Origin of the sequence: Bacillus sp. YBsi01, assembly GCF_038406745.1 — a bacterium.
Classification (GTDB): domain Bacteria; phylum Bacillota; class Bacilli; order Bacillales; family Bacillaceae; genus Bacillus; species Bacillus siamensis.
Map to the genome: position 1 here is coordinate 514,993 of NZ_CP151679.1, position 115,343 is coordinate 630,335.

The 115,343-nt window shown below is 46.0% G+C and carries 122 protein-coding genes and 2 pseudogenes (1 of these 124 running past the window's edge); 93 read left to right on the top strand and 31 right to left on the bottom strand.

Annotated features, from left to right (window positions below; translation table 11 throughout):
* The first annotated feature begins 37 nt into the window (after positions 1-37).
* Both AADZ70_RS02965 and AADZ70_RS02970 read left to right on the top strand, forming a co-directional pair.
* Positions 38-2,170, top strand: a complete 2,133-nt coding sequence (locus AADZ70_RS02965) for a penicillin-binding protein 2 (protein WP_099744300.1) — start codon at positions 38-40, stop codon at positions 2,168-2,170.
* A gap of 178 nt (positions 2,171-2,348) precedes the next feature.
* A complete protein-coding gene (locus tag AADZ70_RS02970) occupies positions 2,349-4,169 on the top strand; it encodes a PAS domain-containing protein (protein ID WP_016936314.1) in 1,821 nt (606 codons plus the stop codon).
* A gap of 24 nt (positions 4,170-4,193) precedes the next feature.
* On the opposite strand, the gene AADZ70_RS02975 is transcribed toward AADZ70_RS02970, so the two are convergent.
* Positions 4,194-5,363, bottom strand: coding sequence for an aminotransferase A (locus AADZ70_RS02975; RefSeq protein ID WP_016936313.1), 1,170 nt, complete (start codon positions 5,361-5,363; stop codon positions 4,194-4,196).
* A gap of 201 nt (positions 5,364-5,564) precedes the next feature.
* A complete protein-coding gene (locus AADZ70_RS02980; protein WP_099744299.1) occupies positions 5,565-5,726 on the bottom strand; it encodes a hypothetical protein in 162 nt (53 codons plus the stop codon).
* Positions 5,727-5,914: 188 nt separating this feature from the next.
* Here AADZ70_RS02980 and cheV point away from each other — a divergent pair, with 188 nt between their 5' ends.
* Positions 5,915-6,826, top strand: a complete 912-nt coding sequence (cheV, locus tag AADZ70_RS02985) for a chemotaxis protein CheV (protein WP_049628385.1) — start codon at positions 5,915-5,917, stop codon at positions 6,824-6,826.
* 42 nt (positions 6,827-6,868) lie between these two features.
* On the opposite strand, the gene AADZ70_RS02990 is transcribed toward cheV, so the two are convergent.
* The 4 genes from AADZ70_RS02990 to AADZ70_RS03005 form a co-directional block, all read right to left on the bottom strand.
* Entirely contained in the window at positions 6,869-7,333 is a 465-nt protein-coding gene (locus tag AADZ70_RS02990; protein WP_013352067.1) for a YkyB family protein, read from the bottom strand.
* A 122-nt stretch (positions 7,334-7,455) separates the two neighbouring features.
* Positions 7,456-8,748 carry an MFS transporter gene (locus tag AADZ70_RS02995; RefSeq protein ID WP_099744298.1) on the bottom strand — a complete coding sequence of 431 codons (1,293 nt, stop codon included), beginning with the start codon at positions 8,746-8,748 and terminating at the stop codon, positions 7,456-7,458.
* 75 nt (positions 8,749-8,823) lie between these two features.
* Positions 8,824-9,318 (bottom strand): L,D-transpeptidase family protein, encoded by a 495-nt coding sequence (locus AADZ70_RS03000; RefSeq protein ID WP_099744366.1) that lies wholly within the window; start codon positions 9,316-9,318, stop codon positions 8,824-8,826.
* A 74-nt stretch (positions 9,319-9,392) separates the two neighbouring features.
* On the bottom strand, positions 9,393-10,256 hold the full coding sequence (locus AADZ70_RS03005; RefSeq protein WP_045926903.1) for a metallophosphoesterase: 864 nt from the start codon (positions 10,254-10,256) through the stop codon (positions 9,393-9,395).
* 143 nt (positions 10,257-10,399) lie between these two features.
* On the opposite strand from AADZ70_RS03005, the gene fadH reads away from it, so the two are divergent.
* From fadH to AADZ70_RS03075, 14 genes are all read left to right on the top strand, one after another.
* Positions 10,400-11,164, top strand: coding sequence for a 2,4-dienoyl-CoA reductase (gene fadH, locus AADZ70_RS03010; RefSeq protein ID WP_099744297.1), 765 nt, complete (start codon positions 10,400-10,402; stop codon positions 11,162-11,164).
* A gap of 114 nt (positions 11,165-11,278) precedes the next feature.
* A complete protein-coding gene (locus tag AADZ70_RS03015) occupies positions 11,279-11,836 on the top strand; it encodes a hypothetical protein (RefSeq protein ID WP_342007704.1) in 558 nt (185 codons plus the stop codon).
* A gap of 132 nt (positions 11,837-11,968) precedes the next feature.
* Positions 11,969-13,189 carry an EAL-associated domain-containing protein gene (locus AADZ70_RS03020; protein ID WP_007409615.1) on the top strand — a complete coding sequence of 407 codons (1,221 nt, stop codon included), beginning with the start codon at positions 11,969-11,971 and terminating at the stop codon, positions 13,187-13,189.
* A gap of 445 nt (positions 13,190-13,634) precedes the next feature.
* On the top strand, positions 13,635-13,874 hold the full coding sequence (locus tag AADZ70_RS03025) for a DUF1797 family protein (protein ID WP_003154613.1): 240 nt from the start codon (positions 13,635-13,637) through the stop codon (positions 13,872-13,874).
* A 123-nt stretch (positions 13,875-13,997) separates the two neighbouring features.
* Positions 13,998-14,516 carry a ribonuclease H-like YkuK family protein gene (locus AADZ70_RS03030; protein ID WP_016936302.1) on the top strand — a complete coding sequence of 173 codons (519 nt, stop codon included), beginning with the start codon at positions 13,998-14,000 and terminating at the stop codon, positions 14,514-14,516.
* Between the two features lie 140 nt (positions 14,517-14,656).
* Positions 14,657-14,848, top strand: a complete 192-nt coding sequence (gene abbA / locus AADZ70_RS03035) for an antirepressor AbbA (protein ID WP_013352076.1) — start codon at positions 14,657-14,659, stop codon at positions 14,846-14,848.
* Positions 14,849-14,991: 143 nt separating this feature from the next.
* The gene (cbpB, locus tag AADZ70_RS03040; protein WP_003154608.1) at positions 14,992-15,435 is read left to right on the top strand and encodes a cyclic-di-AMP-binding protein CbpB; all 444 of its coding nucleotides are present in this window, start codon (positions 14,992-14,994) and stop codon (positions 15,433-15,435) included.
* A 139-nt stretch (positions 15,436-15,574) separates the two neighbouring features.
* Positions 15,575-16,456: a transcriptional regulator CcpC gene (ccpC, locus tag AADZ70_RS03045; RefSeq protein WP_342007705.1), complete on the top strand. Its 882-nt coding sequence runs from the start codon at positions 15,575-15,577 to the stop codon at positions 16,454-16,456.
* Between the two features lie 110 nt (positions 16,457-16,566).
* Positions 16,567-17,040 (top strand): flavodoxin, encoded by a 474-nt coding sequence (locus tag AADZ70_RS03050; protein ID WP_016936300.1) that lies wholly within the window; start codon positions 16,567-16,569, stop codon positions 17,038-17,040.
* On the top strand, positions 17,030-17,923 hold the full coding sequence (locus tag AADZ70_RS03055; RefSeq protein WP_342007706.1) for an exo-alpha-sialidase: 894 nt from the start codon (positions 17,030-17,032) through the stop codon (positions 17,921-17,923). Before AADZ70_RS03050 ends, AADZ70_RS03055 begins: the two co-directional genes overlap by 11 nt.
* A gap of 26 nt (positions 17,924-17,949) precedes the next feature.
* Entirely contained in the window at positions 17,950-18,405 is a 456-nt protein-coding gene (locus tag AADZ70_RS03060) for a flavodoxin (protein WP_342007707.1), read from the top strand.
* An 81-nt stretch (positions 18,406-18,486) separates the two neighbouring features.
* Positions 18,487-19,197 (top strand): 2,3,4,5-tetrahydropyridine-2,6-dicarboxylate N-acetyltransferase, encoded by a 711-nt coding sequence (gene dapD, locus AADZ70_RS03065; protein ID WP_047475251.1) that lies wholly within the window; start codon positions 18,487-18,489, stop codon positions 19,195-19,197.
* Positions 19,198-19,267: 70 nt separating this feature from the next.
* Positions 19,268-20,392, top strand: a complete 1,125-nt coding sequence (locus AADZ70_RS03070) for an N-acetyldiaminopimelate deacetylase (RefSeq protein ID WP_264820071.1) — start codon at positions 19,268-19,270, stop codon at positions 20,390-20,392.
* Between the two features lie 60 nt (positions 20,393-20,452).
* Entirely contained in the window at positions 20,453-20,698 is a 246-nt protein-coding gene (locus AADZ70_RS03075) for a YkuS family protein (RefSeq protein ID WP_013352084.1), read from the top strand.
* 33 nt (positions 20,699-20,731) lie between these two features.
* On the opposite strand, the gene AADZ70_RS03080 is transcribed toward AADZ70_RS03075, so the two are convergent.
* A complete protein-coding gene (locus AADZ70_RS03080) occupies positions 20,732-21,538 on the bottom strand; it encodes a mechanosensitive ion channel family protein (RefSeq protein ID WP_047475248.1) in 807 nt (268 codons plus the stop codon).
* 294 nt (positions 21,539-21,832) lie between these two features.
* Between AADZ70_RS03080 and AADZ70_RS03085 the strand changes: the two genes are divergently transcribed.
* Positions 21,833-22,291: a TlpA disulfide reductase family protein gene (locus AADZ70_RS03085; protein WP_047475246.1), complete on the top strand. Its 459-nt coding sequence runs from the start codon at positions 21,833-21,835 to the stop codon at positions 22,289-22,291.
* A 467-nt stretch (positions 22,292-22,758) separates the two neighbouring features.
* On the top strand, positions 22,759-23,355 hold the full coding sequence (gene rok / locus AADZ70_RS03090) for a transcriptional regulator Rok (RefSeq protein WP_047475244.1): 597 nt from the start codon (positions 22,759-22,761) through the stop codon (positions 23,353-23,355).
* A 21-nt stretch (positions 23,356-23,376) separates the two neighbouring features.
* Here rok and AADZ70_RS03095 read toward each other — a convergent pair whose 3' ends face one another.
* Positions 23,377-24,351: a hypothetical protein gene (locus AADZ70_RS03095; protein ID WP_016936291.1), complete on the bottom strand. Its 975-nt coding sequence runs from the start codon at positions 24,349-24,351 to the stop codon at positions 23,377-23,379.
* Positions 24,352-24,495: 144 nt separating this feature from the next.
* Here AADZ70_RS03095 and AADZ70_RS03100 point away from each other — a divergent pair, with 144 nt between their 5' ends.
* The 14 genes from AADZ70_RS03100 (at position 24,496) to lepB (ending at position 37,305) form a co-directional block, all read left to right on the top strand.
* Positions 24,496-25,098, top strand: coding sequence for a molybdenum cofactor guanylyltransferase (locus tag AADZ70_RS03100; protein WP_342007708.1), 603 nt, complete (start codon positions 24,496-24,498; stop codon positions 25,096-25,098).
* A 51-nt stretch (positions 25,099-25,149) separates the two neighbouring features.
* Positions 25,150-26,169 carry a molybdopterin-synthase adenylyltransferase MoeB gene (locus AADZ70_RS03105; RefSeq protein ID WP_099744288.1) on the top strand — a complete coding sequence of 340 codons (1,020 nt, stop codon included), beginning with the start codon at positions 25,150-25,152 and terminating at the stop codon, positions 26,167-26,169.
* A gap of 17 nt (positions 26,170-26,186) precedes the next feature.
* Positions 26,187-27,479 (top strand): gephyrin-like molybdotransferase Glp, encoded by a 1,293-nt coding sequence (glp, locus tag AADZ70_RS03110; protein ID WP_016936288.1) that lies wholly within the window; start codon positions 26,187-26,189, stop codon positions 27,477-27,479.
* On the top strand, positions 27,440-27,961 hold the full coding sequence (gene mobB / locus AADZ70_RS03115; RefSeq protein ID WP_342007709.1) for a molybdopterin-guanine dinucleotide biosynthesis protein B: 522 nt from the start codon (positions 27,440-27,442) through the stop codon (positions 27,959-27,961). Before glp ends, mobB begins: the two co-directional genes overlap by 40 nt.
* On the top strand, positions 27,962-28,432 hold the full coding sequence (locus AADZ70_RS03120; protein ID WP_342007710.1) for a molybdenum cofactor biosynthesis protein MoaE: 471 nt from the start codon (positions 27,962-27,964) through the stop codon (positions 28,430-28,432).
* The gene (moaD, locus tag AADZ70_RS03125; RefSeq protein WP_015417377.1) at positions 28,429-28,662 is read left to right on the top strand and encodes a molybdopterin converting factor subunit 1; all 234 of its coding nucleotides are present in this window, start codon (positions 28,429-28,431) and stop codon (positions 28,660-28,662) included. Before AADZ70_RS03120 ends, moaD begins: the two co-directional genes overlap by 4 nt.
* A gap of 344 nt (positions 28,663-29,006) precedes the next feature.
* A complete protein-coding gene (locus AADZ70_RS03130) occupies positions 29,007-29,705 on the top strand; it encodes a YIP1 family protein (RefSeq protein ID WP_342007711.1) in 699 nt (232 codons plus the stop codon).
* Position 29,706: 1 nt separating this feature from the next.
* Entirely contained in the window at positions 29,707-30,843 is a 1,137-nt protein-coding gene (locus AADZ70_RS03135) for an efflux RND transporter periplasmic adaptor subunit (RefSeq protein ID WP_045926919.1), read from the top strand.
* Positions 30,844-31,536 (top strand): ABC transporter ATP-binding protein, encoded by a 693-nt coding sequence (locus AADZ70_RS03140; RefSeq protein ID WP_016936282.1) that lies wholly within the window; start codon positions 30,844-30,846, stop codon positions 31,534-31,536. It abuts the gene before it with no gap.
* The gene (locus AADZ70_RS03145) at positions 31,533-32,726 is read left to right on the top strand and encodes an ABC transporter permease (protein WP_342007712.1); all 1,194 of its coding nucleotides are present in this window, start codon (positions 31,533-31,535) and stop codon (positions 32,724-32,726) included. The genes AADZ70_RS03140 and AADZ70_RS03145 overlap by 4 nt, the downstream gene beginning before the upstream one ends.
* A gap of 284 nt (positions 32,727-33,010) precedes the next feature.
* Positions 33,011-33,766, top strand: coding sequence for a DeoR/GlpR family DNA-binding transcription regulator (locus tag AADZ70_RS03150; RefSeq protein ID WP_016936280.1), 756 nt, complete (start codon positions 33,011-33,013; stop codon positions 33,764-33,766).
* Positions 33,763-34,674, top strand: coding sequence for a 1-phosphofructokinase (pfkB, locus tag AADZ70_RS03155; RefSeq protein ID WP_016936279.1), 912 nt, complete (start codon positions 33,763-33,765; stop codon positions 34,672-34,674). Before AADZ70_RS03150 ends, pfkB begins: the two co-directional genes overlap by 4 nt.
* A 14-nt stretch (positions 34,675-34,688) precedes the next feature.
* Positions 34,689-36,593, top strand: coding sequence for a fructose-specific PTS transporter subunit EIIC (locus AADZ70_RS03160; RefSeq protein ID WP_342007713.1), 1,905 nt, complete (start codon positions 34,689-34,691; stop codon positions 36,591-36,593).
* A 130-nt stretch (positions 36,594-36,723) separates the two neighbouring features.
* Complete coding sequence (gene lepB, locus AADZ70_RS03165; protein WP_007611132.1) at positions 36,724-37,305, top strand: signal peptidase I; 582 nt, start codon at positions 36,724-36,726, stop codon at positions 37,303-37,305.
* A gap of 37 nt (positions 37,306-37,342) precedes the next feature.
* Here the strand turns inward: lepB and AADZ70_RS03170 are convergent, their stop codons facing one another.
* Positions 37,343-37,612 (bottom strand): hypothetical protein, encoded by a 270-nt coding sequence (locus AADZ70_RS03170; protein ID WP_015239771.1) that lies wholly within the window; start codon positions 37,610-37,612, stop codon positions 37,343-37,345.
* A gap of 163 nt (positions 37,613-37,775) precedes the next feature.
* Here AADZ70_RS03170 and AADZ70_RS03175 point away from each other — a divergent pair, with 163 nt between their 5' ends.
* Positions 37,776-39,395, top strand: coding sequence for an ATP-binding cassette domain-containing protein (locus AADZ70_RS03175; RefSeq protein ID WP_016936276.1), 1,620 nt, complete (start codon positions 37,776-37,778; stop codon positions 39,393-39,395).
* A gap of 111 nt (positions 39,396-39,506) precedes the next feature.
* Positions 39,507-40,415 carry a ketopantoate reductase family protein gene (locus tag AADZ70_RS03180; RefSeq protein ID WP_342007714.1) on the top strand — a complete coding sequence of 303 codons (909 nt, stop codon included), beginning with the start codon at positions 39,507-39,509 and terminating at the stop codon, positions 40,413-40,415.
* 29 nt (positions 40,416-40,444) lie between these two features.
* On the opposite strand, the gene AADZ70_RS03185 is transcribed toward AADZ70_RS03180, so the two are convergent.
* The 3 genes from AADZ70_RS03185 to mreBH all read right to left on the bottom strand — a co-directional run bounded on the left by AADZ70_RS03185 (position 40,445) and on the right by mreBH (position 42,991).
* Positions 40,445-41,677, bottom strand: coding sequence for an aminopeptidase (locus AADZ70_RS03185; RefSeq protein ID WP_342007715.1), 1,233 nt, complete (start codon positions 41,675-41,677; stop codon positions 40,445-40,447).
* Between the two features lie 100 nt (positions 41,678-41,777).
* The gene (locus tag AADZ70_RS03190) at positions 41,778-41,912 is read right to left on the bottom strand and encodes a protein YkpC (RefSeq protein WP_016936273.1); all 135 of its coding nucleotides are present in this window, start codon (positions 41,910-41,912) and stop codon (positions 41,778-41,780) included.
* Between the two features lie 71 nt (positions 41,913-41,983).
* Positions 41,984-42,991, bottom strand: a complete 1,008-nt coding sequence (gene mreBH / locus AADZ70_RS03195; protein WP_029575211.1) for a cell shape-determining protein MreBH — start codon at positions 42,989-42,991, stop codon at positions 41,984-41,986.
* Between the two features lie 270 nt (positions 42,992-43,261).
* On the opposite strand from mreBH, the gene AADZ70_RS03200 reads away from it, so the two are divergent.
* From AADZ70_RS03200 to ade, 5 genes are all read left to right on the top strand, one after another.
* Positions 43,262-43,546 carry an AbrB/MazE/SpoVT family DNA-binding domain-containing protein gene (locus AADZ70_RS03200; protein WP_013352109.1) on the top strand — a complete coding sequence of 95 codons (285 nt, stop codon included), beginning with the start codon at positions 43,262-43,264 and terminating at the stop codon, positions 43,544-43,546.
* 171 nt (positions 43,547-43,717) lie between these two features.
* Entirely contained in the window at positions 43,718-45,022 is a 1,305-nt protein-coding gene (locus AADZ70_RS03205) for an ATP-binding protein (protein ID WP_342007716.1), read from the top strand.
* A 1-nt stretch (position 45,023) separates the two neighbouring features.
* A complete protein-coding gene (locus AADZ70_RS03210; protein ID WP_099744284.1) occupies positions 45,024-45,851 on the top strand; it encodes a gamma-glutamylcyclotransferase in 828 nt (275 codons plus the stop codon).
* Between the two features lie 40 nt (positions 45,852-45,891).
* Positions 45,892-46,557 (top strand): Ktr system potassium transporter KtrC, encoded by a 666-nt coding sequence (gene ktrC / locus AADZ70_RS03215; RefSeq protein WP_003154554.1) that lies wholly within the window; start codon positions 45,892-45,894, stop codon positions 46,555-46,557.
* Positions 46,558-46,706: 149 nt separating this feature from the next.
* Positions 46,707-48,440, top strand: coding sequence for an adenine deaminase (gene ade, locus AADZ70_RS03220; protein ID WP_342007717.1), 1,734 nt, complete (start codon positions 46,707-46,709; stop codon positions 48,438-48,440).
* A 33-nt stretch (positions 48,441-48,473) separates the two neighbouring features.
* Here the strand turns inward: ade and rnjA are convergent, their stop codons facing one another.
* Together rnjA and AADZ70_RS03230 are read right to left on the bottom strand one after the other, a co-directional pair.
* Complete coding sequence (rnjA, locus tag AADZ70_RS03225) at positions 48,474-50,141, bottom strand: ribonuclease J1 (protein ID WP_029575210.1); 1,668 nt, start codon at positions 50,139-50,141, stop codon at positions 48,474-48,476.
* 5 nt (positions 50,142-50,146) lie between these two features.
* Positions 50,147-50,356 (bottom strand): DNA-dependent RNA polymerase subunit epsilon, encoded by a 210-nt coding sequence (locus AADZ70_RS03230; protein WP_045926930.1) that lies wholly within the window; start codon positions 50,354-50,356, stop codon positions 50,147-50,149.
* A gap of 354 nt (positions 50,357-50,710) precedes the next feature.
* Here AADZ70_RS03230 and AADZ70_RS03235 point away from each other — a divergent pair, with 354 nt between their 5' ends.
* Complete coding sequence (locus AADZ70_RS03235; RefSeq protein ID WP_045926931.1) at positions 50,711-51,484, top strand: Cof-type HAD-IIB family hydrolase; 774 nt, start codon at positions 50,711-50,713, stop codon at positions 51,482-51,484.
* Between the two features lie 34 nt (positions 51,485-51,518).
* Here the strand turns inward: AADZ70_RS03235 and def are convergent, their stop codons facing one another.
* Entirely contained in the window at positions 51,519-52,073 is a 555-nt protein-coding gene (def, locus tag AADZ70_RS03240; protein ID WP_016936264.1) for a peptide deformylase, read from the bottom strand.
* Between the two features lie 112 nt (positions 52,074-52,185).
* On the bottom strand, positions 52,186-52,350 hold the full coding sequence (locus tag AADZ70_RS03245) for a YjcZ family sporulation protein (protein ID WP_342007718.1): 165 nt from the start codon (positions 52,348-52,350) through the stop codon (positions 52,186-52,188).
* Between the two features lie 246 nt (positions 52,351-52,596).
* Here AADZ70_RS03245 and AADZ70_RS03250 point away from each other — a divergent pair, with 246 nt between their 5' ends.
* The 5 genes from AADZ70_RS03250 (at position 52,597) to lpdA (ending at position 58,649) form a co-directional block, all read left to right on the top strand.
* The gene (locus AADZ70_RS03250; RefSeq protein ID WP_080752427.1) at positions 52,597-53,265 is read left to right on the top strand and encodes a YkyA family protein; all 669 of its coding nucleotides are present in this window, start codon (positions 52,597-52,599) and stop codon (positions 53,263-53,265) included.
* Positions 53,266-53,685: 420 nt separating this feature from the next.
* Complete coding sequence (pdhA, locus tag AADZ70_RS03255; RefSeq protein WP_013352119.1) at positions 53,686-54,801, top strand: pyruvate dehydrogenase (acetyl-transferring) E1 component subunit alpha; 1,116 nt, start codon at positions 53,686-53,688, stop codon at positions 54,799-54,801.
* Between the two features lie 3 nt (positions 54,802-54,804).
* Positions 54,805-55,782, top strand: a complete 978-nt coding sequence (gene pdhB / locus AADZ70_RS03260; protein WP_016936262.1) for a pyruvate dehydrogenase complex E1 component subunit beta — start codon at positions 54,805-54,807, stop codon at positions 55,780-55,782.
* A 124-nt stretch (positions 55,783-55,906) separates the two neighbouring features.
* Entirely contained in the window at positions 55,907-57,232 is a 1,326-nt protein-coding gene (gene pdhC, locus AADZ70_RS03265) for a pyruvate dehydrogenase complex dihydrolipoyllysine-residue acetyltransferase (protein WP_342007719.1), read from the top strand.
* A gap of 4 nt (positions 57,233-57,236) precedes the next feature.
* Entirely contained in the window at positions 57,237-58,649 is a 1,413-nt protein-coding gene (gene lpdA / locus AADZ70_RS03270) for a dihydrolipoyl dehydrogenase (RefSeq protein ID WP_125122550.1), read from the top strand.
* 49 nt (positions 58,650-58,698) lie between these two features.
* Here the strand turns inward: lpdA and AADZ70_RS03275 are convergent, their stop codons facing one another.
* Positions 58,699-59,073 carry a hypothetical protein gene (locus AADZ70_RS03275; protein ID WP_016936259.1) on the bottom strand — a complete coding sequence of 125 codons (375 nt, stop codon included), beginning with the start codon at positions 59,071-59,073 and terminating at the stop codon, positions 58,699-58,701.
* Between the two features lie 247 nt (positions 59,074-59,320).
* On the opposite strand from AADZ70_RS03275, the gene AADZ70_RS03280 reads away from it, so the two are divergent.
* Both AADZ70_RS03280 and AADZ70_RS03285 read left to right on the top strand, forming a co-directional pair.
* Positions 59,321-60,124, top strand: coding sequence for a polysaccharide deacetylase family protein (locus AADZ70_RS03280; RefSeq protein WP_099744280.1), 804 nt, complete (start codon positions 59,321-59,323; stop codon positions 60,122-60,124).
* A gap of 113 nt (positions 60,125-60,237) precedes the next feature.
* Complete coding sequence (locus AADZ70_RS03285; RefSeq protein WP_076982563.1) at positions 60,238-60,357, top strand: GapA-binding peptide SR1P; 120 nt, start codon at positions 60,238-60,240, stop codon at positions 60,355-60,357.
* A gap of 47 nt (positions 60,358-60,404) precedes the next feature.
* On the opposite strand, the pseudogene AADZ70_RS03290 reads toward AADZ70_RS03285, so the two are convergent.
* Together AADZ70_RS03290 and AADZ70_RS03295 are read right to left on the bottom strand one after the other, a co-directional pair.
* Positions 60,405-61,067, bottom strand: a pseudogene (locus AADZ70_RS03290) (arginine decarboxylase); the annotation flags it as partial.
* A gap of 1,055 nt (positions 61,068-62,122) precedes the next feature.
* Positions 62,123-62,323 (bottom strand): annotated as a pseudogene (locus tag AADZ70_RS03295) (arginine decarboxylase); the annotation flags it as partial.
* Positions 62,324-62,502: 179 nt separating this feature from the next.
* Here AADZ70_RS03295 and AADZ70_RS03300 point away from each other — a divergent pair.
* A complete protein-coding gene (locus tag AADZ70_RS03300; RefSeq protein WP_016936256.1) occupies positions 62,503-62,769 on the top strand; it encodes a UPF0223 family protein in 267 nt (88 codons plus the stop codon).
* A gap of 35 nt (positions 62,770-62,804) precedes the next feature.
* On the opposite strand, the gene AADZ70_RS03305 is transcribed toward AADZ70_RS03300, so the two are convergent.
* Positions 62,805-63,437, bottom strand: coding sequence for a DUF1054 domain-containing protein (locus tag AADZ70_RS03305; RefSeq protein ID WP_342007720.1), 633 nt, complete (start codon positions 63,435-63,437; stop codon positions 62,805-62,807).
* 238 nt (positions 63,438-63,675) lie between these two features.
* Here AADZ70_RS03305 and AADZ70_RS03310 point away from each other — a divergent pair, with 238 nt between their 5' ends.
* The 3 genes from AADZ70_RS03310 to AADZ70_RS03320 all read left to right on the top strand — a co-directional run bounded on the left by AADZ70_RS03310 (position 63,676) and on the right by AADZ70_RS03320 (position 65,234).
* Positions 63,676-63,864 carry a hypothetical protein gene (locus tag AADZ70_RS03310; RefSeq protein ID WP_003154513.1) on the top strand — a complete coding sequence of 63 codons (189 nt, stop codon included), beginning with the start codon at positions 63,676-63,678 and terminating at the stop codon, positions 63,862-63,864.
* Between the two features lie 133 nt (positions 63,865-63,997).
* The gene (suhB, locus tag AADZ70_RS03315; RefSeq protein WP_016936254.1) at positions 63,998-64,795 is read left to right on the top strand and encodes an inositol-1-monophosphatase; all 798 of its coding nucleotides are present in this window, start codon (positions 63,998-64,000) and stop codon (positions 64,793-64,795) included.
* Entirely contained in the window at positions 64,782-65,234 is a 453-nt protein-coding gene (locus AADZ70_RS03320) for a GNAT family N-acetyltransferase (RefSeq protein WP_342007721.1), read from the top strand. Before suhB ends, AADZ70_RS03320 begins: the two co-directional genes overlap by 14 nt.
* Before the next feature lie 50 nt (positions 65,235-65,284).
* On the opposite strand, the gene AADZ70_RS03325 is transcribed toward AADZ70_RS03320, so the two are convergent.
* Positions 65,285-66,850 (bottom strand): M4 family metallopeptidase, encoded by a 1,566-nt coding sequence (locus AADZ70_RS03325; RefSeq protein ID WP_016936252.1) that lies wholly within the window; start codon positions 66,848-66,850, stop codon positions 65,285-65,287.
* 322 nt (positions 66,851-67,172) lie between these two features.
* On the opposite strand from AADZ70_RS03325, the gene AADZ70_RS03330 reads away from it, so the two are divergent.
* Positions 67,173-67,541 carry a sigma-70 family RNA polymerase sigma factor gene (locus tag AADZ70_RS03330; protein ID WP_342007722.1) on the top strand — a complete coding sequence of 123 codons (369 nt, stop codon included), beginning with the start codon at positions 67,173-67,175 and terminating at the stop codon, positions 67,539-67,541.
* Positions 67,538-67,831, top strand: a complete 294-nt coding sequence (locus AADZ70_RS03335; protein ID WP_045927171.1) for a zf-HC2 domain-containing protein — start codon at positions 67,538-67,540, stop codon at positions 67,829-67,831. Before AADZ70_RS03330 ends, AADZ70_RS03335 begins: the two co-directional genes overlap by 4 nt.
* Positions 67,832-67,868: 37 nt before the next feature.
* On the opposite strand, the gene AADZ70_RS03340 is transcribed toward AADZ70_RS03335, so the two are convergent.
* A complete protein-coding gene (locus AADZ70_RS03340; protein WP_342007723.1) occupies positions 67,869-68,486 on the bottom strand; it encodes a hypothetical protein in 618 nt (205 codons plus the stop codon).
* 309 nt (positions 68,487-68,795) lie between these two features.
* Positions 68,796-68,984 (bottom strand): YlaF family protein, encoded by a 189-nt coding sequence (locus tag AADZ70_RS03345; protein ID WP_342007724.1) that lies wholly within the window; start codon positions 68,982-68,984, stop codon positions 68,796-68,798.
* Between the two features lie 111 nt (positions 68,985-69,095).
* Here AADZ70_RS03345 and typA point away from each other — a divergent pair, with 111 nt between their 5' ends.
* Entirely contained in the window at positions 69,096-70,934 is a 1,839-nt protein-coding gene (typA, locus tag AADZ70_RS03350) for a translational GTPase TypA (protein ID WP_016936244.1), read from the top strand.
* A 55-nt stretch (positions 70,935-70,989) separates the two neighbouring features.
* The gene (locus AADZ70_RS03355) at positions 70,990-71,310 is read left to right on the top strand and encodes a YlaH-like family protein (protein WP_015239793.1); all 321 of its coding nucleotides are present in this window, start codon (positions 70,990-70,992) and stop codon (positions 71,308-71,310) included.
* A gap of 41 nt (positions 71,311-71,351) precedes the next feature.
* On the opposite strand, the gene AADZ70_RS03360 is transcribed toward AADZ70_RS03355, so the two are convergent.
* The gene (locus AADZ70_RS03360) at positions 71,352-71,561 is read right to left on the bottom strand and encodes a YlaI family protein (protein ID WP_016936243.1); all 210 of its coding nucleotides are present in this window, start codon (positions 71,559-71,561) and stop codon (positions 71,352-71,354) included.
* A 102-nt stretch (positions 71,562-71,663) separates the two neighbouring features.
* The gene (locus tag AADZ70_RS03365; RefSeq protein ID WP_016936242.1) at positions 71,664-72,290 is read right to left on the bottom strand and encodes a YhcN/YlaJ family sporulation lipoprotein; all 627 of its coding nucleotides are present in this window, start codon (positions 72,288-72,290) and stop codon (positions 71,664-71,666) included.
* Between the two features lie 155 nt (positions 72,291-72,445).
* Here AADZ70_RS03365 and AADZ70_RS03370 point away from each other — a divergent pair, with 155 nt between their 5' ends.
* Entirely contained in the window at positions 72,446-73,774 is a 1,329-nt protein-coding gene (locus tag AADZ70_RS03370) for a PhoH family protein (protein ID WP_045927174.1), read from the top strand.
* Here the strand turns inward: AADZ70_RS03370 and AADZ70_RS03375 are convergent.
* Positions 73,769-74,245, bottom strand: a complete 477-nt coding sequence (locus AADZ70_RS03375) for a hypothetical protein (RefSeq protein ID WP_016936240.1) — start codon at positions 74,243-74,245, stop codon at positions 73,769-73,771. The genes AADZ70_RS03370 and AADZ70_RS03375 overlap by 6 nt on opposite strands.
* 102 nt (positions 74,246-74,347) lie before the next feature.
* On the opposite strand from AADZ70_RS03375, the gene glsA reads away from it, so the two are divergent.
* From glsA to pyc, 4 genes are all read left to right on the top strand, one after another.
* Positions 74,348-75,277, top strand: coding sequence for a glutaminase A (gene glsA, locus AADZ70_RS03380; RefSeq protein WP_016936239.1), 930 nt, complete (start codon positions 74,348-74,350; stop codon positions 75,275-75,277).
* Positions 75,278-75,384: 107 nt separating this feature from the next.
* Positions 75,385-75,666, top strand: coding sequence for a YlaN family protein (locus AADZ70_RS03385; RefSeq protein WP_016936238.1), 282 nt, complete (start codon positions 75,385-75,387; stop codon positions 75,664-75,666).
* Positions 75,667-75,869: 203 nt separating this feature from the next.
* Positions 75,870-77,081, top strand: coding sequence for an FtsW/RodA/SpoVE family cell cycle protein (locus AADZ70_RS03390; protein ID WP_045927175.1), 1,212 nt, complete (start codon positions 75,870-75,872; stop codon positions 77,079-77,081).
* Between the two features lie 75 nt (positions 77,082-77,156).
* On the top strand, positions 77,157-80,603 hold the full coding sequence (pyc, locus tag AADZ70_RS03395) for a pyruvate carboxylase (protein WP_342007725.1): 3,447 nt from the start codon (positions 77,157-77,159) through the stop codon (positions 80,601-80,603).
* Between the two features lie 93 nt (positions 80,604-80,696).
* Here pyc and ctaA read toward each other — a convergent pair whose 3' ends face one another.
* The gene (gene ctaA, locus AADZ70_RS03400) at positions 80,697-81,623 is read right to left on the bottom strand and encodes a heme A synthase CtaA (protein WP_045927177.1); all 927 of its coding nucleotides are present in this window, start codon (positions 81,621-81,623) and stop codon (positions 80,697-80,699) included.
* Between the two features lie 343 nt (positions 81,624-81,966).
* Here ctaA and cyoE point away from each other — a divergent pair, with 343 nt between their 5' ends.
* The 6 genes from cyoE (at position 81,967) to ctaG (ending at position 87,939) form a co-directional block, all read left to right on the top strand.
* A complete protein-coding gene (gene cyoE, locus AADZ70_RS03405) occupies positions 81,967-82,884 on the top strand; it encodes a heme o synthase (protein WP_045927178.1) in 918 nt (305 codons plus the stop codon).
* Positions 82,885-83,101: 217 nt separating this feature from the next.
* Positions 83,102-84,172 (top strand): cytochrome c oxidase subunit II, encoded by a 1,071-nt coding sequence (gene coxB / locus AADZ70_RS03410; RefSeq protein ID WP_016936233.1) that lies wholly within the window; start codon positions 83,102-83,104, stop codon positions 84,170-84,172.
* 31 nt (positions 84,173-84,203) lie between these two features.
* On the top strand, positions 84,204-86,072 hold the full coding sequence (gene ctaD, locus AADZ70_RS03415) for a cytochrome c oxidase subunit I (RefSeq protein WP_045927179.1): 1,869 nt from the start codon (positions 84,204-84,206) through the stop codon (positions 86,070-86,072).
* Positions 86,072-86,695 carry a cytochrome c oxidase subunit III gene (gene ctaE, locus AADZ70_RS03420; RefSeq protein WP_013352146.1) on the top strand — a complete coding sequence of 208 codons (624 nt, stop codon included), beginning with the start codon at positions 86,072-86,074 and terminating at the stop codon, positions 86,693-86,695. The genes ctaD and ctaE overlap by 1 nt, the downstream gene beginning before the upstream one ends.
* A gap of 2 nt (positions 86,696-86,697) precedes the next feature.
* A complete protein-coding gene (gene ctaF / locus AADZ70_RS03425; RefSeq protein ID WP_007409686.1) occupies positions 86,698-87,030 on the top strand; it encodes a cytochrome c oxidase subunit IVB in 333 nt (110 codons plus the stop codon).
* 24 nt (positions 87,031-87,054) lie between these two features.
* Positions 87,055-87,939, top strand: coding sequence for a cytochrome c oxidase assembly factor CtaG (ctaG, locus tag AADZ70_RS03430; RefSeq protein ID WP_016936231.1), 885 nt, complete (start codon positions 87,055-87,057; stop codon positions 87,937-87,939).
* A 33-nt stretch (positions 87,940-87,972) separates the two neighbouring features.
* On the opposite strand, the gene AADZ70_RS03435 is transcribed toward ctaG, so the two are convergent.
* Positions 87,973-88,332 carry a YugN family protein gene (locus AADZ70_RS03435; protein ID WP_016936230.1) on the bottom strand — a complete coding sequence of 120 codons (360 nt, stop codon included), beginning with the start codon at positions 88,330-88,332 and terminating at the stop codon, positions 87,973-87,975.
* A gap of 140 nt (positions 88,333-88,472) precedes the next feature.
* Here AADZ70_RS03435 and AADZ70_RS03440 point away from each other — a divergent pair, with 140 nt between their 5' ends.
* From AADZ70_RS03440 to coaD, 8 genes are all read left to right on the top strand, one after another.
* Positions 88,473-88,916 (top strand): CBS domain-containing protein, encoded by a 444-nt coding sequence (locus AADZ70_RS03440; RefSeq protein WP_016936229.1) that lies wholly within the window; start codon positions 88,473-88,475, stop codon positions 88,914-88,916.
* Positions 88,917-88,999: 83 nt separating this feature from the next.
* Positions 89,000-90,040 (top strand): CAP domain-containing protein, encoded by a 1,041-nt coding sequence (locus AADZ70_RS03445; RefSeq protein WP_016936228.1) that lies wholly within the window; start codon positions 89,000-89,002, stop codon positions 90,038-90,040.
* A gap of 174 nt (positions 90,041-90,214) precedes the next feature.
* Positions 90,215-90,625, top strand: coding sequence for a YlbD family protein (locus tag AADZ70_RS03450; RefSeq protein WP_342007726.1), 411 nt, complete (start codon positions 90,215-90,217; stop codon positions 90,623-90,625).
* A 15-nt stretch (positions 90,626-90,640) separates the two neighbouring features.
* Complete coding sequence (locus AADZ70_RS03455; protein WP_099744272.1) at positions 90,641-90,880, top strand: YlbE-like family protein; 240 nt, start codon at positions 90,641-90,643, stop codon at positions 90,878-90,880.
* Between the two features lie 71 nt (positions 90,881-90,951).
* Entirely contained in the window at positions 90,952-91,401 is a 450-nt protein-coding gene (locus AADZ70_RS03460) for a YlbF family regulator (protein ID WP_016936226.1), read from the top strand.
* 57 nt (positions 91,402-91,458) lie between these two features.
* Complete coding sequence (locus AADZ70_RS03465) at positions 91,459-91,731, top strand: YlbG family protein (protein WP_016936225.1); 273 nt, start codon at positions 91,459-91,461, stop codon at positions 91,729-91,731.
* Positions 91,732-92,029: 298 nt separating this feature from the next.
* Complete coding sequence (gene rsmD, locus AADZ70_RS03470; RefSeq protein WP_016936223.1) at positions 92,030-92,584, top strand: 16S rRNA (guanine(966)-N(2))-methyltransferase RsmD; 555 nt, start codon at positions 92,030-92,032, stop codon at positions 92,582-92,584.
* A gap of 4 nt (positions 92,585-92,588) precedes the next feature.
* A complete protein-coding gene (gene coaD, locus AADZ70_RS03475; protein ID WP_016936222.1) occupies positions 92,589-93,071 on the top strand; it encodes a pantetheine-phosphate adenylyltransferase in 483 nt (160 codons plus the stop codon).
* Between the two features lie 17 nt (positions 93,072-93,088).
* Here coaD and ylbJ read toward each other — a convergent pair whose 3' ends face one another.
* A complete protein-coding gene (ylbJ, locus tag AADZ70_RS03480) occupies positions 93,089-94,315 on the bottom strand; it encodes a sporulation integral membrane protein YlbJ (protein WP_095240758.1) in 1,227 nt (408 codons plus the stop codon).
* Between the two features lie 178 nt (positions 94,316-94,493).
* Between ylbJ and AADZ70_RS03485 the strand changes: the two genes are divergently transcribed.
* Both AADZ70_RS03485 and AADZ70_RS03490 read left to right on the top strand, forming a co-directional pair.
* Positions 94,494-95,273: a patatin family protein gene (locus tag AADZ70_RS03485; RefSeq protein ID WP_014304961.1), complete on the top strand. Its 780-nt coding sequence runs from the start codon at positions 94,494-94,496 to the stop codon at positions 95,271-95,273.
* A 5-nt stretch (positions 95,274-95,278) separates the two neighbouring features.
* Positions 95,279-96,301, top strand: coding sequence for a SepM family pheromone-processing serine protease (locus AADZ70_RS03490; protein ID WP_016936220.1), 1,023 nt, complete (start codon positions 95,279-95,281; stop codon positions 96,299-96,301).
* Positions 96,302-96,319: 18 nt separating this feature from the next.
* Here AADZ70_RS03490 and AADZ70_RS03495 read toward each other — a convergent pair whose 3' ends face one another.
* On the bottom strand, positions 96,320-97,567 hold the full coding sequence (locus AADZ70_RS03495) for a nucleotidyltransferase (RefSeq protein WP_198698823.1): 1,248 nt from the start codon (positions 97,565-97,567) through the stop codon (positions 96,320-96,322).
* 208 nt (positions 97,568-97,775) lie between these two features.
* Between AADZ70_RS03495 and AADZ70_RS03500 the strand changes: the two genes are divergently transcribed.
* From AADZ70_RS03500 to gerR, 3 genes are all read left to right on the top strand, one after another.
* Positions 97,776-98,294 (top strand): DUF177 domain-containing protein, encoded by a 519-nt coding sequence (locus tag AADZ70_RS03500; RefSeq protein WP_016936218.1) that lies wholly within the window; start codon positions 97,776-97,778, stop codon positions 98,292-98,294.
* A gap of 21 nt (positions 98,295-98,315) precedes the next feature.
* Complete coding sequence (gene rpmF, locus AADZ70_RS03505) at positions 98,316-98,495, top strand: 50S ribosomal protein L32 (RefSeq protein ID WP_003154457.1); 180 nt, start codon at positions 98,316-98,318, stop codon at positions 98,493-98,495.
* 157 nt (positions 98,496-98,652) lie between these two features.
* A complete protein-coding gene (gene gerR, locus AADZ70_RS03510) occupies positions 98,653-99,228 on the top strand; it encodes a sporulation-specific transcriptional regulator GerR (protein ID WP_016936217.1) in 576 nt (191 codons plus the stop codon).
* Positions 99,229-99,268: 40 nt separating this feature from the next.
* Here gerR and AADZ70_RS03515 read toward each other — a convergent pair whose 3' ends face one another.
* Complete coding sequence (locus AADZ70_RS03515) at positions 99,269-99,751, bottom strand: N-acetyltransferase (protein WP_049628423.1); 483 nt, start codon at positions 99,749-99,751, stop codon at positions 99,269-99,271.
* Between the two features lie 163 nt (positions 99,752-99,914).
* On the opposite strand from AADZ70_RS03515, the gene AADZ70_RS03520 reads away from it, so the two are divergent.
* From AADZ70_RS03520 to murB, 13 genes are all read left to right on the top strand, one after another.
* Positions 99,915-100,796: a 2-dehydropantoate 2-reductase gene (locus AADZ70_RS03520; protein ID WP_342007727.1), complete on the top strand. Its 882-nt coding sequence runs from the start codon at positions 99,915-99,917 to the stop codon at positions 100,794-100,796.
* Positions 100,797-100,882: 86 nt separating this feature from the next.
* Positions 100,883-102,502: a bacillithiol biosynthesis cysteine-adding enzyme BshC gene (gene bshC, locus AADZ70_RS03525; protein ID WP_045926078.1), complete on the top strand. Its 1,620-nt coding sequence runs from the start codon at positions 100,883-100,885 to the stop codon at positions 102,500-102,502.
* Between the two features lie 125 nt (positions 102,503-102,627).
* Positions 102,628-103,059, top strand: a complete 432-nt coding sequence (mraZ, locus tag AADZ70_RS03530; RefSeq protein ID WP_013352164.1) for a division/cell wall cluster transcriptional repressor MraZ — start codon at positions 102,628-102,630, stop codon at positions 103,057-103,059.
* Positions 103,060-103,125: 66 nt separating this feature from the next.
* The gene (gene rsmH / locus AADZ70_RS03535) at positions 103,126-104,061 is read left to right on the top strand and encodes a 16S rRNA (cytosine(1402)-N(4))-methyltransferase RsmH (RefSeq protein ID WP_016936213.1); all 936 of its coding nucleotides are present in this window, start codon (positions 103,126-103,128) and stop codon (positions 104,059-104,061) included.
* A 38-nt stretch (positions 104,062-104,099) separates the two neighbouring features.
* Positions 104,100-104,453 (top strand): cell division protein FtsL, encoded by a 354-nt coding sequence (gene ftsL, locus AADZ70_RS03540; protein ID WP_016936212.1) that lies wholly within the window; start codon positions 104,100-104,102, stop codon positions 104,451-104,453.
* Between the two features lie 6 nt (positions 104,454-104,459).
* Positions 104,460-106,589, top strand: a complete 2,130-nt coding sequence (gene pbpB / locus AADZ70_RS03545) for a penicillin-binding protein 2B (RefSeq protein WP_064778872.1) — start codon at positions 104,460-104,462, stop codon at positions 106,587-106,589.
* Positions 106,590-106,701: 112 nt separating this feature from the next.
* On the top strand, positions 106,702-108,621 hold the full coding sequence (locus AADZ70_RS03550) for a stage V sporulation protein D (protein WP_342007728.1): 1,920 nt from the start codon (positions 106,702-106,704) through the stop codon (positions 108,619-108,621).
* A gap of 195 nt (positions 108,622-108,816) precedes the next feature.
* A complete protein-coding gene (locus AADZ70_RS03555; protein ID WP_342007729.1) occupies positions 108,817-110,289 on the top strand; it encodes a UDP-N-acetylmuramoyl-L-alanyl-D-glutamate--2,6-diaminopimelate ligase in 1,473 nt (490 codons plus the stop codon).
* Between the two features lie 107 nt (positions 110,290-110,396).
* Positions 110,397-111,371 carry a phospho-N-acetylmuramoyl-pentapeptide-transferase gene (mraY, locus tag AADZ70_RS03560; RefSeq protein ID WP_007409707.1) on the top strand — a complete coding sequence of 325 codons (975 nt, stop codon included), beginning with the start codon at positions 110,397-110,399 and terminating at the stop codon, positions 111,369-111,371.
* Positions 111,372-112,727: a UDP-N-acetylmuramoyl-L-alanine--D-glutamate ligase gene (gene murD, locus AADZ70_RS03565; RefSeq protein ID WP_342007730.1), complete on the top strand. Its 1,356-nt coding sequence runs from the start codon at positions 111,372-111,374 to the stop codon at positions 112,725-112,727.
* 58 nt (positions 112,728-112,785) lie between these two features.
* On the top strand, positions 112,786-113,886 hold the full coding sequence (spoVE, locus tag AADZ70_RS03570) for a stage V sporulation protein E (protein ID WP_003154430.1): 1,101 nt from the start codon (positions 112,786-112,788) through the stop codon (positions 113,884-113,886).
* Positions 113,887-114,002: 116 nt separating this feature from the next.
* Positions 114,003-115,094 (top strand): undecaprenyldiphospho-muramoylpentapeptide beta-N-acetylglucosaminyltransferase, encoded by a 1,092-nt coding sequence (murG, locus tag AADZ70_RS03575; RefSeq protein WP_016936207.1) that lies wholly within the window; start codon positions 114,003-114,005, stop codon positions 115,092-115,094.
* A gap of 25 nt (positions 115,095-115,119) precedes the next feature.
* Positions 115,120-115,343, top strand: partial view of a UDP-N-acetylmuramate dehydrogenase gene (murB, locus tag AADZ70_RS03580; RefSeq protein WP_047475120.1) — the 5' portion only. It continues 688 nt past the right edge of the window; only the first 224 of its 912 coding nucleotides appear in the window; the start codon lies at positions 115,120-115,122; the stop codon falls past the right edge of the window.

The following is a 115,343-nucleotide window of genomic DNA, read 5'->3' on the forward strand; positions in this document are numbered from 1 at the left end:
GTAAATATATTCAATGATTTGAGAGGTGTAACAGAAAGTGGCTGAAGTCGCGCGTGAACCAAAGAAAAAAACGAAACGTTACAGAGCGCTGAGAATGAATCTCTATTTTTTAGTTGTTTTCCTTCTCTTTACGGCACTGATTTTTAAACTCGGCATCGTCCAGATTGTCGAAGGGGATAAACACCGCCAGGATGCGGAGAAGGCAAATGCAAAAACCGCCTATTACCCGACACCGCGGGGAAAGATGTATGACAAGCGGAACAGAGTGGCGGTTGATAACCAGGCTGTGCCTGAAATTGTATACGTTTCTACCTCCAAAACCTCGGCAAAGGACAAATTGAAAACGGCAAAAAATCTCGCCGCACTGATCCATATTGATACTGAATTTATGAAGGATCGAAATATCATTGATTACTGGCTTGCCGCACATCCGAAGAAGGCGGAAAAGCTTATGAAGGATTCGGAAAACAGCCTGAAATCCCAAGAAGTGTACAAACGCCAGATTGAACGCGTCCCGAAACAGGAGATTGATGCGATTAAAAAAGATAAAAAAGAGCTGCAAATCGCGGCGATTTATACGCGTTTTTCAAGCGGCAACGCCTATCAGCCGCAAGTCGTCAAATCAATGGACCCGAATAAGCTGAACGGAAACGGAAACAGCGGTTCACTGCTTGACGAACATGAAAACAACAAACAGAAACCGAAAAGCGACCTGACATATGAAGAAGTTTCCGTCGTATCCGAGCACTTGAAAGAGCTCCCCGGCATTGACGTAATCAATGACTGGACGCGGAAATATCCGTACGACAAAACGCTGTACTCTCTGTTCGGCGGTGTGACGACACCGGAACAGGGATTGTTGGGCGAACGGAAAGATTATTATGTCACAAGAGGTTATTCACTGAATGACCGGGTGGGAAAAAGCTACATTGAATATCAGTATGAAGACTATTTAAACGCACATAAAGAAAAAGTAGAGTATGTGGAAAACAGCAAAGGTGAAGTCGTCAGCCAAAAGCCCGTCGATGAAGGCAGCAGAGGCTACGATCTGCAGCTCTCGCTCGATATGGAATTACAGTCGAAAGTTGAAAAAGTCATTGAAAAAGAGCTGAGAAGAAGCCGCGCCGCCGGCAACTATATGGTTGACAGAGGATTTGCCGTCATGATGGACCCGAACAACGGGGATATTCTCTCAATGGCGGGGAAACGCATTGATCTCGAAACAAATAAAACACAGGATTTTGCGATCGGAGCATTTACGACCCAATATGAGATGGGCTCCTCCGTTAAAGGAGCGACTGTTCTTGCTGGTTACCAAAGCGGCCTCCCGCATTATAAAACGTTTGTCGATGCACCGCTTGTATTTAAAGGCGACACGAAAAAACAATCGTGGACACAAATGGGAGCCATTACTGAGCTGACCGCGCTGCAAAGAAGTTCAAACGTATATATGTTTCATGTGGCCATGCATATAGCCGGCATACCCTACGTTCCGCACGGCACACTGCCTGCCGGATTAGACGATATTAAAAAAATGCGCAACTACTACGCCCAATTCGGCCTGGGTGTCAAAACCGGGATTGATCTTCCTCAGGAATCAGCGGGAATGCAGTCAAATCCGCAATTGGTCGGGGGATTGCTGCTGGATTTTGCGATCGGACAGTTTGATACATATACGCCGCTTCAAATGGCTCAATATATTTCGGCCATCGCAAACGGCGGATATCGCGTCCAGCCTCGGATTGTCACAAGCATTCATGAACCGGACAGCAAAAACAAGCTTGGAAAAGCGATTGAACAGCGCGATATTAAAGTTTTGAACAAAGTAAATAACAGCCCGAGCGATTTTGATCAAGTTCATAAAGGAATGAAATTGGTCACAAGTTCACCTCAAGGAACGGCTTATTCAACATTCCAAGGTTCCGGCGCTGATGTTTCCGGAAAAACGGGAACCGCGCAGACGCACTATTACGGCACGAACAAAAACTGGTGGGGGAAAGAAACGTATAACCTGACTTTTGTCGGCTATTATCCGTCAGAACATCCACGAGTGGCATTCAGTGTCGTCGTACCGACTGTTCAGGATGATCACGATCCCGTCAGTAAAAACATTGCCAAAGGAGCAGTTGACGCTTACAAGGAGCTTGAAAAGAAATACAATAAAAAATAACAAATGAAAGGGCGGCCGAACATATTCGTGCGCCCTTTCTTTCATACAGGAAAATTGACGTTCACAATAAGAATAGAAGGAGAATGCTCATTTTTTAGCGAATCAATCTAGTGGAAATTCTTTTTATATCAGTCCGTGACCAGCCTGCAGTGCGAGTAAAATGCAAAGGAGGGATTCTGTGGAACAGGATACTCAGCATGTCAGACAGCTTCAATCGAAAACCGATCTTCATGCCGTTTTGACGTCTAATGGGCGTATTATGTATATTTCTGCAAACTGCAAATCGTATTTCAGTTATTCCCAGGAAGAAATGATCGGATCGTTTCTCAAAACGTTCCTGCATGAGGAAGATCAATTTTTGGTTGAAAGTTACTTCTACAATGAGCATCATTTAATGCCTTGCACCTTTCGCCTTATTAAAAAAGATCATACCATCGTTTGGCTTGAAGCAGGTGTGGAAATTGTCACACCGCAAATGGAGGGGACAGATCGGGAAATTATCCTTAAAATCAAGGTGCTTGAGGAGAAGACACCGTGCAGGTCTTATATGTATGAACAAAAGAAGCAAAAGGCGGAACAACAGTCAGCAGAAGCGGCTGGAAACGGCGAATTTGAGCGTCTTGTTGAAACGCTGCCGAATCCTCTATACGTCAGTATCAACGGCACAATCGCCTACGCCAATAACGCGATGCTTGCCATGCTGGGAGCCGACAGCAAAGATGAGGTGATCGGCAGACGCTCTTATGAGTTTATCGAAGAAGAGTATCATGACATTGTGAAAAACCGAATTGTGCGGATGCAAAAAGGGATGGAAGTCGGAATGATTGAACAGACGTGGAGAAGGCTTGACGGCACGCCCATTCATTTAGAAGTGAAGGCGGCGCCGACGACATATAAAAATCAGCGGGCGGAATTACTGCTTCTGATTGATATTTCTTCACGGAAAAAATTCCAGACGATCCTTCAAAAAAGCAGAGAGCGTTATCAGCTCCTCATTCAGAATTCAATTGATACGATCGCCGTGATTCACAATGACAAATGGGTATTCATGAATGAGTCGGGCATTTCGCTTTTTGAAGCCGAAACCTATGAAGATTTAATCGGAAAAAACATCTATGATCAGCTTCATCCCTGTGATCATGACGACGTGAAACAGCGGATTCAACATATTATCGACCGAAAGACCGAGTCCGAAATCATTAAACAATCGTGGTTTACTTTTAAAAACCGGCTGATCTATACGGAAATGGTCTGCATTCCGACGACGTTTTTCGGAGAAACGGCCGTGCAGGTCATTTTGCGTGACATTTCTGAGCGGAAGCAGACGGAGGAATTAATGCTGAAGTCGGAAAAGCTGTCTATCGCAGGGCAGCTGGCGGCGGGAATCGCTCACGAAATCCGCAACCCGCTGACGGCGATCAAAGGATTTTTACAGCTCATGAAGCCGACGATGGAAGAAAACGAACATTATTTTGACATTGTGTTTTCTGAACTGAGCAGAATCGAATTAATTTTAAGTGAACTTTTAATGCTTGCCAAACCTCAGCATAACGCAGTGAAAGAGCGTGTAAACTTAAAGAAAATTATAAGTGAGGTAACCGCTCTTTTAGAGACGCAGGCAAATCTTAAAGGGATTTTCATCAAAACGGATTACGAACGGGACAGCATGTTTATTAACGGTGATCAAAATCAGCTGAAGCAGGTGTTTATCAATCTGATAAAAAATGCCGTTGAGTCGATGCCTGATGGGGGAACGGTCCACATTCTCATGACAGAAGATGAGTATTCCGTCAATGTGACGATCAAAGACGAGGGTGACGGGATACCGGAAAACGTGCTGAAACGAATAGGCGAACCGTTTCTGACAACGAAAGAAAAAGGAACCGGCCTGGGGCTGATGGTCACATTCAACCTTATTAAAAACCATCAGGGAGCCATCCAAGTAGACAGCAAACCGGATAAAGGCACTGCTTTTCACATTACATTCCCGAAACAATAAAAAACAACGGCGTAATGCCGTTGTTTAAATAGTCTGCATGGATTCTCTCGTTTTTAAAATAAATGCTTCCAGCCGGTCCAAACCTTCTCTCAATGTATCCAGTGAATATGCGAATGACAGCCTCACATACCCTTCACCCAACTTTGAAAACGAGCTGCCGGGCACTAGAGCCACACCTGCATCCTCTAAAAGAGCCATACTAAAATCAAACGATGACATTCCGAATGACTTAATGGAAGGGAAGATATAAAATGCGCCTGACGGCTTTACGACGTCAAGCCCCATTGACACAAGACGGTCATATACATAATCAAGCCGCTTTTTATACTGTTCTCTCATAATAAGCGCATCATCAACGCCGTTTGTCACCGCTTCAAGCGCCGCTTTCTGGGAGATCGAGGACGCGCAGGTCACACTGTACTGGTGAACTTTTAAGATGTGCTTGGCAATGTCTTTCGGTGCGAAAATGAAACCGATTCTCCAGCCCGTCATGCTGTGTGATTTTGACAGCCCGTTGATCACGATCGTCTGGTCTCTCAAAAAAGACGCGATTGAGTAATGCGGTCTGTCATAGGTTAATTCGCTGTAAATCTCATCCGACAGTACAAAAACATTTCTGCCTTTCAGCACGGCCGCGATGTTTTTCAGCTCTTCTTCTGACAATGTCACTCCGGTCGGATTTGACGGATAAGGAAGAATGACGCATTTTGTTTTAGGCGTCAGCGATTCTTCAATGAGCCGCGCCGTCAGCTTAAATCCGTGTGTCGTCGTATCCACATGAACGGGAACGGCGCCGGACATGCGGATAATCGGTTCATAGCCGGGATAAATCGGTCCGGGCAGAATGACTTCATCGCCGGGAGATAAAATCGTCCGCAAAGACGCGTCAATCGCTTGGCTCGCCCCGGTTGTGACGATGATTTCTGTTTCGGCTTCATAATTCAGATCCGCTTTTTTCTTCATATAAAGCTGTACGGCCTGTCTCAGCTCAAGACCGCCCGCATTCGGAGTATACGCCGTAGCGTTCTCGTCGATTGCTTTTTTGGCCGCCGCTTTGACATGGTGCGGCGTGAAGAAATCCGGCTGGCCGATCGTAAGCGAAATCACATTATCATGCTGAGCTACAAGATTTGAGAATTTGCGAATTCCTGAAATTTCAATTTCTTTTACATTCGGATTAAGCAAATGTTCCATAATTCATCACCTTATACTATATATTGAGTTTATCCTATTTTACCACTAGCTGAGCATTTGTCATCTATTTAAGTGAACTATCCCGAGTATATGTCCGATATGTGAAAACATACCTTCTTTCAGAAAAAAATAAGACAACCAGCTGAAATGATTGTCTTCATTGTATCATGATCTATCTATTGTGATATGTGGCGAATGTCATTAATACCCGTATTCAAAGCTGATGTTTTCCCGCCATACGATATACGGAGCGGGCTTATCGGAACACTCATTCGCTTCTTTTTTCATTTGCAGGTAAGCCGTTTTGCTGATATCTTCTAACACCGTCATTTGATCTTGGTCGAATATAACTACTGTACCCATTTATTACACCCTTCTTCCTGAAAAATCCTTGACTATTTTACCACTCGATGTCAAAAAGTCAATGGGATATCGGAAAAAAGAATCTTTTTATAAAGAGTTAATGGCCAGTTGGCCTGAATACATTCACTTTTTCCGTTTACAGCCGATATAAACAGTACAATACTGAATGCGGATAGCGAGGGATTGAATTGTCTTTACAACAATACGATATTTTATTGGATTCAGGCACAAATGAATTAGAAATCGTCAAATTTGAAGTAGGCGTCAATACATTTGGCATAAATGTGATGAAAGTCCGGGAAATCATTCAGCCGGTAGATGTCACATCTGTGCCCCAGTCTCACAAAGACGTAGAAGGGATGATTAAGCTGAGAGGCGAAATTCTTCCCGTCATCAGCCTGTATACCTTTTTCGGCGTTGATGCCGAAGGGGCAAAAGACGATAAATATATCGTGACGGAATTCAACAAGCGGAAAATCGTCTTTCACGTCGGTTCCGTATCACAGATCCACAGGGTGTCCTGGGAGGCGATTGAAAAGCCGACTTCGCTGAATCAGGGCATGGAGCGGCACTTAACGGGTATCATTAAACTGGAAGACACGATGATCTTTTTACCTGATTATGAAAAGATCATTTACGACATTGAATCGGCATCCGGAGTTGAGACTTACCATGTCCATCAGGAAGGATTTGATGAAAGACGGGCGGGTAAAAAACTGATTATCGTAGAAGATTCGCCGCTTCTGATGCGCCTTTTGACGGATGAACTGACTGAAGCGGGGTACAGTGAAATCGTTACGTTTGAAAATGGAAAAGAAGCGTATGATTATGTCGTGGAATTGACGGATAAAGGAGCAAATCTGTCAGACCATATTGACATGATCATCAGTGACATTGAGATGCCGAAAATGGACGGGCACCGTTTGACGAAGCTCCTTAAGGATAACCCGCAAAGCTCTGACGTGCCGATTATGATCTTTTCGTCCCTGATTACGGATGACCTGCGCCACCGGGGCGAAGTCGTCGGAGCGGATGAACAGATCAGCAAGCCTGAAATCAGCGAGTTAATTAAAAAAGTGGATACGTACGTGATTGAATAGAAAAAAGCCGATGCGTCATGCATCGGCTTTTTTGCGGCGGAATTAAAAATAACTCTCACCAAGTTTTTTAAACACGGGTTTATGATAAGCGGGCTGCTGCCTGTTGGCGGCTAGCGGTTTTTCCTTTAAGCCCACATATTTTTGCAATAAGTTTTTCGCTTTTGTCAAAGACATTTGTGCTTTAGGATTGCGGTACGATTGATTTAACGTACCTAAATGCGGAAGATGCTGGAAGTCTTCTTTTGTTGGAGGCATGTGAAAATAGTAGTCTCCGATAGAGATAAGTACGTCTGACTGCTGTTGGCTAAACCTGGGATTATTTGAAAAGTGAAGCCCTATTTTTTTCCCTTTGCCTTCTTTCACAAGCTTTTGTAATGCCCGTTTTTTCAGCAGATAAAGGTATTTAGGGTTGGGGGCGGTTTTGGCATGGCGGTTCACAGTATAAACAGCTTTTGAAAGATTCTCGATGGTTGGCTGCAGCTCTTTCGAATAAGCGTGGTCGTCCATTATTTCTCTCCTTTGCATTGATCAAGTTCATATATAGATTATACTTTTTTAGCGTTGAAATGCAAATATTGAATATAAAAATACGCCTTTTTCTGATGAAAAGGGCGCATTTTTTTCCTTTATTAGACAGGATTCGCATTTTTTTCAGAATCAGCTTTTAATGATTGCTGCACATCGATTTCCGCCGCCTCGGCGCTGTACTTCGGAAGGGCGATAAAATAGAACACAAATACCGCCAAAATCACGATTCCCATGCCGTAATAAAGGTAATCAATATTGGCAACGAATTTCGGAAATAACAGGGCCACAAGTCCGAGTGTAATCGATTGGGCAAACATCATAAAGGGATCCTGCCAGCCGCTGACCCGGCCCATTATTTTCGGATGAACGATTTTCGGCATCCAGCCGCCGATGGCGATATTGACAGGGCCGATGCACATGCCGAGGACAAAAGCCGCCGCATAATAAATCCACAGCTGATCCGTATAGCCGAGGACAAAAATGAGCAGTCCGGCAGCCAAAATCGGAAGCGACATCAAATGATGCGGTTTGACTTTTTTCGCGATCATCGTTCCGATCACACTTCCGGCAAGTAAACCGAAGCCGAGTGCGACGGTGAAGATGGAAGTGTGTGATTCGTAATGATCGGGCGCAAGTCCGTATTTCATCGTAAACATCGGAAGTACGGCAAAGCCGCCATTGACAAATCCAAAAATAAAAAATCCGAAAATAAGAGAAGCAAGCAATTTGTTTTTAATAATATATACGATCCCTTCTTTAAAATCAGCGACCGAGTCTTTCAGAAACGAATCTCCCCATTTAAAAGGGCCGTTCGGCTGACGGGCTGCTATCGGAATGCGGCAGGCGCGGATCAGAAAGCCTGACACAATAAAGCTGACAAAATCAAGGATAATGGCTCCGTGAACACCGATCGTTTTATACATAAACGCACCCATACCGACGCCGAATACCATAAAGATGCTGAACAGGATCTGGTTAAGTCCCGCTGCTTTCGCATAATGCTCCTTAGGCAGAATAGCTTGTACAAGGCTGGCTTCCGCCGGGAAAAAGAACTTGGTCACGGCGCTTCTGATGAACAAAATACAGAACACGAGAGGAATATTCCCGCTGTATAATGCCGCAAACAATACGATCGTCAGTCCCGCCCTGATCCAGTCACAATTTTCTGCGACCTTTTTCCTGTCAAGCCGGTCAGCTGCGACACCGACAATCAGAAATACGAAAACTGTCGGCAGCGAATACATCAGCTCTGCCAAAGTCGTGTATGCCGGCTGGTTGGCAAAGCGATCGAGCAAGTAAAAAGCGAAAGCCATATTACCTACAGTCGTTCCCATTTGAGAAGCGAGTGCTGCGAAAAATAAACGGACAAAATTGCGATTTTTAAATATATCCATAAACACGCTCCTTACCCTAAAGGTCCCACTGTAATATATTATCATCAGCTCGTTCCATAAACAAATGAGATCTTTCTATCTCATAATCGTCACCCTTGTTCCATTAGGGACGGTAGCGGCAAGTTCAGTGACGTCCTGATTATACATGCGGATGCATCCTTTTGATACCGCTTTGCCGATGGAGGAAGGATTATTTGTCCCGTGAATGCCGTAATGGAGCTTAGAGAGGCTGAGCCAATAAGCGCCGAACGGACCTCCGGGCTTAGGCTGGCGATTCACGATGTAAAATTCCCCGGTCGGCGTGGTCGTCAATATTTTTCCGACTGCGATCGGATACGTACGGATAAGCCTGCCAAGGCGGTATAACTCCAGTTTCTTCGCTCCGATATACACGACAATGGAATAGGGAATAGTGGATGGGTCGGGAAGATTCGGTATGATAATATGCTGTCCCGCATAAATGACCGATTGGATTGAGGGATTTGCCTGAAGGAGAGCGGCCGTGCTTATTCTGAAGTCTTGTGCAATGCTTGAGATGGTTTCTCCTTGTTTCACTTGATAGGTCAGCAGTTTCATCACCCTCCTTTTTGTTCTTTTCCATATACATATTAAGGAGGGGCTGTTTGTGCATCGGGATAAAAGTCTTATTTTTGTACAGTTTTTAATGTGAACAGCGTGATTTCCGGTCTTGCTAAAAATCGATACGGCAGCCTTGTCGTACCGAGCCCGCGATTGACATAAACGGTTGTGTCATGCAGTGTATACATGCCGTCGGTATACGTTTTTCCGTAAGGGGGCGTAATGAGAGGCCCGAAAAACGGAAGCTGCACCTGACCGCCGTGAGTATGTCCCGACAGCTGCAAGTTTACGGGATGTCCGCCGATCTTGAGTGCGGCATCAGGCTCGTGAACGAGTAAAATGGAAAACGCATCTTCGGAAAGACGGGATAGAGTGCCTTCATAATCAGGCTTTCCGAGCATTAAATCATCCAAAGACGCAAGTTCAATCCGGCTCCCATCTGCCAGCTGCACCTGACGATAGCCGTTGCGAAGCACTTGAAAATCAGCCGCTTCCATCAGGGTCTTGTACGTGTTCGTGCCATAGCCTCCGTGGTCATGGTTCCCGTATACACAAAGTTTGCCGAAAGGAGCTTCAAGCCTTTGCAGCACGGCGAGCGCATGCTGATAATCATGATATAAATGCGGCTTATCAATCAAATCTCCCGTAAAGATAAGCAGATCAGGTTTCAGCTGATTGATCTTTTCCGCTGTTTTATTCAAGTCTTCGGTTGTAAACACGTCACTGAGATGCGTATCGCTGAATTGAACGATTTTAAAATTGTCAAAGCCGCGTGGAATCAGGCGGCTGGTAATTGTATGCCGGGTGATTTCAATCATACGCGGTTCAATATATCGGGCATAGCCGTAGCCTCCGCAAGCCGTCGCAAGAGCCGCGCCAAAAATGCTGAATCCTCTTTTTAAAAATGTTCTTCTCGTCATTTTCTCCATATGTAAAACCAACCTTTGTAAGAGTTTTTCTATTATATCATCAGCTTGGCCGGAAAATCCCTTCTCAGCATGTAATGACGGGCAGAGACATCTGTGATAGAATTATGAATGATTATTCATTCAATAAAAGGGGTGGGGTTATTATGGATAAGAAAGCGGTAATCATTACAGGCGGTTCAAGTGGCATGGGAAAAGCAATGGCGAAAAAACAGGCTGAACTGGGATGGCACGTCATGGTGACAGGGAGGAACCAGGAAGCACTTGAGGAAACTAGAAAAGAAATTGAGACCTTTGAGGGACAGGTTGCCTGTTTTCAAATGGATGTCCGTTCAGAATCCGCCGCTTCAGACATGATGACAGAAGCGGTAAAGGTCTTTGGCCGGCTTGATGCGCTGATTAACAATGCGGCCGGTAATTTTATTTGCCCGGCAGAAAAGCTGACGCCCAACGGATGGAAAGCGGTTATTGAGATTGTTTTAAACGGCACTTTTTTTTGCAGCCAAGCCGCGGCAAGGTATTGGATCGAGCAAAAGCAGAAGGGTGTCATATTGAATATGGCCGCCACATACGCATGGGGAGCGGGAGCAGGGGTCGTTCATTCCGCTGCAGCCAAAGCGGGGGTATTGTCACTGACAAGAACGCTGGCCGTTGAATGGGGGAGCAAATACGGCATCCGCACAAACGCGATAGCCCCAGGCCCGATTGAACGAACAGGCGGTGCGGAGAAGCTGTTTGAATCGGAAAAAGCAATGTCCCGCACTATGAACAGTGTCCCGCTTGGCCGGCTGGGCACACCGGAAGAAATCGCCGCGTTGGCAGCGTTTTTGCTATCCGATGAAGCGTCCTACATAAACGGGGATTGTATCACAATGGACGGCGGGCAGTGGCTGAATCCTTATCCGTTTTAATTTTTCATATATTGACTATTTTGCAAAACAAGCGAACGTCAAAGCCGGCCGTTCGCTTGTTTTATTTTCTATTCAAAATTATGATATAATTTTGAAAGATTAAGGGGCCATTAATTGAAGAAATTATTAAAATGGTTCGTTGTACTATTTTTAAGCAGTTTAGTTATCATCTTTAATATTTGGTACTTTATGATTTGTGCTTTTACTCCAGAGTATTATCAAAATACCCATCTTACATCTGATGAAATAATCAGATTTGAAAAGCTATATCACATCGATTTTCCTGATGAAACGAAATTTATTAAAGCCAGGGAGTATTTGAGCGGGCTCGGAGGCGATACATCGGCTGTATTATATGTGTCTCTCCCGACCAAGCTGGCGGAAACAAATTTATCTGATTATACGTATATGCCAATAAATCATACTGATCATGCCGGTTCAATGTATGGAGTTGACGTTTCCAAGAGTGTTGGCGGGTTCACAACCCTTACATTTGGCACGTTAGATAAAAAAGGAACTTTCTTTCAGTTGAAACATGAGGATGATTGGATATATAACAGAACTGATTGGAGCCATTATTTTTGGACAGCTGCCGGTTATAATGCTCTTATATTTATACTTTTATTTGTGATTGTGAAACAAATGAACAACGTCCTTAATGAACCGGTCTAAAGAGTGATCTTAAAAATGTCCCCCTTTTACTTTAAGCTGCTGCCATACTGCCTCCTTTTCCCCTAATCTAAACATTTGTGGTGCTGATATAATTGTGTATAATCAGACAAAGATAGAGAAGCAGGTGATAACATGTTGGACCCACTTGATATACTGACGAATATTGATGATGTCATTCCGTATTACCAAGCGATTTTTAACGCTGAGGAACAAAGAGTCGTAGGCTACGAAGTGCTTGGCCGGATTTTGGCAGATGCGGAGATTGAGAGCCTAGGGCCGTTTTTCTTAGATTCCGGCATTCCGGAAGAATATAAGCTTGAGGTCGATGACAGAGTCATCAGGCAGGCGCTGGAGAGGTTTAAAGAAGCTGATCGTGATCTGTTGATTTTTATCAATCAGGATGCGAATGTATTAATGCTTGACCACGGCGAAAGCTTTCTTGAGCTTTTGAAAGAATACGAAGAGCAGGGCATTGAATTGAACCGTATTGTGCTTGAGATCACCGAGCACAATTTCGAAGGCGACATTGAACAGCTGTACCATATGCTTGCCTACTATCGTACATACGGCATTAAAATCGCGGTGGACAATATAGGTAAGGAGAGCAGCAACCTGGACAGAATCGCGCTCCTTTCACCGGACCTTCTGAAAATAGATTTGCAGGCGCTGAAGGTATCTCAGCCGTCACCATCCTATGAGCATGTGCTGTACAGCATTTCATTGCTGGCGAGAAAAATCGGCGCCGCGCTGCTGTATGAAGATATAGAAGCTGATTTCCAGCTCCAGTACGCATGGAGAAACGGAGGCCGATTTTTTCAAGGCTATTATCTGCAGGCGCCGAGCGGCGATTTTATAGACCGCAGCCTGTTAAAAGCACGCTTGAAAACAGAGTTTCAGCAATTTATCACGAGAGAAAAAAAGAAGCTGGAGACAGTATACGAACACTCTGAGAATTTTTATAAGCGGGTCAATCAGGCAGTTTCCGAGCTGAAGAAAACCCATCAGGCGGATGATGAGTTTATTAAGAAACTGGCGGAAAACCTGACGGACTGCTGCTTCAGAATTTATATGTGTGATGAAGAAGGCTATCAGCTGACGGGAAATGTGTTCAAGCAATCCGGCGAATGGCTTTATCAGCCTGAATACATGGAGAAAAACTGGAGCTGGCGTCCGTACTTTCTAGAAAACATCATGAAGATGCGTAATTCAAGAAAAGGCTTTTTCAGTGACCTGTACAGTGATATTGAAACGGGTGAGATGATCAGAACCTTTTCATACCCGATGGATGACAATATGTATTTATTTATCGATCTGCCTTACTCTTATTTATATGAACAGGACGGATTACTATAAAGCGGCTGCTGTAAGCCGCTTTTTTTTATAAATGTGAAAAAGTTTAAAAAAACGATTGACAATGATACTGATAATCATTATCATTTAGTTATAGAGAGAAGTTACTCTCTGTTCCCCAACCCCTCTATCAGATCAAGATCCGAAAAAGCTTGGCGCTACCCCCGCCAAGTTTTTTTATGCCTTCCAGCGCATAAAAAGGCTTCTTCTCACATACATCTGACAATGGCGGCTCAAAAAGCGAAAAATCATTTATAAAAGGTGTATGACATTCCGAAAAAAGCTTCAAACTATTCGAAAACACGGTTTTCCCGTTTATTTTCTTATTGAAAATCCAGCGGGAAAATGCCATCCCGGTCTACTTTATGGTATGATGCTCTGTAGAACTTGTATTATAATAAATACTTGTTGATTTGAAGTTGTTTTTTGAAAGGAGTCTTTTTTTAGAATGTCACAATTAATGGGTATCATCACACGGCTGCAAAGTCTGCAAGAAACAGCCGAAGCGGCTAATGAGCCGATGCAGCGTTACTTCGAAGTAAATGGTGAGAAAATATGCAGTGTTAAATATTTTGAAAAGAATCAAACGTTTGAGCTGACGGTTTTCCAAAAAGGTGAAAAACCTAACACATATCCGTTTGATAACATTGACATGATTTCTATTGAAATTTTTGAGCTCCTTCAGTAATTTGGTTTGATTTTTCAGGCTGACCAAGCTTCCCGTCTTCCGCAAGCGGAGCTTTATTAAATCATGCAAAGGAACCGTGCTCGTTCGTTTGGTTGTAGATTTTGGAAAGAGGAGTGTCCGTACATGGCTGATTCTTTTCTGTTTTATAATCTTTCTGAGGCACAGATGACCTTTCAAGACGTGATGGAGCGGCTGAAACGCTTTGTCAATAAAGACCCCCGATCAGCATACGTGCTGTCTGTGGGGACTGATTCACAAGTTTACCGCGACTTCACGAAGTTTATTACGGCTATACACTTGCACCGTACAGGCAAGGGAGCTTGGGGCTGTTTGAAAAATCACGATCTCGCCAGACCGATACATAGCCTTCGCGAAAAAATTTCGCTGGAAACCGCATTCAGCCAGGAGATGGCTGCGCATATCCTCGACGGACGTTTCATGGAAATTACCGATTTGCTCCTGCCTTTCGCTGATGAAGGAGCGGATCTTACATTTGAAGTGCACTTAGATATCGGCCAAAAAGGGCTGACAAAAGAATTGATACAAGAAATGACCGGCCGTATTACCTCGATGGGCATTGAAGCGAAAATCAAGCCCGATTCCTGCACAGCATTCAGTTATGCCAATCGTTACACAAAATAATATGTCATACAGAATCCGCAAATTGTCGAATTATGCGGTTGACGATTTTTTTCTGTTTACTTATCCTAGCGGTAGAGCTGAAAGCAAATATCATCTTGCTTTCAGAGGTATTCAGTTAAAAATAGGGGGCCTGATTACGTATGAGTCTTATCGGTGAACGATTTACGGAAGAAGAACAAAAACTTCTGCTGAATATCCTGATCAATCATGAATATGCCATTGAGCTTTTGACCAGCGAAATCAACGATATAGAAGCAGGGTCAAAAAGCGTTGATGGAACCACTTATAAAAAACTCGTAACGCTTTATGACCGTTTCCGGAACGAAAATTAATCAGCGGCCTATAAATTGATACTCGATTGCAAAGAGTATCTTTTTTATTGACGGAAACTTTTCGACAAAAAATGATAATGTTTATATTATTGCGATATAGGGAATACATGTCTTGATGAAAAATGTAAAGGGGTCGAAGTGACATGATTAGCTTACAATCAGATCAGCTTCTTGATGCAACAGTCGGACAATTTATGATCGAGGCGGATAAAGTGGCGCACGTACAAGTCGGAAACAACCTTGAGCATGCTCTTTTAGTGCTGACGAAAACCGGCTATACCGCTATTCCAGTCCTTGACGCTTCGTACCGTCTGCACGGTTTGATCGGCACAAATATGATTATGAACAGCATTTTCGGACTTGAGCGGATTGAGTTTGAGAAGCTGGATCAAATTACGGTTGAGGAGGTCATGCTGAAAGACATTCCCCGTCTCCACATCAATGATCCGATTATCAAAGGGTTCAGCATGGTCATTAACAACGGCTTTGTCTGCGTTGAAAATGATGAAGGTGTCTTTGAAGGCATCTTTACGAGAAGAGTCGTATTAAAGCAGCTGAGCAGTCATATCAGGTCATTGAATAAGTAGGCTCGCACGATCAGCCTATTTGTTCTTTGCATGCCAGAAAAAGAAAACGTATACATATTGGTCGCACTTGCTTCGGCAGCCTTTAATTTATTAGAATGGTAGATAAGAAATACGAGAAGGCATTGAAAAGGAGGACGACATGCAGCTTCATGAGCTTCATATGCTCGTAATTTTAGCTGAGGAATTAAACATGAGGAAGGCTGCCGAACGGTTATTCGTGTCACAGCCGGCTCTGTCCCAGCGATTGCAGACCATTGAAAAAGCCTGGGGAACAAAGATCTTTCTAAGATCTCAAAAAGGACTCACGGTAACGCCGGCAGGAGAAAAAATCATACAATTTGCAAATGATGTCACGGACCGGCAAGAGAGAATAAGAGAAAATATTGATGAACTTGAAGGGGAAATTCACGGCACATTGAAGCTTGCCGTCGCCTCCATTATCGGGCAGCACTGGCTTCCGAAAGTGTTAAAAACATATGTGGAGCGATATCCGAATGCAAAGGTTTCCCTCATTACAGGATGGAGCAGCGAAATGCTGAAAAGTCTGTATGAAGATCAGGTACATATCGGCATCATCCGGGGAAACCCGGAATGGAAAGGCCGAAAAGAATATCTAATGACCGATCATTTATATTTGGTCGATACGGAAATTTCCTGCATTGATGATATAGCCCATACCGACCGGCCGTTTATCCAGTTCAAAAGTGACAGTACATATTTTCAGGAAATTCAGCATTGGTGGCATCAAAAATTCAAAACCTCGCCGAAACAGACGATCCTCGTCGATCAGATTGAAACGTGCAAGCAGATGGCGCTGCACGGAATCGGTTATGCCATTTTGCCGTCAGTCACCTTAGATGAGGAAGACAAAGTAAATAAAATGCCCCTGCTTGATGCAAAGGATCATCCGATCGGCCGCGACACATGGCTGCTCGGTTATGAGCCGGCATTTGAATTAAAACAGGTGCAGGCTTTCGTTTCTGTCATCAAAGATATGCTGAAGCAGGAGAGCCCTTTTTAGAAAGACAGCAATAGGCTGTCTTTTTTTATTTTTTATTGACAATGAAAATCATTATCATTTAAAGTAGTGTATATGTTATTGAAAATCATTATCAATTACGGGGTGATCATATGCAGAAAGCATTAATGATATACGCAAGCATGTCGGGGAATACGGAGGATATTGCCGGCATTATAAAAGAAACACTGAGCGAGCATCAGATTGCAATTGACTGCCTTGACATGGATGAGGCAGATGCGGATTGTCTCGAAGCATATGATTATGTTTTTGTCGGCACATACACATGGGGAGATGGTGATCTTCCTTACGAAGCGGAAGATTTTTATGAAGATATTCTGCACCGTCAGCTCAACGGACTGAAAACGGCTTGTTTCGGTTCAGGCGATCACGCCTATCCGAAGTTTTGTGAAGCGGTTACGCTGTTTTGCGATGCGTTTGAACAGGCCGGAGCCAATTTATATCCGGAAACGCTGAAAATCGAATTGGCGCCTGAGACGGCTGAGGATCAGGAATGCTGCAAAGAATTTGTCCGCGGTTTTCTTGCATGGGCCGCTCACCAAGGAGACCGGTGCCATGTTTCATAAAGGCGCGACGGCTGTCATGGCATCAGTGTCTTCAGGCTTTTTTGTCGCAGTAAAAGACGAAGGCATTTTTCATTTTTCTGCAGAAGAAGGCTGGAAAAGGCTGTACCGGATGAAAAGCAAGATTCATGTGCTGACCTACATCGGGCCTTACATATTCGCGGCGGGGGAAAAAGGCGCCGTCCTCAGATCGGCCGATCAGGGAAAGACCTGGACGGCATCCCGATTTCCGACCAGCGCCTCCGTTTGGGCCGTTGCCGGGCGGAATGACGGGTTCGTCTGTGCACACGGCACGCACTGCCTCTACTTATCTGATGATTTCGGCGTCACTTGGCATGTGGCTAAGCCCTTTGCACATTTAAAGGAACCGCCTGTCATCCGCTCGCTTTGTTTGCACGGTCAGACGATTTATATCGGCACCCGGATTCATATGAATTATGGCGGCATTTGGGCGTACGATCTGACAGAAGGCCGCATCCGGCGTATAAGCCGTGAAAGACAGCGCATGACGGCTTCCATGCTTATGTACAAGAAGGACTGGCTCATTGCCGCAAAGGGTGCGGCAAAGGGAGAACGGGGCGAGGTTGCCGTCCGAAACGTACGGACGGACGAGGCGTTTGTCATTACAGCCGCGCCTGCCGTACGGGAAAAATCATTTCTCGACGTTTCTGAGGATGACGGTATTATTTATGTCACTTCGGCACAGGACGAAAACGGATTTTCGCGCATTTACCAAGCTGATTTCGCCGCCGGAGAATTAAAATGGTTTGATACGATCCGCGGTCACGGATGGCGGGTGGCCAATCAGAAAGAAAGCTTTTTTTGCGCGGGCCTTTACGAATGTAAGTTTGTCAGACCGTATGAGGCGGACCGGCTCGCACATTAGTTTCTATACATAAAGGAGAGACGGAGATGGGGAAAGTATTGCTTGTTTATGCGACAATGTCAGGAAACACCGAGGCAATGGCGGATTTGATTGAAAAAGGGCTGATCGAAGCACAAGCATCCGTAGACAGATATGAAGCGATGGATATCGATGCCGAACTTTTTAATGACTATGAGTATATTTTATTAGGCACATATACGTGGGGAGACGGGGATCTTCCTGATGAAATGCTCGATATCGCTGAGGATATGGAAAACCTGGATTTTGCAGGAAAAACATTTGCTCTGTTCGGTTCCGGAGATACGTCCTACGCGTTTTTTTGCGGAGCGGTTGACGAATTGGAAAAAGTGATCACAGCCCGGGGAGGATGGGTGGTGCTGCCACCGGTCAAAATTGAAAACAATCCTGAAGGCAGCGAGGAAGAAGAGCTCAGGGAATTCGGAAGACAGTTTGCCGCATTGTGCAGACAGCCGGCAGAATAAAGGCTTGTTCCTTTTTTTCTTGTTTTTGCATCCTTCCTTTGTTACAGTAATGAGGTAGAAAATCAGAGGAGGACAATACATATGAAAATGATGGATGCAAATGAAATTATTTCATTTATTCAAAATAGTACAAAATCAACGCCTGTAAAAGTGTATGTAAAAGGCGATCTTGAGGGAATCAGCTTTGGCGATTCCGCTAAAACATTCCTGAACGGCCAATCCGGCGTTGTTTTTGGCGAATGGGCTGACATTAAAGCGGCAATTGAAGAAAACAAAGAAAAAATTGAGGATTACGTCGTTGAAAATGACCGTCGCAACTCTGCGATTCCGATGCTTGACTTGAAAGATGTAAAAGCGCGCATCGAGCCCGGCGCTATTATCCGCGACCAAGTCGAAATCGGCGACAATGCCGTTATCATGATGGGGGCGTCCATTAATATCGGTTCAGTCATCGGCGAAGGCACAATGATTGATATGAACGTTGTGCTCGGAGGACGCGCGACTGTCGGAAAAAACTGTCACATCGGAGCGGGTTCTGTATTAGCGGGCGTTATTGAGCCGCCAAGCGCTAAGCCTGTTGTCGTGGAAGATGACGTTGTAATCGGCGCAAATGCGGTTGTGCTTGAAGGCGTAACAATCGGAAAAGGCGCGGTTGTCGCTGCGGGAGCCATCGTAGTAAATGACGTTGAGCCATATACCGTTGTAGCAGGAACACCAGCGAAAAAAATCAAAGATATCGATGAAAAAACAAAAGGCAAAACAGAAATCAAACAGGAATTACGCCAGCTGTAAGGAATGGTTTGATAGAATGGGCGTGGATGATAAAATCCACGCCTTATTCTTATCTTAAGGAGGAATACATATGGAAAAAGAGCGGCTCATAGCGATCCGGAGAGATCTGCACCGCATCCCGGAAATCGGCTTTCAGGAATATAAAACACAGCAGTACCTGCTGAATATATTGAAACAATATCCAGAAGAACGAATTGAAATCGAAACGTGGAGAACCGGTATCTTTGTCAAAGTCAACGGCACGGCTCCGGAAAAAATGCTCGCCTACAGAGCGGATATAGACGCTTTGTCGATTGAAGAACAGACGGGGCTTCCATTTGCATCTGAACATCCCGGTTTTATGCACGCATGCGGCCACGATATGCACATGACCATCGCGCTCGGCATTATTGATCACTTTGTCCATCACCCGGTCAAGCATGATCTGCTCTTTTTATTCCAGCCGGCTGAAGAAGGACCGGGCGGAGCGGAACCGATGCTTGAAAGCGATGTGCTGAAAAAATGGACGCCGGATTTGATCACGGCTCTCCATATAGCACCTGAGCTGCCGGTCGGCACAATCTCTACCAAAAGCGGTTTGCTGTTTGCCAATACGAGCGAGCTTGTCATCGACCTTGAGGGGAAAGGCGGACATGCGGCATATCCGCATACAGCAGACGACATGGTCGTCGCCGCAAGTACACTTGTCACGCAGCTGCAGACGGTCATATCCAGAAATACGGACCCGCTTGACAGCGCGGTAATTACTGTCGGAACGATTACCGGAGGCACGGCGCAAAATATCATCGCAGAGCATGCTCATCTGGAAGGAACGATCCGGACGCTTTCTGAAGAATCAATGCGTATGGTGAAAAAGCGGATTGAAGAACTCGTCAAAGGAATTGAAATCGGCTTCCGCTGCAAAGGGAAGGTCACGTACCCGTCCGTTTATCATCAGGTTTATAATACAAGCGGCCTGACCGAAGAATTTATGCAATTTGTCAGTGAGCATCATCTTGCAGAAGTGAAAACGGCGAAAGAAGCGATGACCGGAGAAGATTTCGGGTATATGCTGAAAAAATACCCCGGCTTCATGTTCTGGCTCGGTGCCGATTCTTCCCACGGGCTTCATCACGCAAAGCTGAATCCGGATGAAGATGCGATGGAAACCGCAGTAAATGTCATGGTCGGATATTTTTCGGAGTATGCCAATTAAATCCGAAAAGAAGAATAATCTAACAAAAATTGAGCATTCTACGTAACGGAGGTGTTCAATATGACGAAAAAAATTGGAATTGAACAATCTTTATCGGATGTAGAACAGGCGTTAAAACAAAAGGGATATGACGTAGTGATGATGAAGACTCCTGAGGATGCGAAGGATTGTGACTGCTGTGTCGTAACCGGACTTGACAGCAATGTCCAAGGCATTGCCGATACGTCAACTCAGGCTCCCGTCATTACGGCTTCCGGAATGACAGCTGACGAAATCTGCAGCGAAGTAGAAAAAAAATTTCATTAAAAAGAAAAAACCGAAGCTTATGCTTCGGTTTTTCTATTCGGCAGAAGCGGCGTTTTTCAAACGGTCGAGCGCGATTTTCATTTCTCTCCGCAGCACGCGTTCAACCCGCCATTGCTCCATATTTTCTGTTTTGGCGATGATTCTGATGACCATTTCTGATGTGCTTAAATCCTGAACCCCGATGACGTCCGGTCCTTCCTTAATCTGCGGAAGCTCAAGGGCTGCTTTGTCACAGGCGTTTTGCAGGACTTGAATGGTTTCATCAAGATTTTTTTCAAGCGGCACCTTAATATCGACAAGCGCCTGCATCGTTCCGCGAGAATGGTTGCTCACATTTGTGATCCCCCGGTTGGGAAGATAGTGAAGCGTGCCGTCAAAGCTCCGGATTTGCGTCGTACGCAGACCGACCTGCTCGACAATGCCGCTGTAGCTGGCAACCGTAATATAATCACCGACATCGATCTGTTTTTCCAAAAGGATAAAAAATCCGGTGACAATGTCACTGACAAGTCCCTGAGCGCCAAAGCCGACTGCAAGACCGACCACGCCGGCGCCTGCAATGAGAGCGCTCGGATTGTAGTGAAATAAATCCAATATCATGACGATAAAAACGAAAATCAGTATGTATCCGTACACATTCAGCGCGAGACTCCGCAAAGTATAAGCGCGGCCCGTAGAAAGGTTATTTTGCTGCTCGAATTTCTGAAACAGATGTTTAATCAGCTTTTTGCCTGCCGTCCGGAAAATAAAATACGCTAAAATAATAAGTGCCAGCTTTACGATAAAAATCCCCGCAGAAGTGATGAGCCCGGCCCAATCAAAGTGTTTTAAATCAATCATAGTGATGTCTTCCTTTCAAGTCTATTGCAGAAAAAGCTAAAAGTTACTTACCCGTTTTACAATAGGATAAACCTTTTAATAGAAATCAGTTTTTTACAGTTATGATTTATTCTATTGAACGGTTTCAATCTCATTATTTTCGTGAAGATACTAACTAAAGAATCTCCGCTCTCATTTTAACATGTCGGTTCAGCCAAATCATTTACTTTGGAGGGAAAACACCCGGATGTTGCCCGAGCGAAATGAGAGTGCGGACGAAAGATCACAAATCTTTTTCATAAGGAGGGACATCAGATGAAATTACATCAGCAAATGCCTGAATTGACAGGCGCCAAAGCCTGGATTAACGGAGAAGTCACGAAGGAACAGCTGATCGGTGAAAAGCCGGCATTGATTCACTTCTGGTCCGTCAGCTGCGGCATGTGTAAAGAAGCGATGCCTGAGGTGAACGGGCTTCGTAATAAATATAAAGATCAGCTGAATGTGGTAGCCGTTCATATGCCCCGTTCCGAAGATGATCTTGACCTTGAGAAAATCAAGGAAACAGCGGCTGAACACGATATCTCTCAGCCGATTTACGTGGACAGCGATCATACGCTGACTGAAGCATTTGAGAATCAATATGTGCCGGCTTATTACGTTTTTGATAAAACCGGACAGCTTCGTCATTTTCAAGCGGGAGGAGCCGGGATGACAATGCTTGAAAAACGCGTCAGCCGCGTACTTTCAGAAATGGAGCAGGCTTCTGAATAATTGGGACAATCTCCGTCGGACTATTGTCTCGGTTCTGCAAACCCTTTGCCGTTAGGTAATAGGGTTTTTTGTGCTGATTAGATAAAAAATTCCAAAAGGACATGTGTGATTGTTGAGCTGGAGTGAAAACGAAAATGAAGAAAAACGGGAGAAAACACGCTGTATCGCATGTTTTCTCCATATCTTTAGCTTTTACATATTATAGTCGAAAATTGTAGATATTACGCTAATTTTCATTAAACAAGTAATTTCAAGTTATATTTTGAAGGGTTTGAACAAAATGGAACATCGCCCAGAATCCCCTATATGACGAGGGTTTTTGTATAGAAAGTACCATTTTCAGAAAATAAGCAATTTTTCATAGAGTAAATAAAATAGTAAAATGCTAAAATAATAGTTGATAAAATTACTTTTGTAATCTAATATCTAAATAAAAGCGTTTAAATTTTTGACAGGGGGTTTTACACATGTTTAATGAAAGAGAAGCGCTGCGCTTACGTTTAGAACAATTGAACGAGGCAGAGGTAAAAGTCATTCGTGAATATCAAATAGAACGAGATAAAATATATGCAAAACTGAGAGAATTAGACAATACGGGCAGCCTGTCTGATACAAAAAAAGAGTTTCGTCCGGAGAAAAAAAGCGACTCTCTCCCAGTGCTTGCAGAGCTTGCGGCACAGGAAATGAGAAGCTACCAAAAGCCGCAGACACAGCCTCAATCCTCCCAGCCGCAAATGCAGTCTATTACGTCCCTTCCCGCCGGCATTCCGGATGGTTCTACAAGAAGAAGAAGAGGGACGGCAAGACCGGGTTCAAAAGCGGCAAAACTGCGCGAAGCAGCCATTAAAACGTTGAAGCGCCACAATGCGGCGATCAAAAGTTCGGAGCTGCAAAAGGAAATTGAGAAGGAAAGCGGCCTTGAAATTCCTAATATGACAACGTTTATGCAAAGTTTAATTAAAATGTATCCGGAAGTGAAAAAACCATACCGCGGCCAATATATTCTTGAGGGAGAAATTTCTCAGGAAACAGAAGAAACGGCAAATGATACGGCTGCTGAATAAAACAGTAAAAAACTGCTTGCGTTACTCAAGCAGTTTTTTTGTGCTGTCCCGCGTATCTTTTAACGCCTTTTTTTCAAGCTTGACGACATATTTCTGGAACGGTTTTTCTTCATCAGCCCGTTCTTTCACCGCGTCCAGCTTTTCTTCAAACGACTGATCACGGGACTCTGATTGTGCAAACTGTTTTTGCAGGGAGATGACTTGTTCGGTGACCGCTTTAAGCAAGTCTTCTGCCTGAACAGTCCCGGCCGCAGCAGAAGGAAGTTCCAGCTCTTTTTCTGCCGGTTCCGCCGTCCGGCTGTCAATATCAGCAAAATGACCGGCAATCCAAGCATCACTTTCGTCCAGCTGTCTTTTGTACGAGAGAATGGTTTCTTGAAATAACTTTTCTTTCGTTTTTTCTATTTCTACAAGCCGTTCTTTTGTTTCTAGTATTCGATCTCTCATATGATTAATTTCTATTTTAATATGTTTGAGCTGGTATTCTTTTTCTGTCATTTGTGTTTGGAGCCGGATATTTTCTTCTGCAGCAGCCTGAAAACGCCGTTTCGTATCTTCGTGAGAAGTCTGTTCGGTTTCCATGGCGGTCTCAAGTGAGCGGATACGGGTATGTAAGTTTTTATTTTCTTCTTCAAATTTTACATTCGTAAGATGGAGACGGTGTTTTTCTTCCATCTCATTTTTCCGCCGAAACGTTTCCTTCTGCAGCAGTTCTTGCAGAATGACGATTTTATCGAGCAGCCCGGCCCTGATTTCATGCAGAGACCGTTCCGTGTTACTTGTCTGTTTGTGTTTTTGAGCCATTGCTTCCAGTTCGTCAGTAAGCTTGTGAAGCCGCTCTTTAATATTGGCGTTTTCCTCCTGAAGCTTATTGTTTTTTTGATGAAAGTAGCTTGCTTCAAACTCCGAAATCAGTTTTCTGCATCTCGAAAGTTCTGACTTCAAATAAAGGTTCTCTTGAGAAGTGTCGTGGAAAAACGGACCTGATATTTTCATAAGAACCATCTCCCTCATGATGTTAACACTACAATATGGAATAGGACAGACGGCTATTCCTCTTAATTAAATTGACAAGCACTGTAATATTGTATTTCGGCTGAGGCGTTTGCTATGCTTTTATATAGAATGGGGAGAGATGACATGAAACAGGTGAATGTAATATTAGCAGGGGGAGCTTCCCGAAGGTTCGGGGAACCGAAAGCTTTTGCAAAGTGGAAGGGCGGCATGTTTTATGAGCAGGCGAAAAAAGCCTTCGGCTGCGGAGAGACGGTGATTATCAGCCGCCCTGAACATATAAAAAAGTTCTTAGCAAACAAAGAGAGACATGTTTTCTCCGATGTGCCGCAGTTTCGGGGAATGGGGCCGCTGGCCGGCATATATACGGCAATGAAACAAACGGAAGGCGAAACATACACGGTCATATCCTGTGACACGCCGCTCGTGACTAGAAAGACCATGGCAGCGCTTGAAATGAAGCTGACCGGAAATGTGGACGCTGTCATTCCGATTTGTGAAAACAGAGCGCAGCCTCTCTTGGCTGTTTATCATAAACGGGTGCAAGAGGTGCTTTTTGATCAGCTGGCACAAAACAAGCTGAAAATGGCAGACACGCTGAAACATCTGTCTGTCTGTTATGTGCAGGCTGAAGACATCAGCGCCGGGCCGGAAGAGTTCGTCAATATCAACACCCGGGATGATTACGCCAGACTTTTGGCGCTTATCGAGTCTTCACATCAGGACTGATGGTGAGGAAACATGGTATGATGGAAATAAAAATGCAAGGGGACAACACAGATGGAAGAGCGCTATTCGCGGCAGACAAGATTTAAGCCGATAGGGGAAAAAGGGCAGAAGGCGCTGGCTGACAGCAGTGTCCTGATTGTCGGGGCCGGGGCCCTCGGAACAGCCGCAGCAGAGGGGCTGGCAAGAGCCGGAGCAGGCCGTATGGCGATTATTGACCGGGATTATGTGGAATGGAGCAATTTACAAAGACAGCAGCTGTATACAGAAGAAGACGCGAGAGGACGCCTGCCGAAAGCCGTGGCGGCTAAGACGCGTCTTTTGGCGATAAACAGTGACATACATATAGATGCTTATGCGGCTGAAGGTACGGCGGAAACGCTCGAACCGCTGATCGAACAAGCGGATTGCATCGTGGATGCGACAGATAATTTTGAAACGAGAATGGTCATCAATGATCTGGCGCTGAAAACGAAAACGCCTTGGATTTACGGTGCCTGTGTCAGCAGTCAGGGGATGTGTATGACGATTATCCCGGGGGTTACGCCGTGTTTATCCTGTCTGTTTGAGCAAATACCCGTGGGCGGAGCGACATGTGATACAGCAGGGATCATACCTCCGGCGGTTCATATCGTCTCTGCTTATCAGCAGGCTGAGGCGCTGAAATTGCTGACAGGTAACCATGAAGCGGTAAATCGGCGCTTTTTTACGTTTGATGTGTGGAATAACACCAATATGAGCGTAAATGTGGATCAGACCAAACGGGATCATTGCCCTTCCTGCGGCGCGGAGCCCGTATACCCGTACCTGCAGCCTGAAAATAGGCCAAAAGCAAGCGTGCTGTGCGGAAGAGACACCGTTCAAATCAGATCGGAAGCGTTAAAGAGGCTGGACAAAGAAGAGCTCGTCAAACGTCTGAAGCAGATCGGCAAAGTCGAAGCAAATGAATTTCTGCTGCACATGGCATACGAACGCTTCAGGATCGTTATTTTTCAAGACGGACGGGCTCTGATTCACGGTACAAACGACATCAAAGAAGCAAATTCAGTTCTGGCCAGAGTGATCGGACTGTAGTAAGGGGAGGTATTGCTATGCTTGAAAAAAGAACGCCGATTCAGGTGGGCGAAGCAGTCCGCCGGGTGAGCCGATATAAAAAACAGGGGGATACCGAATGGGTGCCGCTGGAGGACAGCCTTCACCGCTATTTGGCAGAAGATGTTAAGGCGGACCATGATGTGCCTGCCTTTGACCGTTCTCCGTATGACGGTTTTGCCATCAGGGCGTGCGATTCAAAGACGGCTTCCCGTGATAATGCCGTCACGTTTGAAGTCATTGACCATATCGGAGCCGGCGCCGTGTCAGAAAAAGAGCTCGGACCGTATGAAGCGGTCCGCATTATGACAGGGGCGCAGATTCCAAAAGGCGCGGATGCCGTAGTGATGCTTGAGCTGACAAAAACGTATTCTGAAAACGGCACGGATTACATGTCGGTGAAACGCCCTTTCCATGCGGGTGATAATATTTCATACCAAGGAGAAGATGCAAAAAAGGGCAGCTCGCTTTTAAAAAAAGGAACGAAAATCACGCCGGGCGTCACCGCTCTTTTGGCAACCTTCGGCTACGCTTCCGTACCTGTGGTGAGAAAGCCGGTGGTCGGGATAATCGCCACGGGAACCGAACTTCTTCATGTAAGCGATCCGCTTGAACCCGGGAAAATCCGCAACAGCAACGCGGCCATGGTGTATGCCCAGATCATTGAAGCGGGTGCGGTGCCGCTGAACTTAGGCAAAATTTCCGATGATTTTGATGACAGTTATGCGGCGGTGAAGGAAGCCATGAAAAAAACCGATTTTCTGATCACGACCGGCGGCGTGTCAGTCGGTGATTTTGATTTTCTTCCTGACATTTATGCTAAGCTTGGAGCGGAAGTTTTATTTAACAAAGTGGCAATGCGCCCGGGGAGTGTGACAACTGTCGCACGGGCTGATGACATGCTGCTGTTCGGCCTTTCAGGCAATCCGTCGGCATGTTACGTCGGTTTCACTCTGTTTGTCAAACCGATGATTCAGTCTTGGCTTCTGAATGAAAAACCTCACGCCGGATGGGCGGAAGCCGTGTTAACAAACGACTTTCCGAAGCCGAATCCGTTTGCGAGATTTGTGAGGGCGTTTGTTTATCATAAGGACGGAAAGATGATGGCGTCACCGGTCGGTCTCGACAAATCAAGCTCAGTCACATCTCTTGCCGAAGCAAACGCGTTTATCCTTCTGCCGGGAGGAACGAGAGGATATGAAGCGGGACGGACGGTTCACGTGCTTCTCATCCGCGATGAGAATGGAAGTGAGTGGCCGTGGTCAATTCTTTCCCGATCGTCCAGATCGTAGGGTTTCAAAACAGCGGTAAAACAACGTTTATCGAACGTATACTGAAAGCGGCGCCGAAAGAATGCACGGTTGGATGTTTAAAGCATCACGGACATGGCGGAGAGCCGGAACCTTTTTCTGACGGAAAGGATTCAGAGCGCTTATCAAAAGCCGGTGCCGCGGTTACGGCAGTAGAAGGGGACGGGGTCTTGCAGCTTACGGCGCGAAAAAAATGGGATCTGGCTGGTTTGATCGGCCTGTATGAATATTTGGGAATCGATTGTCTTCTCATTGAGGGTTTTAAACATGCGCCGCATCCGAAAATCATTATGATTAAAAGCAGCGAAGATTGGCAAAAGCTGAAGCATTTGGAGCGCGTGTTCGCGGTTGTCAGCAGAAGTACGGAGCATATGCCTGCAGATGCGGGCATACCCGTATTCCATGCGGATGATCCGGCTGCCATTATGTTTGTGCTTTCGCAGCTGAAAGGGGGATCTGCATAAATGGAACGTTTTCAAATTACAAGGGAACCTATCATTGCGGAAAATATCGTAAAAAAAGTTGAAAAGCGCGAAGCCGGGGCCATCACAACGTTTATCGGCACGGTCAGAGAGTGGACTGCCGGACGGCGGACGGTGCGTCTTGAATATGAAGCATATGAACCGATGGCTGTTCAAATGCTTTCTCAAATCGGCGATGAAATCAGCGCGAAATGGGAGGGAGCCGAAGCTGCGATCACTCACCGCGTCGGCGTCCTTGATATCGGAGAAGCAGCGGTCGTAATCGCCGTGTCTTCTCCGCACAGAAAGGCGGCATATGAGGCGAATGAATATGCCATTGAACGGATAAAACAGATTGTTCCGATTTGGAAAAAAGAGATCTGGGAAGACGGCGAAGAATGGATAGGCGATCAGCTGGAAACGAGGCCTTATCCGAACGGAAAACCGGATTTAAATAAAGGGGAATCACGATGATTAAAGTACTTTTGTTTGCCGGACTTGCGGAGCAGGCGGGAACGCCGGTCATTGAACTTGACGAAAAGGAGGCGGCAGCGTCTGCTGTAAAAACGCTGTTAAAAGAACGGTACGGCCTTCAGACGATAGACAATGCCATGATCGCAATCAATGAAACTTACGTAAAAGACAACAGCATCGTAACAGAAGGCGATACCATTGCCTTTATCCCGCCTGTAAGCGGAGGGTGAATAAAAGCCGGATGTGCATCATTGCCATCCGGCTTTTTTGCACAGTACGCCGATAACATCGGCAAGAAAGGCTGAATTCCCGGGGGAGACCAAATGGAATTTAAAGGGGATTTTTTATTGTGCCGTTTTCTTTACATACACAGGCTTAAAACGGCGTCACCACAAGATTTTGAGCCTGCTTTCATATCAGTCCGGCGCTGGTCATTTTTTACATAATTATGGAACGTACATTTAAGATTTTGTGTTACAATTTAGCATAAATACGCAAACGGCAAAAAAATTGAAACTTTTATAAGCCGGATGCGTACGTATAAACAGAATAATACATAGGAGGCATCAGCAATATGGAACCAAATCTGGAAAAAAACAATACGGCAGTAACGGAAAAGCCGTCAATTTTCGGCGTCATTACAAGTCCAGTTGTGCAGTTTAAAAGATTAAGAGAACACCCGGTCATCGGCCTTCCTCTCCTGATTGTCATCATTCTCATTGCGGCGGGGAGTATTTTGCGCGGGCTGGGGATGAATTATGAAGAATTACTGACCAGCTCATCTCTTGACGGATTGACCGATGATCAGATTGAAATGACCAAAACCATTGCGAAATTCGGCTCGATTTTCGGAGGGATTTTCGGAGGCATTATCGCTCTCTTTATCGTTCCGCTTATTTATTGGCTGTGCGTCAAAATTTCAGGCGGCGTGACAACTTATAAAAAAATGCTCTCACTCGGCCTCTTTACTGCATTTATTACTAACATCGGCTTAGTCATTAACGGACTTGTCATTTATTTTACCGATGCGGGCTCACTGTACCCTGTCACATCTTTGGCGAGTGTCATACCGGCCGGAGACGGCGTATCGGTCTTTTTAAGCGCGATCGATATTTTCAGCATCTGGAGCTATATTCTGCTCGCTTTAGGTCTGCGCTATACCGGCGGCATTTCTAAAAAAGCAGGCTGGATTTCCGCAATTGTCCTGTTTGTTATTATGCTTTTGGTATCGGCAGTCGGAGGACTGTTAAATTCAGTGGCAGCAGGTGTATAACATGAAAAAACTTTGGATCGGAATCGGCATCGCAGTCATTGTAGCAGTATTCATCAGTATCAATATTTATAAGTCGGCCGCTCCCGCGGGCGGCAGCGCCGGGGAAAAAGTGGATACCGGGACTATGGAAAAAAGAGAAATCTCATCTGCGGTCATGGTTCCGGGAACACTTAAATTCTCCAAAGAACAGTATGTTTTTTATGAAGCGGACAAAGGAACCCTTGATAAAGTAAAAGTAAAAGAAGGCGACAAAGTAAAAAAGGGATCGTCGCTAGTCACTTATACAAACGAACAGCTCAACCTTGATAAAGAGCAAAATGAGTTGACAGAACAATCAAAACGGCTGCAAATGGAACAAATTCAAGAAAAACTGCAAGCCTTAAACAGTAAAGAAACAGATCTGGCAAAACAAGCGGGAGAAGCGGAAGCCAAAAAACAAATTGAATCCGAACGGACTGATCTGCAGCTTCAGCAAAAAACAGCTGAAATTGAATTAAAGCAATCTGACCTGCAAAAGCAATCTCTTGAAAACCAGGTGGCGAACCTCAATGTCAAGAGTGAGATGGACGGGACGGTTATCTCAGTAAATCAAGAAGCCGCTTCTAAAAAATCGGATATTCAAGAACCGGTAATACATATAGGCGACCCGGAACACCTGATCGTTGCCGGCAATTTGTCTGAATACGACACACTGAAAGTGAAAAAGGGACAAAGCGTTACAATAACCTCAGACGCCATTCCGGATAAAACATGGAAGGGAAGAGTGACGGCTGTCGGTCTCGTTCCGGAACAAAAGTCAGGAGCTGCTTCTGGTGAAAGCACGGAACAAGCCGTGCAGTATCCGTTTCAGGTCAAGCTGATCGGAAAGCTTCCGGAGGGCAAACCGGGGTTTAAACTCATTATGAACATTGAAACCGACAAGCGGAAAGCCGATACGCTGCCGTCCTCCGCAGTCAAAAAAGACGGAGATGAGCACTGGGTCTTTACGGTAAAAGACGGGAAGGCCAAACGCGTGAAAGTCAAAGTGGGCGACACCTCGAATCAGTTAACGGAGATAAAAGAGGGACTTTCAAAGAATGATAAAGTCATTCTGAATCCGGCTGACGGTTTGACTGACGGAACGGATGTGAAAGCATAGATGATTCAGCTTTCAAAGGTGAAAAAAAGCTATCAGATCGGCAAGGAAACGTTTGATGTCCTCCGTTCAATCGACCTGACGATTGAAGAAGGGGAATATGTATCCATTATGGGACCGTCGGGATCAGGTAAATCTACGATTATGAATATCATCGGCTGTCTGGACAGACCGACATCAGGCAGTTACAGACTTGCGGGAGAAGATGTATCTTCATGCACGGAAAAAGAGCTTGCGGCGGTCCGGAACAAATCAATCGGATTTGTCTTTCAGCAATTTCAGCTGCTGCCGCGATTGAATGCAAGAAAAAATGTCGAACTTCCCATGATTTACGCAGGTATCGGCAAAAAAGAGCGTGAGGAACGGGCCGAATATGCGCTGGAAAAAGTCGGCTTAGCGGATCGGATGCTTCACATGCCGAATGAGCTGTCCGGCGGCCAAAAGCAGCGTGTCGCGATTGCAAGAGCCATCGTTAACGAGCCGAAGCTCATTTTGGCTGATGAGCCGACCGGCGCGCTGGATACGAAAACAAGCATTTCCATTATGGAGCAGTTCACAGAGCTTAATGCAGAGGGCGTGACCGTGGTGCTTGTCACACATGAGCGTGAAGTGGCGGATTGTACAAACAGAGTGATTTTCGTCCGTGACGGCAGTATCGTTCCCCGCGATTCTGAGCAGAGGAGAGTGGGGGAATGAGCCTGTTAGAAAATCTCCGGATGGCTCTCAGTTCCGTCAGAGCTCACAAGATGAGATCGATTCTGACGATGCTCGGCATCATTATCGGCGTCGGTTCAGTAATCGTTGTTGTGGCTGTCGGGCAGGGCGGAGAGCAAATGCTGAAGCAATCCATCAGCGGGCCGGGCAATACAATTGAATTGTATTATCTGCCGAGCGATGAAGAATTAACAGCCAATCCAAACGCTTTGCAGCAAGCGAGTTTTACAGAAGAAGATATTAATGGATTAAAAGGAGTGGACGGCGTAAAGCAGGTTGTCGCTTCCGCTGTAAAATCAATGACGGCCCGTTATCATGAAGAAGAAACGGACATTACGCTGAATGGCATTAACAGCGGCTACACGGACGTAAAAAAGCTGGACGTTCAGGATGGGCGGACATTTACGGATAACGATTTCCTTTCCGGGAAAAGAGCGGGCATCATCTCGAAAAAAATGGCTGAAAAGCTGTTCGGGAAAACATCTCCGCTCGGAAAAATCGTCTGGGCCGGCGGACAGCCCATAGAAGTAATCGGTGTATTAAAAGAAGAGAGCGGATTTTTATCATTAGGGCTCAGTGAAATGTATGTTCCGTTCAACATGCTGAAAACGTCTTTCGGTACAAATGACTACAGCAACGTTTCGATTCAGACGGAATCCGCTGATCAAATCAAAACGACAGGAAAAGAAGCGGCCCGCCTCTTAAATGACAATCACGGCACAAAAGAGGCCTACCAAGTCATGAATATGGAAGAAATCGCCGCGGGCATCGGTCAGGTCACGACCGTCATGACAACAATCATCGGTTCGATCGCCGGCATTTCTCTCGTTGTCGGCGGAATCGGGGTCATGAATATTATGCTCGTATCAGTAACGGAACGGACAAGAGAAATCGGCGTCCGCAAATCGCTCGGTGCCACGAGAGGACAGATTCTGACACAATTCTTAATTGAATCCGTTGTGCTTACTTTAATCGGCGGCTTAATCGGAATCGGTCTCGGCTACGGGGGAGCATCACTCGTTTCCCTTATCGCGGGCTGGCCGTCGCTCGTTTCCTGGCAGGTGGTTTGTATCGGCGTGCTGTTCAGTATGCTGATCGGTGTCATCTTCGGCATGCTGCCGGCCAACAAAGCATCCCGCTTAGATCCGATTGAAGCGTTACGGTATGAATAGTGAAACCTCCCCATGCAGTCCGCATGGGGTTTTTTCTGTGTTTTAAAGATTGAATGAATATAATAGACTTTTTTCATTTATGATAAAAAGAAATGTCATACAATTGTCCCCCTTTTTGTCGAATTTACAGTTTACAAACCCTATGTACATACGTTAATATGAACAAATGTGAAAGATTTTGATAGTTATTGAATGAATTTGAGTGATTTTAGTTGCTCGAAGTAAAAAAAGCGTTTACAATAATCTTGTAGGTGAAATGAATACGTTTTCAAAGGAGGCGGAATATGCTCACTCCTGAAAGGTATCAGCTGATCCTTGATCAGATTGAAAAGCGTGACGTGGTAAAGATTCAAGAGCTGATAAGCATGACAAACGCTTCTGAATCAACAATCAGAAGGGATTTATCAACGCTTGAAGAGCGCGGGTTTTTAAAGCGCGTTCACGGCGGGGCATCTAAGCTTTCCAACAGCCGGCAAGAACCCGATATGCTTGAAAAATCCTCCAAAAACCTTCAAGATAAGCTGAAGATTGCAGAAAAAGCGGCATCTTTATTAGAAGAAGGTGACTGTATTTATCTTGATGCGGGAACAACTGCATTGCATATGATTGATTTTATAGATCAAACAAAGGACATTGTGGTTGTCACAAACGGAGTTATGCATATCGACGCTTTAATAAGGAAAGGGATCCCCTTTTATCTTCTCGGAGGATATGTGAAGCATCGAACAGGTGCGATGATCGGCGGCGCCTCATTATCGGCGGTCAGCCAGTACCGGTTTGACAAAAGCTTTCTCGGAGTGAACGGCGTGCACATTGAAGCCGGTTTTACAACACCCGATCCGGATGAGGCTCTTCTGAAGACAAAGGCTGTGAGACAGGCGAAAAACGCGTATGTTTTAGCCGACCCTTCCAAATTCGGCGAGATTTCTTTCGCAGCGTTCGCCGCTTTGGGCGATGCCGTTATCATTACCACTGAATCTGAAGAACTTGCATTCGATAATTACCAAGAAAAAACTGTCGTAAAGGTAGTGAAATCATGATTTACACTGTAACCCTCAATCCGTCTGTTGACTATATCGTTCACGTTGAAGATTTTGCCGTAGGCGGTTTAAACCGTTCCAGCTATGACACGAAGTACCCCGGCGGGAAAGGCATTAACGTTTCGAGATTACTGAAAAGACACCATGTGCCGTCAAAAGCATTGGGGTTTGTCGGCGGATTTACCGGAAATTATATCACGTCATTTTTGCAGCAGGAAGGTCTGGAAACGGCTTTTTCTGAGGTGGATGAAGACACGCGTATAAATGTAAAACTGAAAACGGGCGATGAAACGGAAATTAACGGTCAGGGCCCGACGATTTCAGACGAAGTGTTCAGTGCCTTTTTAGAACAGTTCTCCGCTCTGAAAGAAGGAGACATCGTCGTTTTAGCGGGAAGCATCCCATCTTCTCTTCCGCATAACACGTATGAAAAAATTGCTGAGGCATGCAGAAAGCAGAATGCCCGGGTGGTGGTAGACATCTCTGGTGAAGCGCTTATGAAAGCGACAGAAATGAAACCGTTTTTGATGAAGCCGAACCATCACGAGCTTGGCGAAATGTTCAATACGGTTATTGACTCAGCCGAAGCAGCCGTTCCGTACGGCAAAAAATTAATTGAACAAGGCGCTGAACATGCGATAGTTTCGATGGCTGGCGACGGTGCGCTTTTATTTACGAAAGAGGCGGTTTTCCTCGCTAATGTTCCTAAAGGAAAGCTGGTCAATTCCGTAGGCGCGGGTGATTCCGTTGTCGCGGGATTCCTTGCGGGAATCTCAAAACAGCTGCCTTTGGAAGATGCGTTCCGTTTAGGTGTTGCTTCCGGAAGCGCGACGGCGTTTTCTGAGGAGCTCGGAACTGAAGAGTTTGTACAGCAGCTTCTTCCTGAAGTTAAAGTCACACGTCTATAGAGGAGGAAAGAAAAGTGAAGATAACTGAGCTGTTAACAAGAGATACAATTCATCTCAATATAGAAAGCAAAGAGAAAGAAAACGTTATCGATGAAATGGTGACAGTGCTTGACAAAGCCGGCAGATTAAATGACAGAGAGGCTTACAAAGCAGCCATTTTAAATCGTGAAAGCCAAAGCTCGACGGGAATCGGCGAAGGCATTGCCATTCCTCATGCGAAGACGGCGAGCGTCATTAACCCGGCCATCGCATTCGGACGTTCAAAAGAAGGTGTGGACTATGAATCATTAGACGGTCAGCCGGCACACCTGGTCTTTATGATTGCGGCAACTGAAGGAGCGAACAATACGCACCTTGAAGCATTATCAAGACTTTCAACGCTTCTCATGCGTGAAGAAATCCGCAAACAGCTTCTTGAGGCTGAAACAGAAGATGCGATCATTGACATCATCAATCAGCATGACAAAGATGACGATGAGGAAGAAGAAGAGCAGGAAGAACAGGCAGCGCCGTCAGGAAAGGGCAAAATTCTTGCGGTTACTGCATGTCCGACAGGTATCGCCCATACATTCATGGCTGCTGACGCACTGAAAGAAAAAGCGAAAGAGCTCGGCGTCGACATTAAAGTAGAGACAAACGGCTCAAGCGGAATCAAGCATAAGCTGACGGCTCAGGAAATTGAAGATGCGCCTGCGATTATCGTAGCGGCTGATAAACAGGTTGAAATGGAGCGCTTTAAAGGCAAACATGTTCTTCAAGTGCCCGTAACGGCCGGTATCAGACGTCCTCAAGAACTGATTGAAAAAGCCGTTAATCAAGATGCGCCGATTTACGAAGGCAGCGGCGGAGGATCTGCCTCTTCTAATGAAGACGGCCCGAAACAGAAATCAGGCACAAGCATCGGAAGCACTTTCTATAAACACTTAATGAGCGGTGTCAGCAACATGCTGCCATTTGTCGTCGGCGGCGGAATCCTCGTGGCGATTTCATTCTTCTGGGGAATTCATTCAGCTGAGCCGAAAGATCCGACATACAATACGTTTGCTGCAGCGCTGAACTTTATCGGCGGCGATAATGCGTTAAAACTGATCGTTGCCGTTCTTGCCGGATTCATCGCAATGAGTATTGCGGACCGTCCGGGATTTGCGCCGGGTATGGTCGGCGGATTTATGGCTACGCAGGCGAATGCCGGATTCTTGGGCGGACTGATTGCCGGATTCTTAGCCGGTTATGTCGTAGTCCTGCTGAAAAAGCTGTTTGTCTTTATTCCTCAGACTCTTGACGGATTAAAACCTGTATTGATTTATCCGCTGCTCGGTATTTTTATCACTGGTGTCCTGATGCAGTTTGTCATTAACACACCTGTAGCAGCGTTTATGAATTTCTTAACAAATTGGCTTGAAAGCCTTGGAACCGGAAACCTTGTCTTAATGGGGATTATTTTAGGCGGTATGATGGCTATCGACATGGGCGGCCCGCTCAATAAAGCGGCGTTCACTTTCGGTATTGCGATGATCGGCGCCGGAAACTATGCCCCGCACGCAGCCATCATGGCGGGCGGAATGGCTCCGCCGCTTGGAATTGCACTGGCGACAACATTCTTTAAACATAAATTCTCTAAACGTGACCGTGAAGCCGGTATTACGTGCTACTTCATGGGAGCTGCTTTCGTTACAGAAGGCGCCATCCCGTTTGCGGCGGCTGATCCGCTTCGCGTCATCCCTGCAGCCGTTATCGGTTCTGCGGTAGCGGGCGGACTGACAGAGTTTTTCCGGGTAACGCTCCCTGCACCGCACGGAGGAATATTCGTTGCATTCATTACGAACCATCCGCTGCTTTACTTAATGAGCATCGTGATCGGAGCGGTTGTAACGGCGGTTATCTTGGGAATCGTCAAAAAACCGGTAGTAGAGAAATAAGCAAAAAGCGTCCTTTACGGGCGCTTTTTTCAATCATATGCGCATAGAAGCGTTATGTATTTTGTGATGAGTTGTGATAAAGTAAAGATAGTACATGAACCGTAACAGTGATCGTCTAGGAGGAACCACGTTGACTGAAGAACAAAAACCTACTTCTGAAAAATCGGTAAAAAGAAAATCCAACACGTATTGGGAATGGGGAAAGGCCATCATTATAGCGGTCGCTCTTGCGCTTTTAATCCGCCATTTCCTGTTTGAACCGTACTTAGTGGAAGGATCATCAATGTACCCGACATTACATGACGGTGAAAGGCTGTTTGTCAACAAAAGCGTCAATTATATCGGAGAAATCGAGCGGGGGGACATCGTCATTATTAACGGCGATACATCGAAAGTCCATTATGTAAAGCGGCTCATCGGAAAACCCGGAGAAACGGTGGAAATGAAAAATGACACGCTTTATATAAACGGCAAAAAAATCGATGAACCGTACCTCGCGAGCAATAAAAAAGAAGCGAAAAAACTGGGAGTCAACCTGACGGGAGATTTCGGCCCCGTAAAGGTTCCGAAAGGCAAATACTTCGTCATGGGCGACAATCGGCTGAACTCAATGGACAGCCGGAACGGACTCGGTTTAATTGCCGAAAAACGGATCGTCGGCACCTCGAAGTTTGTGTTCTTCCCGTTTCATGATATGCGTCAGACAAAATAAAAACGCCGCGCTGCCCGATTCGGACGGCCGGCGTTTTTTATTTGGCAAACGAGGCGGCGATGGCGATGAACATTACCGTGGCCAGCACTGATCCGACAATGGCCAGAACGCTGAAAAAAAGATTCACCTGCTGCTTCTCTTTGCCGCGTTTTTCAAGCATCCGTTTTGAAAAGAGATGCGAAAACGTGTAAATGAGGGCGATTCCGACGTACAAGCCGATGTCACGTGCGGTAAAGCCTGTGACGGCCAGAAAAACCCCGGTAAAGAAAATCATAAGACAATATTCTGTAAGTGTTAAAAGCTTCAACTTGTTCCTCCGTGATGAATATGTATATATATCTATTGTATCACAGGGCTTCGGGTTTGGCGCTTGCGTCTTTTCAAAACCCTTATATTCGCAGGGAAACATTTCTCTTCCCCTTTATTCATGGTATACTTTTAATGATGTTAGACACGATGGAGGATTATAAATGATTGCTGTAAATAATGTGAGCTTGCGTTTTGCGGATCGCAAGTTATTTGAAGATGTCAATATTAAATTTACGCCGGGCAATTGCTACGGATTAATAGGCGCAAACGGTGCCGGAAAATCAACATTCTTGAAAATTTTATCCGGTGAACTGGAGCCTCAGACCGGCGATGTTCATATGAGCCCGGGCGAACGCCTTGCCATCCTGAAGCAGAACCATTTTGAATATGAAGATTACGAAGTTCTGAAAGTCGTCATTATGGGACATAAACGTTTATACGAAGTCATGCAGGAAAAAGACGCGATTTATATGAAACCGGATTTTTCTGATGAGGACGGCATCCGCGCCGCTGAGCTTGAAGGAGAGTTTGCGGAATTAAACGGATGGGAAGCTGAAAGTGAAGCCGCTATTTTGTTAAAGGGTCTGGGCATCTCTGAAGACCTGCATACGAAGAAAATGGCGGACTTAGGCGGTTCAGAAAAGGTGAAAGTGCTTTTGGCACAGGCGCTGTTCGGCAAGCCGGACGTTCTGCTGCTTGATGAACCGACGAACCACTTGGATCTGAAAGCGATTCAGTGGCTGGAAGAGTTTCTGATCAACTTTGAGAACACAGTCATCGTCGTATCCCACGACCGTCACTTTTTAAATAAAGTGTGCACGCACATCGCCGATCTTGATTTTAATAAAATTCAAGTGTATGTCGGCAACTATGATTTCTGGTATGAATCCAGCCAGCTTGCATTAAAGCTTTCTCAGGAAGCCAATAAGAAAAAAGAAGAGCAGATTAAACAGCTTCAGGAGTTCGTGGCCAGATTCAGCGCCAACGCCTCTAAATCAAAGCAGGCGACATCAAGAAAGAAACTCCTTGATAAAATTACGCTGGATGATATCAAACCGTCATCACGCCGTTATCCTTATGTCAATTTCACGCCGGAACGCGAGATCGGAAATGACGTGCTGCGGGTAGAAGGCTTAACGAAAACGATTGACGGCGTTAAGGTGCTTGATAACGTCAGCTTTATTATGAACAGAGAAGACAAAATCGCGTTTACGGGCCGCAATGAGCTTGCCGTTACGACATTGTTCAAAATCATTTCCGGGGAAATGGAAGCTGACAGCGGCACATTCAAATGGGGCGTCACCACTTCTCAGGCGTACTTCCCTAAAGACAACAGCGAATATTTCGACGGCAGCGATGCGAACCTTGTAGACTGGCTCCGCCAATACTCGCCGCATGACCAAAGCGAAAGCTTTCTGCGCGGCTTCTTAGGACGCATGCTGTTCTCTGGGGAAGAAGTCAACAAAAAATCAAACGTTCTTTCCGGAGGAGAAAAAGTGCGCTGCATGCTTTCAAAAGCGATGCTTTCCGGCGCGAACATTTTAATTCTGGATGAACCGACAAACCACTTAGACTTAGAATCCATTACCGCGCTTAACAATGGTTTAATCAGCTTTAAAGGCGCTATGCTGTTTTCATCTCATGACCATCAGTTTGTACAGACAATTGCCAACCGCATCATTGAATTAACGCCTAAAGGCATCGTTGACAAACAAATGTCTTATGACGAATTCCTTGAAAATGCGGATGTGCAGAAAAAGCTTGAAGAGCTATACGCGTAATAAAAAAGCAGAGGAGACTCTGCTTTTTATTTGTGAAAAAAGTTTTCAATCTTCTGACTTCCCGTTACAATAAAGGAACATATGAATTGAAAAGAGACGGAGGAATGCATCATGAAGTTTTTAGTTGTCGGAGCAGGGGGAGTGGGCGGTTATATCGGCGCACGTCTTGCAGAGAAGGGAAATGACGTTACGTTTCTCGTCCGTCAGAAGCGGGCGGAACAATTAAAAGAGACGGGATTGACCGTCAAAAGTGCAAATGGTGATGTTTCAATCAAGCCGAAAATAATCATGGCGGGCGAAGAAGGAGAGTTTGACGCCATTATCATCGCATCAAAAGCGTATTCTTTGCAGGACGTCATTGGGGATGTCAAACCGTTTGTCAAACCTTCGTCGGTCATTATTCCTTTTTTAAACGGGTACAGGCACTATAACGAGCTGTTCGAAGCTTTTTCAAAACGGCAGGTGCTAGGAGGCCTCTGCTTTATTGAGAGCGCCCTTAACGAAAAAGGGGACATTCTTCATACGAGCGCTGCCCACCGCTTTGTGTTCGGTGAATGGAGCGGGGAACGCACGGAACGTATAAATGAGCTGGAAAAAGCGTTTGCGGGTGTGAAAGCGGATGTCATCATCAGCCGGGATATTGAAAAGGATATTTGGAAAAAGTACATGTTCATTGCCGCGCAGGCGGGAGTGACCACTTTGTTTCAACAGCCGGTCGGACCTATTTTAGATACAGAAGGCGGCCGCAATACGGCAAAGCGTCTTTTTGCAGAAATCGGAGCCATTTTCAAGGCTGCGGGCATTCCGAAGGCCGCTGACCTTGAAGAAGAGAGTTATCGTACGTTGACAAGCATGTCTTATCACATGAAATCGTCGATGCTGAGAGACATGGAAAATGGCCGGGTGACAGAAGGTGATCATTTACACGGTTTTCTGCTTGAGAAAGCGAAAGGCTTGTCAGTTGATACCCCTGTTTTGGAAACTGTCTTTGCCAACCTGCAAATGTATGAAGCAAAATAAAAAAGGAGGCCGAAGCGCCTCCTTTTTTATTAAAATGCCCAGTTTCCGTTTCTGAAGATTGGTTCTCTTTTGCCGTCAGCAGTAATCCCGTCGATATTCATATCTTTGGAGCCGACCATGAAATCTACGTGCGTAATGCTTTCATTTAAGCCCTCTTTGACAAGCTCTTCCCGTGTCATTTGTTTGCCGCCTTCGATATTAAAGGCATACGCGCTGCCGATCGCCAAGTGGTTTGATGCGTTTTCATCGTACAGTGTGTTGTAAAATAAAATATTTGATTGTGAAATCGGTGAATCGTACGGCACTAAGGCCACTTCTCCAAGATAATGCGAGCCTTCATCGGTTTCGACGATGCCTTTTAAAATCTCCTCGCCTTTTTCAGCTTTCACATCAACGATGCGGCCGTTTTCAAAGGTAAGTGTAAAGTTATCAATAATGTTGCCGCCGTAGCTCAGCGGTTTCGTGCTGGAAACCGTGCCGTTCACCCCATCACGCTGCGGAAGAGTGAAAACCTCTTCTGTCGGCATGTTGGCCATGAATTCGTGCCCGCTCTCATTCACGCTTCCTGCGCCCGCCCATACATGTTTTTTCGGCAATTCAATGGTTAAGTCTGTTCCTTCAGCTTGATAATGCAGGGCGCTGTAATGTTTTTTGTTCAGGTGTTCCACTTTCTCATGAAGGTTTTGATCATGTTTTTTCCATGCTTCCACTGGGTTTTCTTCATTTACTCGGGTCGTTTTGAAAATTTCTTCCCATAAAAGCTGAACAGCTGTTTCTTCCGGCTGATCCGGGAACACTTTTTTCGCCCAGCCTGTTGAAGCGGCTCCGATCACCGTCCAGCTGACCTTATCTGATTGAATATATTGTCTGTATGTATGCAATGCTTTTCCGGCGGCTTTTTGGAACGCTGCAACCCGTTTCCCGTCAGTGCCTTTTAACAGGTCGGGGTCGGATGAGACGACAGAAATAAACGCAGCTCCTTTTTTCGCGAGCTCTTCTTTGCCTTTCGCTTCCCATTCAGGATATTCTTCAAACGCTTCAAACGGAGCCATTTCGTATTTTAATCTGGACAATTCATCGTCCTGCCAATTTACGGTGACGTTTTTTGCGCCTTTTTCATACGAATGTTTAGCCAGCAGTCTGACAAGTTCCCGGACATCGGTTGAGGCATTGATTACGACATGCTGTCCTTTTTGGACATTGACGCCGACTTCTACCGCCAGCCGAGCATATGTATTTAACTTTTCAGTAAACGAACTCATCGTTCATTCCTCCTCATCGGTTTTTCTCATCATATCAAATATCGCCTCATAAAGAAAAGAAAGGAGCGCAAATGAAAAAGACACAGCCTTTGCTGCGTCTTTACGGATGATTCAGTTTTACGGTGCTGCCGGCCGGAGAATGGGGCATATTGGCCAGCGAAATGCTCATACCCCCCAAAATAATTCCGCTTAAAATGACAGCTACCGCTACGCGTCTTCCCACATCTCTAAGCATATGCTTCCTCCTTAATGTTTCTCCAGTTCTCACAATATGAGCCGGCCGGAGAAAAAAGAAGCACAATCTTATTATTTAATCGCTTTTTGCAGCTTGTCGATGACGTCTAACGAACGCCCCGTGCCGATAGCCACTGATTCAAGCGGATTTGCGGCCAAATGAACGGGAACGACGATTTCTTCTGTCAGCCATTCTTTCATCCCGTTTAAAAGCGAGCCCCCGCCAGTTAACACGACGCCGCGGTCAACGATGTCCCCGCTGAGTTCCGGCGGACAATCTTCAAGAGTCGCTCTGATGGCTTCAAGAATATGTAGGAGCGATTCACGCATCGCGTGCTGAATTTCATTAGACTGCAGTCTGATCGTTTTCGGCAGACCGGTTACGAGGTCACGGCCGCGAATTTCCATCGTTTCCGGCACATGTTCAATCAATGCAAAACCGATTTCCATTTTCACTTGTTCTGCCGTACGTTCTCCGATCAGCAGGTTGTATTTTTTTCTGACGAACGAAGCGATATCTTCATCAAGCTGGTCGCCGCCGATTCTGATAGAGTGGCAGGACACGACGCCTCCGAATGAGATGATGGCGACTTCAGTCGTACCGCCTCCGATATCCACGACGACGTTTGCGACCGGCTCGTCAACCGGCAGGTCGGCTCCGATTGCAGCTGCTACGGGTTCTTCAATTAAGTGAACGTTTTTTGCTCCGCAGTTTTTGACAGCGTCACTGATGGCGCGGCGTTCAACGGCTGTTGATCCTGAAGGCGTGCAGACGACGACATTCGGTTTGCGGAAGGTCATCCCGATTTTTTTCCCGGCTTTTTTCATAATGTGTTTTAATAAGTCAGTTGTCATATCATAATCAGCAATGACACCGTCTTTCATCGGCCGTACGGCGACGATTTTCCCCGGCGTCTTTCCGATCATGTTTTTGGCATCTGTTCCGATGGCAAGCACCGCTTTCGTTGTTGTATCTACAGCGACAACGGAAGGCTCGTTTAAAATAATTCCTTTATTTTTACTGTAAACAAGTATATTAGCGGTTCCTAAGTCGATTCCGATCTCAGTTGATTGAAACATATTTTCACCCAATCCCTATCCTGATTTAATTGATTCTACATTTAAAGTTTCTGAGAAAAACCACGATTTTTGGGGGTTTCCGCCGGGAATGAAATGTTTTTGTAAAAAAGGAGGGAAAGTCTGTATCCCGTATTTCAAAAAGGCTTTCTTCTGTAAAAAAACATTCATTACCGGATGCGGAGAAACTTTTGCTCCGTTACTTTCGTCTACGTTTATGAAGGATTTTCCTTGGACATATATAAGAGACATTAAAGGAAGTAGGGGATTTCTATGAAATCAATTGGTGTAGTAAGAAAAGTAGACGAACTAGGGCGTATTGTCATGCCGATTGAATTGAGAAGAGCATTGGATATCGCTATTAAAGATAGTATTGAATTTTTTGTTGACGGAGACAAAATTGTCTTGAAAAAATACAAACCGCACGGCATTTGCTTAATGACCGGAGAAATTACTCCCGACAATCAGGAATACGGCAACGGTAAAATCATTTTAAGCCCTGAAGGAGCGAAAATGCTGCTTGAGGAAATCGAGGAAGCGTTAAAAGATAAATCATAATGATAAAAAGGGCGGAGCGTCATTCCGCCCTTTTATTATGAACTTGTGCAAAAACTCACGGTAAAATCAAGCAAACCTGCTCAAATAATTGGGAATAGTTATCATTTTTTAGTCAATAATGCGGTCAACAATGTTACAATATATGTAGAAATGCTAGCGGCAGGTGGGACTATGGGAAAATATCAAGCGCGTATCATTTCATTAATCTTGGCAATGATTTTTATTATGTTTTGGGATTATTTATTTTATATAATTGAGCGGAATCCGATTAACTGGCCTGTTGATATCACTTTTACCGCCGTCACGTTAATCAGCGTCTGGCTGCTGGCTTATTATGTAGATCATAAAAAGCAGCTGCTGGCGGAGCTGAAGGACAGCGAGCAGAAAGCAAAGGCGCTTTCAGATGAGAAAAACCGGATCATGGACAATCTGCAGGAAATTGTTTTTCAGACGGATTCACAAGGGAATATTACATATTTGAATCAAGCTTGGACGGCGATTACGGGCTATTCCATCAGCGAATGTATGGGCACGATGTATAATGATTATTTTATAAAAGAGAAACATATCATTGATTATATTATCTCCCAAATTAAGCAGCAGTCCCCGTCAGGAATGTTCACGGCTAAATATATTAAAAAAGACGGCACTATCTTTTGGGGAGAAGTTCATTATAAGCTGTATTATGACCGCAGACAGAAATTTGTCGGAAGCCTGGGGACGATGTCTGATATCAGTGAACGGAAAAAAGCGGTTGATGAGCTTCTGGAAACGAACGAACGGCTTGCCATGCAATCTCAAAAGCTGGCTATCGCCGGTGAACTTGCGGCAGGAATCGCCCACGAAGTAAGAAATCCTTTAACGTCAGTCAGCGGCTTTCTCCAGCTGATGAAAGCTCAGTATCCGGAACGAACGGATTATTTCGATATTATTTTTTCGGAAATTAAAAGGATAGATCTTGTGCTGGGAGAGCTGCTTCTGCTCGCCAAGCCGCAGACCGTGACGTTTACCGCCCATCATCTCAACCATATTTTAAGGCAGGTGGCGACGCTTCTTGACACAAACGCGGTGCTGTCAAACACTGTGATTGAGAAGGATTTCAGGCAGACTGAGTCCTGTATGGTCAACGGTGACGAAAACCAGCTGAAACAGGTATTTATCAATATTATTAAAAATGCGATTGAGGCGATGCCTGACGGCGGGAATATTCATATATACACAAAACGGGATGAAGAATACGCGGTGATCAGCATACAGGATGAAGGAAACGGCATGTCGAAAGAAAAGCTTAAAAACATCGGGAAACCGTTTTTCTCGACAAAAGATCAGGGAACAGGCCTCGGTCTTCCGATTTGTTTACGAATTCTCAAGGAGCATAATGGTAAACTTAACATTAAGAGCAAAAATGGAGAAGGCAGTACGTTTCAGGTATTTCTGCCTTTAGAAGCGGATGCTGTCCAAAAGGAGGAAAAATAACTTGCTTCTTTTTGTATACGGTTTGTTACGGAAGCGTGAAGAAAACCATGAGCTGCTGAAAGGCGCTCCGTGTGTGTGCGAGCAGGCCGCGATAAACGGCGTGCTGTATAAAACAGAAAAAGGTCAGCCCGCGGCGTCTTTAGCAGAAACAGCTTTTGTATACGGAGAATTGTATGAAACAGATCATCAGATGATCCGTAAGCTGGATGCGCATTATGCCGATTTTGACCGGGAGGAAGTTGCCGTGACGACGGATCTCGGGAATAAAACCGCCTTCGCATATGTCGTAAAGCCCGAGCAGTGTGCTTCATTCAGCCGGATCAAAAGCGGAGACTGGAAAGAATATCGTTTTATGAAAAGGGAGGATGACAGCCCGGTTTATTATTTCGCTTACGGTTCATGTATGGATAATGCCCGTTTTAAACAGGCGGGGGTCGATCACTTTTTTGCCGAGCCGGTCGGAGGGGCGGTTGTTGAAGGGTATTCTACGAGATTCACGTTAAGGCGTCCTGACGGTTCCAGAGCCGATCTTGTTGAAGACGGCGGCCGTACTGAAGGCGTGCTGTACAAGCTCCCGTTTGAAGCGGCAACCTATCTGTATAAAAGGGAAGGTGTTGATAGCCATACATATCGTCCCGCGTTCATAGAAGTGAATGCCGGCGGCCGTATATACAGGGGCTGCCTGACGTTTCTTGTGCTTGATAAAGCTGAGGAAATTGCGCCTCCGGGTCACTATCAGGAAGAAATCGAACGCGGAGCAGACCTGTATTTATCGCCCGCCTTTTCAGAAAAGCTCAAACGCCATATGAACTCATTGCCCAAAATGTGATACTATTCCTATTAGAGATATTGTTTAAAGGAGTACTGTTATGAGAAAAGAGTTTGCCGTTATCGGTCTCGGACGCTTCGGCGGGAGTATTTGCAAAGCATTAAGTGAAGAAGGCCTTGAGGTCATGGCGATGGATATTGATGAAGATAAAGTAAATGAATATGCCAAAATCGCATCACACGCCGTCATCGGCGATTCAACCGATGAATCGGTGCTGAAAAATCTGGGGCTGCGCAATTTTGACCACGTTATTGTGGCAATCGGCGAAAATATACAGGCGAGCATTTTAACGACGCTGATCTTAAAGGAACTCGGCGTGAACACGATCACGGTCAAAGCGCAGAACGACTATCATGAAAAAGTGCTTGCGAAAATCGGGGCCGACCACATCGTCCACCCTGAACGTGACATGGCAAAACGCATCGCCCACAACATCGTATCAAATAATGTGCTTGATTATTTAGAGCTGTCTGACGAACACAGCATCGTGGAGATCGTAGCCAACAGCAGGCTTGCGGGCAACACACTGCTTGATCTGGACATACGCGCGAAGTACGGCATTAACATCGTGGCCATCAAGAGAGAAAAAGAAGTAATCGTATCTCCGCTGGCGACTGAAATGATCCAAAAAGAAGATATTCTCATCGTTATCGGCTCTCTTACGGACATTTCCCGATTTGAAAAAAGAGTGCTTCATACAAAGTGAAAAGCCGTCCGTAAAAGGACGGTCTTTTTTATATGTCAGAATAGAAAGACATTTATCGTGTAAGCGGTATATTCTGCAGTTTTTATTGACTATGATCAGGCGATCCGATAGCATATTGTACCATATAAAGAAAAAGAGGAGGCCTCATTTTGAACAAAGAAACACTGGCTGAACGGCTGAATGCATCGGCCGGCCGACAAAAAGCCGATACCGTCATTAAAAACGGAAAAATCATGGATGTATTTAACCAGGAATGGATTTCTGCAGATATCGCCATTACGGACGGAGTGATCGTCGGGTTGGGTGAGTATGAAGGGGAAGAAGTCATTGATGCAGAAGGCCAAATGATCGTTCCGGGCTTTATTGACGGACATGTTCATATCGAGTCCTCTATGGTTACTCCGATTGAATTTGCAAAAGCAGTCCTCCCTCACGGAGTGACGACTGTCATTACTGATCCTCACGAAATCGCGAACGTTTCGGGGGCAAAAGGCATTTCATTTATGATAGAGCAGGCGAAAAAAGCGCCGCTGAACATCCGTTTCATGCTTCCTTCCTGTGTTCCGGCCGCAAGCTTTGAACGCTCGGGAGCCGTATTAAAAGCCAAAGATTTAAAGCCTTTTTATCAGGAAAAAGAGGTGCTGGGACTGGCGGAAGTAATGGACTATGTGTCTGTTGCGGAAGGTGAAGAGGATATGCTTCAGAAACTGCTTGATGCCAAGCATTATGGGAAACGGATTGACGGGCATTTAGCCGGACTGTCTTCAGATATCATCAATATATACAGAACCGCGCTAGTGTCAAATGATCATGAAGTGACGACGAAAGAAGAGGCGCTGGACAGAATCAGGCGGGGAATGTATGTCATGCTGCGCGAAGGATCGGTGGCCAAAAATACGCTCAATGTGCTGCCGGCGGTGAACGAAAAAAATGCGCGCCGCTTCTTCTTTTGTACGGATGATAAACATGTAGACGATCTGCTTTCAGAAGGAAGTGTGAACCACCAAGTCAAAATGGCAATAAAAGCGGGACTTGATCCATTCCTTGCGTATCAGCTCGCCAGCTTAAATGCGGCCGAGTGTTACGGCCTTGAAACAAAAGGCGCGGTGGCACCGGGTTTTGATGCAGATCTCTTGTTTATTTCAGATTTGCGGGAGGCTTCCGTCACAAAGACCTTGGTCGCCGGCCGGACCGTTGCCGAGAACGGCTGCCCGGTTTATGAGCAGTCCGCCGGCTCTTATTCTCCGGATCAGGCGCTGTTGGATACAGTACGGCTGAAAGCGCCGCTGACTGAATCAGATTTTCATATGCCGATTCAAGAGGACAGGCTAATGAATGTAATCGAAATCATACCAAATCATTTAGAGACGAGGAAAAGAGAAGTCCCTGCACCGTCTGCCAGCACATTTTGTCCTGATACAGAAAATGATTTATTAAAAATCGCCGTCGCTGAACGCCACAGCGGAGAAAAAATGATAGGTCTCGGGATTGTACAAGGGTTCGGGTTAAAAGAAGGCGCCATTGCCACAACCATTTCTCACGATTCCCACAACATCATCGCTGTCGGTACAAACGATGCCGATTTGGCAAAAGCAATCAACAGACTGCGTGACACCGGAGGAGGGCTGACAGCCGTGAAAAACGGAGAATTGCTTCACTCTGTCCCGCTTCCGATCGCCGGACTTTTGTCTGATAAGTCTGCGGAATGGGTGAATGACAGCCTGGGCGTGCTTCATGAAAAGCTTCCTCTGCTCGGATTCACCGGTAATTTCAATCCGTTTCTTACATTATCGTTTTTAGCGCTTCCGGTGATTCCGGATATTAAAATGACGGCAACCGGTCTGTTTGATGTCAAAGCCTTTCAGCATATTCCGCTGCAATAAAAAAACTGCACTCATCACGAGTGCAGTTTTTTTTTAGACCTCCATAATGATCGGAAGGATCATCGGACGGCGTTTTGTTTTTTCATATAGGAACGGAGCGAGCGTGTCGGTAATTTCGTTTTTAATTTCGGACCACTGCGTTGTTTTCCGATCCATTACTTTCTCAAGATGGTTCGAAATGAGCTGCTGTGCGTCGTTGATTAAATCACCGGATTCTCTCATGTATACAAAACCTCTTGAAATTAAATCAGGTCCTGCCGATACTTTAAAGTCGTCCATGTTGATGCTGACAACAACGATAACAAGGCCTTCTTCTGAAAGAATGCGGCGGTCGCGGAGCACGATATTGCCGATGTCACCGATTCCGCTTCCGTCAATGTAAACGGAGCCGGACGGGATTTTGCCTGCCACAGCGGCTTCTTCGCCTTTGAGCGCCAGCACTTCGCCATTGTCCATAATAAAGCAGTTTTCTTCAGGTATGCCGCAATCAGTCGCGAGTTTGACATGCATTTTCTGCATTCTGTATTCCCCGTGAATCGGCATGAAGAACTTTGGTTTAATCAGGCGGAGCATTAATTTTTGTTCTTCCTGTCCGCCGTGTCCGGATGTATGGATGTCATTCAGCGAACCGTGAATGACTTCTGCGCCCGCACGGTACAACTGGTTGATGGTGCGGCTTACGCTGATTGTGTTTCCGGGAATCGGAGAAGAAGAAAAGACAACCGTATCTCCGGGATTAATGGATATCTGACGGTGCGTGCCGTTAGCGATGCGTGATAGCGCCGCCATCGGTTCGCCTTGGCTGCCCGTACATAAAATCGTTACTTTATTGGCAGGTATACGATTGATTTCGTTATGCTCAATAAACGTATTTTTAGGGCAGCTGATGTAACCGAGAGTCTGTCCAATTTCAATAGCCGATTCCATACTGCGTCCGAATACGGCCACTTTTCTGCCGTTTAAAACGGCAGCTTCAATCACTTGCTGAAGACGGTGTATGTTCGAAGCGAATGTCGCAAATATAATTCTGCCGTCCACTTTTCGGAAAATATCGTGAATGCTTTCGCCTACACGGCGTTCTGACATGGTGAAATCGGGCACCTCACTGTTCGTGCTGTCAGAAAGCAGGCACAAAACGCCTTCTTTCCCGATTTCGGCCATCTTTGTCAAGTTTGCCGGTTCGCCTACCGGTGTGAAATCGAACTTAAAGTCTCCGGTATGTACGATATTGCCCGGCGGTGTTTTGACGACGATTCCGTATGAATCCGGAATGCTGTGTGTCGTTCTGAAGAAGGATACAGACGTCTTCCGGAACTTAACGATGTCGTCTTCACCGATGATGTTTAATTTTGTCTGTCTTAACAGTCCGTGCTCTTCAAGTTTATTCCGAAGTAAGCCGATCGCGAGTTTACCGCCGTAAACGGGAATATTTACTTGTCTGAGCAGGTACGGAATACCGCCGATATGGTCTTCGTGACCGTGGGTGATAAACAGACCTTTAATTTTGTCTTCATTTTTTACTAAATACGTGTAATCGGGGATTACGTAATCAATGCCGAGAAGTTCATCTTCAGGAAACTTAATTCCCGCATCAATCAGTACAATCTCATCCTGAAACTGCACCCCGTACGTATTTTTCCCGATCTCGCCCAATCCGCCGAGGGCAAAAACGGCAGTCTGGTCATTTTTTACAAATTTCATTCCGCTCATAACTCCAATACTTTAAAATTTTCGCTCTGCTTCTCATATTCTAAAAAAGCACCGTCCACAGGCTGAACAAATTCAATGTTGTATTTCTTATCTTTCAGTTTTGTTCTGACGTCCCGTTCTGAAACGCCCTCAATGTAAAGTGAATCTGTATTTTCCCGTACAGGTACTTCGTCAGCCTTCTCTTGATAAAATACCTTATAAATCATCCAAATCTCTCCTTAAATGCCGTATGTTAGACTCGCTTATTCTATTATATTCGAAAACGGATTATAAGGAAAGTCTCGAGCAAAAAAGGGACTTTCAAAAACCGAAAGATCCCTTCTACGCGATGACTTTTTTCCGGAGCATTCCGCCCCACTGTCTTCTGAGTTTCTTCCGTAACCGGCGCAGCATCATATACCTCCTTTAAAGCCCTTTATAGCAGTAGTATGCGGCAAAACCGGATTTGTTTTCGTGGGTAAAATTGGAATTTCATCAAGGCTGTTTGCCGGAAGAAAAACTTTCTGTATGATGATATTGAACAAGACACGACTGATAAACGGGATAAAGGAGAAATTGACATGAAACCAAAACTGATCTTTTTTGATATTGACGGCACGATCTATGATCATGATAAACATATCCCCGATAGCGCAAGAAACGCCGTGGCGGCGCTTCAAGAGGCCGGCCATCACGTTTTTATCGCCAGCGGGCGGTCTCCGTTTATGGTAAAACCGATTCTGGAAGAGCTGGAGATTGAATCATTTATTTCATACAACGGCCAATATGTCGTGTTTGAAGGCGATGTGATTTATAAAAATCCGCTGCCGGAAGATGCAGTCGCGCGTTTATTAAAGCAGGCGGCAGAAGGGGAGCACCCCGTCGTATTCATGGCGGAAGACACGATGAAAACGACCGTTCCGGGACATCCGCACGTCTCGGAAGGAATCGGCAGTCTGAAAGCGCCTTATCCCGAAGTTGATGAAACATTTTATAAAGGAAAAGATATTTATCAGCTGCTTTTATTCTGCCGCGGACATGAAGAAAAAGCATACGCCGCTTTTCCGGAGTTTGATTATGTCCGCTGGCATGAACTGTCAACGGATGTGCTTCCAAAGGGCGGTTCAAAAGCGGAAGGCATTAAAAGAGTGCTTGAGCGCCTTCCGTACAGCATAAGCGACACTTATGCCTTCGGCGACGGACTAAATGATCTTGAGATGATCCGTTTTGTCGGCACCGGGGTGGCGATGGGAAATGCAGTTCCGGAATTAAAGGCTGCTGCTGATTTCGTCACAAAGCCGGTGGATGAAGAGGGAATCAGCTGGGCTGTCAAAGAACTGGGGCTTTTGAAATGAAGAAAACCGGCACTTAAAGAAGTGCCGGTTCTTTTTAACGGTCAATAGCAATGGCGTTTTCAGGTTCTTTTAACGGATTTTCTTGATCGATATGATCGTAAAACATCACACCGTTCAAATGGTCGATCTCATGCTGAAACACGATGGCCGGAAAACCTTTGAGGCGGATGTCAATCTGTTCCCCTTCAAGCGTCGTCGCCTTTACTCGGATGCGTGCGTAGCGCGGCACATAGCCGGGAATGGGTTCGTCTACTGACAGGCAGCCTTCTCCGCTCGTCAAGTAGCTTTTTTCCACTGAGTGGCTGACGATTTTAGGGTTGAAAAGGGCATAGCTGTATAAAGTGCCTTTCGCATCTTCAGCATGAACGGCGATCATCCGTTTTTTTACGTTTATTTGAGGAGCGGCAAGACCGACTCCGGGACGAAGGTTGTATTTCTCGGCTAATTCAGGATTTTGGCTGTTTTTCACAAACTCAATCATATCAGCAAGTTGCTGTTTTTCTTCGTCAGAAGCGGGAAGCCGGACCTCTTCAGCGATCTCTCTGAGCACGGGATGTCCGTCGCGGACAATATTTTCCATAGTAATCAAGAAACTTCACTCCTAAAGCTTAATATGTAAATTATAGCGAACTTCCTTATCGCGGCGCAACGAAACAATTGGCCGGCCATAGCAGGCCGGCCGATGTTCATGGTGTATAAGGTCAGCAGCCGCAGCCTAAATAAGCGGCACCGACGATGATTAATAAGATAAACAATACGACGATTAATGCGAATGTGCGGCCGTAACCGCCTCCGCAGCCGTATCCGTATCCGCCGCCATAACCGTATCCGCCGCAGCAACCGCCGCCAAATCCATATCCGTACATAAAAAAACCTCCTCTTTTAATTACGCTGACCCTTTTCAGCAGGGCCGGCGTCTACTATAAACTATGTAAAAGCCAAAAAGATGTATGGTCATCCGCCCTGTTTTCTCAATTTTTTACGCAAGTACGCTCTCACGGCGCCATAAATGTCTTTGCCCGAAATTTCCGGGAATACCAATTACAGCTCAGCTATTGTCAAAAGGCGTTCTGGCTTCTATAGTGGAAATTGTCAAGATTGGGGGATTTTAAGTGAATATGTTACAAAAAAAGATGCTGGCGGGAATCGGAGCGCTCGCCGCCGCAAGTATGCTGCTTGCAGGCTGCGGGGAGAAAGACCCGGTTGAAACAATTCATGATTCGATGGAAAAAGCCGTACAGGCGGAAAAACCGTTTCAAAAAGAGCAGAAAACATTAGAAAAATTAGAGAAAAAGGAAGATGAGCTGTATAACGAAGTCATTCAGCTGAATATGAATGATTACGAAAAAATCGTCTCACTTTCGGATGAGGCCCTTAAAAACGCGGAACAGCGCAAGCAGCATCTGAAAACGGAAAAAGACAGCATGGACAGTTCGAAAAAAGAATTTGAAACCGTCACACAAACAGCCGGATCGATTAAAGACCGGTCCATTAAGAAAAAGGCGCAAGCAGCAGCCTCACATATGGAAAAACGCTATGATTTATACGGCGGACTCTATAAAGACTATATGAAAGCCATTCAATATGATAAAGAATTGTACAGCGCCATTAAGAAAAAAGACCTGACTGCAGAAGACCTCGACAAGAAGATCGGCAAAGTGAACGATTCCTACAAAAAGGTATTAAAGCAGGGCGGGGCGTTTAACAAGCAGACAAAAGAGTATAATCAGGCCAGAGAAGAGCTGTATAAAGAGGCCGGCTTTCATGTCAATGAAAGCTGAAAACGATGAAAGGTGCCGGATGTCCGGCCCTTTTTTTATGCGGAAAAAAGGATTCTGAATTCTATTGTAGTACAGCAGATGTATGTATACTAGTACAGTTTCGGCGGATGAACAGCTTGTCCCGCCGGAAAAATATAAAGCGAATACATTTATTTAAAATCAACATTTAAAACGATTGACGGGTCTTCTTTATTTAGTGTAAACTTATCCATGTTAAGCGGTGTTGTATCAGTCTTTTACAACTCCGAAATAATACAGTTCAGATCAGATAGTGATGATCCTACATAAAGGTTTCGGCAAACTGGGGATAGGCTAAATATATACGACTTGCTGCTAATACTTTAGGGTATCCTAAGTTTGTATGTATACAGGAATGCACGTCTAATGACTGTTTAAAAGAAAGGAAGAGGTGACTTTAGTATGGCTGCAAAAACGAAAAAAACAATCGTTGACAGTAAGAAGCAATTTGATGCCATTAAGAAGCAGTTCGAAACGTTCCAAATTTTAAATGAAAAGGGAGAAGTCGTGAATGAAGCGGCGATGCCTGATTTAACAGATGATCAATTAAAAGAGCTTATGCGCCGCATGGTATACACACGCGTGCTTGATCAGCGCTCTATCTCATTAAACCGTCAGGGACGTCTCGGTTTCTACGCTCCTACTGCCGGCCAGGAAGCTTCACAAATCGCAACGCATTTCGCGCTTGAAAAAGAAGATTTCGTTCTTCCGGGCTACCGCGATGTGCCTCAATTAATCTGGCACGGTCTGCCGCTTTACCAAGCGTTCTTATTCTCCCGCGGACACTTCCGCGGAAACCAAATGCCAGATGATGTGAACGCCCTTTCTCCGCAAATCATTATCGGTGCTCAATACATCCAAACTGCCGGTGTAGCGCTCGGTCTTAAAAAACGGGGTAAAAAAGCCGTAGCTATCACGTACACAGGTGACGGCGGCGCCTCTCAAGGGGACTTCTACGAAGGAATCAACTTTGCCGGAGCTTACAAAGCGCCAGCGATCTTCGTAGTGCAAAATAACCGCTATGCGATTTCAACTCCTGTTGAAAAACAATCAGCGGCTCAAACAATCGCTCAAAAAGCGGCTGCAGCAGGTATTGTCGGCGTTCAGGTTGACGGTATGGATGCCCTTGCGGTGTACGCTGCAACTGCTGAAGCGCGCGAACGCGCAATTAACGGCGAAGGCCCGACACTGATCGAAACACTTACGTTCCGTTACGGTCCGCATACAATGGCCGGTGACGATCCGACTAAATACCGCACAAAAGAAATCGAAAACGAATGGGAGCAGAAAGATCCGCTCGTCCGTTTCCGCGCTTTCCTTGAAAACAAAGGCCTGTGGTCTGAAGAAGAAGAAAGCAAAGTCATTGAGGCTGCAAAAGAAGAAATTAAGCAGGCCATCAAAAAAGCAGATGCTGAACCGAAACAAAAAGTGACTGATTTAATCAAAATCATGCACGAAGAATTGCCTTACAACCTAAAAGAGCAATTAGAAACTTATACACAGAAGGAGTCGAAGTAAGCCATGGCGCAAATGACAATGATTCAAGCAATCACGGATGCGTTACGCACAGAACTGAAAAATGACGAAAATGTCTTAGTTTTCGGAGAAGACGTTGGTGTTAACGGCGGCGTATTCCGTGCGACTGAAGGATTGCAAAAAGAATTCGGTGAAGACCGTGTATTTGATACGCCGCTTGCTGAATCCGGTATCGGCGGTCTCGCTCTTGGTTTAGGGTTAAACGGTTTCCGTCCGGTTATGGAAATCCAATTCTTCGGATTCGTATATGAGGTAATGGATTCAGTTTCAGGCCAAATGGCCCGTATGCGCTACCGTTCAGGCGGCCGCTGGAGTTCTCCGGTGACAATCCGTTCTCCATTCGGCGGCGGGGTTCACACTCCTGAACTTCACGCTGACAGCTTAGAAGGCCTTGTGGCTCAGCAGCCGGGTATTAAAGTTGTTATTCCGTCTACTCCGTATGACGCAAAAGGACTTTTAATTTCTGCAATCCGTGACAACGACCCAGTCGTTTTCTTAGAACATATGAAACTTTACCGTTCTTTCCGCCAGGAAGTTCCTGAGGAAGAATACACAATTGAGCTTGGAAAAGCTGACGTGAAACGCGAAGGTGCTGACCTTTCTATCATCACATACGGCGCAATGGTTCATGAGTCGCTTAAAGCTGCTGAAGAGCTTGAAAAAGAAGGCGTTTCTGCTGAAGTTATCGATCTTCGCACTGTAAGCCCGCTTGATATCGATACGATTATCGCTTCTGTTGAAAAAACAGGCCGCGCAATTGTCGTGCAAGAGGCTCAAAAACAAGCAGGTGTCGGCGCCAACGTTGTAGCTGAAATCAATGACCGCGCGATCCTGAGCCTGGAAGCTCCGGTACTGCGTGTCGCAGCGCCTGATACAGTATTTCCTTTCTCGCAAGCTGAGAGCGTATGGCTTCCAAACCATAAAGACGTTCTTGAAACTGCGAAAAAAGTTCTTGAATTTTAATCAGGCTTCATAACAGGAGGGAAAGACACACGTTCTTTTCCTCTATTATAAACCTGTTTTTAAAGGTTCAATGCTTGCGTATGCATAACTAAAATTTGCTTAATCAACTAGGAGGTCGAAAACTGTGGCATTTGAATTTAAACTTCCGGATATCGGGGAAGGTATCCACGAAGGCGAAATCGTAAAATGGTTTGTTAAGCCAAACGACGAGGTAGAAGAAGACGATGTACTGGCTGAAGTGCAAAATGATAAAGCAGTGGTAGAAATTCCTTCACCTGTTAAAGGAAAAGTATTAGAATTAAAAGTTGAAGAGGGAACGGTTGCAACTGTTGGACAAACGATTATTACGTTTGACGCACCTGGTTACGAAGATCTTCAATTTAAAGGAAGCGACGAATCCGGCGATGCGAAAACTGAAGCGCAAGTTCAGTCTTCCGCTGAGGCAGGACAGGACGTAGCGAAAGAAGAACGCGCAGCAGAGCCTGCAAAAGAAACTGGCGCAGGACAGCAGGACCAAGCGGAAGCTGATCCGAACAAACGCGTGATCGCTATGCCTTCTGTACGCAAATATGCACGTGAAAAAGGCGTTGATATCCGAAAAGTAACAGGTTCAGGAAATAACGGACGTGTTGTAAAAGAAGATATCGACAGCTTTGTAAACGGCGGAGCTCAAGAAGCGGCACCGCAAGAAACAGCGGCGCCTCAGGAAACGGCTAAACCTGCAGCGGCTCAGGCTCCTGAAGGCGAGTTCCCTGAAACACGCGAAAAAATGAGCGGTATCCGTAAAGCGATTGCTAAAGCAATGGTGAACTCTAAGCATACTGCACCGCACGTAACTCTTATGGATGAAGTTGACGTAACAAATCTTGTTGCTCACCGCAAACAGTTCAAACAAGTTGCTGCTGATCAAGGCATCAAGCTGACTTACCTGCCTTACGTCGTAAAAGCCTTAACATCTGCTCTGAAAAAATTCCCTGTTTTAAACACATCTATTGATGATAAAACAGATGAAGTGATCCAAAAACATTACTTCAACATCGGAATTGCAGCGGATACTGAAAAAGGCCTGCTTGTGCCGGTAGTAAAAAATGCCGACCGTAAAGCCATTTTCGAAATCTCTGATGAAATTAACAGCCTTGCTACAAAAGCGCGTGAAGGCAAGCTTGCGCCTGCGGAAATGAAAGGCGCTTCTTGCACAATCACAAATATCGGTTCTGCCGGAGGCCAATGGTTCACACCGGTTATCAACCACCCAGAGGTTGCGATTCTCGGTATCGGCCGCATCGCTGAAAAGGCGATCGTCCGCGACGGTGAAATTGTAGCTGCTCCTGTCTTAGCTCTTTCTCTCAGCTTTGACCACCGTATGATTGACGGAGCAACTGCACAAAATGCGTTAAACCACATCAAGCGTTTACTGAACGATCCACAACTTATTTTAATGGAGGCGTAATGTTATGGTAGTAGGAGATTTCCCTATTGAAACAGATACTCTTGTGATTGGTGCGGGACCTGGCGGCTATGTAGCTGCCATCCGCGCTGCTCAGCTTGGACAAAAAGTAACAGTCGTTGAAAAAGGAACTCTTGGAGGCGTTTGTCTGAACGTCGGCTGTATTCCTTCAAAAGCGCTTATCAATGCAGGCCATCGTTACGAGAATGCAAAACACTCAGATGACATGGGGATCACTGCTGAGAACGTAAAAGTTGACTTTACAAAAGTCCAAGAATGGAAAGCTTCTGTTGTAAATAAGCTTACCGGCGGTGTTGCAGGTCTTTTAAAAGGAAATAAAGTGGACGTTGTAAAAGGCGAAGCTTATTTCGTAGACAGCAACTCTGTACGTGTAATGGATGAGAACTCTGCGCAAACATACACATTTAAAAACGCGATCATTGCTACCGGTTCTCGCCCTATCGAATTGCCAAACTTCAAATATAGCGAACGTGTTCTGAACTCTACAGGCGCACTGGCGCTTAAAGAAATTCCGAAAAAACTCGTTGTTATCGGCGGCGGATATATCGGTACCGAGCTTGGAACAGCGTATGCAAACTTCGGAACTGAATTGGTGATTTTAGAAGGCGGAGATGAAATTCTTCCTGGCTTCGAAAAACAAATGAGTTCTCTCGTTACCCGCAGACTGAAGAAAAAAGGCAACGTTGAAATCCATACAAGCGCTATGGCTAAAGGCGTTGAAGAAAGACCTGACGGCGTAACAGTTACGTTCGAAGTAAAAGGCGAAGAAAAAACGGTTGATGCTGATTACGTATTAATCACTGTCGGACGCCGTCCGAACACTGATGAGCTCGGCCTTGAGCAAGTCGGTATCGAAATGACTGACCGCGGTGTCATTAAAACGGACAAGCAGTGCCGAACAAACGTATCGAATATTTACGCAATCGGTGACATCATTGACGGCCCTCCATTGGCTCACAAAGCGTCTTACGAAGGTAAAATCGCTGCGGAAGCTATTGCGGGAGAGCCTGCTGAAATCGATTACCTCGGTATTCCGGCGGTTGTATTCTCTGAGCCTGAACTGGCTTCTGTCGGTTACACTGAAGCACAGGCGAAAGAAGAAGGCATTGAAGTCGTTGCTGCTAAGTTCCCGTTTGCTGCAAACGGACGCGCGCTGTCTCTTAACGAAACTGACGGCTTCATGAAGCTGATCACTCGTAAAGAAGACGGTCTTGTGATCGGTGCGCAAATTGCCGGCGCGAGCGCTTCTGACATGATTTCTGAATTGAGCCTGGCGATCGAAGGCGGAATGACTGCTGAAGATATCGCAATGACAATTCACGCTCACCCGACATTGGGCGAAATCACAATGGAAGCTGCCGAAGTGGCAATCGGAAGCCCGATCCATATCGTAAAATAATCATTGCAAGAAAATGAACAGCCCCCGCTTTTAAAAGCGAGGGCTGTTTTTATTGTGCAAGCACATGCTGCATAGGCTTGATAATATCCTCTTTTTTCTTTACCGCGCCTTCAATCTTCATGACGACATGCCGGTGATTGACTACCATCAGTGCCGGGAATGTGTTGATTTCTTCTTCCCAGCCCTTTCTGTTGTCATAAACTTTCATTTGATCAACATGATGGGGGTATTTCTTTTCTAAATCAAGAATCGCATCGTAGTAAGGAACTTCTTTATCTATATGATTTTCATCGGAAAAAAACAAGATTTGAGTGTGATGAATGCTGTCGATCCGGTTATTTTTGAACGGACTGACAGTAGAAACCGAACAGCTTGACAGAACGAACAGCATCAAAAAAAAGGGAATCACCGTACGGTAGCGCATCTATCTTACTCCTCTGTTTTATATAATATATTGGTTCATCCATTTATAAGGACTATATCAAGTGTATCACGAGAGGTGAAAAACCTAAGGCTTGTTACTTAATTGTTATATAATTGAAACCGTTTTTAATGAAGAAATAATACGTGTGACAACTTGTGAAGCCGATGTGTAAAAAAGGCACATTATTTTTCGTGAGAGCGCTGTTTTTTCGTTATACTGTGGGCAAACCATATCAGGAGGGATTGTCATGTATAAAGCCGCTGCCGCCGTCATATGGATATGCTTGCTCGTCGGCTGCCAATCAACTGAAAAAACGCAAACAAATAAACAACCCCATTCTCAAGCTGCGGTCAATCATGCTAAACAGGAAAACACTCATACAAAAGAGGAAAAACGGAAAAAACAGAAGGCAGAGCCCCGTTACTATATCAATCCGAAAACCTTTGCCGTGGAAAAACTGGATGACCAGAAAGACAAAAAACCGATTGCATTGTTAACGATAGATGATGCGCCCGATCAGCATGCCGCTGAGATTGCGGACAAACTGCATGATCTCCATGCGTCAGCGATCTTTTTTGTGAACGGCCAATTTTTGAAAAAAGATGAAAATAAGAAAGCGCTTCAGCATATTCATGAGTTAGGCTTTATGATCGGAAATCATACAATGACTCATCAAAATTTAAAAGAACTTTCCGAACAAAAACAACGGGAAGAAATCATCGGCGTCAATAAAACCGTTGAAAAGATAACCGGGGAGAAACCGGCGTTTTTCAGGGCGCCTTTCGGAAGCAATACGGACTACAGTGACAAACTTATAAAACAAGAAGGTATGGTGAAAATGAACTGGACCTTCGGCTACGATTGGGATCAGAAATATCAATCCAAAAAAGCGCTTACCGATATCACGCTGAGCAGCCCTTATCTGCGGGACGGCGCCAACATATTGATGCATGACCGGAAGTGGACGGCCGAAGCCATGCCGGACATTGTAAAAGGATTGCGTAATAAAGGATATACCGTGATTGATCCTCGAGCTATAAAAAGACCGTAAAAAATAAATGTGTTATACAATTTATCGGTTGACATATTAAATGTGACATAATAATATAATAACAACAAGTAAGAATTAAGCGTTTTCAAATTCTGAGAAATGGGGAATGAGAGATGGGTACGATTGTTTGCCAAGACTGTAACGAAGCGATTCATTACTTTGAGGATGAGAAGGTAACGACGTTATACGGAACATGCTGCGGACAATGCCGGTGTCATCTTGAAGAAGAGTAAAAAGCGTAAAAATGCCCGAAACGATTTGGTTTCGGGCTTCTTTATGTTTATTGGATGGCTTTTTGTTCTTTGATGACTCTGATCATTTCAAGCGTCGCATCTTCCGGACCCTGCACGGGAAGGCCGGCGTCCAGGTTTTTGAAAATGTAGCTGATGTTTTCTTCAGTAATGATTTCGCCCGGAATAAAGATTGGAATTCCCGGCGGATACACCATGACAAACTCTGCAATGATCCGTCCCGCGGATTCTTTTAACGGAATGACTTCCGTATTTGCGTAAAACGCGTCTCTTGGCGTCATCGCTAACAGAGGAATTTCAGGAAGCAGAACTTCCGTTTGCTGATGAGCATATTCATTGGCAGCAGCCTGCTTTGAAATGTCTGTAAGCGCGTTTACAAGGCGGTCGGCATCTCCTGCTCTGTCTCCGGGAGTGAAAATACATAATATGTTATACAAATCGGACAGCTCGACTTCGATATTATATGATTCGCGCAGCCATTTTTCAATGTCATGCCCCGTCAAGCCAAGGTTTTTGACCGAAATGATTAATTTAGTCGGATCATAACTGAAGGCGGCTTTAGATCCTGTGATTTCTTCGCCGACACAGCGGATGCCTTCAATTTGATTGAGGCGTTCCCGTGTCTGATTCGCCAGCAGAATCGTATCTTCAAGAAGGCCGCGGCCTTCTGTAGCGAGCCGCTTTCTTGCGACAATGTGTGTGTGATATATATTATAAAAGGTGGGGTATATAAAAAAAAATAAGGGGGGAAAGGGGGGGTGGGGGATATAAAAAAAAAAGGGGGGGGGGTGGGGGGGGGGGGGGGGGGGGGGGGGGGGGGGGGGGGGGGTGGTGGTGGTTTGGGGGGGGGGGGGGTGGGGGGGGGGGGGGGGGGGGGGGGGGGGTGGTGTGGTGTTTTTTTTTTTTTGGGTTTTTGTTTTTTTTTTTTGGGTTGTTTGGGGGGGGGGGGGGGGGGGGGGGGGGGGGGTGTGTTTGTGTGGTGGTGTGGTGGTGTGTTTTTTTGGTGTTGTGGGGGGGGGGGGGGGGGGGGGGGGGTGGTGGGGGGGGGGGGGGGGGGGGGGGGGGGGGGGGGGGGGGGGGGGGGGGGGGGGGGGGGGGGTGTGGGGGGGGGGGGGGGGGGGGGGGGGGGGGGGGGGGGGGGGGGGGGGGGGGGGGGGGGGGGGGGGGGGGGGGGGGGGGGGGGGGGGGGGGGGGGGGGGGGGGGGGGGGGGGGGGGGGGGGGGGGGGGGGGGGGGGGGGGGGGGGGGGGGGGTGGTTGGGGTGGTGGGGGGGGGGGTGTGTGGGTGGGGGTTGTGTGTGGTGGGTGTGGGTTGGTGTGTGTTGGGGGGGGTTGTTGGGTTTTGGGTGGGGGTTGGGTGTTGGGTGTTTTTTGTGTGTGGGGGTGGGTGGGGGGGGGGTGTTTGTTGGTGGTGTGGGGTGTTGGGGGGTTGTTGGTGGGTGGGTGTGTTGGTGTTTTGTGTGGGGTGTTGGGGGTGGTGTTGGGGGTGTGTGGTGGTGGGTTTTGTGTGGTGTGGGTGGGGTTGGGGTGTTTGTGTTGTGTGGGGGTTGGTGGTTTTTTTGTTTGGGGGGGGGGGGGGGGGGTGTTTGGGTTGGTTTTGGGGGTTGTTGTGGTGGTTGGGGTGGGGGGGGGTGGTGGGTGGGAGTAGGGAGGATGTAGGAATGGTAATGAGGATGTGGAGAAGAGAGAAAGGGTAGTTTTTTGGGGGGGAGAGAAGGTTGGAGGAGTGATGAAGAAGGAAGAGGAGGTAATGATGCCCTTTGGCGCATGTAAATCATCCAAAGGTTCAATATTAATTAAATCTATGCTTAACGCGTTTTCTCCGATAAATTGTCTGAATTCCGGATCCATTCCCGCGCCTTTTTTATGGCCCGGAATGTGGAATTGGACAGGCTGTCTGTCCGCGTGCTTTTTCAGTCCGCTGTACAGGGGTGTTTCATGTTGCGGCAATTGTTTTCCCACCTTTATCATAATACCTACGGATTAGTTTGTATTACATTCAGTATGATTACCCGTTTTTTAAACGTAAAACAAATGAATTATATTATGAACTTGAAAGAAAGTAAAGAACAATTTATGATCTATGGAAGATGCTTATTTTGAGCATGATTATAAAGGAGTGAAGACATTTGGAATATCAATATCCGATGAATGAAGACTGGACGACAGAGGAGGCCGTGGATGTCATTGCGTTTTTTCAGCAGGTGGAAAACGCCTATGAAAAAGGAACTGACCGCAACAGACTTTTGGATGCGTACCGCCGCTTTAAAGAAATCGTTCCCGGAAAGGCGGAGGAAAAGAAAATCTGCAGCCAATTTGAAGCGGACAGCAGCTATTCCCCGTATCGGACTGTGAAAGAGGCGAAACAATCAGATCAAGCGGTTATCAAAATGTAAACAAAGCGAGCCGGAAACCGGCCCGCTTTTTTATGTTATGAGACTTTCTGAGTCAGCGTGTATAAAAAGGAAAGCTTCTTAAAAGTATCTTCAATGGTTTGCAGGAATTCATTGTTGTTCATGTTGATCACGTCTTCTTTTTGAAGCTGGATGCCGCACAAAAGCTCTGCTTTCTTTACGGTCTGCAGACGTTCAAATAGTGTTTTCAGCTGTTCCCGATCCATCTCCGACTGCTTGTACGCTCCTGGCTTCGTGTGATCCGGCGACCACACAAAATGACCGGGAATCTGTTTTGTGATGTCATCCTGCTTCGCTTCCAGCAATCTGCCGTATTCCTCTTTTATCGGAGACTCATAAATGATGGCAAACCATACAAACATGTGAGTGTCCCATAGTCCGATCTGAAAGTGGGGGAGCTTCTTATAGCCGCGTTTGCTGTTTGCAAAGGCAACCCAGCTGTCAGCCGGCGGGTTGACAGATCTTCTCGCGTGCTTGGCGACATGCGGGAACATTTCATCTCCGGTCAATGCCGACAATGTCGGTGCGAAATGTTCTCCTAACAGAGTCAGCTTCGGACGCACCTGTTCTTTTAACACCTCCATGCGCGGATCTAATCCTTCTATTGTAAATGTGTCAAAGTCTTCTTTTGTAAAACGCATCTGAGTCATCTTTTTCCTCCTTATCGTAAGTATTCATATTTTACCACAGCCCCTGCCGGCCGCAAAAACATTGAGAACGTTTGAGTGGAGAGGAGTGGTGGTAAAAAATGAATAGGTAAACACACAATTTTAAGAATGTTGTTACAGCCGAATATAAGTTTCCATAGGATATAAGAAGTATCATTAATAATGAATTGGAAAATGGGATGCTTTTTTAACAAATGATCTCTGGAAGGGGCGAAAGACAATGAGGCAAGTGGTGAAGGAAGGATTCAGGGAGGAAAAAAATAACCGTGTAGCTGTCTGGAGACTAGAGGTTGATTATGAATTGGCAACCCTTTATGAGGCCATGCAAAAAGAGAATGAAGATCAAATCGATCTCAGTAAAAGAAAACTGGAACGTCTCAGAAAAGAATGGATTCGTCTTAACGGATAAAGAATAGTAAAAACGAACCGCAGGAAATGGTTCGTTTTTACGTGAGAAGGCATTTTTTTCATTTTCCTTGCTTTTTAATTGTTTTTATCAGTATGCTATAGAGTAAGCTATACATAGAAAAGAGGTACACGGTATGACAAATTGGACGGAAATTGATGATATCGCAAAACAATGGGTAAAAGAAGCCGGAACGAGAATCAGACAATCCATGCAGGAAAGCTTGACGATTGAAACAAAATCAAATCCGAATGATTTAGTCACAAATATGGATAAAGAGACGGAACGCTTTTTCATTGACCGTATACAGGGAACTTTTCCTGGACACCGCATCCTCGGCGAAGAAGGGCAGGGAGATAAGCTCCGCTCCCTTGACGGAATCGTCTGGATCATTGATCCGATTGACGGGACGATGAATTTTGTCCATCAAAAGCGGCATTTCGCAATCTCCATCGGTATTTTTGAAGACGGAAAAGGCAAAATCGGCTTAATTTATGATGTGATGCAGGACGAGCTGTATCATGCATTCAGCGGAAAAGGGGCATATCTGAACGACACGCCGCTTGCTCCTTTAAAAGAGGTTTCTATTGAAGAATCGATTATTGCAATCAATGCCACATGGGTGACGGAAAACAGAAGAATCGACCCGAGTATTTTGGCGCCGCTCGTAAAACGGGTAAGAGGAACGCGTTCCTACGGCTCGGCGGCACTTGAACTGGCCAGTGTTGCGGCCGGCCGCATTGACGCATACATCACAATGAGGCTCGCGCCGTGGGATTACGCTGCCGGCTGCGTGCTGCTGAACGAAGTCGGCGGCATTTACACGACAACAGACGGCGAACCGTTTACGTTTTTAGATAACCACAGCGTGCTTGCGGGGAATCCGGCGATACATAAAATCATCTTTGACGACTATTTACATGCTGACAGATAGGGAGTTTGAAGAAGAAGATCTGGAATTTCTGGAGCAGCTGGCGGCGGCACACCCGGTGTGGAGAGCCGAAGAATTCGGAACAAAAAATGCGGCGGAGTTTATGCTTGCATACTCCATGTACAATGGAACGTGGCTCGTATGGGAGCTTGACGGCGCTCCTGCCGCCGTCAGCTTTCACTTAGAATGGGCGCCCTCAAACGGAAAACCGTGGCTCGGGACTGTGGCCGTCGCTCCAGAGGCAAAAGAGAAAGGCATCGGCCGGGCGGTCATTGAAGAGATTGCCGGCCGGCTGAGAGCGGCGCATAAAGCGATGTTTGCAGCCGTTCCCCTGGACAGGCAGGAATGGTTGCTGTTTTTAAGCAAATGCGGTTTTGAACAGCTGAAGCTTGAAAAAGACGATCGGGAAAAGACATATATGATCATGGTGAAGCCGTTGTGAAATGTATCAGATATAAAAAAAGAGACCGGACATCCGGTCTCTTTTCTTGTTTACAAGCCGACTGAATTCCAGGCCGCTTCTACGCTTGCAGCATCCTGAGAGCCGTAAAGGTCCCGCGCTGATTGAATCAAAGCTGCTTTTGCATCTTTAAAGGTTGATGACGGAGTGAGGTATACCGTCAGGGCGCGATAGTAAATCTGCTCCGCTTTGTTCACGCCGATTTTTGTAATCGTATTGTAAGCGGCTTTGTTCGGAATTCCGCTGTTTGTATGCACACCGCCGTAGTCGCCGGCATCAGTGTTCGGAAGGTTTTTGTAATTTTTGTAGTTGTCAGGCTGTCCGTATTTTGTCGGATTTGATAAGCTGCGGAGAGCCGGCTGGCTGACCGTAATATCTTCACCGATATCCCAGTCCTCAGTATCGTTGAAGTACCCGAATACATCAGAGAAGGATTCATTTAAAGCGCCCGGCTGATTTTCATAGTTCAGGTTGGCTGTTTCCTGTGTAACGCCATGTGTCATTTCATGGGCCGTTACGTCCATTGAACCGGAAAGAGGCGAGAAGAATGAACCGTCACCGTCTCCGTAAATCATTTGGTCGCCGATCCAGGCTGCGTTATTGTATCTGCTGCCGTAATGAACGGAGGATACGATCTTGCCGCCTCTATTGTCGTAGCTGTTGCGTTTAAACTTCTGATAGAAATAATCATACACTTTGCCGAGGTTGTAATGCGCATCAACGGCAGCGCGCTGAGAAGAAGTTGTAAACTGGTTTGTGGTGCTGGATACGAGTGTGCCCGGCAGGTTATACTCGCGGTTTTGCAGATCGTACGTAATAATTTGTGTTCCGGTAGGTTTAGAAAGATCGCGCAGCACATATTTGCCGCTTTCAGAAGAAATATTTAATGAGACCGTTTTTCCTTTAAGAGTCGTACCTGTTCCGGTTGCAGCCGCATGTTCCACTTTGTTTTGCTTTTTCAGGATTTTCCCAGTTTCTGCATCAACGGTTACTTCCCAGTTTGCAGGTTCCGGTTCGATATAGCGGATCGTTACATCATAGGCGAGGCGGTATTTTCCGTCTTTTGTAGCTGCTGCTTTGAGCTCGGCTTTATTTTTGTTTGCGACGTTTCCGTTAGAAACGGCTTCAGGTGATTTGCCGATTGCTTTAAAAGCATGGTCCAGCGCCTGATTTGCAGATAATTTTTTGCTGTTTGCCGTTTTGGCAGAAGCATCGTTGTTTAATTCACCGTTAATCGCATAGACGTTGTTGGATTTATCAACGTGAATAATGACTTGAGAGTCTTTCACAGGCACACCGTTCACGACAGGCACATAACGGAAGTGTTTATAGCCGAGATCATCGGTTGTTTGGTCAATCAGCTTCAGCCTTTCAGAAGGATTGCCTTTAAAGACTTTGCCGTTTTGTTTCAAATATTGCTTGATTGCTTTGTCACTGACAGAAGGCAATTCAGATTGCACCAAAGAATGCTTCGGCACAAAATTTGTCATGTTTTCTTTAAGCTGAGGATTCTCAGCGGCCTGAACACCCGGCAGACTGATCGTTAAACCTATAAAAGAAGCGGCGACAGCAACAGACAATTTCTTACCTAAACCCACAATAAATCCCCCTTTTTGAAAATAATGAAAACTTATATTGTTATAATAAACCAGCAATCTCTCATTCTGCAATATAAAACTAGACTCCGCAGCTGAATTGATAGAATCGTCCCGTACAGGCTCCTGGGAGGCGGTGTCAGGGGATAAGCCGAGAGGCACGTGTCGGAATAGACATGAGTCGAATGACGCGATTTCTTCTGAAAAAAATGACAGATGAAGACGGGAAAAATGATAGGGGAAAAATGTTAGGATCTTTAAAACTTTTTTTAATGCCGGTTGTCTAAACGGGTGAGGCCTTAATAAACGTAAAGGATTGTTACAGATGTCAGAGATTTTCAGTCATTTTATTCAGCATTTCGACAGATATTTCTTCATCAATTGGTACAGACGGGACAGAAAATACCAATTTTTAGATATCACCTTGAATGAAGGGCTTCAGCAAACAATATATGAACTGCCGGAGCATTACGTTGACCGGACAGACACAAAGAACGCGCTGGCCGGGCAGATTCAGCGCCTGAAAAATGATCAGCAGACCGTTTTAATTTTAAGGGAATTTCAAGAGCTGTCATACGAAGAGATTGCTGATATTTTGGGTTGGAGCCTGCCGAAGGTGAAGAGCACCTTATACAGGGCGAGAATGCAGCTGAAACAGCACTTGGCGGAAAAAAGGAAGGACGGACACATATGACTTGCTGTTTAGTGAGAGATTTACTCCCTTTATATATTGAAGGCGATTGTGAAACAGAAACAGAGCGGTATATTTCCCGCCATCTTGATACATGCGGTGAGTGCAAAAGGGTATATCATATGATGAAGGAGCCGCTTGACTTTGGCGAAGCTGAGATGAAGGCGCCAGACGGTTATGAAGACGAGGAGAGGCGGTTTCAGGAAAGATATTACGGGAGGCTGCTGACAAATGCCGCCTGTATGTTCGGAGCTGTATTTCTCATCATGCTTGCGCTTAAACTGCTGAATTAAAAAAACGCCCGGCTGGATGACCGGGCGTTTTTTTCGTTTACTCAGCCGGGTGAAAGGCTGTATAAATGCCTTCAAGTAATTCCTGCGGCAGTGAATTAAAGAATCCAGCACACAGCTTCGCTTCTTTTTTACCTGCACCTGCTTTTTCAGCAAGCTCCTGATCAAACGTATACACGCCGTTTTCTTCAACCAGCGCAGATTGAAGAATATGAAGACTCTGGGAGAAAGCGGTGAACAGCTGATCAACGATAAGAGCTTCTTTTTCCGTAAAGCCGAGCTCCACTGCTTTTTCTTTATTAAATGTATATTCGCCGTCCGTTTTCTCGATACATTGGGAAAGGACCGTTAAAAATTCCGTTGAGCTGTCCCACAGCTTTTGAATGGTCTGTGCGGCTTCTTTATCTAATCCCAATTCAACCGCTTTTTCACCGTCAAAATAATAGACGCCGTCTTTTTCGTAAATGGATTGGCGGATGATGTCTAAAAGCTTTGCCGCATCTCCCGGTGTTTTCTCGGCAAAAGCCTGCAAGACAGGCGATTCATTTGCCTGAATTGTTTTTGCACTGGCAGACTCAAGCGGACTGAATGCAAGCAAGGCGGCTGAAGCAGTTGCAACGGCAGTTACAGCGGTTTTCTTCAAAAAAGATGTTTTCATTTTGTTCTCTCCTTGTCATGTGTATTTGCTTACAGCCACAAGTATAAAAATCCAGTGATGGAATTGAAATAGGAAGTTTGGTATTTTCTTCATAACAATACCGGACTAATTCCGGCTGCCTTTTCTGAGGGACTCTGCTGTTGTCACTAGGATGCATGCTGCTGTTTCCGGCTTCTTGACTAGGCGGCGGGGGAGATAAGCCTTACATCCCACCGGTTTTGAGGATGCAAAAAAGCCTGAATTTTTCATTCAGGCTTCATACAATATTGTGCTTTTCATGTTTACGGAATTTTGCAAAGGGTCATGCTTTTAATCAAGCAGTCCCTGTTCGCGCATTTTTTTCTTTACAGTGAAACCGCTTCCCATCATGGCGATAACGAGAACAATGCTTCCGATGACACCCCATGCGCTTTTCTCAGCGATTGATACGCCGATCAGCATCATGCTGAAGACTGCTGCGAATGCAAATAATAATAAGAGCCAATTGAATTTTTTCATATTTCCATCCCCTTTAACGTCATACTTTCAGTTTACAGAAAAACGTGACGCTTTTAAAGAGGATGTGTGGTATAATATGAAAGTTATCTAATTTTTTTAGGAGATGAAAATGTGAAACTTCGAAACGATCTTCGCAATATCGCGATTATTGCCCACGTTGACCATGGGAAAACGACTTTGGTAGACCAATTGCTTCACCAAGCCGGAACATTCCGTGCCAACGAAAATATTGCCGAACGCGCAATGGATTCAAACGATCTTGAACGTGAACGCGGTATTACAATTCTCGCGAAAAATACTGCGATTAACTATAAAGATACACGCATTAATATTTTGGACACTCCGGGACACGCCGACTTCGGCGGAGAGGTTGAACGGATTATGAAAATGGTTGACGGCGTTCTGTTAGTCGTTGACGCATATGAAGGCTGCATGCCGCAAACCCGTTTCGTACTGAAGAAAGCCCTTGAGCAGAACTTAAATCCGGTTGTCGTCGTAAACAAAATCGACCGTGATTTCGCCCGCCCGGAAGAAGTTATCGATGAAGTGCTTGATCTGTTCATCGAGCTGGATGCAAACGAAGAACAGCTTGAGTTCCCTGTCGTCTACGCTTCTGCGATTAACGGAACGGCAAGTCTTGATCCGAAAAAGCAGGACGAAAACATGGAATCACTGTATGAAACGATTCTTGAACATGTCCCTGCGCCGGTTGATAACGCCGAAGAGCCTCTTCAATTCCAAGTGGCGCTTCTTGATTACAATGACTATGTCGGCCGTATCGGTATCGGACGCGTTTTCCGCGGCACGATGAAAGTCGGCCAGCAGGTTTCATTGATGAAACTTGACGGAACGGTCAAATCATTCCGTGTAACGAAAATCTTCGGTTTCCAAGGATTGAAACGCGTGGAAATTGAAGAAGCGAGAGCGGGAGACCTCGTTGCCGTTTCCGGTATGGAAGACATCAACGTCGGTGAAACGGTTTGTCCGGCTGACCACCATGAGCCGCTGCCGGTTCTGCGTATTGATGAGCCTACGCTTCAAATGACATTTGTCGTAAACAACAGCCCGTTTGCAGGCCGTGAAGGCAAATATGTCACAGCCCGTAAAATTGAAGAGCGTCTGAACGCACAGCTTCAAACAGACGTCAGTCTTCGTGTCGAACCGACGGCATCGCCTGACGCATGGGTTGTTTCAGGACGCGGTGAGCTTCACCTGTCTATTTTAATTGAAAACATGCGCCGCGAAGGCTATGAGCTTCAAGTGTCTAAACCTGAAGTTATCATTAAGGAAATCGACGGCGTAAGCTGCGAGCCTGTTGAGCGCGTGCAGATTGACGTGCCTGAAGAGCATACCGGTTCTGTTATGGAATCAATGGGTGCGAGAAAAGGCGAAATGCTCGATATGATTAATAACGGAAACGGCCAGGTCCGCCTGATCTTTACCGTACCTTCACGCGGGCTCATCGGCTATTCTACTGAGTTTCTGTCACTGACACGCGGTTTCGGTATCCTGAACCACACGTTTGACAGCTATCAGCCGATGCAAAAAGGCCAAGTCGGAGGCCGTCGTCAGGGTGTGCTCGTTTCCATGGAAAATGGAAAAGCGACATCTTACGGAATTCAAGGTATTGAAGACCGCGGCGTCATCTTCGTTGAGCCGGGCACAGAAGTATATGAAGGCATGATTGTCGGCGAACATAATCGTGACAATGACCTTGTCGTCAATGTCAGCAAAATGAAACAGCAGACAAACGTCCGTTCCGCAACGAAGGATCAAACGACTACGATTAAGAAAGCGCGCATTATGTCGCTTGAAGAATCACTCGAGTACTTAAACGATGATGAATACTGTGAAGTAACACCGGAATCCATCCGTTTAAGAAAGAAAATCCTGAACAAAAACGAACGTGAAAAAGCGGCGAAAAAGAAAAAAACAGCAGGAATGTCTTAATCACTTGCAGAATTTGAAAAGATAGAACCCGAACGGAAAAGGGGAGGGGATCTTTTTGAATGAAGTAAGTGAACGGCTGTCGTTCTTTGCTGCGCTTTACCAAGTGGATGAGCATCCGCTGACGGGAATGTGGCTGTTATACGGAACGATCGTCGTGCTCTCGGTGATTGTATTTAAACTCGGCTTTGCCAAAAGGCTGCCGGTTTTAAAGGCTGCGGCAGTTTATCTCTTTCTCGTACTCGGCTGCACCGTGCTGACTTTTTTCGGTGTGTTTCTGCCGGTCGGAGAAGGGCTTGTTGTCGCCGCCTTGATTTTGATCATTTACAAAATCCGTCTGCACCAGTCCAAAAAAAGCCAGTCAGCTAAACCGCAATAAAAAAATGACCCTGCCTTTCGGCGGGTCATTTTTTTATTGGTTTATTTTTTCACTTTATCTTTTTTCGTTTTTTGCCCTGGATGAAAGGAGAAGTGTCCGGTATTCAGCCGCGCCTCTGTTTTGACTTTGATTCGGTCATGGCATTCCTGGCACATATATGTATGAATCGGACGGTTGCGGAGGCGTTTGGCTGTCAGTGTTTCATCATCAATTTGTTCAATTTTGTCGCAAATGGAACATTTAACTCTCATTGATTTTTCACCTCTTTCACTATGACAAGCATTATATCATGGATGACCCGCGTGCCAAAGGGAAAGAAAGCAGCGCCCTTCCTTTGTAGCGGGCGCTGCTTTTTACCGGCGGTTATTCATGTGATGATCCGATTGATCATTCTGCTCGTTTTGCAGCTTGTTCTGATCTCTTTGATTCAGCTGGTCATCATTCGATTTAGTCGGTGATTCTTTTTCATTGTCGGTCACATCATTCGGAACTTCCGGCATGACACGTCCGACGATGGCGGCGAGTTCGTCCAAAATGCCTGAAACCGGACGTCCGGCCTTAATATCGCTGCCCATGCCTCTCAGGCGGGAGACTGTATCAGGATCAGCGACGACAACGGCATTGGCGCCGTAAGGATCGTTTTTTAATGCTTGGGCAACGGTGTATTTAATGCTTTCCACTTTGCTCCGTTCTAAATTGTCATCCACATCGATTCCGACGACTGAGTAGCGCCCGAGTACGACCGCGGTGGCGTCTGTAATGCCTGGGATTTTTTCAGTCACTTCGACTAGATGCTTAGCAATGTCTGTCCGGCCGGGATTCGCAGCTGTTTCAGGAGCTGTATCACTCACATGAATCGGTTTTGCTCCGCCCTGATCGGTTGATTCGTTTTGGATATTGCTGCGTCCGCGGCTATCCTGTACAGCTGTGCAGCCGGTCAGAATAAATAAAGCTTGTATGATAATGAAAAGAATTCGCACGTCAGATTCCCTCCTTAATGCTTTCATTTCTTTTATTGTTGAATTAACCTTCTATCTTTATTCACCAAATCATATATTTTAGCAGGCATCCCCGTTTTTTACGAAAAGAGAAGCACACGCTGGGTTTTGATCCTTATTTTTCAGGAGGCTGAGACTTGAGTAAAATTTATGTGTTAGATACGAATGTACTTTTGCAGGATCCTAACGCCATTTTTTCTTTTGAAGAAAACGAAGTTGTCATCCCCGCCGTCGTGCTGGAAGAGGTCGATTCAAAAAAGCGGTATATGGACGAGGTCGGGAGGAATGCGAGGCACGTATCTAAGCTGATAGACGGGCTCAGGGAGAAAGGAAGGCTGCACGAAAAGGTTCCGCTTGAAAGCGGAGGAACGCTCAGAATTGAACTGAACCACCGGTCATTTCATCAGCTTCAGGAAATTTTTATCGAAAAAACGAATGATAACCGCATTTTGGCGGTGGCAAAAAATTTAAGCCTTGAGGAGGAAACGAAAGAAAACGGCCGCCCCGTCATTCTGGTCAGCAAGGATGTGCTGGTCAGGGTAAAGGCGGATGCCATCGGGCTTTTGGCGGAGGACTTTTTAAACGACAGAGTCGTTGACCATGATGAGATATACAGTGGGTACAAAGATATATTTATGAATAAAGAGCGGTTTGACTCGTTTTATAAAAACAAACAAATTTCAGTCAAGGAGCTTCAGCAGCATCAGGTTTATCCGAATCAATTTGTGCTGATGAAAGATGAATTGGGAGGATCTTCTTCTGCGGTCGGCATGACAGATAAGAAAGGGGAGACCGTAAAAAGACTCGTTTTCGATGATGAGCACGTATGGGGTATCAGGCCGAAAAACGTCCAGCAGACAATGGCGCTTGAACTCCTGCTGAGAGAAGATATCCCGCTTGTCACCCTGATCGGAAAAGCGGGAACAGGAAAAACCTTGCTAGCTCTCGCAGCGGGGCTTCTGCAGACTGAGGATCTCGGTATTTATAAAAAACTGATCGTCGCACGTCCCATCGTCCCGGTGGGCAAGGATATCGGATATTTGCCGGGTGAAAAAGAGGAGAAGCTCAAGCCGTGGATGCAGCCGATCTTTGATAATCTTGAATTTTTGTTCAATGCGAAAAAGCCGGGTGAACTTGAAGCGATTTTAGCGGGCATCGGATCAATTCAGGTCGAGGCGCTGACATACATTCGGGGAAGAAGCATTCCGGATCAGTTTATTATTATCGATGAGGCTCAGAATTTGACGAGGCACGAGGTCAAGACGCTTTTGACACGGGTGGGAGAAGGCAGCAAAATTGTCCTGATGGGTGACCCGGAGCAAATAGATCACCCATATTTAGACAGTTTAAATAACGGACTTGCTTATGTCGTAGAGCGGTTTAAAGGACAAACCGTCTCCGGCAGCGTGAAGCTTATGAAAGGCGAAAGATCCGGCCTTGCACAGCTTGCGGCCGATTTGTTATAGAACTTCGATTTCTGTGACGCCTGTTATCGGTTTTTCAAAGTTTCCGTTCACGTAAAAATGGACCGGACCGCCGTCTTGAAGAGGCTTCCCTGACTCACAGAAATGGGCGATTGCGTCCATCGCCTTTTCAAGCGGCACCTCGGTTCTTTCAGATCCTGAAATAAATACGCAAAGGACAGCGCTTTCTTTCGGCTCGGCATTTGCTAAGACAGCACCGAGCTTCATGGCGAAACTGCCGTTCATTAATCTTTCTTTTTCAAAACGTTTTTCGCTTTTTAAAGTCGGCGGCGAAATGCGCCCTTCTCTGATCACCCGTTCCGGATCGAGTGTATGCTCCTTAGTTTCTGCCGAGCCGTCTGAGTGAACGGGCTGATTGTTTTCAAACGGAAACTTGCGGTCATCGAAAATCCAGACACTCGGATCAATTGTAATCGGGTATGTAACATTGCCTTTAACTTGAATAACGCTCATGGTGAAGCCCCCCTTTACTTAAAGTATAAAAGTTTTCGCATGAATTGTCACTTTGCGTCGCAAATTAGACGTAACGAACGGCAGCAAAGTGAGGGGATCGAAATGGTATGCCGGCATTACCAGGAGCTGGACGCACTCGTTCAAGAAGCGAAAAAAAAGACCGGAGAAGGCAAAGTGGCAGACTATATTCCGGCTTTGGCAGAATCGGGTCAAGACAGCCTTTCAGTCACGATTTATCATGCGGAAAATACATGTCTGACGGCAGGAGACGCCGACCGGACATTTACGCTGCAGAGCATTTCGAAGGTGCTTTCTCTGGCGCTCGTCCTGATGGATTACGGAAAGGAAAAGATATTCAGCTGCGTAGGGCAGGAGCCGACCGGCGACCCGTTTAATTCCATTGTGAAGCTTGAGACGGTGAACCCGGGCAAGCCTTTAAATCCGATGATTAATGCGGGCGCTCTCGTCGTTACAAGTTTTATTAAAGGGCATACGCCGAAAGACCGTCTGGATTATCTGCTCGGATTTATCAGAAGGCTTGCGAATAATCAGGAAATTACATATTGCAGACATGTCGCAGCATCAGAATTCGGTTCCTCCATGATCAATCGGGCAATGTGTTATTACATGAAGCAGTATGACATTTTTAAAGGCGATGTTGAAGAGGTCATGGATTTGTATACAAAGCAGTGCGCGATTAAGATGAGCAGTCTGGATTTAGCCAAAATCGGCTGCGTATTCGCACTTGACGGCAAGCATCCGGAGACCGGGGAACAGGTCATAAAAAAAGATGTGGCGAGAATCTGCAAGACGTTTATGGTGACATGCGGCATGTACAATGCGAGCGGGGAATTCGCGATCAAGGTCGGCATTCCCGCCAAAAGCGGGGTTTCGGGAGGAATCATGGGCATTTCGCCATACAATTTCGGAATCGGTATATTCGGCCCGGCGCTTGATGAAAAAGGCAACAGCATCGCGGGTGTGAAGCTTTTGGAAATCATGTCTGAGAAATACAGGCTGAGTATTTTTTGAAACATTTTTTATCATGACATCTGCTTAAATCCTCTTGCAATTTCACCTGATACCCTTTATGATAAATAGAAGAATTAGGTACTCGCCTGGGGAACGGAGGGATACTTTTGGCTTCAGAGATTATAGTTGACCATCAGCAGAAAGCATTCGAACTGTTGAAGTCAGATGCTGAGAAGATTTTGAAGCTGATCCGAGTACAAATGGATAACTTAACGATGCCTCAATGTCCTCTGTACGAAGAGGTCTTGGATACTCAGATGTTCGGACTGTCGAGGGAAATCGATTTTGCTGTCCGCCTGGGATTAGTTGATGAAAACGACGGAAAAGAGCTGCTGGACAGACTTGAAAGAGAACTGTCTGCTCTGCATGACGCGTTTACAGGAAAATAAATGATCAAACTCAAACTATTCAACGGTTTGGGTTTTTTTATAACCGTAAACCGTTTTTTGCATCTTCTTTTTGTGAGACGGTCTATTAATCTGCATTTCATCCGAAAAACTATAAAGAAACTGCGTAAATTGTTTATGAATTATAGTAAAATATAATACGCAATAGGTATTAAACGTAAGCTTTAAGCAGGAAAGAGGATGTTATGTTTAAAAGAATGTTAAAATCTTACGATTATTCATTGATAAGCGCTATTATTCTGCTGTGCAGTTTCGGATTGGTAATGGTATACAGTTCAAGTATGATTACCGCCGTTATGCGTTACGGGGTGAGCAGCGACTATTTTTTTAAACGGCAGCTGTTCGCCGTCATTGCAGGGCTCGTGCTGTTTATCATCGCGGCCGTTTTCCCGTACAAAGTGCTCGCCCATCAAAAGGTCCAGAAAATATTACTGCTTGCGTCAGTGGCTGCGCTTTGCGCGCTGTTTGTTTTCGGACATGTTGCCGGAAACGCGCAAAGCTGGTTTAAAATCGGCGGAATGGCCATTCAGCCGGGGGAATTTGTCAAGCTGACCCTGATTCTGTATCTTGCCGCGGTGTACGCGAAAAAACAAAGCTATATCGATCAGCTTTTGACAGGAGTTGCTCCGCCGGTGATCGTCACCGTAGTCATTTGTGCGCTTATCGCCATTCAGCCTGACTTCGGAACGGCGATGATTATCGGTCTGATCGCGTTTTGCGTCATTATGTGTTCGGGATTCAGCGGAAAGACGCTGCTCAGGCTGGTGATCATGGCGGGAATCGTATTACTTCTTGTCAGCCCGATCATTTATTTGAAATGGGACGATATTTTAACGCCCGGGCGCATGAGCCGGTTTGAAAGCCTTGAAAATCCGTTTAAATATGCCGGCACATCAGGCCTGCAGATTATAAATTCGTATTATGCGATCGGCTCAGGCGGTTTTTTCGGCCTCGGTCTCGGAGAAAGCATTCAAAAATACGGATATCTGCCGGAATCGCATACAGACTTTATCATGGCGGTGATTTCAGAGGAGCTCGGCATTTTCGGCGTCCTGTTCGTCATTGTGCTGCTTGCTTTTGTTGTGTTAAAAGGTTTTTATATTGCGAGAAAATGTGAAGATCCGTTCGGCAGTCTTCTGGCAATCGGGATATCCAGTATGATTGCGATTCAGACCTTCATCAACCTCGGCGGTGTCAGCGGTTTAATTCCAATTACGGGTGTTCCGCTGCCGTTTATCAGCTACGGAGGCTCATCAATGTTTTTATTATTGACAAGCGCCGGTATATTGGTGAACGTCAGTATGCATGTCAAGTACTCAGAAAAGAAGAAAAAGAGGGAACCCGTTCCGTCTAAGGGGATAAAAAGACGGCAGACGGAAAAAACTGTGTATCTGTAAAAAACAAGTGTATACACAGGGCGGATATTCCTTTATTATAAACTACATATTTACTAGGCCAAGGGGGAGAGAAATTTGTCACAACAATCCATCCAAAAAGTGTTAGTAGCAAACAGGGGAGAAATTGCGATCCGGATTTTCCGGGCGTGCACAGAATTGAACATCAGAACGGTAGCCGTTTATTCAAAAGAAGATTCGGGTTCCTACCACCGCTATAAAGCGGATGAAGCCTATCTTGTCGGAGAAGGCAAAAAACCGATAGACGCGTATCTTGATATTGAAGGGATTATTGAGATTGCGAAAAGAAACGGCGTTGACGCCATCCATCCGGGTTACGGATTTCTGTCTGAAAATATCCAATTTGCGAGACGCTGTGAAGAAGAGGGCATCGTATTTATCGGACCGACGTCAGCGCATTTGGATATGTTCGGAGACAAGGTCAAGGCCAGAGAGCAGGCAGAAAAAGCCGGCATCCCCGTTATCCCGGGGAGTGACGGGCCTGCTGAAACATTAAAAGATGTCGAACAATTCGCAAAAGTTCACGGGTATCCGTTTATTATTAAAGCGTCGCTCGGAGGCGGCGGCCGGGGGATGAGAATCGTCAGAAGCGAGGGCGAATTGAAAGATTCGTTTGAGCGGGCCAAATCAGAAGCGAAAGCCGCATTCGGAAACGACGAAGTGTATGTTGAAAAACTGATCGAAAATCCTAAGCATATTGAAGTTCAGGTGATCGGAGATAAAGAAGGCAATGTCGTCCATCTGTATGAGCGGGACTGTTCCGTTCAGAGACGCCATCAAAAGGTCATTGAGGTGGCGCCGAGTGTATCCTTAAAGCCTGAATTAAGGGACGAGATCTGTGAAGCGGCTGTCGCCCTTGCGAAAAATGTCGGCTATATCAACGCGGGAACCGTGGAATTTCTCGTAGCGGACGGTGAGTTTTACTTTATTGAAGTGAATCCCCGCGTACAAGTGGAGCATACGATTACGGAAATGATTACGGGGGTTGATATCGTTCAGACGCAGATTCTCGTTGCGCAGGGCCACGGACTCCACAGCCGTGCCGTCAATATTCCTCAGCAAAAAGACATTTTTACAATCGGGTATGCGATACAATCACGTGTGACCACTGAAGATCCGCTGAATGACTTTATGCCTGACACGGGTAAAATTATGGCTTACCGCTCAGGCGGCGGCTTCGGCGTCCGCCTTGATACAGGGAACAGCTTCCAGGGCGCGGTTATCACGCCTTATTACGATTCACTGCTCGTCAAACTGTCGACATGGGCGCTGACGTTTGAGCAGGCATCGGCAAAAATGGTCCGCAACCTGCAGGAATTCAGAATCAGGGGCATTAAGACCAATATCCCGTTTCTTGAAAACGTGGCAAAGCATGAAAAATTCCTGACCGGGCAATATGATACATCGTTTATCGACACAACGCCCGAACTGTTTGTTTTTCCTAAACAGAAGGACCGCGGAACAAAAATGCTTTCTTACATCGGCAATGTAACGGTAAACGGTTTTCCGGGAATCGGGAAAAAAGAAAAACCTGCGTTTGATAAGCCTCAGGCCATTACGTTAGGTATCGGAGAAAAGCCGGTAAACGGCACGAAACAGATTCTCGATGAAAGAGGCGCTGAAGGGCTTGCTGACTGGGTGAAAGAGCAAAAGTCCGTACTCCTGACCGATACAACGTTCAGGGATGCCCATCAGTCTCTGCTTGCGACCAGAATCAGAACAAATGATTTGAAAAAAATCGCGAACCCCACGGCTGTCCTGTGGCCTGAACTGTTCAGCCTTGAAATGTGGGGAGGCGCGACATTTGATGTAGCGTACCGTTTCTTAAAAGAAGATCCTTGGAAACGCCTTGAAGATCTCCGCAAGGAAGTGCCGAACACATTGTTCCAGATGCTGCTTCGTTCATCAAATGCCGTCGGTTATACCAACTATCCGGACAATGTCATCCAAAAATTTGTCCGGCAGTCAGCAGAGTCAGGTATTGATGTATTCCGGATCTTTGACAGCCTGAACTGGGTGAAAGGGATGACGCTGGCCATCGATGCCGTCCGTGAAACCGGAAAAGTGGCAGAGGCTGCGATTTGTTATACGGGAGATATTCTTGATAAGAGCCGGACGAAGTATGATTTGAAATATTATCTTTCCATGGCGAAAGAACTTGAGGCGTCTGGTGCGCACATTCTCGGCATTAAAGACATGGCAGGTCTTTTGAAACCGCAAGCCGCATATGATCTTGTCTCCGCGCTGAAGGAAACGATTGATATTCCCGTTCATCTTCACACGCATGATACGAGCGGCAACGGCGTCTTTCTCTATGCCAAAGCTGTTGAAGCGGGTGTGGATATCGTGGATGTCGCCGTCAGCTCAATGGCGGGGCTGACTTCACAGCCGAGCGCAAGCGGATTTTACCATGCGCTTGAAGGGAACAGCCGCCGTCCTGAAATGGATGTCCGGCAGGTTGAAAGACTGTCACAATACTGGGAATCCGTCCGTCAATATTACAGTGAATTTGAAAGCGGGATGAAGTCTCCGCACACTGAGATTTATAATCACGAAATGCCGGGCGGGCAGTACAGCAATTTGCAGCAGCAGGCAAAAGGCGTCGGCCTGGGTGACCGCTGGAATGAGGTGAAAGAGATGTACAGCGTCGTCAACCGCATGTTCGGCGACGTCGTTAAAGTAACACCTTCTTCCAAAGTCGTCGGAGATATGGCGCTTTACATGGTGCAAAACAATTTAACAGAACAAGATGTTTATGATAAAGGCGAAACGCTTGATTTTCCGGATTCTGTCGTTGAGCTTTTTAAAGGGCAGATCGGCCAGCCGCACGGCGGATTTCCGGAAAAACTGCAAAAGCTCGTGCTGAAAGGGCAGACGCCGATTACGGTAAGACCCGGTGAGCTGCTCGAACCGGTATCTTTCGAAGGCATTAAAGAAGAATGGAAAGAAACGCATCAGATGGAATTGGGTGACCAGGACGCAATCGCATATGCGCTTTATCCGAAGGTTTTCACTGAATATGTACAAACGGCTGAACGCTTCGGTGATATTTCCGTATTGGACACACCGACTTTCTTCTACGGCATGACGCTCGGTGAAGAAATCGAAGTGGAAATCGAGCGCGGAAAAACGCTGATCGTGAAACTTGTATCTATCGGTGAACCGCAGCCGGACGCGACACGGGTCGTTTATTTCGAATTGAACGGCCAGCCGCGTGAGGTAGTCATTAAAGATGAAAGCATTAAATCGTCCGTACAGGAAAAATTAAAAGCCGATCGGACAAACCCAAGCCACATTGCGGCATCAATGCCGGGAACCGTTATTAAATTGTTAACTGAAACCGGCGCGAAGGTGAACAAAGGCGATCATCTGATGATTAATGAAGCGATGAAAATGGAGACGACGGTGCAGGCGCCGTTCTCCGGGACGATTCAGCAGATCCATGTGAAAAACGGAGAACCGATTCAGACAGGCGATTTACTGATCGAGATTGAAAAAGCGTAAAAGAATGAACATTAAAAAACCTGATCCATGTGCGATCAGGTTTTTTGTATGTAAAAAGACCGAAGCTCTGATGCTTCGGTCTTTTCATGCGCCTCAAATGTTCCGCTGTTTTGATTCATAACGGAAGCGGGCGATTAATAATAAGAAATAGCATAGGACACCGAACAGCCCGGCAATAAAGAGTGAATGGGCAAGTGCAAAACCGGTGGCCATTTCTGAATAAACAACCATGATTCCGGAGAGCGCCTGTAATAAAACAAAGACTAGAGCTGCCGTCCAGCCACCAAGAATCTGTTTTTGGTCTTTGTAGGAGCGCACCGCATGCGTAAAAGCGATAAGGATCCATACGAACAGAAGCAGTGCAGCCGTTCTGTGGCCCATCTGCACCCACTCCTGAAATTGGGACGGAAGCCCGTGGTTCAGTCTGCTGCAAAGCGGAACATCAGGACAGGCAAGGCTTGATTGCGTATGGCGCACATAAGCCCCCGTATAAACGACGATATACGTGTAAATCGAAAGGCCGATCATATGAAACTGCATTTTCCTGCCGATTCTGAGCGGCTTGACGAGCTTTTTGTCTGATTTATCCGCTTCAAATATGAGCAGCGTCAAAATCAGAACAGAAGCGAAAGAAATCAGCGATATGCCGAAATGAAGCGCCATAACGAGCGCATTTGATCCGAAAACAACCGCTAATGCGCCGAGAAGCGCCTGTAAAAATAAAAAGATAATGGACATAATGGCGAGAAAGGTTGTTTCACGGAAAACAGGCGTGACTTTTCTCCATGCCCAAAACGCGAGGCTCAGCACGAGAACGATTGAGACACCGCTTGCGAGTCTGTGGCTCCATTCAATGATAGAAGCGGCATTAAGCTCCGGGAAAAAGCGGCCGTGGCAAAGCGGCCACTGTCTTCCGCATCCTAGACCCGACCCTGTCTTTGTGACAAGAGCGCCGCCGATCAGCACGACGAGCATGACGAATGTCGTCAGCACACCGAGTGCTTTTAAAGCTTTATTCATTTTACATTCACCTTCTTAACAAACTGGACAAAATGATATACGTACCAAGTGTAAGCGAATATGTGTTTTGTGGCAATTCTCAATTCTGTTTGTTCACAAAAATATAATAGAATCAGGACTTCTTAGATAATGGGGTTGATTATTCCAGATGGGTCTGATAGAAATAAAGTAACCGCTTTATTATGCAATCGGCGGATGTGGTAAAATTCATAAAACGTTCACAAATAAATTCCTGTTTCTCGTTTAATATTTAAGAGGATGTTTTTTTACAGGTCATTATCTTGTATGATAGAGTTGCAGGTCTTAAAAAACCTGCTTTAGGTTTGTAAGGGAGGTTTACGTTATGGCTAATTCCAGAATTTTAAACGATACAGCTATAGACGGACAGATTGAAGAGACGACGGCATGGAAGGATTTCCTTTCGCTTATTAAAATAGGAATCGTCAATTCGAATTTAATTACGACTTTTACCGGCATGTGGCTTGCGTTACATATATCCGGTCTGAGTTTTTTAGGCAATTTAAACACCGTGCTTCTTACATTAATAGGATCTTCACTGATCATCGCCGGTTCTTGTGCGGTTAATAACTATTATGACCGTGATATTGATCATTTAATGGAACGCACGAAAGTAAGACCGACGGTTACCGGAAAGATTCAGCCGAATCAAGCGCTGTGGTCAGGAATTTTACTCATTGCTTTAGGACTTATCATGCTTTTAATGACCACCGTAATGGCGGCAGTCATCGGTTTTATCGGGGTGTTTACGTACGTTGTTCTTTATACAATGTGGACGAAACGCCGCTATACGATTAATACGGTTGTCGGAAGTGTATCGGGCGCCGTTCCGCCGTTAATCGGCTGGACAGCGGTTGAAGGGCACATCGGTGTTGTCGCATGGGTATTATTCATGATTTTATTCATCTGGCAGATTCCGCACTTTTTAGCGCTTGCGATTAAGAAGACGGAAGATTACAGAGCAGCGAACATTCCGATGCTTCCGGTAGTGCACGGCTTTGAGGTGACGAAAAGACAGATTATCGTCTGGGTCGCATGCCTGCTGCCGCTTCCGTTTTTCCTCGGCAGTCTCGGTCTTCCGCTCGTCATTCTCGGCACTCTGCTGAATATAGGATGGCTTGTTCTCGGATTGATGGGTTTCCGTATGAAAAACATTATGAAGTGGGCAACTCTTATGTTTGTCTATTCGCTTAATTACATGACCATTTATTTCGTAGCAATGGTGGTCTTCACGCTGTTTTAATTGAATAATGAGCTTGTTTGATCGCCAAAACAAACAATGACAACTAGTAAACGCCGCCTTGACCTTTTGTTTAATCAGGCGGCTTTGCTTTTATACATAGATGGAATTTTAAGTAAAAAATCTCATATTTTAAGAAATGAGGAAATGAAGTATTTCAGCTGGAAGCAGATTTACTGCTCGTGCATTTTGTACTGATTCAAAAAAGGGGTTGGGTGAAATGTTAAAGCGTTGGCGTCTTTTATCATTATTAGCCTTAGTGCCGCTTTTATTGAGCGGCTGTGGAAAACCGTTTCTGTCCACACTCAAGCCTGCCGGCGAAGTGGCTGATAAACAGTATGATCTGACGGTGCTCAGCACACTTATCATGGTTGTCGTCGTTGCGGTCGTAGCAGTTATTTTCTTTTACGTCATTGTGAGATTCAGACGGTCGCGTGTAGGGGAAGACACGATACCGAAACAGGTGGAGGGGAACCGTTTTTTAGAAATCACCTGGACCGTTATTCCGATCCTGCTTCTGATTATTCTTGTCATCCCGGTTGTCATCCAGACACTGGCGCTGGCGGATACGTCGCCGATGGATAAGAAAAACCGTAAAGCAGAGGATGCGCTCGTGATTAATGTAAGGGCGAATTTATACTGGTGGGAATTCGAGTATCCTGATTACGGGTTTGTGACCAGTCAGGAGCTGATCGTTCCCACAGATGAACGCGTTTATTTCAAGCTGAAGTCCTCAGATGTGAAACACTCTTTCTGGATTCCGTCAGCCGGGGGGAAAATCGATACGAATACGGATAACGACAATACTTTCTTTCTGACCTTCGATTCTAAACGCAGCAAAGAAGCGGGCAAATATTTCTTCGGGAAATGCGCGGAGCTGTGCGGACCTTCACATGCGCTGATGGATTTCAAAGTGAAACCGCTGCCGTCAAAAGAATTTAAACAATGGACGAAAGCGATGAAAAATTATAAGCATACAACAGATTCCGATTTAGCCGCGCAAGGAGAAGAGCTGTTTAAGGAAAAAAACTGCCTGAGCTGTCATGCGGTTGAGCCTAATGATAAACGGGCTGAAGCGGCAAGAACGGCTCCGAACCTGGCTACCTTCGGCGAACGTGTCAAAGTGGCCGGCATCAAGGATGCGAATAAAGAGAACATAAAAGCTTGGCTGAAAGATCCGGACAGCATTAAACCGGGCAATAAGATGACAGGCACTTATCCGAAGCTTTCGGACTCTGAAACGGATGCGCTGTATGAATATTTAAAAGGGCTGAAAGCGGAGAACAAGTGAGGACAGGGAGATATCAGGGGGGAGGTCGCAAATGATGAATACGCTTACAGGGCAGCAAAGAAAAGGCTCTATGCTTTGGGACTATTTGACGACGGTTGACCATAAGAAAATCGCGATTTTATATATGATCGCCGGGGGATTTTTCTTCGTCGTCGGCGGACTTGAGGCCATGCTTATCAGGATTCAGCTCTTGAGACCGGGAAACGATTTTGTGAATGCGCAGCAGTTTAATGAAATTATGACGATGCACGGCACGACAATGATCTTCCTGGCGGCAATGCCGCTGTTATTCGGGCTGATGAACGCGGTTGTGCCGCTTCAGATCGGGGCGCGTGACGTATCATTTCCATTTCTGAATGCGCTTGGGTTCTGGCTGTTTTTCTTCGGGGGAATCTTCTTGAATCTGAGCTGGTTTTTAGGAGGCGCTCCAGATGCAGGCTGGACGGCGTATGCGTCGCTTGCGCTGAATTCGAAAGGGCACGGCGTTGACTTTTTCGTGCTTGGCCTGCAGATATCAGGCTTAGGGACGCTGATTGCGGGGATCAACTTTCTGGCAACCATTATTAATATGAGGGCGCCAGGTTTGACGTATATGAGACTGCCGCTGTTTACGTGGACGACATTTGTGGCGTCGGCACTCATTTTATTCGCATTTCCTCCGCTCACCGTCGGTTTGGCGCTGATGATGCTGGATCGTCTGTTCGGGACGAATTTCTTTAATCCTGAATTGGGCGGAAATACGATTATCTGGGAGCACTTGTTTTGGATTTTCGGGCATCCGGAAGTATACATTTTAATTCTTCCTGCGTTCGGGATTTTTTCAGAAATCATTCCTGTGTTTGCGAGAAAGCGTCTGTTTGGTTATTCGTCTATGGTTTTTGCGATCGTGCTGATCGGCTTTCTCGGATTCATGGTATGGGTTCACCACATGTTTACGACCGGACTCGGACCGATTGCCAATGCAATATTTGCGGTTGCAACGATGGCGATCGCGGTGCCTACGGGCATTAAGATTTTCAACTGGCTTTTGACGATTTGGGGAGGAAACGTCAAATTCACGACGCCTATGCTGTATGCCGTCGCTTTTATTCCGTCTTTCGTGCTTGGAGGTGTGACGGGTGTCATGCTGGCGGCTGCAGCGGCAGATTATCAGTTCCATGATACGTATTTTGTCGTAGCGCATTTCCACTACGTCATCATCGGCGGCGTTGTGTTCGGCATCCTGGCGGGCGTGCATTTCTGGTGGCCGAAAATGTTCGGGAAGGTGCTTCATGAAACGATGGGGAAAATTTCCTTTGTCTTGTTTTTTATCGGGTTTCATCTTACCTTCTTCATTCAGCATTTCCTCGGCTTGATGGGAATGCCGCGGCGCGTTTACACATATCTGCCCGGCCAGGGGCTTGATACCGGAAACCTGATCAGTTCAATCGGCGCGTTTTTCATGGCGGGCGCGGCTGTATTGCTCGTCGTCAATATTATTTATACTTCTGTAAAAGGGAAATACGTCGGGAATGACCCATGGATGGACGGACGTACACTCGAATGGGCGGTCTCTTCGCCGCCGCCTGAATATAATTTTAAACAGCTTCCGTTTGTGCGGGGACTTGATCCGCTGTGGATTGAAAAGCAGGCCGGAAATGAAGGGATGTCGCCTGCAGAGCCTGTAGAGGACATTCATATGCCGAACGGCTCCATCATGCCGTTTATCATGTCCTTCGGGCTGTTTGTCGCAGCGTTCGGGTTTTTATACCACTCCGACTATTCATGGGGGCTTCCGGTTATCTTTATAGGCCTCGGCATCACATTCTTTACCATGCTGCTTCGGTCCTTGGTCGATGATTACGGCTATCATATTCACAAAGAAGATCTGCCGAATGATGATAAAGGGGTGAAGGCGTAATGCAGCTACAGGAAAAAATGACGGCTGAAACCTTTCCGGCTTCTCCTGAAAAAGCAACGCTTGAAGGGAAAAATAAGTTTTTAGGATTTTGGCTGTTTCTCGGCGGGGAAACGGTTCTGTTCGCCTCGCTTTTTGCGACATTCCTCGCTTTGCGGGAATCTAAAGCGGGCGGGCCGTCAACGGCTGACATGTTCGAGCTGCCGATCGTGTTTATCGCCACGATGCTTCTGTTAACGAGCAGCTTAACGAGTGTGTATGCAATGTATCATATGAAAAATTTCTCCTTTAAAAAAATGCAGGTGTGGCTTTTGATTACCGTTTTATTGGGAGCGGGATTTTTAGGGGTGGAAATTTATGAATTTAAGCATTACACTCATGAGTTCGGCTTTACCATTACTAGCTCTGCGCTCGGCTCGGCGTTTTACACGCTGGTCGGCACACACGGAGCACACGTGGCGTTCGGGTTATTATGGATCAGCGCACTGATGATCCGGAATGCTAAAAGAGGGCTCAGCCTTTATAATGCGCCGAAATATTATGTGGCCAGTCTATATTGGCATTTCATTGATGTCGTGTGGGTCTTTATCTTTACCGTTGTATATTTGATGGGGATGGTGGGATAACGATGGACGATAACAAAAACAGAGGGACTGTCAGTACGGATCTCGAATATCGGAAAAAGAAAAATGCCGAGGAGATGAAATATCAGGTCATCTCCTTCGGTTTGATGATCGGCCTTACGCTTGTCGCGTTTTTGACGGTGGCTGCAGACGGTATTGCCGGATGGTTTACGATGCCGTTTCTTATCCTGCTTGCGGTCATCCAGGTCATCTTTCAGCTGTTTTACTTTATGCATATGAGCCAGAAAGGGCATGAAGCGCCGTCACTATTTCTGTATTCGGGAATATTTGTCGCGTTTATCACCGTGCTTGCATTTGTCACGATTATTTGGTGGTAATCGGGGCGGCGGGGAGTGAGAGATTTGATTAATTTGGAAATGTTCGGGTTTCGCGCCATGTGGAGCCCGTATCTGTTTTGTATAACTGCCGTGATAACAGGTGTTTACTTTTACTGGTGCAGCCGGCATAAAGGACGTGTGTCGGCTAAAGAGAAGGTGCTGTTTGTGCTTTCTGCGCTGTTTTTTTACGCGGCTGCGGGAAGTCCCGTTGATTTATTGGGCCACGTGATGTTCAGCGCTCATATGGTGCAGATGGCGGTTCTGTTTTTAGTCGTGCCGCCGCTCTTGATTTCCGGAATTCCCGGCTGGGCATGGAAAAAACTGATTTTCCGTCCCGTCGTAAAGCGGCTGTTTTCATTTTTTTCACAGCCGCTTATCGCTTTGCTGCTGTTTAACGGCATTTTTTCACTGTATCACATTCCGTTTATATTTGATTTCGTCAAAACGGATTCGCTGTATCACGCGCTGATGAACGGACTCATCTTCGTAACGGCGTTTTTTATGTGGTGGCCGCTTGTGCATCAGGTGGACGGTCTGCCCCGGCTCAGCGGTTTAATGAAGCTTGGGTACATTATGGCGGACGGGATTCTGTTAACGCCGGCGTGTGCGCTCATTATGTTCAGCGGGGCGCCCATGTATGCCACGTACACAGATCCGGCGGCTTGGGCCGAGGCTATGAAGCTTTGTGTCCCTTTAGACTTGGCGGAGAAGATCCCTTTATCCGGTCCGGAGATATTTAACACGCTTCCTCCTCTGGAAGATCAGCAGCTCGGGGCAGTACTGATGAAAATCATACAAGAGATTGTTTACGGAACATATTTGGCTGTCGTCTTTTTTCAGTGGGTCAGAACGGAACGGGAAAAAGATACGCTCTCAGAGCCGCCGTATATCGAGCATACAGTCTCATAAAAAAAGTACAGCATATTCTGCTGTACTTTTTTATTACATTTGCACTGTTTTTAAAGACTCTGCCAATTCAAGCAGTAATGCCTTGCTTTTTGCGACGACATGTTCCGGAAATTCTTCATCGCTGCCGTATTCTACGCCGTGCGGATAATAATGCTTTCCTAAAAGAGGGGCCTTCAGCTGAATCACGGCACGGCTGCCGCCTACATCGCCCTCTTTTGCCGTTCCTTGAATCCGCAGATAAAATGTCCCCTCAGCAACTGAAAACTTTTTGTCGTAAGTCACTCTTTCATAATCCCATTGTCCGGCCAGAATGAGCCCTTTGCTTTCCATCAGATCATTCAAGCGGCTGAGCTCCGCAGTTACCCCTTCAAGACCGCTGTTTTCAAACTTCAAACCTTCCCCCTCCTTTTAAAATTTACCTTTCCTGACAATCATAGTATGAAAGCGTTGCACATTCAATGATTCATACGGTGAAAGTATGCAAAAAGAAAAATTTGACGACAATAGTAGCAGAAAAAAGGAGGAATTCCGCAATGACAAAGATCAATAAGCTCATGACGTCAGACTTGCAATATTGTACAGTATTAGATAATGTATATGAAGCTGCGGTGAAGATGAAAGACGCGGATGTCGGCGCTATTCCGATAGTGGATGAGGACGGAGCGACCCTTGTCGGGATCGTGACAGACAGAGATCTCGTATTACGGGGAATTGCTTCCAAAAAGCCGAACTCTCAAAAAATAACCGACGCAATGACAGAGCGGGTTATCAGTGCAGAAGAAGACGCTTCTGTGGAAGAAGTGCTCCATATGATGGCTGAACATCAGCTCAGAAGAATCCCCGTCACAAGGGATAAAAAACTGGTCGGCATTGTCACGCTCGGCGACCTTTCCTTGGCTGAGCAATCAAATGAGCAAGCAGGCCGGGCGCTGTCTGACATTTCTGAAGACGAAGGGCCGGAAGGGTTTATCCATTAAACATAAATGACGGACGCTGCAAATAGGCTGTACTGTATAAGAAAAACAATAATAGAACGGTTTGATTTCATGGGGGTGAGAGGTTGAAAAATATCGCCAGGGCTCTCGTTATCCTTTTGCTTATTTACGGAGCGTATGTTCTGTTTATACAATATGGATCGGCTCCTCAGAAAAAAACGAATCAGGAGGAGCCTCAGGTTTCCAATGAGGAGGCGAGCGGAAAACGGCTGAAAATACCGTCATCCGGACTGCTTTCTCTCATGGGGAAATCTGCTGCCGATGTGAAAAAGAAACTCGGGGAACCGTCCCGGAAAGATCCTTCTGCCTATGATTATGAATGGTGGGTGTACAACCAGGGGAAAGACCAATATGTACAAGTCGGTATTCTGAATGATAAAGCCGTGACTTTATACGCTTCAGGAAGCGGCATCAACGCAAAACCGTTTAAGATCGGCGAATCGACGGGCGAAGTCTTTAAAACGACGCAGGTTGCTCCGTTTGTCAATGTGACGGATAAGGGTAACACGTACCGGTTTGAGTTTTCTGAAGAAGATATCAATACCCGTCCAACTGTCAAGATCGGCGGTATGTATGTTCAGCTGTACATGGACAAATTTGACGGAAATCTGTCAAGCATCAGGGCATTTGATGCGGAAACGCTAGTAAAACAAAGGCCGTACGAGGTTATGTACAGAGGAAGACTGACAGAACCCGAGCCTGTTTCCGATAAAAAATGGGACAGCATTGAACGGGCGAGCGAACAGCAGATTCTCGATATTACAAATGTCATCCGCGTGAAACACGGACTTGCAAGGCTGAAATGGGACGAAGGCGCTGCAAAAGTGGCATTCGGCCACAGCCAGGACATGAAGGACAACAAGTATTTCTCCCATGTCTCAAAGAAATACGGGACTTTGAAGGACCGCTTGGAAAAAGGCGATGTGAAATACCGTGAGGCCGGTGAAAATATTGCCTACAACTATGTGGACGGTCCGGCGGCAGTGGAGGGCTGGCTGAACAGCGAAGGACACAGAAAAGCGCTGTTAAGTCCTGATTACACCCACCTCGGGGTCGGCGTGGACCGGAAATATTATACGCAAAACTTCATTAAGCCTTGGCAGTAAAAACCGCAGAGGGGCGCAGCCCCCCGCGGTTTTTTTATGTTTTTTCGCGAGCGGGCTCCTGCCGGGAAAAATTATTTTTGCATATACCTGCTTTTTTTCGCAATTTAGGCGAACATTAAGGCGCCTGAACCGATACATTATAGCAGGCAAAACTTTTCAGAGGGGGTGAGAATTGTGGCGAATCAGCAATCACGGCAATCAATCGATGATTTTAAACAATTCGTAAAAAAGCATCCCAAACTGATCCAAAATGTTCGCAAGGAACAAAGAAGCTGGCAGGAAGTCTATGAAAATTGGGTTCTCCTCGGCGAGGACGATTCGATGTGGGACCCTTTTAAAGACGAGGCCGTTCAGCCTGCTTCTGAAGCGGAAACCAAACAGGAACCAGCTGAAAAGAACGATTTCGTTTCAAAAATGGTCACTGCCGTCAAAAAAATGGATATCAACCAAATGAATGAGCAGATCAATAAAATGAGCCAGTCTATTTCATCATTGCAAAGCCTTTTAAGCCAATTTTCGAGCAGCGATACGAAGCAGCCCCGGCAAGGCTCCGGACAACATCCTTTTTCGTTCAGGAAGGATTAAAGAAGGGGATCGTGTATGCGAAAAGAGGTTCAGGAATTCATATCTGCAGATGAGGAACGGAAACAGTTTATACGGCAGCGCCCCGTCTGGTACCGAAGACTCGCGAGAAAGCCGGACGATCTCAATTCATTTCAGCTGGACATGATGAATTTTTATGAAAAAACGATACCGCACCGGGTAAGCCAATTCTCAAACGGGATTCAGATGGCGCAGATGATGATGCAGATGGTTCACGCCATGCGTTCGCAGGATTAAAAAAGCATTTAAACGCCGCATTTTCCAATTGGCAGGTTTCGTGGTAAACTAACAACTGGAGGTGCGTATTAATGTATGCAACAATTGAGTCCGTCCGGCTTCAAAGTGAAGCGGAGCAGCTTGCCGGCATGATTCTGCAGTCTGAGACGGCTGAAAATTACCGTGATTGTTACAAGCGTCTCCATGAAGATGAAGAGGCAGGGCGGATTATTCGTTCTTTTTTGAGCATTAAAGAGCAGTATGAGGATGTGCAGCGCTTTGGCAAATACCATCCTGATTATAGAGAAATTTCCCGCAAAATGAGAGAGTTGAAGCGGGAGCTGGATTTAAATGATAAGGTGGCCGAATTCAAAAAAGCGGAGACTGAGCTTCAGTCGCTGCTTGACGAGATCAGCATCGAACTCGGCACGGCCGTTTCGGAGCATGTAAAAGTTCCGACGGGGAATCCTTATTTTGACGGCCTGTCATCCTGCGGCGGCGGCTGCGGTTCCGGCGGCGGCTGCGGATGCAAAGTTTCCTGACGAGACGGCCGTCTCGTCTTTTACATAAAATGAACAGAGAGTCAGGCGGTGATCATGATGGAAAGCAAGCGCCAAGGCATAATCGTATATCTGCATTCTTTAAAACACAGTAAAATGCTGAGAAAATTCGGCAACGTTCATTATGTTTCCAAGCGGCTGAAATACGCAGTGCTGTATTGCGATATGGGCCAAATCGAAAAAACGATGGAAAAGATTTCTTCTTATTCATATGTGAAGAAAGTAGAGCCTTCATATAAGCCCTTTTTAAAGCTGGAATTTGAATCAAAGCTTGATAAAGCGAAAGAGTACGATTATAAGATCGGCATATAAAAAAATCCCCGCAGAAACCTGCGGGGTCCTTCTATTCCTTAACAAGTTAAGGAGAAGGCAAAGGGAGAGGAGAAACCGGAGGAAGAACTTATGGGGAAACGTAAGTCTTCTCCGCGGTTGGCAACAACATCATTTATTGATGCTGTTACACGTAGTTTTGACAAGAATGTGAGCATGTATACATGATTTCACGCTCATTGTTTGAAAGAATGCTTTATGATAAGATAGGGATTGTTTTTGTACATAACGGCTCAGCCGATGCGAAACATCAAAGTTTTCAGAAAAAGTGGTGTGAAAAATGAGAGTAATTTCCGGTTCAAGAAAAGGACGAGCCTTAAAGGCTGTGCCGGGCACATCAACAAGGCCGACGACGGATAAAGTAAAAGAGTCTATTTTTAATATGATCGGCCCGTATTTTGACGGAGGAACGGGGCTGGATTTGTTTGCGGGGAGCGGCGGTCTTGGAATTGAAGCGCTGTCGCGCGGATTTGACCGCTGTATCTTTGTGGATCGTGATTTCAAAGCCATCCAAACGGTAAAAGCGAATTTAAAAGCGCTGGATCTGCTGTCTTCAACGGAAGTATACCGCAATGATGCAGAGCGGGCCCTCTATGCCGCGGCGAAACGGGAAAAAGGTTTTGACGGAATTTTCTTAGATCCTCCGTATAAGGAACAAAAGCTGAAAGCGCTTATCGAAATGATTGATGAAGAGAACATGCTGAATGAAGGCGGTTTTGTCGTAGCCGAGCATGATAAAGCGGTTGCGCTTCCTGAAGCCGTCGGCACGCTTACTGTAACAAGAAGGGAAATTTACGGGCTTACAGGAGTGACGATATACCGAAATAGGGGGTAATGATGTGGCAAGTATAGCTGTATGTCCCGGAAGTTTTGATCCCGTCACCTACGGACACATGGACATTATCAGGCGGGGAGCAAACGTGTTTGAGCATGTGTACGTATGCGTGCTTAACAATTCTTCAAAGCAGCCGCTGTTTACAGTCGAAGAACGCTGTGAGCTATTGCGGGAAGTGACAAAAGACATACCGAATATTACGGTCGAGACGTCAGGGGGACTGTTGATCGACTACGCGAAAAAAAAGCAGGCGAATGCGATTATCAGGGGGCTCAGAGCTGTTTCTGACTTCGAATATGAGATGCAGGGAACCTCTGTCAACCGCGTGCTTGACGAGTCAATAGAAACCTTTTTTATGATGACGAACAATCAGTACTCTTTTTTAAGTTCAAGCATTGTAAAAGAGGTCGCAAAATATAACGGGCCTGTTTCAGAGTTTGTTCCTCCGGAAGTCGAACAGGCGCTGCAGCAGAAATTTAAAGGATGAGAAGCGCGTTTGGCGTCTCATCCTTTTTTTATCCGTGCTGACAGCCTGTAACAATAAATCAGTGCGTATACGGTGAGGGCAGCCAGGGTTACGGCGGGGCCGGCTTCAACAAGTGTGTTCCATCCGCTGACGGCAGCCGAGGCCGCACTCTGATCGCGGAGCGGAAGGAATACGGACTGGTAAGGTTCGTCCAATGCAAGATAAAGCGGCTTCCATAATAAAAGAATAAAAAGGGCGGCATAAATGCCTTGAAGGATACGCGAAACAAAAAACGGTTTAAAGCGGATGTCTGTTTCCGATAAAATGCCGGCCACTTGGGCCTGTACGGAAAGGCCGCTGAAACCGAGAATAAAACTCACAATCATCGCTTTCGGCAGCAAGGCGGCATCCGCTTCACTGACCAGCTTGCTCCCAAGCGTAATCTCAAACATTCCGCTGATAAGAGGAATGTCCAGACTTACGGGAAGATGGAAGAGCGAAAGAAGCGCGTTCGTAAATACAGAAAGCACATCCATGACTTGTACGATTGATAATAACCGGCTGAAAACCGAAAACAATATAATAAAACCGCCCACCATCAGCAAGGTTTGTACAGAAGACGTGACGGCGTCGCTTAAAATTTTTCCGAGCGGCCGCTTCTCCGAAAGCCGCGCTTTGTGCAGCGCCAGAAATGCTTCTTTCAGTGAAGGAAGAGCGATCGTCTTTTTACCGCTATACGCCGTTTCTTCTTTCCGTCCGTATGAACGCATCGTCAGGCCGACGGCGATGTTTCCGAGATAGTGAGCCGATGCTAAAAGAATGCCGAGAGAGGCGTTATGAAAAAAGCCGACCGCCACAGCCGCGAATATAAATAACGGATTGGATGAATTGGTAAAAGAGACGAGGCGTTCAGCCTCCACTCTGGAGATCTGTTTCTCCTGGCGCAGCCGTGCAGTCAGTTTCGCGCCGGCCGGATTACCTGAAGCCATGCCCATAGCCAGTACAAATCCGCCGACCCCCGGCACTCTGAAAATGGGGCGCATAAAGGGTTCGAGTAAAAGGCCGACAAACCTGACAATGCCGAATCCGATTAAAAGCTCAGATAAAATAAAAAACGGAAGCAGCGAAGGAAAAACTACCTCCCACCACATGGAAAGACCGGTTTTGGAGGCTTCGAATGAGGCCTGCGGGTGTGAAATAACCGTCGCCGTCAAAAAAATAAAAAACAATGAAATCAAAAATGTATGAAACTTAGACAAGTTCATTCTTACCTCCCCGATGCTAAAATTGCACACTGACATTTATATCATGATAAAATATAGAACAGACCTTAAGGACGGCCGGGCAAGTACCTATTTGTCATCCTGTACTAATATACGAGCATAGGGGTTCAATTTAGACCATAGAATTCATGTATAGGATGTCTATAGGGGGTTCGTCGCGTTGGCCAAACCTACAATCGGGTTAGCGTTAGGATCGGGAGGGGCAAGAGGCATTGCCCACCTCGGAGTGTTATCCAGTTTACATAAGCATCAGATTCCAATTGATATGATTGCCGGCAGCAGCATGGGAGCGTTAGTCGGAAGCTTTTATGCGGCCGGGCATGACGTGGCCACGATGAAAAAAGTCGCCAAAGCATTTAAGCGGCGGCTGTATGCGGATTATACGATGCCGCGTCTCGGATTTTTAAAAGGGGACCGCATCAGGCAGCTCGTACATGCGTATACGTACGGCAAGCCGATAGAAGAACTGCGGATCCCGCTCGGCATCGTGGCATGCGACCTCCAGACCGGAGAAAAACTCGTTTTTACAAAAGGCTCCGTATCCGAAGCCGTCCGCGCGAGCATCAGCATACCCGGCGTTTTCGTCCCGCAAAAAATGAACGGGCGCATGTTGGTGGACGGCGCGGTAGTCGACAGAATCCCGGTTTCCGCAGTAAAGGATATGGGCGCTGATATCGTTATCGCCTCTGACGTATCGCGGGTGAAAAAAACGGAAAAAGCGGCACATATTTTTGATGTAATCATGCAAAGTATGGATATACTGCAAAATGAATTGGTCCGTCACCAGACCATTGCCGCAGACGTCATGATCCGCCCTTCTCTTGAATCATTCAGTTCAAGCTCTTTTGCCAACATTGATCATATGATCACAGCGGGCGAAGAAGCCGCAGACCGCATGATCGGCCGGATTAAACAAGAAATAGAGAACTGGGAGGGCTAACTCATATGAAAGCAAAACATTTTCGCTGGGTGTTTATCATCCTGATCTTATTAATCGCTGTTACATTTATTAAGCTTCCGTTTTACATCACACAGCCGGGAGAAGCATCAGAGCTGAGGCCGCTGATTAAGGTGGACGGAGGATATCCTGAAAAAGGAAGCCTTTCCTTGATGACTGTCAAAGTAGGCCCAGCCAATCCGTATACATATCTTTGGGCGAAAGTGCATCCTTACGATGAAATCGTCCCGGATGAAAGCATAAAAGAAGAGGGCGAAACAGATTCAGACTATATGAAGCGCCAGCTGCAGATGATGAAAAGCTCTCAAGAAAACGCGGTCATTGCCGCTTATCAAAAAGCCGGCAAACAGGTAAAATACTCATTTAACGGCATTTACGCCAGCTCAGTCGTTTCCGGCATGCCGGCAAAAGGAAAAATAGAGGTCGGTGATAAAATCATCAGCGCGGACGGAAAGAAATACGAATCCGCTGAAAAGCTGATTGATTATATCAGCAGCAAAAAAGCGGGGGAGAAAGTCACGTTTCACATTGAACGGGACACGAAAGAAAAGACCGTTGACATTGGGCTGAAATCATTCCCGGATGACCCGAAAAGAGCGGGTATCGGTGTCGCGTTATATACGGATCGGAACGTGAAAGTGAAGCCCGATCTTCATTTCAGCATTGAAAACATCGGCGGGCCTTCTGCAGGTCTCATGATGTCTTTAGAAATTTACAACCAGCTGACAAAACCTGACGAAACAAAAGGCTACAATATAGCCGGAACGGGAACAATCGACGTTGACGGCAAAGTCGGGCCGATCGGCGGAATCGATCAGAAAGTCGTCGCCGCAGACAAAGCGGGGAAAGATATTTTCTTTGCGCCGAACCAAAACGGTGCTGAAAACTCTGATTATAAAAATGCGGTAAAAACGGCAAAAGCTATCAAGTCCGATATGAAGATCGTTCCGGTCGACACCATGCAGGACGCACTTGATTATTTGGATAAGCTGAAAGTAAAAAGCACCTGATACAGTCAGGTGCTTTATTTACGCATTCAAAAAACGTTTTTCGTCTTCATCATAGCGGATCGGCGCTTGTGAAAATTCCTTTTTCTCAAACCATGTGCGTTCAGGTTCTTTTATCGGCAGGCTGTAAACCCGTCCCGCCGATATGTCCAGATCCAGAGCGGGATGGGAGAAAGAGGAGAGCTTGCTGACGAGCGGCGCGGTAAGCTCTTTTTTCTTTGCCGACAGGTATGCCTGTCCTTTTTTCGTCATTCCGAGAAGACGGATATAAGGTGCGCTTGCAGGCTTTAAAAGCCGGTGCATGTCTTCTTTCTTCGTCCGTGTCAGAATGTGCGTATTCATCCGCTGCAGCCTCGTCCACGTGTAGCGTTTTGTTTTCAATAGTTCCATCATTTCCTGGTAGGATCGGGCTTGTCTGATGGTGCGCAGAATTCTGTGCTCAAGGCCTTCTTCCACTTCATAGATTCGGCTTAATTCTTCAGCAGACAGAGTGCTGAGACTGTATTTTATATATGAAAAATAGTCTTCCGTGCTATGCCATAATCCGTATGAGTTTCTGTATGCGTCCAGCTCGCGCACAGACGCTTCCGGGAGAAAGCTCTTTGCGGCCTCCGTTCCCTCTTCTATCAGCGCTTTTCTGATGCTTGTGGCGCTGGCTATCCGGCTGTCATCCCCGGGAAGCTCGGCGTCATGATACCCGGAAGCGACCCTGGCTGTCGTATAAGGCTTCATGGCGGAACCGGAGGCATGTATTGCTTTGACATAGTGAAAACCGAGAATATTATTCGGCTTAGACAAATCAAGCATGTCCTGTCCTTTGAATATGTGTGAAAAAGCTTTTGAGGCGGCGGCCGGATAGCTGAGCCCCTTTTTCAGCTCCTCTTTCAGAATCTGGCTGCAGTCAGATTCCTTTCGGCTGAACACTTCAGCGGCTTCAATAAAGGGGTCAATCCGTCCGTTCTCACTGCCGAAAAATAAGCTGCTGCATCCTAATTGGTGAAGAAGTGAAACACTGCCGCGCGCGAATAATTCCGCTTTTTGTACGGCATATATATAAGGGAGCTCAATGACGATATCTACGCCGTTTTCCAGCGCCATTTTTGTCCGGGCCCACTTTGAGACGGCGGCCGGTTCCCCGCGCTGCAAAAAAGGGCCGCTCATTACCGCTGCCGCGACGCTGCTGTCTGTCTTGATTTTTGCTTGTTCCGCATGATAGCGGTGTCCGTTATGAAAGGGATTATATTCAACAACCAGGCCGACTGCTTTCATATTTGTTCCGCCTTTCTTGCTATGTTTTGCTTCGTATGGTACATTTGCAAATGAAGTGCATATTTTCGTCCGTTTCGTTTAGTGTATGATTAGCCTATCCGGCTGTCAACGATTGCATGACGGCGGCATTATGCTGTAAAGAAAAAATATTGACAAAAACATTCTGAAAAGCTATAATCATGTTTGTTGCTTTCCTGAGGTGATACAAATGAAATGGACGATTTATCAGCTTCATCAAATGGCGAAAAAGAGCTTTGAATTTGATGAAACAGTTGAGTTGAATGAGCTGACAAAATTGAATTCTGATATCCGCCGCATTTCTCCCGTCCGGGTGAAGGGCCGCGCGGAGATTGAATCCAAGCAGGTTTCGTTTGACTTTACGATTTCAGGCGAAATGGTTTTGCCGTGCTCAAGAACTTTAGTTGATGTGCCGTATCCATTTACAATCGCGACAAAAGAACTGTTTAGATTTCATAAGACGGATGATATAGAAGATGAGGACGTTCATATTGCTGAAGACGATACCGTCGACTTGACTCCGATCGTAAAAGAAGAGATTCTTTTAGAAATTCCTATGCAAATCTTTTGTGAAACTGAACAAAAAGAAGGGGCCGCTCCCCAAGTGGGAAAGGATTGGCAAGTGATTTCTGAGGAAGAGAAGAAAAATCAGATCGACCCCAGACTTGCGGATCTGAAAAAGCTCTTAACACAAGATGATGAATCTTAACTCTTTAAGGAGGTGGGAATAATGGCTGTACCTTTTAGAAGAACTTCTAAAATGAAAAAAAGATTGCGCCGTACACATTTCAAACTAAATGTACCTGGTATGACAGAATGCCCGTCATGCGGAGAGATGAAATTGTCTCACCGTGTATGTAAAGCATGCGGATCATACAACGGCAAAGACATAAATGTAAAAAGCAATTAATGTATGAAGAAAAGCGCGGGAATTTCGGTTCCTGCGCTTTTCTTTTTTTCTCCCTCCGGCCTGCTGCCGCCGAAAAAAATTGTGAGCGCCAATAGTCTATCTAATCTATCAGCGGCATATGTATGAGGTAAATGAGCAAATATGGAGGGAGATACGATTGACGATTACGAGACAAGATGCGTGGACGCAAGATGAAGATTTGCTGCTGGCCGAGGTGGTGCTCAGGCACATACGGGAAGGCGGGACCCAGCTATCCGCTTTTGAAGAAGTCGGCAGAGCGCTGACGAGAACGGCTGCCGCCTGCGGGTTCAGGTGGAATTCTTACGTCAGGAAACAATATCAGTCAGGGATAGAACTGGCGAAAAAACAGCGGAAGGAATTAAGAAAGCAAATCGGGGTGCATTCCGCCAATCTGCCGGGAACCGTCAAGCAGCCCCCGATCCGCAGGGCGGAAGGAGAAAAAGAGCTGTCCATTGATGATGTGATTTTGTTTCTGCAGCAATTTAAAGAGTCGCCGGCCGCAGCGGATGTGCGTCATGAAAAAGAAAAACTCACAGAACAGCTGACCGCGCTGCAAAAAGAAGTCGAGGATCTGCGTGAGGAAAACGAAAGCTTGAGAAACAAGCTGGAGATGACGGAAGAAGATTACAAAGCGTTAATTGATATTATGGACAGGGCGAGAAGGATGGTCAATTTGAAAGATGATGAAAGAAAATCGGCGCAGAGCCTGTAAAATCAACCGGCCTGAGGGCATTGTCCCGGCCGGTTTTTTATTATGCCGTTTCCCCGGATGTCATTTCACCATCCATATCAGGATGCCAGATGTAAGGGTTTTCTCCTTTGTCACGCGCCATATCATATTTAACGGGCTCGAAATTCATCTTATCCCAGAATTCTGCTGATTTCATGCGTGAATTCGTCCTGATCGGCATTCTGAAGGATTTTGCAAAATCGACAAGCGCTTTGCCGTATCCGTTGTTTTGATAGCCAGGAAGAACCTCAAGCTTCCATAGTTCCAAAAAGTCCTGACGCTGATCAAAATACGGATTCGCACTTCCGCTTACCTGATATAAACTCATTCTCGCCACTAGTTTATCCCCGAAGTAAATCCCGTAAAAAGGCGAGGTGCTGTCATTTTCAATGATATTATCCTGCAGATCTTCAAGCATGGACAGCTCCTGCATCCCGTATTCTTTAAACCTTTTAAATTCTTCGAGTGTCTTAAAGTTGATGAGCAGGCGCTCTATTTTCAACACAAACTCCCCCTTTGTTGTGTTCTATTTATTATTGTAAACGCTTTAATTGAAAATTCCAACTATAATATGTTTGTCTGTCATTTTGTTCAAAACGAAATTGAAGTAATTTGCGGCGGCTTCTGCTATGATAATATGGAAAAAAGCAGATATAGGGTGTGAAAGTGTGAAAATCGGAATTATCGGCGGCGGAGCGGTGGGCCTTTTATGTGCTTACTACTTATCGTCCCGCCATCAGGTAACGGTCATCACGCGGCGGACGGAGCAGGCTGATGCGATTAACTCAGGCGGTATACGGCTGGTGAAAGACGGAAAAGAATTTACGGCGTCATGCAGAGCGCAAACAGGCATCACTTCCGGATTCGATCTCTTAATCGCAGCTGTTAAACAGCACCAGCTCAGCGGTGTTTTGCCGGATCTTGAGACAATAAAAGGGACGAATGTGCTGTTTTTGCAAAACGGCATGGGACACATACACGACATCAAAGATTGGCATACAGATCATTCGCTTTATGCCGGCACGGTTGAGCACGGGGCAAAAAGGATATCAGATCATGCCGTTGAACATACTGGGACCGGAGCCGTAAGATGGAGTGTATTCCGCGCATCCCGGCCGGAAACGCTCAACACCATCTTTTCCGGCATGCACCGGGATTTTCCCGTATATGATGAAAACGACTGGTATCAACTGTTGACGGGAAAACTGATCATAAATGTATGCATCAACCCGTTAACTGCATTGCTGCGCGTGAAAAACGGAGAGCTGTTAACAAATGCCGCTTACAAAAAATATATGAGAAACGTGTTTGAAGAAGCGGAGACAATTCTTGGCCTCGCGGATAGAGAGGAAGCGTGGAACAGGGTTTGCGACGTTTGCAGCCGGACGGAAAAAAATCATTCTTCCATGCTTGTCGATATCTTGGCGGGAAGACGGACGGAGGCCGATGCGATTATCGGCTACCTTGTGAAAGAAGCGGAGAGCCGGGGATTGCCGGCCGTTCATCTCCCGTTTTTATACCGCAGCATAAAAGCGTTAGAAAGAAACTGAAACAAAGTCTTTTGAGGTTTTCCGGTAACATGCTATACTCATTTCGGAAACCTAACTATTTATTGGAGAAAGGAAGTTCCAGACAGATGCAGCTAACTGAACTTTCCATCAAAAGTCAAAATACGTTTGTGCAGCACTATATAGATGGAGAAAACATGTCTTCATTTTTTGATTATGATATTCATTCTGAGGATGTATGGCAAAAGCGGCTTCAAGACCTGTCTTCAAGGCCGTTTGCCAGAGAGGAATTAGCCGATTACCTATCCTCCTATCACGAAAAATTTAACTCCGCCGCCATGCAGGCCTCCATCAAAAAACTGAGAGATCCAAAAAGCGCAGCAGTTGTAGGCGGACAGCAGGCCGGTCTTTTAACAGGACCCCTTTACACCATACATAAGATTATCTCCATTATCGTACTTGCCAGACAGCAGGAAGAGGCACTCCAGATTCCTGTCGTTCCGATTTTCTGGGTGGCGGGTGAAGATCACGATCTGGAAGAAATCAATTATGTGCATACGTCAACAGAGAAAAAAGGCCCGGTGAAACAGAAGCTGCCGCAGTCTTACTGGAAAAAAACATCGGCGGCCAATACCTCTCTTGATCAAGAAAAATGTGCGGCGTGGATTGATGAAGTGTTCGCTTCTTTTGAGGAAACGGATCACACAAACGCACTCCTTCAAAATGTGAAGCGATGTTTACGCTCATCAGAGACATTTACGGACTTTTTTGAACTGTTAATCGCCGGTTTGTTTCAAGAAGAAGGACTTATTCTGATCAATTCCGGAGATCCCGGGATTAAAAAGCTGGAAACGGTAATGTTTCAGCAGATTTTAAAGCACAATAATGAACTTGCCGAAGCAGTGTCAAATCAGCAGCGTCTTATGCGGGAAGCCGGTTATCACCCGATTATTGAATCGGACAAAGAACAGGCCAACTTATTTTACGAGTATGAGGGAGAGCGCTTCTTAATTGAAAAAGAAAATGGCGTTTTTGTCATTAAAGAGCTTGACCTCGAGTGGACGGACGACGAACTTCATACCCATATGGAAGAAAAACCGGAATGTTTCAGCAATAACGTTGTGACAAGGCCGCTGATGCAGGAGTTTCTCATCCCGACTCTTGCGTTTATCGCAGGGCCGGGGGAAGTCAATTATTGGGGCGAGCTGAAGCAGGCTTTCTCATTAATGGGCTTTTCTATGACTCCGGTAGTGCCGAGATTAAACATTACGATTCTTGAGCGCCATATTGAAAAGAAGCTTTCGGAACGGAATATCCCGCTTCAGGAAGCGATCGAACACGGCACCGGGCATCTGAAGGAGACTTATTTTAACGAGCAGATTCCTGAAGAATTTTCTTCTGTGATGGAACAGGCGAAGTCACAGATTGAAGCTGCCCATAAAAAAGCAAGGGACGAAGCGCTTAAAGTCGATTCAAGCCTTGAGCCGCTCTTACAGAAGAATGCCGCCTTCATTCAAGATCAGCTCTTGTTTCTAGAACGGACGGTAACAAAAAGAATTGAAGAAAAAGAAGGTTTTGTGCTTCGTGACTATGAAAGAATCCAAAACAGCATCAGACCGCTCGGCGCTCCGCAGGAACGGATCTGGAATGTAATGTATTATTTGAACCGTTACGGTCCAAAATTCTTCACAACCTTCAAACATCTGCCATTTTCTTTTCAAAACCAACATCAGATTGTCAAACTTTGAAATAAAGTTTTAAAGAACCCTGAATAGTTCAGGGTTTTTTTTTATGTTTAAACAGTGTAAAATGAGGTTGTGGAGAGAAGTGGCGGATAGTGGTGAGTTTAGGGGAGAAAGTGGGGGTCCTTATCATGTTTATGGGTGAATACCAGCATACAATTGATGCAAAGGGCCGCATGATCGTACCCGCAAAATTCAGAGAAGGCCTCGGTGAGCAGTTTGTGCTGACAAGAGGACTTGACCAATGTCTTTTCGGCTACCCGATGAATGAATGGAAGCTGATCGAAGAAAAGCTGAAGGCGCTGCCGCTCACCAAAAAAGACGCCCGCGCATTTACCCGTTTCTTTTTTTCCGGTGCGACCGAATGCGAACTGGACAAGCAGGGAAGGGTTAATATTGCGTCATCTCTTCTGAATTACGCAAAACTGGAAAAAGAATGTGTTGTCATCGGGGTTTCCAATCGAATTGAATTGTGGAGTAAGGTAATCTGGGAACAATACACAGAAGAGCAAGAAGATTCATTCGCTGAAATTGCTGAAAACATGATTGGATTTGATATATAATGGATCTTCGTGCATCACAGCAACTGACAATTCAATTCATTCCTGATAAAGGTGGGACCGACACAAATGTTTCAGCATAAGACAGTACTTCTACGTGAAACCGTCGACGGTTTAAATATCAAACCGGACGGAACCTATGTGGACTGCACCCTGGGAGGCGCCGGGCACAGTACATATTTATTGCAGCAATTATCGGAAAAAGGGCGTTTAATCGCCTTTGACCAAGATGACACGGCGCTTGAAAACGCAAAGCAAACATTGTCTGAGTACAAAGGACAGCTCATTTTGGTGAAAAGCAACTTTCGTTATTTAAAAGAATGTTTACACGAACACGGCATTACGAGTGTCGACGGAATTTTATTTGATTTAGGAGTATCCTCACCGCAGCTTGATACACCGGAACGGGGATTCAGCTATCATCATGACGCACCGCTGGACATGAGGATGGACCAGTCGGCCGCCCTTACGGCGAAAGAGGTCGTAAATGAATGGCGGTATGAGGATCTTGTGCGGATTTTCTTTAAATACGGAGAAGAAAAATTCAGCAAGCAAATCGCCAGAAAAATTGAAGAGGCGAGAGAGAAATCGCCTATTCAAACAACCGGCCAACTGGTCGATCTAATAAAGGACGCGATACCGGCTCCGGCGAGAAGAAGCGGCGGTCATCCGGCCAAACGCGTATTTCAGGCGATTCGAATTGCCGTAAACGATGAGCTTCAAGTATTTGAAGAGGCTCTCTTGCAGGCGATAGAGATGCTGAAGCCGGGCGGAAGGGTATCTGTGATCACTTTTCACTCACTGGAAGACAGAATGTGCAAGACGACATTCAAGGAAAAATCATCACTTCCCGAACTGCCTCCGGGTCTTCCTGTGATACCGGAAGAATTTGAACCGGAATTAAAACTGATTACGAGAAAACCCATTACGGCATCAAAAGAGGAGCTTGAAGAAAATAACCGCGCCCGCTCAGCGAAGCTCCGCATTGCGGAGAAACGAAAATAACGGGCAGCAAATGACAACATAAAGGAGGTCATCAGCCTATGAGCAACTTAGCTTACCAGCAGGAAAAACAACAACGGCCAGTGATAAGTCCCGAAAAAAAGGTGATTGTCAAAAAAAGGGCTTCCATTACACTCGGGGAAAAGGTGCTGCTCGTCCTGTTTGCCATTGCCGTTCTCTCCACTTCAATGTTTATCGTATCAAAGGCATACGCGGCGTACCAATCCAATATTGAGGTGCAAAAACTGGAGGAGAAAGTATCAGAGAAGAATAAGCAGATCGGTGATCTCCAAAAAACGGCGGGTGATTTAAGCCAGCCGCAGCGATTGATGGATATCGCCAAAAAGCACGGTTTGAACCTGAAAGATAAAAAAGTGAAAAACATACAGGAATGATAACCCATGCCTAAAAAAAATAAGTTTATGAACAGAGGAGCAGCGATACTGAGTATTTGTTTCGCTCTCTTTTTCTTTGTCATTCTCGGGAGAATGGCGTACATTCAATTAACCGGTAAAGCTAACGGGGTGGAACTTGCAACAAAAGCGACCGAGCAGCACGAAAAAAAGCGGACGATAGAAGCGAGCCGTGGCTCCATTCTTGACCGGAACGGCAAAGTGCTCGCTGAGGACACGGCGACCTATAAGCTCATTGCCATACTTGATAAAAAGATGAAGCCTCAGTATGTCAAGGATAAAGAGAAAACAGCGGAAAAGCTTGCGAGTGTTATTAAACTTGACAAAAGCGAGATTCTGGACATCTTAAACAGGAATGGCGCGAAGCAGGTGGAATTCGGTTCAGCCGGCCGCGATATCTCTTATGCGAAAAAGCAAAAGATCGAAAAAATGAAGCTTCCAGGTATTTCTTTCTTAAGAGATACGAAGCGCTACTATCCGAACGGCGTGTTTTTATCAAATGTTCTCGGCTATGCCGATGTAAATGAAAAAACAAACCAGATACAAGGATCTTTAGGGCTGGAAAAAATACTGAACAGCTATCTGACGGAACGCGACGGATCTGTCACATATGAAAGTGATAAATCCGGCTGGAAACTTCCGAACAGCAAAGAAAAAATCACCGCACCTAAAAACGGTGACAATGTATATTTAACCATTGATCAGAAAATTCAAACTTTTTTAGAAGACAGCATGACGAAAGTGGCGGAAAAATATAAACCGAAAAAAATCATGGCGGCTGTCGTAGAACCGAAAACAGGCAAAGTGCTTGCGATGGGGCAGCGTCCGAGTTTTGACCCGAATCTCAGAAACGTCACCAATTATTACAACGACTTAGTGTCGTACGCGTATGAACCGGGATCGACGATGAAGATCTTTACGCTTGCCGCAGCGATTCAGGAAAACGCGTTCTCTGCAAACGAGAAATATAAATCCGGAACATATAAAGTAGGCGGAAAACCAGTTAAAGATTGGAACGACGGAGCCGGCTGGGGCATGACAAGCTTCCATGACGGCCTCATGAGGTCGTCAAATGTTGCTTTCGCCAAGCTGGCAAACGAAAAACTCGGGTTTGACCGGTTTAATGAGTATCTGCACAAATTCGGGCTCTATCAAAAAACAGGGATTGATCTGCCCGGTGAAGTATCAAGTAAAATTAACTTCAAATATGATTTTGACAAAGCGTCCACGGCTTACGGCCAAGCATCGGCGATAACGCCGATTCAGCAGCTTCAGGCAGTCACGGCGATTGCCAATAACGGCAAAATGATGAAGCCTTACGTCATTGACCATATCGTCGACCCTGATACGAAAAAAGTCGTCAAGCAGACAAAGCCCGAACAAGCAGGCACGCCGATTTCGGCTGATACGGCCAAACAAGTCCGGGACCTGCTCGGAGAAGTTGTGACGTCAGACATCGGAACGGGAAAACCTTATAAAATTGAAGGTTTTGATGTTGCGGGGAAAACGGGAACCGCGCAAATCGCGGGGACGGGCGGATATTTAAAAGGAACGAGCAACTATGTGTTTTCATTCATGGGCATGGCACCGAAAAATGATCCTAAGCTCGTCATCTATGTAGCCGTGCAGCAGCCGCAATTAAAAGCGGGCCAAAGCAGTTCCGATCCTGTCGCGGAAATCTTTAACCCGACGATGAAAAACAGTTTGCATTATTTGAACATCGAGCCGACGGAAAAGTCAGATTCCGGCCAGGAAGAAACGAAAAGCCAAAAGATGCCTGACCTGACAGACAAGACGGTTACGAATGCTGAGAAGGAAGCGAAAAATGAACATCTCACACCGATTGTCATCGGCAGTGATGTTGCCGTAAAAGAACAGTATCCAAAAGCCGGGGAAGATGTGATTACCAATCAGAAAATCTTCTTAAAAACAGACGGAAAGATGACGATGCCGGATATGTCCGGATGGTCGAGACGGGAAGTGCTTCAATTCAGCAAGGTATCAGGCATTCACATTGATGTGAGCGGCGAAGGTTACGCTGCCAGCCAAAGTGTCAAAAAAGGCAAAGAACTGAAGGGAAATACCGTGATCAAGGTGAAATTTAAAAATCCTGATTAACGGGACAAAGAAGTCCGCGGATGCCCGCGGGCTTCTTTTTTATGCGCGCCGTTCTATGTGACCAAGCTGAGGCATAAAATGAAACAAGCCTAAATAAGGAGTGGACGGTCCCTTGCGCGTTTCAAATGTAACGGTTCGAAAACGTTTATTACTGGTTTTGCTTTTTGGCGTGATCATTTTTTTGATCATTGACAGCAGATTAGGCTATGTCCAATTTGTAATGGGGGAAAAGCTGACTTCGCTGGCTAAGGATTCCTGGAGCCGGAATTTGCCGTTTGAGCCTGAGCGGGGAGAGATCCTTGACCGGAACGGCGTGAAGCTGGCTACTAATAAAAGCGCGCCGACCGTCTTTGTCGTACCGCGCCAGATTCAAAATCCCATAAAAACGGGCAAGCTTCTCGCGTCAGTTTTAAATATGTCGGAAGAGAAGGTCTATAAACACATTACAAAGAAAACTTCCATAGAAAAAATCTCACCCGAGGGCCGGAAAATTTCAAATAAAAAAGCGAAAGAAATCAAAGCGCTCGATTTAAAAGGGGTTTATGTAGCTGAAGACAGCATCCGTCATTATCCGTACGGAAGTTTTTTATCCCATGTTCTCGGTTTTGCCGGTATTGATAACCAGGGCCTTCTCGGACTGGAGGCTTATTATGATGATGACTTGAAAGGTGTAAAGGGCTCCGTGAAATTTTATACGGATGCCAAGGGGAAGAAAATGCCTGATGAAGCGGATGATTACACCCCTCCGAAAGACGGACTTGATATGAAATTGACGATTGACGCCAAGGTTCAGACGATTATAGAACGAGAGCTCGACAATGCAGCGGCGAAATACAACCCGGACGGAATGATTGCGGTCGCAATGAATCCGAAAAACGGGGAAGTGCTGGGAATGTCAAGCCGTCCTGATTTTGATCCGGCTGACTATCAATCAGTGGATCCGTCCGTTTACAACCGGAATCTGCCGGTATGGAGCACGTATGAACCGGGTTCGACCTTTAAGATTATTACGCTTGCGGCGGCGCTCCAAGAGCAAAAAGTAAACTTGCAAAGAGATCATTTTTATGACAAAGGATTTGCCGAGGTGGACGGCGCCCGCCTCAGATGCTGGAAAAAGGGCGGCCACGGTTCGCAGTCTTACCTTGAAGTCGTTCAAAATTCCTGCAACCCTGGGTTTGTACAGCTTGGGGAACGGCTCGGAAAACATAAGCTGTTTCAATATATTAAGGACTTCGGATTTGGAAAGAAAACAGGCATCGATCTGCAGGGGGAAGGAACGGGGATCTTATTTCCGCTTGACAGAGTCGGCCCGGTCGAACAGGCGACAACCGCTTTCGGACAAGGGGTTTCCGTCACGCCGATTCAGCAGGTGGCAGCCGTATCCGCAGCAATAAACGGCGGAACGCTTTATACTCCGTTTATCGCCAAAGAGTGGGTTGATCCCGTCACGAAAAAAACCGTTAAGAAACAATCGCCGATTGCGAAAAGACAAGTTATTTCCCAGGAAACGTCAAAGCAGATCAGATACGCTTTAGAAAGCGTCGTCGCTCAGGGAACGGGACGGAATGCCTTTGTAGAAGGATATCGCGTCGGCGGAAAAACAGGAACGGCACAAAAGGTCAAAGACGGCAAATATCTCGAAAACAACCATATCGTCTCCTTTATCGGTTTTGCGCCGGCTGATGACCCGAGCCTTGTCGTATATGTCGCGGTTGATAATCCGAAAGGCACGATTCAATTCGGGGGAACCGTCGCCGCGCCGATTGTCGGAAATATTATGAGAGACAGTCTGCCGGAGCTCGGCGTCAAACCGCGAAAAAATCAAATCGAGAAAAAATATCAATGGAACGACACAAAAACAATAGAGGTTCCGAATGTTGTAGGGATGTCTGTCTCTGATCTTGAGTCGCTGCTTGTCAATTTGAATATAGACTCCTCAGGAAAAGGAAGCAAAATTGTGAAACAATCACCTGCAGCCGGAACGAAAGTAAAAGAAGGCTCAAAGATCCGTGTTTACTTGAGTGAAGAATGAGTCTTTTTGAGGCAGCCGATTGTTTTCGGCTGCCTTTTATCATAAAGAGAAAAAAAGAAGATAACTTTTAAGATTAACTGGATGTATCCTTTTATTTACGCTAAAATATGAACTGTATGTTTAAAAGCCATTCTGACTTTTATAAACAATTATCATGATAAAAGAATGAATAGAATTTCTGAGAGGTTTGATACAATGAAACTTACAAAGCTGCTTACATATTTAATGGCCGAACCTGTTCAAAATGACTTTCATGACCCTGATATAACTTCAATTGAGATGGACTCCAGGGAAGTGAGAAAAGGGAGTCTTTTTGTGTGTATAAAAGGGTATACGGTGGACGGACATGATTTCGCCCAAAAAGCCGCAGAAAACGGCGCAGCGGCCATCGTCGCCGAGAAAGAGCTTGACGTCGATATTCCTGTCATTATCGTCCGCCGGTCACAGCGGGCGCTCAGCGTTCTTTCTGATGCGTTTTACGGGCAGCCGACAAAGAAACTTAAGCTTATCGGCATCACCGGCACAAACGGCAAGACATCAACGACGCATATGGTGGATGAGATTTTCAAAAAAGCGGGAAGACAGACCGGTTTAATCGGAACGATGTACATTAAAATCGGTGATGAGACATTCCCGGTCAAAAATACAACACCCGAAAGTGTCACACTGCAAAAAACGTTCAAGAAAATGAATGACGAGCATGTGGATACAGCCATTATGGAAGTGTCTTCTCACGCTCTGTCACTCGGCAGGGTTCACGGCTGCGATTATGATATCGCCGTGTTCACGAATCTGACGCAGGACCATTTAGACTATCACAAGACGATGGAAGACTACAGACAGGCTAAAAGCCTCCTGTTTTCGCAGCTGGGCGGCTCTTTCAACCATGAAAAGCCGAAGCGGGCCGTTTTAAACGCAGATGACAAAGCCAGCGCTTATTTTGAAAGAGTGACGGCGGCGCACATCCTTACATACGGAATCGAAAATGATGCCGATGTCATGGCGAAACAAATTGAGATCTCTGCGCAAGGCACAAGCTTTGAACTCGTTACGCCAAAAGGAACAAAGCAGATCACGGTTTCACTCGTCGGCCGGTTCAACGTGTATAACGTACTGGCTGCAGCGGCGACAGCGATCGCAGCGGGTCTCCCGTTCGATACGATCACAAGCGCTCTTGAAGAGCTGCAAGGTGTCAGAGGCCGGTTTGAACTGGTGAATCACAATCAGCCGTTTCCTGTCGTCGTCGATTACGCGCACACGCCTGACAGTCTGGAAAACGTCCTGAATACATGCAAAGACATGACAGAAGGCAAGCTTTTCGTCGTCGTAGGCTGCGGCGGTGACCGGGACAAAACAAAACGCCCGAAAATGGCGGAAATTGCGGTGCGGATCGCCGACGAACCGATCTTTACCTCAGATAACCCTAGAAGCGAGGACCCGCTGGCCATATTAAGAGATATGGAAAGAGGAGTAGAAGGAACTTACTATCACAGTATCGCCAACCGCGAGCAGGCCATCTTTTTTGCCATTGCCAACGCAAAAAAGGGTGATGTGGTCCTGATTGCCGGAAAAGGGCATGAAACCTATCAGCAGATCGGCAATGAAACATTCGACTTTGATGACGCCGAAGTAGCGGGAAGAGCTATCGTTGAGCTGAATAAAAAGTAAAACAGGAAAGAGTGTTAGAATGAGGGAAATGAAAAGAATTACGGGGAAACAATGTGAATATGATAAATACGTATGTCGTTTGAACGAAACGGGAGGAGAAAAGAGCAATGCTTGAGCAAGTGATTTTATTTACAATAATAATGGGATTTTTAATCAGTGTTCTGATATCTCCGATTCTTATCCCGTTTTTAAGACGTTTAAAATTCGGCCAGAGCATCAGGGAAGAAGGGCCGAAATCACATATGAAAAAATCAGGGACGCCGACGATGGGCGGGGTCATGATTATCGTATCCATCGCCATTACGGCGATTGTCATGACGCAGAAATTTTCGCATTTGAGCGCGGAAATGTTTCTTCTGCTGTTTGTCACGATCGGATACGGCCTGCTCGGCTTTTTGGATGATTATATTAAAGTGGTGATGAAACGGAATCTCGGATTAACGTCGAAGCAGAAATTGATCGGCCAGATCATTATCGCCATTGTATTCTACGGAGTATATCATTACTGCCATTTTTCAACCGGCATCAGGGTGCCGGGAACACATCTGTCAATCGATCTCGGCTGGGGATACTTTATCCTCGTTCTCTTTATGCTTGTCGGAGGTTCAAACGCCGTCAACCTGACAGACGGTCTGGACGGTCTCTTGTCCGGTACTGCTGCTATTGCATTCGGCGCTTTCGCGATCCTTGCGTGGAACCAGTCACAATATGACGTTGCGATTTTCTCGGTTGCCGTTGTCGGCGCCGTTCTCGGTTTTCTTGTATTCAACGCCCATCCCGCCAAAGTATTTATGGGGGATACCGGGTCGCTTGCGCTTGGAGGAGCGATCGTGACCGTTGCCATTCTGACGAAGCTTGAAATTCTGCTCGTCATTATCGGCGGAGTTTTTGTGATTGAGACCTTATCTGTTATCTTACAAGTCATCAGCTTTAAAACGACAGGAAAACGAATCTTTAAAATGAGTCCGCTTCACCACCATTACGAATTGGTCGGATGGTCTGAATGGAGAGTTGTCGTCACATTCTGGACTGCTGGACTGCTGCTTGCCGTTTTAGGAATTTACATCGAGGTGTGGTTATAAGTGGAAAACGAACTTTTTTTGCAAAAACAAAACTTTCTGGTCCTCGGACTGGCGAAAAGCGGATATGCGGCTGCGTCGATTCTTCATGAAAAAGGCATTAACGTCGTCGTAAATGATCAAAAAGTCTTTGAAGAAAACGAACCTGCCCAAAGGCTTTTAGAAAGAGGAATTGAGGTTATCTGCGGTGAACATCCGACATCACTTTTTGATCAGCATGATATAACCATTCTGATCAAAAATCCCGGAATCCCGTATGAAAATATCATGGTGGAGGAAGCGCAAAGAAGAGGCATCCCGGTTTGGACGGAAATCGAGCTTGCGTATTATATCACCAATGCAAAATTCATCGGCATTACAGGCTCGAATGGGAAAACGACAACGACGACCCTGGTCTACGAAATGCTGAAGGCTGACTCGATAAAGGCGCTGATCGCGGGGAATATCGGCACTGTCGCCAGTGAAGTGGCTTATCATGCTGACGGTGATGAATGGATCGTCACGGAGCTTTCTTCGTTCCAGCTGATGGGGACTCATGCGTTCAGACCTGAAATCGGCCTGATTTTAAATGTATTTGACGCTCATTTGGATTATCACCACAGCCGTGAAAATTACGAAAAAGCCAAGCAGAAGGTGTATCTGCATCAGCTTGAGAGCGATACGGCCATCGTGAACCAAAGCGATGAAACAGTCGTGCGGCTTGCCGAAGGCGGAAAAGCCGGCACCGTTCCGTTTTCAGTTCATCAGGAACTGTCCAGCGGCGCATTCATTAAAGACGGAATGCTGATGTTCGGAGATGAAGCGATTCTGCCTGTTGATGACATCGTACTGCCGGGCGCGCACAATTTAGAAAATATTCTAGCCGCTGTAGCCGCGGCAAAAACGGCGGGCGCATCCAATAAAGCGATTCAGAAGGTGCTGACAAGCTTTACCGGTGTTAAACACCGTCTGCAGTATGTGACTGCGATTCAGAATCGTAAATTTTATAATGACAGCAAAGCGACGAATATTTTGGCCACAAGCAAAGCGCTCTCCGCGTTCAAAGCTCCGGTTATACTGCTTGCAGGCGGACTTGACCGCGGCAACGGCTTTGACGATCTGAAACCGTATATGGACAATGTCAAAGCGGTCCTTACGTTCGGCCAGACGGCGCCGAAGATAGAAAAACTGGGCAATGAGCTGGGAATACAACATGTCAAACGTGTCGATAATGTTGAACAAGCAGTATCTGCGGCGTTTGCGCTCTCAAATGAAGGAGACGTCATCCTCTTGTCACCTGCGTGTGCAAGCTGGGATCAGTTCAAAACATTTGAAGAACGCGGTGACATGTTTATAGATGCCGTGCATATGCTTAAGTAAGGGCTTGTCTCTGTTCATCGGCAGCCCTAAATGACTTATGCTTGGGGTGTCGATTGCTTTGACTACTAAAAAAACAGCGCCTGATTTGTTATTAGTTATCATTACGTTATTGCTTTTAACAATAGGATTAATTATGGTTTACAGTGCAAGTGCGGTTTGGGCGGATTATAAATTTGACGACTCGTTTTTCTTTGCGAAACGGCAGCTGCTGTTTGCGGGAATCGGCGTCATTGCCATGTTTTTCATTATGAATGTGGATTATTGGACATGGCGCACATGGTCGAAGCTGCTTCTGATCATTTGTTTTTTCCTGCTTGTGCTTGTACTGATTCCGGGAGTCGGAATGGTGCGGAACGGTTCAAGAAGCTGGATCGGAGTGGGCGCGTTCAGCATTCAGCCTTCGGAGTTTATGAAACTCGCGATGATTGCGTTTCTGGCTAAATTTCTTTCTGAAAAACAGAAGAACATTACGTCATTCAGACGCGGATTCGTTCCCGCGCTCGGAATCGTGTTTTCTGCATTTATTATTATCATGTGCCAGCCCGACCTTGGAACGGGGACGGTGATGGTGGGCACGTGCATCGTGATGATATTTGTTTCCGGTGCGCGAATCGCTCATTTCGCGTTTCTGGGACTCATCGGTTTAAGCGGATTTGCGGCGCTTGTTCTGTCCGCTCCTTATCGGATTAAACGGATCACCTCCTACTTAAACCCGTGGGAGGACCCGCTTGGAAGCGGATTTCAGATCATTCAGTCGCTCTATGCCGTAGGTCCGGGCGGTCTGTTCGGAATGGGGCTCGGCCAAAGCCGGCAAAAGTTTTTTTACCTGCCGGAGCCGCAAACCGATTTCATTTTTGCTATTTTATCTGAGGAACTCGGCTTTATCGGCGGCTCGCTCATATTGCTGCTGTTCAGTATTTTATTATGGCGGGGCGTCAGGATTGCGCTCGGCGCTCCGGATTTATACGGAAGCTTTGTCGCCATCGGTATTATTTCTATGATTGCTATTCAAGTCATGATTAATATCGGTGTTGTGACGGGGCTGATCCCGGTAACAGGAATTACGCTGCCGTTTTTAAGCTACGGGGGGTCATCATTGACGCTGATGCTTGCAGCGGTCGGCGTGCTTTTAAATGTCAGCCGGTACTCGAGGTATTGATCTGTATCTTGCCTCATCACTCATGATATATTCGTCATTTATAAAAAAACAGACAACATCAATAACCCTGTCCTAAAAAACAGGGTTATCGCTATGTGATTAAGGGGGACATACGAATGCGTATTGCAGTAAGCGGGGGCGGAACCGGAGGACATATTTATCCGGCTTTGGCCTTTATTAAAGAAGTTCAGCGCCGGCACCCGGACGTGGAATTTTTATATATCGGAACAGAGAACGGTCTTGAGAAAAAAATTGTTGAAAGGGAAAATATTCCGTTTCGCGCCATTGAAATTACAGGTTTCAAACGAAAACTTTCTTTTGAAAATGTAAAAACCGTCATGCGTTTCTTAAAAGGCGTAAAGAAAAGCAAATCGTATTTAAAAGAATTTAAACCAGATGCCGTTATCGGCACAGGCGGCTATGTATGCGGTCCGGTTGTATACGCGGCGGCAAAAATGGGAATTCCGACGATCATTCATGAGCAAAACAGCCTTCCGGGCATCACGAATAAGTTTCTCTCGAAATATGTTAATAAGGTGGCGATTTGCTTTGAGGAGGCAAAATCGCATTTTCCTGCTGAAAAAGTTGTTTTTACGGGAAACCCGAGAGCCTCTGAAGTCGTCTCAATTAAGACAGGCCGCTCGTTAACTGAATTCGGGCTGAAAGAAGATCAAAAAACGGTGCTCATTTTCGGTGGAAGCAGAGGTGCGGCTCCTATTAACCGTGCCGTTATTGATATGCAGGAAGAATTGAAAACGAGACCTTACCAAGTGCTTTATATTACCGGGGAAGTGCATTATGAGAAGGTAACGGCTGAGCTGAAAGGCGGAAAAGCCGCTGATAATATGGTGACAAAACCGTTTTTGCACCAAATGCCGGAGTACTTAAAATCAATCGATGTCATTGTGGCCAGAGCCGGGGCGACAACGATTGCGGAAATCACCGCACTCGGCATTCCGAGTGTGCTCATTCCGAGCCCGTACGTGACAGCCAATCACCAGGAAGTCAATGCGAAGGCGCTCAGCCAGCATGACGCTGCAATCGTACTGAAAGAAACCGAGCTCAGCGGAGAAAAACTGATCGCTGCGCTGGACAAAATCGTAATGAATGACGAAACGTTAAAAGACATGAGTGAGCGGACAAAATCACTCGGTGTTCCCGATGCGGCAGCCAGACTGTACAGTATCATGGAAGACATTAAAAAATAGAGCAAATGGAATGCGGAGGTTTACGATGGAGAACGTAATTCAGGAATTAAGAGACCGCGAAGTCGGCAAAGTGCTGGAACAAGAACCGCTCGCGAATCATACAACGATGAAAATCGGCGGTCCGGCGGACATTTTAATCATCCCCAACCGTGTGGAAGCGGTCAAAGATATTATGGATATTGTGAAAAAACATGACCTGCCATGGACGGTTATCGGCCGCGGTTCAAATCTGCTCGTGCTTGATGAAGG

Bases quoted from the DNA above. Each gene is read 5' to 3' on its own strand.
- AADZ70_RS02975 (WP_016936313.1), bottom strand. From the start codon at position 5,363: ATGGAACATTTGCTTAATCCGAATGTAAAAGAAATTGAAATTTCAGGA.
- AADZ70_RS02980 (WP_099744299.1), bottom strand. From the start codon at position 5,726: ATGGGTACAGTAGTTATATTCGACCAAGATCAAATGACGGTGTTAGAA.
- AADZ70_RS02990 (WP_013352067.1), bottom strand. From the start codon at position 7,333: ATGGACGACCACGCTTATTCGAAAGAGCTGCAGCCAACCATCGAGAAT.
- AADZ70_RS02995 (WP_099744298.1), bottom strand. From the start codon at position 8,748: ATGGATATATTTAAAAATCGCAATTTTGTCCGTTTATTTTTCGCAGCA.
- AADZ70_RS03005 (WP_045926903.1), bottom strand. From the start codon at position 10,256: ATGGAGAAAATGACGAGAAGAACATTTTTAAAAAGAGGATTCAGCATT.
- fadH (WP_099744297.1), top strand. From the start codon at position 10,400: ATGGATAAGAAAGCGGTAATCATTACAGGCGGTTCAAGTGGCATGGGA.
- AADZ70_RS03020 (WP_007409615.1), top strand. From the start codon at position 11,969: ATGTTGGACCCACTTGATATACTGACGAATATTGATGATGTCATTCCG.
- AADZ70_RS03025 (WP_003154613.1), top strand. From the start codon at position 13,635: ATGTCACAATTAATGGGTATCATCACACGGCTGCAAAGTCTGCAAGAA.
- AADZ70_RS03030 (WP_016936302.1), top strand. From the start codon at position 13,998: ATGGCTGATTCTTTTCTGTTTTATAATCTTTCTGAGGCACAGATGACC.
- abbA (WP_013352076.1), top strand. From the start codon at position 14,657: ATGAGTCTTATCGGTGAACGATTTACGGAAGAAGAACAAAAACTTCTG.
- cbpB (WP_003154608.1), top strand. From the start codon at position 14,992: ATGATTAGCTTACAATCAGATCAGCTTCTTGATGCAACAGTCGGACAA.
- ccpC (WP_342007705.1), top strand. From the start codon at position 15,575: ATGCAGCTTCATGAGCTTCATATGCTCGTAATTTTAGCTGAGGAATTA.
- AADZ70_RS03050 (WP_016936300.1), top strand. From the start codon at position 16,567: ATGCAGAAAGCATTAATGATATACGCAAGCATGTCGGGGAATACGGAG.
- AADZ70_RS03055 (WP_342007706.1), top strand. From the start codon at position 17,030: ATGTTTCATAAAGGCGCGACGGCTGTCATGGCATCAGTGTCTTCAGGC.
- AADZ70_RS03060 (WP_342007707.1), top strand. From the start codon at position 17,950: ATGGGGAAAGTATTGCTTGTTTATGCGACAATGTCAGGAAACACCGAG.
- dapD (WP_047475251.1), top strand. From the start codon at position 18,487: ATGAAAATGATGGATGCAAATGAAATTATTTCATTTATTCAAAATAGT.
- AADZ70_RS03070 (WP_264820071.1), top strand. From the start codon at position 19,268: ATGGAAAAAGAGCGGCTCATAGCGATCCGGAGAGATCTGCACCGCATC.
- AADZ70_RS03075 (WP_013352084.1), top strand. From the start codon at position 20,453: ATGACGAAAAAAATTGGAATTGAACAATCTTTATCGGATGTAGAACAG.
- AADZ70_RS03080 (WP_047475248.1), bottom strand. From the start codon at position 21,538: ATGATTGATTTAAAACACTTTGATTGGGCCGGGCTCATCACTTCTGCG.
- AADZ70_RS03085 (WP_047475246.1), top strand. From the start codon at position 21,833: ATGAAATTACATCAGCAAATGCCTGAATTGACAGGCGCCAAAGCCTGG.
- rok (WP_047475244.1), top strand. From the start codon at position 22,759: ATGTTTAATGAAAGAGAAGCGCTGCGCTTACGTTTAGAACAATTGAAC.
- AADZ70_RS03095 (WP_016936291.1), bottom strand. From the start codon at position 24,351: ATGAAAATATCAGGTCCGTTTTTCCACGACACTTCTCAAGAGAACCTT.
- AADZ70_RS03100 (WP_342007708.1), top strand. From the start codon at position 24,496: ATGAAACAGGTGAATGTAATATTAGCAGGGGGAGCTTCCCGAAGGTTC.
- AADZ70_RS03105 (WP_099744288.1), top strand. From the start codon at position 25,150: ATGGAAGAGCGCTATTCGCGGCAGACAAGATTTAAGCCGATAGGGGAA.
- glp (WP_016936288.1), top strand. From the start codon at position 26,187: ATGCTTGAAAAAAGAACGCCGATTCAGGTGGGCGAAGCAGTCCGCCGG.
- AADZ70_RS03120 (WP_342007710.1), top strand. From the start codon at position 27,962: ATGGAACGTTTTCAAATTACAAGGGAACCTATCATTGCGGAAAATATC.
- moaD (WP_015417377.1), top strand. From the start codon at position 28,429: ATGATTAAAGTACTTTTGTTTGCCGGACTTGCGGAGCAGGCGGGAACG.
- AADZ70_RS03130 (WP_342007711.1), top strand. From the start codon at position 29,007: ATGGAACCAAATCTGGAAAAAAACAATACGGCAGTAACGGAAAAGCCG.
- AADZ70_RS03135 (WP_045926919.1), top strand. From the start codon at position 29,707: ATGAAAAAACTTTGGATCGGAATCGGCATCGCAGTCATTGTAGCAGTA.
- AADZ70_RS03140 (WP_016936282.1), top strand. From the start codon at position 30,844: ATGATTCAGCTTTCAAAGGTGAAAAAAAGCTATCAGATCGGCAAGGAA.
- AADZ70_RS03145 (WP_342007712.1), top strand. From the start codon at position 31,533: ATGAGCCTGTTAGAAAATCTCCGGATGGCTCTCAGTTCCGTCAGAGCT.
- AADZ70_RS03150 (WP_016936280.1), top strand. From the start codon at position 33,011: ATGCTCACTCCTGAAAGGTATCAGCTGATCCTTGATCAGATTGAAAAG.
- pfkB (WP_016936279.1), top strand. From the start codon at position 33,763: ATGATTTACACTGTAACCCTCAATCCGTCTGTTGACTATATCGTTCAC.
- AADZ70_RS03175 (WP_016936276.1), top strand. From the start codon at position 37,776: ATGATTGCTGTAAATAATGTGAGCTTGCGTTTTGCGGATCGCAAGTTA.
- AADZ70_RS03180 (WP_342007714.1), top strand. From the start codon at position 39,507: ATGAAGTTTTTAGTTGTCGGAGCAGGGGGAGTGGGCGGTTATATCGGC.
- AADZ70_RS03185 (WP_342007715.1), bottom strand. From the start codon at position 41,677: ATGAGTTCGTTTACTGAAAAGTTAAATACATATGCTCGGCTGGCGGTA.
- AADZ70_RS03190 (WP_016936273.1), bottom strand. From the start codon at position 41,912: ATGCTTAGAGATGTGGGAAGACGCGTAGCGGTAGCTGTCATTTTAAGC.
- mreBH (WP_029575211.1), bottom strand. From the start codon at position 42,991: ATGTTTCAATCAACTGAGATCGGAATCGACTTAGGAACCGCTAATATA.
- AADZ70_RS03200 (WP_013352109.1), top strand. From the start codon at position 43,262: ATGAAATCAATTGGTGTAGTAAGAAAAGTAGACGAACTAGGGCGTATT.
- AADZ70_RS03205 (WP_342007716.1), top strand. From the start codon at position 43,718: ATGGGAAAATATCAAGCGCGTATCATTTCATTAATCTTGGCAATGATT.
- ktrC (WP_003154554.1), top strand. From the start codon at position 45,892: ATGAGAAAAGAGTTTGCCGTTATCGGTCTCGGACGCTTCGGCGGGAGT.
- rnjA (WP_029575210.1), bottom strand. From the start codon at position 50,141: ATGAAATTTGTAAAAAATGACCAGACTGCCGTTTTTGCCCTCGGCGGA.
- AADZ70_RS03230 (WP_045926930.1), bottom strand. From the start codon at position 50,356: ATGATTTATAAGGTATTTTATCAAGAGAAGGCTGACGAAGTACCTGTA.
- AADZ70_RS03235 (WP_045926931.1), top strand. From the start codon at position 50,711: ATGAAACCAAAACTGATCTTTTTTGATATTGACGGCACGATCTATGAT.
- AADZ70_RS03245 (WP_342007718.1), bottom strand. From the start codon at position 52,350: ATGTACGGATATGGATTTGGCGGCGGTTGCTGCGGCGGATACGGTTAT.
- pdhA (WP_013352119.1), top strand. From the start codon at position 53,686: ATGGCTGCAAAAACGAAAAAAACAATCGTTGACAGTAAGAAGCAATTT.
- pdhB (WP_016936262.1), top strand. From the start codon at position 54,805: ATGGCGCAAATGACAATGATTCAAGCAATCACGGATGCGTTACGCACA.
- lpdA (WP_125122550.1), top strand. From the start codon at position 57,237: ATGGTAGTAGGAGATTTCCCTATTGAAACAGATACTCTTGTGATTGGT.
- AADZ70_RS03275 (WP_016936259.1), bottom strand. From the start codon at position 59,073: ATGCGCTACCGTACGGTGATTCCCTTTTTTTTGATGCTGTTCGTTCTG.
- AADZ70_RS03280 (WP_099744280.1), top strand. From the start codon at position 59,321: ATGTATAAAGCCGCTGCCGCCGTCATATGGATATGCTTGCTCGTCGGC.
- AADZ70_RS03285 (WP_076982563.1), top strand. From the start codon at position 60,238: ATGGGTACGATTGTTTGCCAAGACTGTAACGAAGCGATTCATTACTTT.
- AADZ70_RS03305 (WP_342007720.1), bottom strand. From the start codon at position 63,437: ATGACTCAGATGCGTTTTACAAAAGAAGACTTTGACACATTTACAATA.
- AADZ70_RS03310 (WP_003154513.1), top strand. From the start codon at position 63,676: ATGAGGCAAGTGGTGAAGGAAGGATTCAGGGAGGAAAAAAATAACCGT.
- suhB (WP_016936254.1), top strand. From the start codon at position 63,998: ATGACAAATTGGACGGAAATTGATGATATCGCAAAACAATGGGTAAAA.
- AADZ70_RS03320 (WP_342007721.1), top strand. From the start codon at position 64,782: ATGCTGACAGATAGGGAGTTTGAAGAAGAAGATCTGGAATTTCTGGAG.
- AADZ70_RS03330 (WP_342007722.1), top strand. From the start codon at position 67,173: ATGTCAGAGATTTTCAGTCATTTTATTCAGCATTTCGACAGATATTTC.
- AADZ70_RS03335 (WP_045927171.1), top strand. From the start codon at position 67,538: ATGACTTGCTGTTTAGTGAGAGATTTACTCCCTTTATATATTGAAGGC.
- AADZ70_RS03340 (WP_342007723.1), bottom strand. From the start codon at position 68,486: ATGAAAACATCTTTTTTGAAGAAAACCGCTGTAACTGCCGTTGCAACT.
- AADZ70_RS03345 (WP_342007724.1), bottom strand. From the start codon at position 68,984: ATGAAAAAATTCAATTGGCTCTTATTATTATTTGCATTCGCAGCAGTC.
- AADZ70_RS03360 (WP_016936243.1), bottom strand. From the start codon at position 71,561: ATGAGAGTTAAATGTTCCATTTGCGACAAAATTGAACAAATTGATGAT.
- AADZ70_RS03375 (WP_016936240.1), bottom strand. From the start codon at position 74,245: ATGAGCGTTATTCAAGTTAAAGGCAATGTTACATACCCGATTACAATT.
- glsA (WP_016936239.1), top strand. From the start codon at position 74,348: ATGGTATGCCGGCATTACCAGGAGCTGGACGCACTCGTTCAAGAAGCG.
- AADZ70_RS03390 (WP_045927175.1), top strand. From the start codon at position 75,870: ATGTTTAAAAGAATGTTAAAATCTTACGATTATTCATTGATAAGCGCT.
- ctaA (WP_045927177.1), bottom strand. From the start codon at position 81,623: ATGAATAAAGCTTTAAAAGCACTCGGTGTGCTGACGACATTCGTCATG.
- cyoE (WP_045927178.1), top strand. From the start codon at position 81,967: ATGGCTAATTCCAGAATTTTAAACGATACAGCTATAGACGGACAGATT.
- coxB (WP_016936233.1), top strand. From the start codon at position 83,102: ATGTTAAAGCGTTGGCGTCTTTTATCATTATTAGCCTTAGTGCCGCTT.
- ctaD (WP_045927179.1), top strand. From the start codon at position 84,204: ATGATGAATACGCTTACAGGGCAGCAAAGAAAAGGCTCTATGCTTTGG.
- ctaE (WP_013352146.1), top strand. From the start codon at position 86,072: ATGCAGCTACAGGAAAAAATGACGGCTGAAACCTTTCCGGCTTCTCCT.
- ctaF (WP_007409686.1), top strand. From the start codon at position 86,698: ATGGACGATAACAAAAACAGAGGGACTGTCAGTACGGATCTCGAATAT.
- AADZ70_RS03440 (WP_016936229.1), top strand. From the start codon at position 88,473: ATGACAAAGATCAATAAGCTCATGACGTCAGACTTGCAATATTGTACA.
- AADZ70_RS03455 (WP_099744272.1), top strand. From the start codon at position 90,641: ATGCGAAAAGAGGTTCAGGAATTCATATCTGCAGATGAGGAACGGAAA.
- AADZ70_RS03460 (WP_016936226.1), top strand. From the start codon at position 90,952: ATGTATGCAACAATTGAGTCCGTCCGGCTTCAAAGTGAAGCGGAGCAG.
- AADZ70_RS03465 (WP_016936225.1), top strand. From the start codon at position 91,459: ATGGAAAGCAAGCGCCAAGGCATAATCGTATATCTGCATTCTTTAAAA.
- rsmD (WP_016936223.1), top strand. From the start codon at position 92,030: ATGAGAGTAATTTCCGGTTCAAGAAAAGGACGAGCCTTAAAGGCTGTG.
- ylbJ (WP_095240758.1), bottom strand. From the start codon at position 94,315: ATGAACTTGTCTAAGTTTCATACATTTTTGATTTCATTGTTTTTTATT.
- AADZ70_RS03490 (WP_016936220.1), top strand. From the start codon at position 95,279: ATGAAAGCAAAACATTTTCGCTGGGTGTTTATCATCCTGATCTTATTA.
- AADZ70_RS03495 (WP_198698823.1), bottom strand. From the start codon at position 97,567: ATGAAAGCAGTCGGCCTGGTTGTTGAATATAATCCCTTTCATAACGGA.
- AADZ70_RS03500 (WP_016936218.1), top strand. From the start codon at position 97,776: ATGAAATGGACGATTTATCAGCTTCATCAAATGGCGAAAAAGAGCTTT.
- rpmF (WP_003154457.1), top strand. From the start codon at position 98,316: ATGGCTGTACCTTTTAGAAGAACTTCTAAAATGAAAAAAAGATTGCGC.
- bshC (WP_045926078.1), top strand. From the start codon at position 100,883: ATGCAGCTAACTGAACTTTCCATCAAAAGTCAAAATACGTTTGTGCAG.
- mraZ (WP_013352164.1), top strand. From the start codon at position 102,628: ATGTTTATGGGTGAATACCAGCATACAATTGATGCAAAGGGCCGCATG.
- rsmH (WP_016936213.1), top strand. From the start codon at position 103,126: ATGTTTCAGCATAAGACAGTACTTCTACGTGAAACCGTCGACGGTTTA.
- ftsL (WP_016936212.1), top strand. From the start codon at position 104,100: ATGAGCAACTTAGCTTACCAGCAGGAAAAACAACAACGGCCAGTGATA.
- pbpB (WP_064778872.1), top strand. From the start codon at position 104,460: ATGCCTAAAAAAAATAAGTTTATGAACAGAGGAGCAGCGATACTGAGT.
- AADZ70_RS03555 (WP_342007729.1), top strand. From the start codon at position 108,817: ATGAAACTTACAAAGCTGCTTACATATTTAATGGCCGAACCTGTTCAA.
- mraY (WP_007409707.1), top strand. From the start codon at position 110,397: ATGCTTGAGCAAGTGATTTTATTTACAATAATAATGGGATTTTTAATC.
- murG (WP_016936207.1), top strand. From the start codon at position 114,003: ATGCGTATTGCAGTAAGCGGGGGCGGAACCGGAGGACATATTTATCCG.